The following is a 113,571-nucleotide window of genomic DNA, read 5'->3' as shown; positions in this document are numbered from 1 at the left end:
TTCGATCAACGTGGCGCGATTGGCCAGGCCCGTCAGGCCATCGGAGCGCGCGAGCAAGGCCAGTTTTTCCTCGGCCAGGCGGCGTTCGGTGATGTCGAGGATGATGCCTTCGACTTCCAGCAGGCGGCCGTCCTGATCGCGCACCGGAATGTAGCGGTTCTCCACCCAGCGCCAGGTGCCCTGGCCGGTGCGCATGCGGAATTCGATGGACGCGCCCGACGCATGCCGATCCAGCACCCGGGCCATGGCCGCATCGACGTTCGCCTGATCGTCCGGATGAATCAGTGCCTGCGCCCAGTCGGGCGACCCCACCAGATCGGCGGCGACATGACCGTAACGGGTGATGTTGTGGGAGATATACATCAGCGCAAACGAGGGTTCGCCGCGCAAACGGTAAAGAATGGTCGGGCTGTTCTGCACGATCATATTGGCATCGGACAGCTCGCGGGTGCGCTCCTGCACCGCGGCTTCAAGCAGGGTCATCTTCAGCTCGGCGTCTTCGGTCATCTGCCATTTGACCGTGAGGGCGCTGGCCATCTGCCGTATCTCGATGGCGTCGAAGGGCTTTTTCAGGATCAGCAACCGATCGTTCAGCGCCAGACGTCGGTCGATGTCCTCCCAGGAATAATCGGAATAGGCCGTGCACAGCGCAACTTGCAGCTTGGGGTCGATCTGCCACAGCCGTTCGATGGTCTCCAGGCCATCCCAGCCCGGCGGCATGCGCATGTCGATGAAGGCCATGGCGTAGGGACGGTTTTGCGCCAGTGCGGCCTGGAGTTTTTCCAGGGCTTCGCGGCCCTGAAACGCCGAGTCCAGTTCGAAATGTTGGGATTGCTGTACTGAAGGGGTGCCGAACAGCAGGCTCTCGGTTTCGCCCAGACCATCGTCGCCGGGGATGACCGGACAGAGAATCTTGGCAAAATCGCCATGGATTGCCGGGCTGTCGTCAACGATCAGCACACGGCGATTGATGTGCACGGTTGCTGCTGTCATGCCGCGCCGCCCGTGGGGAGGCATGCTGTGATCATCCGGGGCATCCTTTTCCCTCGCCATTTGCCTGCTTGTATCAGCCGATGGTGTCTTGCGCTGTCTTCAGCATAGTCGGCTCCTCGGTACTACGCTTTCGGCCCCGGACAAAGATCGGCGTGAATGCCGGCGAAAATCATCTAGCCTTGGACTCAGGCGCGGACCGGCGCAGTGTTGGCTCGGTGCGTCGTAATTTCCCTGTTTGCTTGAGGCCATGCCATGGAAGAGCCATCCGCGCCGATGCCGGCGCATCGACCCACTGTGCTGCTGGTCGACGACGAGGAGTCGATCCTCAATAGTCTGCGTCGCCTGTTGCGCGGCCAACCCTACGATCTGCTGTTGGCCACCAGCGGCGCCCAGGCGCTGGAGCTTCTCGCGCAGCAGCCGGTAAATCTGGTGATGAGCGATGCGCGCATGCCGGGCATGGATGGAGCTTCGTTACTGGCGCATGTCCGTGAGCGTTATCCGGCGACTGCGCGGATCATGCTCACCGGCTACGCCGATCCGGCGGCGATCATCAAAGCCATCAATGACGGGCAGATTCACCGTTACATCAGCAAGCCGTGGAATGACGAGGAGCTGCTGCTGATTCTGCGCCAGTCCCTCGAACACCAGCATTCCGAGCAGGAGCGCCAGCGTCTGGAACGCTTGAACCGGGTGCAGAACGACCAGTTGAAACTGCTCAACAGCACCCTGGAAAAGCATGTCGCGGCGCGCACCGCCGAACTGCAGCAGACCGCCGACATGCTTGATCTGGCGTACGAAGAGCTCAAGCACAGCTACGTCACCGGCACTGAAGTGTTCTCGCTGCTGGCCAATCTGCGCTTGCCACCTGCCAAGCAGACCAACCGGCAGATCATCGAACTGGTGCGCAGCTACTGCAAACAGCACGGGCTGGACGAGGCCACCAGCCGCGATCTGACCATGGCTGCGGCGCTGTACAACATTGGCAAACTGAGCTGGACCGACGCGATGATGACCACGCCCTCGGATCTGCTGCGCCATACCGAACGCGAGCGCTATCGCAGTTATCCGAAGCAGAGCGAATCGTTGCTCATGACCCTGGATCCGATGAAGGATGCGGCGCGTCTGATCCTGCATCATCAGGAGCGCTGGGACGGCAGCGGTTTTCCCGACCGGCTCAAGGGCGAGGGCATTCCGTTCGGTTCACGCTTGCTGAAACTGGCGGTGGATTTCGTCGAGTTGCAGCGCGGTCTGATCCTTGAGCGGCAGATGAACAGCGATGAAGCGCTGCTGTACCTGCGCCAGTACGCCGGACGTTTGTACGATCCCGATCTGGTCGAAGACTTCATTCAGGTGTGCGCGGCGTTCCTCAGCGACGTGACGCTGGCCGATCCGTCGGTCAAGGTGCTGTCTACTCGGGATCTGGCGGCGGGGATGATTCTGGCGCGCAATCTGAATGCCGATAACGGCATGCTGCTGCTCAACGCCGGCAAGGTGCTCAGCGCGCTGCTGGTGGAAAAGCTGATTGCGTTCGAAGCCATGGAGGGCGGCAAGTACACGATTTTTGTCAAGGTGCCGGAGGAGGTTGAAGCCACGCTCAAGGCTCAGGGTGAGTGATTTACGGGGTGACCTCAGCGGCGCTCGCATGGGATCCTTGGGGTTTTTCACGCTGGTGGCTGCCCCATGACTTCTGTATCCCTTGTCTCTGCAAACCTGATTCGTATAGCCGCCGCGCTGTTGCTCAATCCCGAAGGCCAGACCCTGCTGGTACGCAAGCGTGGCACCACGGCATTCATGCAACCGGGCGGCAAGATCGAGGCGCATGAGTTGCCGGTGCACGCGCTGGCCCGCGAGCTGGAAGAAGAGTTGGGGCTGCAGATCGATCCTGCGCAGGCCAGGTTTCTCGGCCAGTTCTCGGCGCCTGCAGCCAACGAGCCGGGGTGTGTCGTTCAGGCCGAGATCTTCCAACTGACCATCGACGCTGAAGTCACGCCGGCCGCAGAAATCGAAGAAGTGATCTGGGTCGATCCGACCACTGATCCTGCTGTCGTTCTGGCGCCATTGACACGCGACCTGATCCTGCCGTTTTATCGCAACTCGCTGAGCGCAATCGCCTGATCATCCACGCAAAGGACTTTGCCATGATCCCGCTGCAAGACCTGCTGATTTTTGCCGCCGCTGCCCTGCTGATGGTGCTGACGCCGGGGCCGAACATGATCTACCTGATCTCGCGCTCGATCTGTCAGGGACGCAAGGCCGGGGTGACGTCGTTGCTCGGCGTGGTGGCGGGGTTCTTTGTGCATCTGTTTGCGGCGGCGGCCGGTTTGACCGCTGTGTTTCTTGCGGTGCCGATGGCCTACGAAGTGCTGAAATGGGCCGGCGCGCTGTACCTGCTGTGGCTGGCCTGGCAAGCGGTGAAGCCTGGCGCACGCTCGCCGTTCCAAGCGCAGCAATTGCCGGCGGACTCGTCGCGCAAGCTGATCACCATGGGCTTTCTCACCAGCGCGCTGAACCCGAAAATCGCCGTGTTCTATCTCTCGGTATTTCCGCAGTTCATCACCCCTGAACACGGCTCGGTGTTCACCCAAAGCATCATTCTCGGCCTGACCCAGATCAGCGTGAGTTTCTGCGTCAATCTGCTGATCGCGCTGTTCGCGGCGGGCATCGCTTCGTGGTTTGTGCGTAACCCGACGTGGCTGGCGCTGCAGCGTTATTTCATGGGCTTCGTCCTCGGCGGTCTCGCTGTGCGGCTGATGCTTGAGCAGCGCAGGACGCCGTGAGCATGTGGATCGAACGGCTGGACGCCAGTCATGCTCTGGCTTACCGCGAACTGATGCTCGAAGCCTATGACCGCCATCCGCAGGCTTTTACCTCAAGCGTGCGCGAACGCGCGGTGATGCCATTGAGCTGGTGGGAAGGGCGCCTGACCAGCAAACTCGACGTGGTGCTTGGCGCGTTTGAAACCGGCACGCTCGCCGGTATCGTTGGTCTGGCCTTCGAACCACGCGAAAAGGCTCGCCATAAAGCCACGTTGTTCGGCATGTACGTCTCGGCGGATTTTCGTCAGCACGGCCTGGGGTATGAGCTGGTGCAAGCGGCCATTGCCGAAGCGCAAAACCACCCGGCGCTGAAACTGCTCCAGCTCACCGTGACCGCCGGCAATGACGCGGCGTTCAAGCTCTATCAGCGCTGCGGCTTCATCCAGTTCGGCCTCGAACCACTGGCGGTGCGGGTGGGCGAGGACTATTTCGACAAGATCCATATGTGGCGTCAACTCTGATATTCCACTGATCCCTGTGGGAGCGAGCCTGCTCGCGAAGGCAATCTGACAGTCACTATTTGTGTGTCTGATACATCGCTTTCGCGAGCAGGCTCGCTCCCACAAGTGACTCAGCGCACGGCGCTGACACCGTCGAGAGTCGAGAACGACGTGTCTTTCGCCGTCAGCAGAAAATCACGCATGTACGGCGCATCGAGCATGTCGGTACGAATCGCCGCGTACAACGTCGCGAACAAGCCTTTTTCCCCCAGCCGTTTGCCCTTCACGTAACCGCGCGAGCTGTATTCATGCAACGCCCAGTGCGGCATGCCGCAGACGCCACGGCCGCTGGCAACCAGTTGCATCATCATCACTGTCAGCTCTGAAGTGCGCACCTGCGCCGGTTCGATATCGGCCGGTTCCAGGAAGCGCGTGAAGATGTCGAGGCGGTCGCGTTCCACCGGGTAGGTGATCAGCGTTTCCGTCAGCAGGTCTTCGGGGACGATGTACGGTTTGCTCGCCAGCGCATGCTGATTGGCCACGGCGAGCATGGCTTCGTAGGTGAACAGTGGCACATAAGTGATCCCGGCGATTTCCAGTGGATCAGACGTCACCACCAGATCCAGATCGCCACGGGCCAGCGCCGGCAACGGAGCGAAAGCGAAACCCGAGGCGAGGTCGAGTTCGACTTCCGGCCAAGCATCGCGGAACTGGTCGATGGTCGGCATCAGCCACTGAAAGCAGCTGTGGCATTCGATGGCCATATGCAAACGCCCGGCGGTGCCACCGGCCAGCCGACCGATATCCCGTTCAGCGGCGCGTAACAGCGGCAGGGTCGCATCGGCCAGTTGTAGCAGGCGCAAACCGGCACTGGTGAAGCGCACCGGTTTGGTCTTGCGCACGAAAAGAGCCATGCCCAAGCGCTCCTCAAGCTCCTTGAACTGGTGCGACAGCGCTGACTGCGTCAGGTGCAAACGGTCGGCGGCATCGACCAGACTGTCGGCTTCGCGCAAGGCATGCAGGGTTTTCAGGTGGCGGATTTCAAGCACCGATGGCTCCATGAGGAAAACTTGTGATTAACGCAAAGAGGGTGAGTTTGTCTCAAGTTGAGAGCGCTGTCGACGATTACACCTTTTTACGCGTGCAGTCTCGAAGTCGCCTGCCATTCCCTGATCGTTTCAACGGCTCAACGTGGGTTCCGTTGTCGAACCATTGGCTGCGCGAACACCTCTCCGCGCTACTGTCAGATCTGACAGTAGCGACGGGCGGTAGCACGTGTGGATTCAAATCCCTTCGAAATGCTGCAAAACAATCGACTGTGCGGTGATTCTGGAATCGAGCAGGGTCGGGTCGTCAGCGTGAGTCAGGTGGCGATGCGCCGGCAGTTTCAGATGAGCCCTTTCGAATTTGCGCAAAGGTCGGGTCGCCGAGCGGTAATGGAAATGTGCGTACCAGAGCAGTTGCTCAGGTTCGCGCGTGATGTTCCAGATCTCATATTCCTGCAGGTAGTCGGGTTGCCCCTGATGGTCGGTGATGCGCCGGATCGCAAGGGGTCTGCGGATCACTACGGCGTTCTGTCCGATGAGGTCATCAAGCATACCGTCGGTGGGCTTCTGACTGGTCAGTGAGTATTGGGTGCGCAGGGCACGACCTTCGACGATCAGCTCAGCGGCCTGATCGCGCAATTGCTGAATGATCGGCTGCTCTGGCGACTTGGCGGCGATGCGATTGGCGCGGGTATTGAGCTCGCCTGCCTGGCTGGTCATCATGTGTTCCAGGTTGACAGGGAGCATGTCCCGGTCGGCGTTGCTCTGCACTTTGGCGCGGTAAGCTGCCACGTTATCCAGACGCTGCTGTGCTTCGGTGAGCAGTTTGGCCAGACTCAATGCAGCGGGCGAACGGGTTGCGATGTTTTGCGGATTGGTCAGGCGTAATCTGCCATCGGCGCCTTGTTCCCAGATCTCTTCATGGCCACCAGGCCCGGTACTTTTATATTGTCGGGTCTGGGTCGCACTGTCCCATTGCTCGACGCCATGGCGCAGTTGATTGTCTTCCGTGATGAACACACGCTGTTGCGGTTGTCCTGCAACGCTTGGCCCGGGCGGTTTGTTGATCCCGGCGCGCGCCCGATCGGCCAGTCGGTCAACGCCTTCAAGCAATGGCTCGACCACTTCCAGATGAAAGAATTGCGGATAGCTGGCGGTCCAGGCGGCCATCTCGCGACGGTACTCGACACAGACGTCGACGCACTCCTGAAGAATCCGGTTACGTTGGGCGACCGTGCCAAGAATGTTCGGCAGGTCGTACTGGCTGTACAGGACACGGTCGATGTTATTTCGAAGTGGCTCCGCCAGTTCCAGCAGATAGAGCCACGACGCATCATCGGGACTGCCGGCTTTCTTGACGATCTCAAGGCGTTGAGAGGTTTTCAGGTACAGCAGGGATGTATCGCTGTGCAGAACGTTGATGTTGTCGACGAGTGCGGACATCTTCGGCCGGTCTTTGGCAAGCATACGTTCATACCATTGATTGACCTGCTCCTTGAACCCTTCCATATGGTCGAGCTTTTTCACGATCTCGACACGCAAGACACGTATCTCTTCCATGATTTCCAGGCGCCGGGCCAGTGTGCCGTCTGGCAGAGCATCGCGTACCTGCTTGAGCTCCTTGATCTTCAGTGTCATGGCGTGAACATTGTGCGATGCGTGAACTGCGCGCCGCCGATAGCGATCGGTCAATAACCATGCGGTCTTGCTTTGCATATCGGCGACTTCCCTGCGCTTTCTGCGATGGGCCACCTCAGTCAGCTCGGTCAACGTCTGGTAACGCTGTTGGGCTAATTGGATATCGCCGACGCAGGCGGCTTCGACCGCCGGCCACATGGCGGGGCGTTCCGCTACCGAGGCGGCGCGGTAGGCGTTCAGTACCAGGTCGCTTTTTGCACCTCGGGCCTGCAGTTGATCAGCCAGTTCGTCAGCGGCGGCGGTCAGTTGATGGTGACGGCGAAAGTTTCGATCCACCAGCCAGCGCGGCAGGCGCTGCCGAATCGCCGGTGGCCAGTAAGCATCCAGCGTATCGGCGACACGCCCGGCAATATTGCCGCCACCGGCCAAGCCGCTTTCAAGGGGCTCCCCGTAGACGCCGAACCAGGTGTCCCATTGCCCGTTTTCATCCAGTGCGATCGGCTGCTTGTAAGTTTTTCGCGAGTTACCGGACAGACGCCAGCTGCGCGAATCCCGGCTCAGCTCCACTGGGTAGAGGCGACCCTGACGTTCAATGAAATCACCGTCGGCATGCCGGTAGATCCCGCGGTAGAGGCCATGGCTGGCAGGTTCTGTGCCTGTCAGGGAAATCGGCTTTTCATATTCGTAATCCTTGAAGCGCGCCAGCACATGCCGGGCGTGACGCTGCGTTTTGATCTGCAATGCCGCCACGTTGCGGACCACCGCGTGAAGTTGGCGCGCCCGAGTCAACGCGCGGGTCGTGCGCGAGAGAGTCGAGGCGGCTGCTTCGCCCGGGAGCAAATCCATGAAAGCGTCGACCAACGACAGCAGCATCGACTCGATTTCCACCAGACCGTCAGCCACATCGCCACGCAGAAATGCAGCGACGGCCTGATTGGCAGCGGTCCAGGCCTGATAAAGCGCCAGCACACTGCCGACGAAGGGCACCATCCCCAGCGCCATTTTTATGTAGTTGAAAGCGCGCGGACCTTTCAGGGCATAGCGCTCGAAGAACAGTTCATCGTTGGAGCGCGACGTGCCGCGATGGGCTTCGATCAACCGGCCCATGTGAGCATCGAGCAGGTGCGCTGCCAGCGAGGTACTTGCCGGCCAGCGCACGCCCACTTCAATAATGGCGTCGAAGTTTTTTTCCACGGCCTGGCCGATACGGCTGATATGAGCCCTGACGTTACCCTGCAACGTCCTGCCCGCCAGATACTCGATCCACTTGTCACTCCCGCACAACCGGAACAGCCCTTTGCGCGCCGCTTCAAGATTGTCGTAGCGGCGGAAAAACTGCCCGTCCTGGCTGTCTGGCAGATACAGCAAAGTGACGCCGCTGATCTGTTCTTCGATCAGGCTGACGCCGGACAGGGTTACCGGCCCTTCGCCGGGGGTATCCTTGCCGCCCGCTTTCAGAGCGACCGGCAGCAGGACCAGGCGCTTGCCGTTGGCTTGCCACGCGTCTACGGTGCTGGCATCGATGGCGATGTTCAGCAAGGCGGACTCATCACGGCTGAGATGTTTTTGCAGGCGGGCAGTCTCGCTTTGTATTTTGAGCATCAGCCGCCATGGCTCGATCAGGCTTTCCCGGCGATGCTGTTTGACGAAGAGCGACTCGCTGCTTGCGCCCCTGAATGCTTCATTGATCTTCTGCTCATACGCCTTGGGCAGATCCAGTTCCGGCAGCACCTTGCGCAGATACCTCAGGTTGATGCCGTTGAGCAGGCGGGAGCGATCCTTTTTATGCGTGGCGGTGACCTCCAGGCGCAGGAAGACCAGGCGTTGCGACAGCGAGTCATTGAGCACTGATTGCACATTATCGATATTCAGCTGGGCCAGGTCCTCAAGTGACATTTTGCTGCGGGACTTGCCAGGGACAATGACGGTGGTTTTGCGAATGCCACCGGGCCCTGCCTCAGGAACCTGTTCGGTAGTGGTCGAGTCGGGCAACTCGACTTGTATGGAAAAATGGCCTTCAAGGGAAAAATCCTTGCGCAGTCGGGCGTACAGGTGTCGGCGGGTGAAGTCGTCACGCGGTTCCAGCGCGAGCGTCATAAGGGCGTGGCTTGTGCGCATCGCTGCGATATACGCCTCGATGTTGTGTTTCAGCCCGTTACGCTCATTCTCGTTGAGCCTGGTCAACCAGCCTGGCCGATGGCCGGCGAGTGTGGCGGTGCGTTCCTGCTCTTGCAGGTGAGCAAAGGCCAGGCTTCGGGCGTCGTGCAGCGGAACCTGCACAGTGGCGAGACAGCCTTGGCGCAGAATTTCCAGGGCGTCCGCCTGCTCGGGCTGACCGCGCAGAAGGGTGGCTTTTGATTCGAAGTCGGTTATCAGCTCATTGAGGCAGTGATGCAGCGGGTCTGTGGTGAGCGGGCTCAGTTGCAGGGTCAGATCGCTGGCGTGGTCCGCAATCCTGAACACCTCGCGCTCCAGTGTCTGGCGATCAGCAAAGCGCTGCAGGCCCCCACCGGTGCCTGGCCAGTAGAGCAGCAGACTGGACGTCGATGCTCGGTCCGTGAGCATCGCCTGGCGTCCGATCACCAGCACGCCTTTGAGCCGTTCACTCTGCGTCGTACGAATCTCGTCCTTGGTTTCGGTCAGTGACAAGGTCAGGCTCGCTGCCGTGATGTCCGGGTCGCGTTCGGCGGCAACAGGGTTGTCCAGCACGGCTTTGAGCAGATCGTGATCGGCGCTGTCGAGTTGGCCCAACGCCGCTTGCAGATTGCCTTCGGCATACAAGCCATCCCGGTGCGCCTGACGCAGGGCCGTGAGCGCCGTGTTGAAAGTGCTGACGTCGAGGGGATTGTCGCGGTACAGCAGGGATGAGGCGGCGGTCTCGCCGGCTTGCTCAGCGGTTTCCAGCGTTTTGAGGGCTTCCTTGCATTGCCGATATCGAGCACCGTCGCCATCGTTGCTCTGCAAGCGTTCAAGCGCATCGCGTTCGCGTTTGAGCGCTGCTTGTCGCACGGCCAGTGGAATGCCGGCCGACAGGCTGCCGAACAGCGATTCGTCCTCCATCTCGCTATCACTGCCGGGCGTGAGCGGTTTTGGCGGGGCCGCCACAATGATCGCGCTGCTGCGTTGATGATCGATCAGGTCGACATGTATCAGTGATCGCGCGCCGTGCTCTTTGATCCCGGGAGTGTCTTTGTTGGTATTGCTCAACGCATCGAGTTGCGCGTGGTGTCGACCTGCGAACAGATCGCTTGCCCCGGTGACCATCGGGTCGAGCGCTGCGCTGTAGTCAACGCGCAGTATTTCCTTGGGCAGTCCCGTGGGGATCGGTACCTGACGGGTCAGCCACGTCTGCATTGCTGCGCGTGAATTGAAGGCCTGGATCGATGTAGCGTTGCAGGGCAGATAAAGCAATGGTGCCGCTGTGGACACATCGCCGACGCTGACGACCCATGCACCGGGGAGTTTGACCTTGCTGTCGTTGCTCAGTACCAGCGCCAGTTTTTCCGTATGAATGGGCTGACCATCGATCGTCAGCGCGTCAGCACCTGAATCAATGATCAGTTGCAGCGTTTTGAGTTGCGCTGCGGTAATCGTCTGATGAGCGAGAGCCATGTGCGCAGTGGCTTCGAAATGCGCACGGTAAAGCTGCGTGGCTCGGGTACGGCGCGACACAGGCGTGCGCGGCGCTCGCGCGTCCCAGAACTGTGCCCAGTGAGTCTCGTGGCTTTTGCGTGGGTCGAGGGCTTTGAGTTTTTCCAGGAGTTGCAGGGGCTTCAAGGCATACAACGGATGATCTGCGCCGATACCGGTGAGGTCACAGCGCTGATCCAGGTCGGTTTCCAGCGTCGGCTGTTGAACGACAAAGGCACAGGCATCGGTGAGGCTGACGATATGTTCCGGCTGGTCATCGGTGGCAGCAAAGCGCAGTCCGGTTTTTTCGCCATCCAGTTGCAGTTGTTGGCGCAGCAGTTCATTGACGCTGTCGCGCAGGGCCGGGCTGGCGGCAAACAAGTCGCGCAAACCCTCACTGCTGGTGCGCCAGCGTTGGTTGGCCTGCAGCAGCAGACTGTGATCAATCGTTTTCGGCAGGTGCTCGACGGTCTCTGGCAACGGTGACGGTGCGGGGAGCTCATCCAGAATAAGGCGATCGGGCATGGTGGCGTGACTCGCATTGGCGGGGCGGGGAATCCGTCCCTGAGCGGGTCATTCAAGAGAAATCGCGCAAGGCGATGGCGGTACATAGATATTCTTTGCGACCAGCGTCCATGACCGCTCGGCACTCTTCATCAAACTGTCATGGAAGTGTGGCAGCGCGCTTGAACAAACTTCATCAGACTCGCGCTCTACTGGGGTTCTGCGTTTCGGTGTTTTTCATGGTTAAGGCTTTTTTATCGGTCGCGGCTGTTTTGGTCGCGATTTTTTTCGGACCGTCGTCCTGGGCGGCGGCGCGTTGCGACGTCAATGTGCCGACAGAGCACGTTGATCTGCAGCAGGTGAGCCTGGCTTACCAGAGCATTGGTCGCGCGTCGGATCCGGCGTTGTTGCTGGTCATGGGCCTGGGCGGACAGTTGATCCACTGGCCGGACGAAGTGGTGGTCGCGCTGTGTCAGCAGGGCTTTCGGGTGATTCGCTATGACAACCGCGACGTCGGTCTGTCGACCTGGCGTCAGGCGCCGGCCGAAGCCAACCTGACCTTTGAAGTACTGCGCTACAAGCTCGGTCTGCCGGTGTCGGCGCCCTACAGTTTGACCGACATGGCTGACGATGCGCTGGGCTTGATGGACGCGCTGCACGTTGAGCAATTCCACGTGCTGGGCGCGAGCATGGGCGGGATGATTGCCCAGCACATGGCGGCAATGGCCCCGCAGCGGGTCGAGAGCCTGACCTTGATCATGACCACTTCGGGCGCCGAAGGATTGCCGGCACCGAGTGCCGCGCTGGTTCAGTTGTTGTCGCGTCGCGGCGCACCGAATCGTCAGGTGGCACTGGAGCAACAGGCTGATTTGCTGGCGGCACTGGGTAGCCCGGCGGTCGCGGATGACCGGCAGGCCTTGCTGCATCAAGCCGCGCTGTCGTATGACCGTGCGTTCAACCCCGAGGGCGTGAAGCGGCAGATCATGGCGATCCTTGCCGAGCCGAGCCGGGTGGCATTGCTCAATCAATTGCGGGTGCCGACGCTGGTGGTGCATGGCACGGCGGATCCGCTGTTGCCGGTGATGCACGGGGTTCATCTGGCGGCGCATATTCGCGGCAGTCAGTTGAAGCTCATTCCGGGGCTGGCGCATCGTTTTCAGGAGGCGTTCAAGGCGCCGTTGCTGGCGGCGGTGCTGCCGTATTTGCAGGCGCATCGTGAAGACACCTCGCACTGGGCGCAGATTGAACCGGTGGTGGGCGCGAATCTGCTCTAAACAAAAGTGGGCGGTGTTGGTATGGCCCCTTCGCGACCTCATTTGGAATGCGTACCTCTGTGGGAGCGAGCCTGCTCGCGAAGGTGCCGTTACGGTCACCACAAAATCCGGAGCAGGTGTATCGTGCAAACTTTCCCGCACGATTTCCCCTGCGAGGTGTTTGATGAATTCCGCTATGAAAATCGACTTTGTCAGCGACGTGTCCTGCCCTTGGTGCGTCGTCGGTTTGTATGGCCTGTTACAGGCATTGGAAATTCTGCGCAACGAAGTGCAGGCCGAGATCCGATTTCAGCCATTCGAACTGAATCCGAAAATGGGTGCCGACGGGCAGAACATTGCCGAGCACATTCAAGAGAAATACGGCTCGACCCCGGAGCAATCGCAGAAGAATCGCGAAGCCATTCGCGCCCGTGGCGCCGAGCTGGGGTTTGTCTTTCGCACTGATGGCAACAGCCGCATCTACAACACCTTCGATGCGCATCGCCTGTTGCACTGGGCCGGTCTTGAAGGTGTGCAGTTGGCCTTGAAAGAGGCACTGTTCAAGGCCTATTTCAGCGATGGCGGCAATCCGTCCGATCACCGGCAACTGGTGCAGATTGCTGAAAGTGTCGGGCTGGATCGTCAGCGAGCCGAGGCTGTACTGGCGTCGGACGAGTTTGCCGATGAGGTGCGTGAAGAAGAGCAGTTGTGGCTGCAGCGCGGGGTGAGTTCGGTGCCGACCGTGGTGTTCAACGGGCAGTACGCGGTGACGGGTGGGCAGCCGGTGGAGACGTTTGTTGGCGCGATCCGGCAGATCATGGCGGAGTCCAAGGGCGGGACGGTCAGCTGATATCGGTAGGAGCCAAAAGCCCCTCACCCTAACCCTCTCCCGGAGGGAGAGGGGACTGACCGCGTTGTATTTGGCTATCCGCCGACCTGATGCATTGAGTCGATTATGGATTCGGTACTGCACTTTCACGTCGGCGGAGATCTTCAATATTCAGCGGTCGGCCCCCTCTCCCTCTGGGAGAGGGCTGGGGTGAGGGTCAGCTGTGTAACCGAACCCAGACCGTCACCAACACCGTAGCAGCCATCAACCACGCCACCGCCGCCACGGCCAACGAAGCCTCCAGTCGCAGCCGATCCACCATCACATACAACGTCGCCAGATACACAAAGTACGGAATGATCGACCACATGCCGAACACGATCGTGGTCTTCAGATCTTCAATCGAACGCCCTTTGCCGACGATGTAATGCGCAATCAGCGCAAACGTCGGAAACAGCGGCACCAGCCCGGCGATGTAGTAGTTTTTGGTCTTCGACAGCGCCGCGATGATCAGCACCACCGCTGCGCCCAGCAAGGCTTTGAAAAAAAGATCCACATCGTTCTCGCTTAATGGCTCAGGCCGTATTTTTTTACTTTGTCGAACAGCGTGGTCTTGGCCATGCCCAGCTCAAGACTGGCCTGAGTCAGGTTGCCGCCGCTGCGTTGCAGGGCGTCGCTGAGCAGGTTGCGTTCGAACGCTTCCACCGCTTCGGCAAACGCCAGGCCTTGTCCACCGCTGCTGGCGCCGGATTTTTTGAACGCTGGCAGGCCGAGGGCAAAACGCTCGGCGACGTTGCGCAGCTCGCGCACATTGCCTGGCCAGTCGTGGCTCATCAGGTTCGACAGGGTCTGGTTGTCCAGCTCCGGCAGCGCGCGGTCGAAACGCAGGGCCGACTGCTGGGTGAAGTGTTCGAACAGTTGCAGGATGTCTTCGCGGCGCTCGCGCAGGGGCGGCAGTTCCAGGGTCACGACGTTGAGACGGTAATACAGGTCGCTGCGGAACTCACCGGCCTTGCTCGCTTCGTCGAGGTCGGATTTGGTCGCCGCGATGACCCGGCAATCCACGGCCACGCTCTGGTTCGAGCCGAGGCGTTCGAGGGTGCGTTCCTGCAACACGCGCAGCAGCTTGATCTGCAACGGCAACGGCATGCTTTCCACTTCGTCGAGGAACAGCGTGCCGCCGTCGGCGTGTTCGATCTTGCCGATACGCCGCTTGCCGGCACCGGTGAAGGCATTGGCCTCGTGGCCGAAAATCTCGCTTTCGAAAAGGTTTTCCGGCAGGCCGCCGCAGTTGAGTGCGACGAATTGTTTGCTGTGGCGACGACTGAAATCATGCAAACAGCGCGCGACCAGCTCCTTGCCGGTACCGGTCTCTCCTTCGATCAATACGTTGGCCGAGGTGTCGGCGACGTTGGCGATCAGTTCGCGCAGATTCTGCATCGCCGGCGAACGGCCGATGATCCGTCCTTCCAGGGAATCGCGTTCGGCCAGTTGGCGGCGCAGCGAAGAGACCTCGCGGGCGAGGCTGCGTTGCTCCAGCGCACGCCGCGCGACGTCAACCAGACGCTCCGGCGAGAACGGTTTTTCCATGAAGTCATAGGCGCCTTTCTGCATCGCGCCAACGGCCATGGAAATGTCGCCGTGGCCAGTGATCAACACCACCGGCAAGCTACGATCGCGTTGTTTGAGGCGGGTCAGCAATTCCAGGCCATCGATGCCCGGCAGGCGAATGTCACTGATGACGATGCCGGCAAAGTTGTCGCCGACACGCTCCAGCGCTTCTTCGGCGCTGCCAACGCCGACACAGGGGATGTCTTCCAGCGTCAGCGCCTGTTGGCAGCCGAGCAACACATGGGGGTCGTCTTCGACGATCAGCACACTAAGTTCGTGGTTCATATTGGCTCGGCAGGAGTAGGGCTTACCAACGGTAAACTGAGGACGAAGGTGGTGCCACCGCTGGCGGGGTGTTCGACACCCAGATGCCCGCCGGTGGCGGCCGCGAGGCTGGCGGAAAGGGTCAGACCAAGGCCCAGGCCTTGTTCGCCGGGCTTGGTGGTGAAGAAGGGTTCGAACAGATGCTTGCGCGCTTCGGCGTCGATGCCATGGCCGTTGTCACGCACGCGCAGACGATATTTGGCGTTGAACTCTTCGCCCTCCAACCACAGCTCGGGCAGGGGTTGCGCCTGCATGGCGTCGAGGGCGTTGCCGATCAGGTTGACCAGAATCTGCTCGAGGCGGGTCTGGTCGATCTGCACCTGGACATCAATGAACTGGCGGTGAATGTTGACCGCCGAACTCTCCAGGCGTGCCCCGAGCAATTGCAGCGCTGCCTCCACGGCTTTGCCGAGGCTGGCCTGGCCCTGGTTGTCACCGCGCCGGGCGAACGAACGCAGGCTGGCGGTGATCCGGCCCATGCGGTCGATCAGCTCGTTGATGGTTTTCAGATTGGTGCTGGCGACATCCAGTTGACCCCGTTCGAGGAAGCGCACGGTGTTGCCCGACAGCGTACGCATCGCTGCCAGCGGCTGGTTCAATTCGTGGGCGATGCTGGTCGACATCTGGCCGATGGCAGCGAGTTTTCCGGCCTGCACCAGCTCATCCTGCGCACGGCGCAGGGTCTCTTCGGCCTGACGGCGTTCGCGGATCTGGCTCTTCAGACGCTCGTTGCTGGCGCGCAGGTCGGTGGTGCGTTCGGTAATCCGACGCTCCAGTTGATTGTTGGCTTCCTGCAAGGCTTCGCGGGCGGCAAGTCGGGTGGCGATGACCTTGCGCCGCTCGTTCCAGGCGATCAACAGGAACGCCACCAGCGCAAACGCGACCGCCACCAGAACCCCTTGGTTGATGGCTTCGCGACGCAGGTCCTGCAACGGCGTGAGCAGGGTGAAATTCCACGGCGTGTCGGTCAGTGGCCGGGTCTGCGCCAGATAGCTGATGTCGTCATCGTCGGAGCGCACTTCGCTGTTGGCGGGGAAGGTGAGTTTTTCCACACCTTCGGACAGGGTTTCCCGGGCCAGCGGTTGCAGCTCGTTGAGCGGGAACCAGTAGTACTGCAGGCTGCGCGCGAGTTTTTCTTTGATTTCGTCACTCAGCGGAATCACTGATTTAAGGCGACGTGCCGGATCACTGGAAAGAATGATGATGCCGTTCTCATCGCTGACAAAGGCTTCGAGACGTGCGCGTTGCCAGCGTTCTTCCATGGCTTCCAGGCGCACCTTGACCACAGCGACGCCGATGATCTTGCCGTGCTCTTCGAGGCCGTGGGCGAGGTAATAACCGGGCTCGCCGTTGGTACTGCCGATGCCGTAGAAACGGCCAGGCTCGCCGCGTACGGCTTTTTGGAAATAGGCGCGGAAAGACAGGTCTTCACCGAGGTAACTGTCGACATCGCGCCAGTTGCTGGTGGCCATGACACGGCCAGTGGTGTCCATCACGTAGATGGCCCGACTGCGGCTGCGCCGGTTCAGGCCTTCAAGGTAATCGTTGACCGCTTGCCGGTTTTCCGGAGTCGGGTCGGCCAGCAACTGCGACACACTCGTTTCGAGTTCCAGCAAGCTGGGCAGGTAGGTGTATTTGCTGATTTCGCTTTCGACGGCGCGTGCGTTCAGTTCGAGCTGGCGCTGGCCGTTTTCGCTGAGGCTGCGAATGCCAAAATGCTCACTGGTCCAGAAGCCGACGTAACCCAGACCGATCATCAGGATGATGACCAGCGGCGGCAGGAACAGATGACGAATCAGACGGGGTTTCACGGCAAGTGATGGCGGCGCGGCGCGATAGAGATTGGGGTCGCATTTCATCACAGTTGCCTTGGGTCAACCACCACAACAAACTTCACCAATCCCCTGTAGGAGCTGCCGCAGGCTGCGATCTTTTGATCTTTAAAAACAAAGTCAAAAGATCGCAGCCTGCGGCAGCTCCTACAGGGGGAGGCGGTGTTGCTTTTAGTGCTGCAGGATTTTCTCGAGGAAATGCTGCGCGCGTTCGGAGCGGGCGCTGATATCGCCGAAGAACTCCTCTTTCGGGCAGTCTTCGATGATCTTGCCGGCGTCCATGAAAATCACGCGGTCGGCCACTTTGCGCGCAAAGCCCATTTCGTGGGTCACGCACATCATGGTCATGCCTTCGTGGGCCAGTTGCACCATCACGTCGAGCACTTCGTTGACCATCTCCGGGTCGAGCGCCGAAGTCGGTTCGTCGAACAGCATGACGATCGGGTCCATCGCCAGCGCACGGGCAATCGCCACGCGCTGTTGCTGACCACCGGACAGTTGCCCCGGGTGCTTGTGGGCGTGTGCAGACAAACCGACGCGCTCGAGCAGTTGCAGACCTTTCTTGGTCGCCTCTTCCTTGCTGCGGCCCAACACCTTGATCTGCGCGATGGTCAGGTTTTCGGTGATGGTCAGGTGCGGGAACAGTTCGAAATGCTGGAACACCATACCGACGCGCGAGCGCAGTTTCGGCAGGTTGGTCTTCGGATCGGCAATCGAGGTGCCATCGACAACGATGTCACCTTTCTGGAACGGCTCGAGCGCGTTGACGCATTTGATCAGGGTCGATTTGCCGGAACCCGACGGACCGCAGACCACGATCACTTCGCCTTTTTTGACCTCGGTGCTGCAATCAGTCAGCACCTGGAAGTCGCCATACCACTTGTTGATGTTCTTGATAGAGATCATACGGCAAACCTTTTTTGCAGACGCTTGACCAGCAGCGAGGCGGCAAAGCTGATGATGAAGTAGACGACACCGGCGAAGATCAGGAACTCGTTGGAACGACCAATGATGTCGCCACTGGCGCGGGATGCGTTAAGGAAGTCAACCAGACCCACGGTGTAAACCAGCGAAGTGTCCTGGAACAGGATGATGCTCTGTTGCAGTAACAGCGGGGTCATTTTGCGGAACGCCTGGGGCAGGATGATCAGGCGCATCATCTGGCCGTAGCTCATGCCCAGCGCTTGTGCCGCGCCCATCTGGCCTTTCGGGATCGACTGTACGCCGGCCCGAACGATTTCGCAGAAGTATGCCGCTTCGAACATCATGAACGCCACGATGCACGAGGTGAACGCGCCGATCGGGGTGTCTTCGCCGGTGATCCAGCGCAGCACGAATGGCACTGCCAGATAGAACCAGGTAATTACCAGCAGCAGCGGGATCGAGCGGAAATAGTTAACGTACGCGCCAGCAATGTTCGACAGCAGTTTGTTGTGCGACAGCCGGCAGAGCGCGAGGATCGTGCCGAGAATGATCCCGCCGACCACACCCATGGCCATCAGCTTGAGGGTCATCACCATGCCGTTCCACAAACCGGGAATGGCCGGGACGATGCCACTGAAATCGAATTCCATTATTTACCCCCCACGGAAATCAGGCCGGGCACGGAGACTTTCTTCTCGACCATGCGCATCAGTAGCATCAGGCTCATGTTCAGGGTGAAGTAGATCAGGGTCGCCAGGGTGAACGCTTCAAACAGGTTGGCCGAGAACTCGGCAGTCTGTTTGGTTTGCGCGAGCAGCTCCATCAGGCCGATCAGCGAGGCCACGGAGGAGTTCTTGAAGACGTTGAGGAATTCCGAGGTAAGCGGCGGAATGATGATGCGGTAGGCCTGGGGCAGCAGCACATTCCAGTAGATCTGTGGCAGCTTGAAGCCCATGGCGCGGGCGGCGGATTCCTGGCCACGCGGCAGCGCCTGGATACCGGTGCGCACTTGTTCGCAGACACGGGCGGCGGTGAACAGGCCCAGGCACACGACTACGCTGAGGTAAGCGGAAGTGGTCGGGTTGAGGTCCTGCTTGTACCACTCCTGCAGATCCGCCGGCAGCAGGTCGGGCACCAGAAAGTACCAGATGAACAGCTGAACCAGCAGCGGCACGTTACGGAACAGCTCGACGTAGCACGTCGCGATGCCCGACACGATACGGTTCGGCACGGTGCGCATGACGCCCAGTATCGAGCCCAGCAGCAGGGCGATGATCCAGGCCACGATGGCGATGGCGATGGTCCAGCCCAGACCGGAGATGAACCAGTCGAGATAGGTCTCGCTGCCCACGCCGGTGGACTTGAAGAACACGCCCCAGTCCCAGTTGTAATTCATTAGGGTCTCCCCTCGATTCGATCGATGTACAAGTGCCCGCCTGGGGAAACTCCGTTCCCTCCCTGACCTTGACGATCAGGCACACGCGATCGGCTCGACAGCCACCGGTTCGAGTGTTTCCAGAAAATACCAGCAGGGAGTGACCATCCCCTGAAAAGGCAGAAGCCTCCTCAGGGGATAAGGTTAGTCAGAAATCAGGATTTCTTGTCGTCAGCCGCTTTGTCGGTCGGATTGGCGATCAGGGCCTTGAGCTCGTCGCTCATCGGGAAGTTCAGATTCAGGCCTTTTGGCGGAATCGGCTGCATGAACCACTTCTCGTAGATCTTGTTGATCGCGCCCGAAGCGTAAGTGGCCTTGATGGCGTCATCCACAGCCTTTTTGAACGGCTCGTCGCCTTTGCGCATCATGCAGCCGTAGATTTCGTACGACTGTGGAGTGCCGGTTACGGCCCAGTCAGTCGCCTTTTTGGCCTTGGCGGCTTCACCGGCCAGCAGCGCGTCGTCCATCATGAACGCAACGGCTCGACCCGATTCCAGCATCTGGAAGGATTCACCGTGGTCTTTGGCGGAGATGACGTTCATGCCCATCTGCTTGTCGGCGTTCATCGCCTTGAGGATGCGCTCGGAGGTAGTGCCAGCGGTGGTCACGACGTTCTTGCCTTTCAGATCGTCGAAATCCTTGTACTTGGAGTCAGCCTTGGACAGCAGACGGGTACCGATTTCGAAGATGCCGACGGAGAAGTCAACCTGCTGCTGACGCTCGACGTTGTTGGTGGTGGAGCCACACTCGACGTCCACGGTGCCGTTCTGCACCAGCGGGATACGGGTCTGCGAGGTCACCAGATTGTATTTGACTTGCAGGTTTGGCAGGTCGAGGTCTTTCTTGATCGCTTCGACGATGGCCAGCTGGATATCGTGGGAGTAGCCAACCGGCTTGCCGGAAGCGTCAGCGATGTAGGAAAACGGGATGGAGGCGTCGCGGTGGCCCAGGGTGATCACACCGGACTCTTTGATTTTCTTCAGGGTGCCGGTGAGTTCGGCGGCGAAAACTGGCGTGCTGATCAGAGCGGCCGCAATGGCTGCGCCCAGGATATGGGGAACGATGCGCATCAAATTTTCCTCGACATTGTTTTTTTTATGGAGCCAGTTTGTCGGCCCTTTTGTGCTTCGAATGCCTGACGGCTCCTGAAGTGTTGGCGCAACAGGCATTCGTCGAGAGAGTGTAGAGCATGACTCGTGCCAGACCAGTCGCAGATAGATAACGTGTTGTTTTATAACGTTATTAAACTTTTGTGGCGGTATTTTTTAACGTAACTGATCCGGTTAACCGAATCGACCGTAAGGTCGCGTTCGGAAAACCGAACGAGAAGCCTCAGCGCCACACAGGCAGACAATCAAATACGAACAGCAAATGGGACACCGCGCAGATCGCCCCGAAAAACAGCACCAGCACGATCATCGGCGTCCCCCCACACCTGATAGCGTGGACTGCCAAAGCGCTTGCGCGAAGCCCGAGCCAGTAGCGCCGGAGTAATCACCGCCCACAATGTCGCCGCCAATCCGGCAAAACCGATGGCATGCAGAAAGCCTTCCGGCCAGAGCAATCCGCAGAGCGTCGGTGGCGCGAAAGTGATGGCGGCGGTCTGCAGGCGGCCGATGGGGCTGTCGTCGAAACCCAGCACATCGGCCAGGTAATCGAACAAACCCAGGGTCACCCCGAGAAATGAACAGGCCACGGCGAAATTGGAGAAGAACGTCAACAGCAGATCGACGTTGGCGCTGTTGAGCTGTGAACCCAGGGCGCTGATCAGCGCATCGATATTGCCACCGCGCTGAGCGATGTCCTTGAATGCGTCGCGGGGGATGTTGCCCATGCTGCAGAGCATCCACACCAGATACAGCGCCAGAGCGATCAACGTGCCGCCGATCAGGCAAGCGCGAATCCGCTGCGGATCCTTGCCGTAATGCTTCATCAGGCTCGGCACATTGCCGTGAAAACCGAACGAAGTCAGGCAGAAGGGCAGGGTCACCAGCAGATAAGGCCAGTAATGGTTTTCACCGCTGTTCAGGTTGAGCAGCGTGGTGCTTTGCACATGGCCGAGCAAACCGCCAAAGGTTAGAAAGAACGCGAGGATTTTTGCCCCGAACACCAACGTGGTCATGCGGCTCACCGCCGTGGTGCTGAGCCAGACAATGAACGCCACCAGCAGCGTGAACCCCAAACCGCCCGCGCGCGATGACAACTCAAGCCCGAAGGTTTGCGCGGTGTGATGAAGCACTGAGCCGCTGGCGGAAATGTAGGCGTACGTCAGGGTGTACAGGACAAAGACAATGCTCAAACCATTCAAACGGCTCCAGCCACGCCCGAGCAGATCGCCGGTGATCGTGGCGAAACTCGCGCCTTCACGGTAATTGAGATTGGCTTCAAGAATCATCAGGCCCGAGTGCAACGTGCAGAACCAGGCAAACAGCAGCACGGCAACCGAGCCGTAGAACCACAGCCCGGACATGATCACCGGCAGCGAAAACATGCCGGCACCGACGATGGTGCCGCCGATGATCATGGCGCCGCCAAGGATCGACGGCGAGCGTTCGACAGCGGGAACGGAGGATATTGAGGTGACGCGCATGGCAAGGCCCGCAATTTGAATTGTTATAGGTGCATCGACGCAGAGCCCCTGTAGGGGCGAGCCGGCTCGTGATAGCGATGTGGCAGACGAAGTTGATGTCGACTGACACGACGCCTTCGCGAGCAGGCTCGCTCCCACAGGGATCGTGGTTTAACCGATGTCGAGCAGGTGCTTCAGGTGCCGCACATTGGCCAATAGAAAGTCGTCCTGCCCTGGTAGTGCATCGAACGACAGGCCCACCGGCAACGCACTCGCCGCCGCTACCGGCACACTGATGCTTGGCGCCGCCAGATTGCTCGCCGGGTCGGTATTGCGCACGAACGTTTCAAAGTTGCTCTCGTCCGCGCAAGCGCTGAGCAGCGGTGCGCTGCACGTGACGGTCGGGTAAGCCAGCAGGTCCAGTTGATGGCGGCTGAAGAGGGCGCGGTATTCCTTCTCCAGACGCAGTTTGCTCATCAATGCCTGCACGTAGTCGGTGTAGGAAATCGCTGGGCTTTCCAGTTGGGCGGTGAGGATTTTCTTGATCGCCGGATCGCGAATCTGCGCGAGGATGTCGAGGAACTGCTCACCGCGTCCGGCTTTCATCAGGAACCGTGGAAAATCGATGAAGAACTCGTAGATCGGTAGCGGAAACTGAATGCTCTCGTTGATCTCGCCAATCACGGCATCGTCGACCGGCACGATGATCACACCGCGATCGGCCAAGGTATCGATGGCCGTGCGGCAAGCGCGTTGCACGTTGTCAGCGAGGTCGGTCCAGAGAAACCGCTCGGGAATGCCAATGCGCAACGACCGGGTTTCTGCCTGATGCAGGCTGCCGGTCAGTTGCGTGTGAACGAACTGACAATCCTCCACGGTGCGGGTCAACAAGCCCGGAGTGTCTTTGGTTTGCGACACCGGGACGATGCCGTCGACCGGATAAACGCCGGTGGTGGGGCGAAACCCGACAATTCCGCAGAACGCCGCCGGTATCCGTACCGACCCCCCGGTGTCGGTGCCGACCGCACACGCCACCAGTCCGGCAGCGACGGCGGCAGCACAGCCGCCGCTGCTGCCACCGGCACTGTGGCGTTCGTTGACTGGGTTGATCACCGCGCCATGGGAATGGTTGGCCGAGGTCACGCCGAACGACAATTCGTGCATGTTGTTCTTGCCGACAATCTGCGCGCCCAATTGCCGAAAGCGCTCGACGATGCCGGCATCGGTTTGCGGCACATAGTCGGCCAGCCCGGGCGTACCGGCGGTGGTCGGCATGCCGCTGACGTTGATGTTGTCCTTGAACGACACCGGCAGGCCATACAGTGCGCTGTCGCGCCCAGCGGCATTTGCCTTGGACGCTGACGGGTCGAAGGTGATGAAACTGTTCAGGTGTTGCATCTGCACATGACGCTCGCGCAAGGCATGCTGCCAGGTGTCCGGGCAGTGTTGGCCACTGCGCAAGCCGTTGACGAGCTGTTCAATTGAAAGCTGGCTGTACATGGATGATTCTCGGCGTGGAAAGGGACTGGGTCAGCAGTAGCGGTACTGCGAGTGCAAGTCGTCGAGCGGGTTGCCGGCAAGCAGATCGCCGCCCAGGCTGCTGATCACCGCGCACGCACCGTTGAGTGCGGTTTGAATCGCGCCTTCGGCCCAGCCACCGGTGAACGAGGCGCCGCAACCGGCCAGGTACAAACCGGTATCCTGTTGCGGATCGAGTGCGGTACGGAACTGATAGAACAGGCGCTCGGAGTAGATGTCGTCGCCGGGGAAATTCAGCTTGAAAGCGCCGAGTGCGTGCTTGTCGGTCAGCCAGTCGTATTCCAGAACGTAGCGCTGGTAGTCACCGTCCAGCGGCAGCAGATGGCTGGCAAATTCCGGTGCGCTCATCGCCAATTCGTCGACCAGACGCAGGCAGCGCTGCACCTTGTCGGTCATCGAAACCATCTTGTGCGAGTCGTCTTCCCAGGTGTAACTGATCAACACCACGCCCCAGGAATCCGGATCGTGCGGCGCGTAGTCGAGGCAATACACGCCCTTGACCAGGGTGTCGGTCTGGATGTTTTGCGCCAGGCCATGTTTGAGCCAGAACTTGTCCTTGGTCAGGATGAACAGCTTGGATGAGCCGACCATGTGCGTTTCGTTGATCGCCCGCGCGACGTCGCGATTGACGAAGGCCTGGTTCTGCGTGAGCTTGAGGTTCACTTGCAGGGCGCGGGTCGTGGTGGTGGTGATCACCCGGTCGCAGGCGTAGGTTTCGCCGTTGCTGCCGGCCAGCAGAATCTCGCCGTGCGCACCTTTGTTGATCGACTCGATGCGCGTGCGGCAAATCATGTCGCGCACCTGAATACCGTTGAATTCGGTGTCGGCAATCCGCTCGGCCAGCGAGGAAATACCGTTGGGCACCAGACGCTGATTGACCTCCAGCGCATTGACCACCAGGCGCAGGATCTCGGTGAACGACGCGCGGTACACCGACTGGAAACCGCCCGAGCCAATGCCCAGCGAGCCGAACAGGTGGAAGTCTTCGGGCTTGCGCCACGGTTTGCCGCCCGGCGGTTTTTTGCCGGTGAAGATGCGCACCATCGCCGAGTAAAACGAGCTGTCACCGAAGCAGTCCAGGTAGCGTTGCCACTCGGGCTGCACTTCGCAGTAATTGTGCTGCTTGAGCAATTCGGTGATCAGCAGCGGTGGCGCCAGGCACGTGCCGTCATCGAGGGTCACGCCTTCGCTGAGAAAGGCGATCCAGCCTTGGTGCACGGTGCTGAACAGCGCCGGCGGTGGTTGCATGGCTGCCCAGTGATGGGCTTCGCCACGGTAGTGGATTTCGGTGTCGACCACGCCCGGGTCGGGAAACGCCTCGGTGGTCTGGATGCCGAAGCGATTGAGGTAATGAAACAGCCCGACTTCACTCGGCGGAAAACGCATGGCGCCCATTTCCGCGATGAACTGCGGCTGTTCCTCATCAAAACACTGCGTCAGCAGACGCCCGCCGACATGCTCGGGTTCCGCTTCAAACAGCGTCACGCGACGCGCACCGGCGCGCAGCAGTTCGTAAGCGGCGACCAGCCCGCTGAGGCCAGCGCCGACGATGCCGATGTGTTTCTCGGCAGTTTCCGCCGGCAGGTAACCAATGGCTTCATCGGCACTGCGCAGGAACTGGCCATAGTCATACAGCAGATCGACGTAGGGAAAAGACAGGCACGCGGACGCCTGACTGGAATCATGGGAAATAGCTTTCACAGGGAGACTTCTCGATCGATCAGATAATGAGCTGCAGGCTTTCAAGGGCGCGTGCGGGGTTGAGCAACAGGATCTTCTTGCCGTGAATCTTCCACATGCCATCGATGTTGATCAGTTGATGTTCGACGGTCACCGGGTAGTGCCATTCGTTGTCGCCGCGCGCTTCGCAATAGAGCATGTTGGAGCTGGCGCACGCGCTGAACGAGGCTGCGTCGAGCGTGATGCGCGGGCGCTGGGCGATGTGCAGGCTGCGGCTCTTGGGCTGTTGGGAGAAGTTGCGCGCATTGGCCAGTCGGTTGATCCGCAGCGTGGTCAGAAAACGGTCTTCGTACACCAGCGATGATTCGTGCAACGGACTGACCTGCTCACGGGTCATGGGAATCCAGTAGTGGTAGTCATCGCTGAGCAGCTGTTGCCAGGCGTCGAAATCCTGCTGGTCGAGCAAGTGCAGTTCGGTCTCGATCAGTTGCTCGATGGCGTGGTGATTAGATTGATCGTGTTGCATGGTCGTCCCGCATCAAGTGCTGCCAACTGTTATAGAAATTACGCATGGCCATTTCGCTGGTGCCGGACACCACTTGGGTCTGCGCATAGGATTCGTTCGGGCTGAACAGGCGGGCGACGTTGACCCATTCGTTGGCGTCGCTGCCCAGGCCTTCCATGGCCCGTTCGTACATTTCCACGTCGTCGTGGGCGACCATCGAACACGGCGAGTTGATCAGGTTGTTGTACTGCACAGTCCTTTCCAGCAACTGCACGGGGGCGCCCTGCAGTTCGAAGATCCACGACTCGACGATGGTTTCGCGGGCGCTGAGCGGTTTGATCACGCGCAAGGTCTGGATCGGTCCCTTGACCATCAGGTTGGGGAAATACACGGTGTTGTGGCGGGTGTCGTCGAGGATCGCCCGGGCCTGCTCTTCACCGTAGCTTTCCACCATCAAGTCCCAGTAACCGGGGATGTCGGTGTAGGCCTTGTGGATCGAATTGCTGACCCCGGTGTGCCCGTGGCCATTGGGCCAGACGCGAATGCCCATGCCGGCGAAAAACTCGTAGGAGGCCATGAACGGCGAGAACAGTTCGACGGCCATCGGTGGCTTGCCCTGATCACCGGTTTCCTGCCACAGGCGGATGGCTTCGCCGGCCGAAGATTCGTGGGCGATCATCGGGTGGCAGGTGTCGGTCTGGTTGTCGACGACCATTTTCCAGTTGCAGCGATGGCGGTGCAGCAATGGCTGGCCGATTACTTTCAGCTGGCCCTGCGGCGAGCGCATGACCATGTTGTCGAGTGTCGACAGCGACTCGCCAAAGAACTCCTCGAAGCCGATGCCTTCTTCCGTCAGGCGGACAAAGACGAAGCCGCGATAGTTGTGCACCGCGTTCACCGGGCGCATGCCTTTGTGCGCGGAACAACTGCTCAGGTCGCAGTCGTCGTACTCCTTTTTCACCGGAATGCTCAGCAGCTCGCCGTCCGTCTTGAACGTCCACGCGTGGTACGGGCAACGCATGAAGCGGCCGACATTGCCGCGCGCTTCGGCCAGCACTTTCACGCCTTTGTGCGGGCAACGGTTATGCAGCACGACGATGGCGCCGTTCTTCTGCCGAACCATGGCCAGCGGCTGTTGTGCAAGGGTGGTGGTGAAGTAGTCGCCGGTCTCGGGGATCAGGCTGTCGTGACCCAGGTAGCACCAGCTCGCGGCGAATACGCGCTGCTGTTCCTGTTCGAAAAGCGCCTGATCAAGGAACAGAGATTTATGCACTTCTCTGCCATTGAAATAGTTGTCCAACGGAGTGTCCTCTCTCAGATCGCCAGTTTCAGGCGCGGGCTTTTGGCGCGGGAGACGCAGGGGTAGATTCGCGCACTGCACGCCGCTTCCTGTTCGCTCATGATGAAATCGCGGTGGTCGACTTCGCCTTCGAGGACGTCCAGCGCGCAAACGCCGCATTCACCACGACGACAGTCGTACAGCGGGTCGAGCCCGGCCGCTTCCAACGCTTCGAGCAACGACTGTTGCGGGCCGACATTGATGCTGACGCCGGAGTCGGCCGCCTCGATGACGAAGCCTTGCGCGGTGGTTTCGCGGGCAACGTTGAACACTTCCAGATGGATCTGTTCACGCGCCAGGCCAACGCTTTCGGCGTGACTGAGCACTGCGTTGAGCATCGCTGCCGGGCCGCAGACATACAGGCGGTCATCGGCGCGCAGATCGGCGAGCACTTCGCTGATCGCCGGGCGACTGCCGGAGAGGTGCAGTTGCAGGCGTTCTTGCAGGTGTTCTTGCAGGTGCCGGGCGTAGACCGCGTCGTCGGCGCTCTTGGCGAAGTAATGCAGGTGCGCAGGGCGATCCAGCGCAGTCAGGTGGCGCAGGATGCCGGTCAGCGGGGTGATGCCGATGCCGCCGGCAATCGCGATATCACGCCCGCTGTCAACGTCGAGCGGGTAGTTGAAAGTGTTCAACGGACCTTCCAGTTCCACGCTGTCATTGACCGCCAGGGTGCGGATGTACTGGCTGCTGACGGAGTCTGGCGAGAGGCGAATGGCGAAGGTGAACTGGCCATCCTCAACCTCCTTTACATGCACCGTCGAGTAGTGACGACAGTCATCCAGCCCCGGGATCTGCCATTTGAAATGTGCCCCGGCGTGGCTCATGTCGATCAGGGAAGGCGGGCCGCTGACGGTGACTTCCTTGATCGACGCCGAGAGCATCCGGCAGTGGGTGACGGTGTATTTCATGCAGGTTTTTCCTGGCTCAACGGTGTTTCGTGCAAGTACAACCACTGGACGTCGTGGTGCTGGACGCGAAGGATCGCCAGCGAAATACGCGAGGTTTCGCTTTGGTTCAGGCGATGGGTTTCCTTGTAGCGCAGGGCCACGGTCGAACCTTCGTGCCAGACCGTGTGCAGGTCGCTGATCAGAATCTCCAGACCTTTGCGGGCACCGACGGCGCCGTTGAACAGTTGCTCGACTTGCGCCCGACCGACCACGGCGGCCGAGGTGGTGACCATGCTGAAGTGCTCGGCAAACACCTCCATCAGCGGCGCGATGGCGTCTGCGCCGGCCCCGTCGGCGTCGGTAAAGACGCGGTGAATCAGTTCGTGCACGTGGTGAATACTGTGTTGCGCTCGTTCAACCAGGTTGTTGTTCATGGCATTCCTTTGGAGGGTTCAATTGACTCATCTGAAACAGCGGGAACAGCCCGACCAGCGCGGCAATCGCGAACGTCGCGTGGTAGGCCTGCGTGGTGTCGAACTGCTTGAGCAGCACATTGAAAATCATCAGAAACAACGCCGCACCGAGGCTGAACGACATCTGCCGATTGATGTTCCAGATCACACTCGCCTTGTGCGTATCGCCGCCGGCAAAATCCATCAATGAGGTGGTTTGCGCGGTGTTGGCACCGATGCCACCGCCGATGCCCATCAAGCTGTAAGCGATGACGATCACCCACAGGTCCGTTGGCGCGTTGACCAGCATCAGCGTGGCGATGCCGGCGCTGTGCAGCAGCATGCCGAGGGTGAACAGGCGTTTCGCGCCGACCCGGTTGTAGACCCGGCCGCAAATCGTCATCGCAATGAACGCGCCGATGGCGTAGAGGATCATGAACATCCCGGTCAGCCGGGCGCTGAAGTGCAGCGTGTTCTGCAGGAAGAAAATGCTCATCAGATTGACCCCGGTGAACACGCCGGGAATCGCGTAATAGATGAAGATCGAGGTGCTGAGCTTTTTACTTTTGAGCAGGCTCAATTCGATGATCGCGTTGCTGCAGCGGCGGTAGTGCCGCAGGTACAGCACGATGAACAGCAAACCCGCCGCGAGACAGCTCAACGCGGCCAGCGCCGGGTAGTCGCCGCCGTACAGCGACATGCCCATCAGCAGGCTGGCGAGCGCGGCACTGACCAGTAGCAGGCCTTTGATGTCCGGGCGCGGCAGATCGGTCGATTTGCTTTCCTTGATCCAGAACCATGACAGCCCGGCCGCGATCAACGAAAACGGGATGTTGCTGTAGAACACCCAGCGCCAGGAGCTGCTGTCGACAATGATGCCGCCGACCGTCGGTGAAATCGCCGGGGCAATCAGCGCGACGGCCATCACCAGTGTGGATATTTTCGCCCGTTGCTCGCCCTGAAACAGATTGAAGGTCAGCGCCTGACCGACCGGAATCAGCAGCCCGCCACCGACGCCCTGAACGAACCGCCAGATCACCAGTTCGTGGAAACTGTCGGCCATGCCGCACATCCACACAGAGCCGGTGAACACCAGCATCGAAGCGGTGAGAATCTCGCGACTGCCAAAACGCCCGGCCAGCCAGGTGCTGACCGGAATAATCAGGGTCAGGCCAAGAATATAAGCATTGGCGACCCACGCCACCGATGAAGTACTGACCTGTAAAGTTGCCGATATACTCGGCAGTGCCACCGCCGACATAAATATGTTTATACAGTCAATAAAAAAGCCGATCAGAAAGATCAGCGCGATCTTATAGCGATAGTTCATGTTGAATCCCCTTTGCCGCGCAGCATAGGGGCGATGGACTTGAAGTGTCGATACGACTATGCTTAAAACAATGTTTGACAGGATTTAACAGTGAGCCATAGCGCCATGCACTCTCATCTTAATCGGGTTCAGACGTTCCTCGCGGTGGTGGATTTTGGTTCTTATACCAAAGCTGCAAACTACCTGAGTATCAGCAAAGCCATGGCCAGCCTGCATGTCAAGGCGCTGGAGGAGGTTTTGTCGGCGACGCTGTTGATCCGCAACACCCGCAATATATCGCTGACCGAAATAGGTCAGGAGTTTTATGAAGAGTTCAAGGGGATTGTCGCGGACATCGACAATGCCTTTGATAATGTCCTGAAAGGTAATAATCGGGTATCCGGAAAGTTACGGATTAGTTCAACCAGTGAATACGGTGAAAAGTATATTCTGCCGTTGATTCCACTGTTCTCCGAGCGTTATCCGGAAATCCGCTTGTGCTACAACTTCAACTCTTCGTTGAATGATCTGGTCGCGGAAAAACTGGATCTGGTGATCCGTCTGGGTAACTTGGCGGATTCGGCATTCAAGAGCCGCAAGTTGGCCGATTATGAAATCGTGCTGGTCGCCACCGAGCAATTCCTCTCCCGACATCCGGTGCGGCAACCGCAGGATCTGAACAGCGTGCCGTGGATTGCCAACAGCAATTTGCAGGCGCCGACCCAGTGGACATTGCGTCATGGGTCAGGGCAGGGCGTCGAGGTTGGCGGTACCAGCCACTTCGAGTCGAACTCGTCGACGGCGATTCGCTCGATGACGTTGTCGTCGCTGGGCGTGTCGGTTCTGCCGGCGTGGGTGGTAGCAGATGACATTGCCGCCGGACGTCTGGTGCGCTTGTTGCCGGAGTATTCGCTGCCTTCGCAGTCAATCAATGTGGTATTTCCCAACACCCCGCATCTGCCGCACAAGTCGCGGGCGTTTATCGATTTTCTGTTGTTGCATTTGGCGCAGTGATCCCGGCCCCAAAGCCCCTCACCCTAGCCCTCTCCCAGAGGGAGAGGGGACTTGATCGCGTGGTCCTTGCGAGTTACGCCGACCTGAAATATCGAGTCGAACTCAGGATTGAAAAAGCCCTCGATCGGCTCCTTTTTCCCAGCGCGGTATTTGAGCGAGCCCCGATCTGCTCCCTTTCCCCCTCGCCCCCCTTGGGGTGAGGGGGGCTGGATCTCATTGGCACAACAAAAAGCCCCTGAATCTCACAATTCAGGGGCTTTCGTTTAAGCGTTGATCAGGCCGCTTCGATCTTGCGGTTTTGTTCAACCTTGCCCAGATAAGCCGCCAGTTTTTCCTGCTCAGCCGGCGTCGTGAACAAACCGAGTTTGCTGCGGCGCCACAGAATGTCGTGGGCAGTGGTCGCCCATTCTTCGCTGCACAGGTAATCGACTTCACGGGTGTAGAGTCCACCGCCGAGGTGCTCGCCCATGTCGGCCAGGGTTTCCACGCCTTCGAGCATGCGCCAGGTGCGGCTGCCGTAAGTGGTGGACCAGCGACGGGCGATCTCGGTCGGCACGAAGTCGAACTTGTCGCGAATCTGCGCGCACAGAGCCTGTGGCGTGGTCATGTCTTCGCCACCGGGCAGGGTGGCGGTGGCCGTCCAGCTCGGGCGCATCTGGGTGAAAAATGGCAGCAATTGCGCCATCGCCGACTCAGCGAGTTTGCGGTAGGTGGTCAGCTTGCCGCCGAACACCGACAGCAGTGGCGCTTCTTCGCCGCCAGCCGACAAGGCCAGGGTGTAATCGCGGGTGACGGCCGACGGGTTGTCGGATTCGTCGTTGCACAGTGGTCGTACGCCCGAGTAGCTGTGCTGGATGTCGTCGCGGCTGATCTGCTGCTTGAAGTGTGCGTTGACCACTTTCAGCAGGTAATCGGTTTCGGCATCGGTAATCGCCACTTTTGCCGGATCGCCAGTGTATTCACGGTCGGTGGTGCCGATCAGGGTGAAGTGGTTGTTCAGGTACGGAATGGTGAAAACGATGCGCTGATCTTCGTTTTGCAGAATGTGCGCGTGATCGCCTTCATACAGCTTCGGCACGATGATGTGGCTGCCCTGAATCAGACGGATGCCGTACGGCGACTCCATCTTCAGGTCATCACGAATGAACTTGGCGACCCACGGGCCAGCGGCGTTCACCAGCGCTTTGGCAGTGATCGAAAACAGGCTGCCGTCGGCACGTTCCAGGTTCAGGTGCCACAGGCCCTTGGCGCGGCGAGCGCTGACGCAGCGAGTCTGGGTGTGCACGTGGGCGCCTTTTTCCCGGGCGGCCATTGCGTTCAGAACCACGAGGCGGGCGTCGTCGACCCAGCAGTCGGAGTATTCGAAGCCTTTCTTGATTTCGCTTTTCAACGCGCTGTCGGCGCCGAACTTCAGGCTTTTCGAACCTGGCAGTTTTTCGCGCTTGCCGAGGTTGTCATAGAGGAACAGGCCGGCACGGATCATCCACGCCGGGCGCAGGTGCGGACGGTGCGGCAGCACGAAACGCATCGGTTTGACGATGTGCGGCGCCTTGGCCAGCAGTACTTCGCGTTCAGCCAGCGCCTCGCGCACCAGGCGGAATTCGTAATGTTCGAGGTAGCGCAGGCCACCGTGGATCAGCTTGCTGCTGGCCGACGAGGTGTGGCTGGCCAGATCATCTTTTTCACAAAGGAACACCGAAAGCCCGCGACCGGCGGCATCCGCTGCGATCCCCACGCCATTGATCCCGCCGCCGATAACGGCGATGTCGTAGATCTCGGAGATTGGGGGCGTACGCAAGGTAGAGGTGGACATCGGCTGGCCTCGGGTTCTTTTGATTTTCTATATTGGAAATCGAACATTAATGTTCATTTGCGAAAATGGTAGCCCATAAAGACGCGCGCAGCCAGTCACGTTCGATTGAAAAAACTCATCGAAGGGCGATTAAAAGAAAATTTTCGAACATTAAAAGCAAAAGATCGCAGCCTGCGGCAGCACCTACAGGTCAAGTGAACTCATGTAGGAGCTGCCGTAGGCTGCGATCTTTTGATCTTGCGGGAGTTAGACGACTTCGAGGCGAATCTTGTGCTGACTCAACAATTGCGCGAGCGCAGGCACCGGCTGCTGATCGGTTACCAGACAATCGATCAGGCTGATCGGGCCGAGGCGAATCATCGCATTGCGTCCGAACTTGCTCGAGTCCGCCGCCAGAATCACTTGCCGCGCATTGGCAATGATCGCCTGGGAAACCCGCACTTCCTGATAATCGAAATCCAGCAAACTGCCGTCTTCATCAATACCGCTGATCCCGACCAGCGCGAAATCAACCTTGAACTGATTGATGAAATCCACACTGGCCTGGCCGACCACACCGCCGTCACGACGGACATTACCGCCGGTCAGCAGCACATCAAAATCATCCTTGGCACTGAGCATCGACGCTACGTGCAGGTTGTTGGTGATGATCTTCAGATGATTGTGATTGAGCAGAGCGCGGGCAATCGATTCGGTCGTGGTACCGATATTGATAAACAGCGAGGCGTGATCGGGAATCTGGGCGGCGATGGCTTCACCGATGCGTTGTTTTTCATCGCGCATCTGATCGGCGCGCATCGCATAGGCAGTGTTTTCGACGCTGGAATCATAAGCGGCACCGCCATGATAACGACGCAGCAGATTGGCTTCCGCGAGCTGATTGATGTCGCGGCGGATGGTTTGCGGGGTAACAACGAACAGCGTGGCCATTTCCTCGATGCTCACATAGCCGCGTTCGCGGACCAGCTCGAGGATTTGCTGCTGACGGGGAGGCAGATTCATGGGGCTTCCTTTGGGCTGCCGTGCAAAATTTGCCCATGATGACGCAGGAATCCGCTCCCTACCAGTTTCCAAACAACGTGAAAGCTACTTCGTGCTGGGCGCCTACGGCGTTACGCAAGCCATCCTGCGTTAAAAACAGGCTCGGACTGCTCATTTACAAACCCGTAAACTCCGCGTCCTCGCCTGTTTTTGCCTTGGCTTGCCTTCGCTCGCTACGCTTTCACGCTGTTTGGACCGTTTTAGCCAGTCCTAAGATTGGCTTATTCAGCGTCTTCACGCGCCCAGTCACGGGTGCGGCTGACGGCTTTTTTCCAGCCTTTGTACAGCTTCTCTTTCTCAACTTCATCCAGGCTCGGCTCGAACTCGCGCTCGATCACCGCTTTACCGCGCAGTTCTTCCAGGCTGCCCCAGAAGCCGCACGCCAGACCGGCCAGGTAAGCTGCGCCGAGTGCGGTGGTTTCGCGCATTTGCGGGCGCTCGACCTGCGTGCCGAGGATGTCGGCCTGGAACTGCATGAGGAAGTTGTTCGCCACCGCGCCGCCGTCAACACGCAGAGCCTTGAGGCGTTCGCCGGAGTCCTGTTGCATGGCGTCGAGCACGTCGCGGGTCTGGTAGGCGATCGATTCCAGCGCAGCGCGGATGATGTGATCCACACGTACGCCGCGCGTCAGGCCGAACAGCGCACCGCGGGCATACGGGTCCCAGTACGGCGCGCCGAGACCGGTGAAGGCCGGCACCAGGTACACGCCATTGCTGTCCTTCACTTTATTGGCGAAGTATTCGGTGTCGTGGGCGTCGTTGATGATTTTCAGTTCATCACGCAGCCACTGCACCGTGGAACCGCCGTTGAACACCGCGCCTTCCAGTGCGTAAGCAACTTCGCCACGCGGGCCGCAGGCGATGGTGGTGAGCATGCCGTGTTGGGATTTCACCGCTTTGTCGCCGGTGTTCATCAGCAGGAAGCAGCCGGTGCCGTAGGTGTTTTTCGCCTGGCCTGGCTCGACGCACATCTGGCCGAACAGTGCCGCTTGCTGGTCACCGGCGATACCGCCGATGGCGATGCCGCTCTTGGTGCGACCGTAGATTTCCGAAGAAGCCTTCACTTCCGGAAGCATCTCGCGCGGGATATCGAGGATCTCCAGCATCTTCGAATCCCACTCCAGCGAGTGGATGTTGAAGAGCATGGTGCGCGAAGCGTTGGTGTAGTCGGTGACGTGCACCTTGCCGCCGGTGAATTTCCAGATCAGCCAGCTATCGACGGTGCCGAACAACAGTTCGCCATTGCGCGCACGCTCGCGGCTGCCTTCGACGTTGTCGAGGATCCACTTCAGTTTGGTGCCGGAGAAGTACGGGTCGGTGACCAGACCAGTGTTGTCGCGGATATATTCTTCGTGGCCATCGCGCTTGAGCTGCTGGCAGATCTCGGTGCTGCGGCGGCACTGCCAGACGATGGCGTTGTACACCGGGCGGCCGGTGGTCTTGTCCCAGACCACGGTGGTTTCGCGCTGGTTGGTGATGCCGATGGCAGCGACCTGGTCGTGGTGCAGACCGGCCTGGGCCAGCGCTTCAACCATTACCGCGCTCTGGGTGGCGAAGATTTCCATCGGATCGTGTTCGACCCAACCGGCCTGCGGGTAATGCTGAGCGAATTCGCGCTGCGCGGTGCAGACCACGTTCGCGTCGCGGTCGAAAATGATCGCGCGGGAGCTGGTCGTACCCTGATCAAGGGCAATGATGTAGTTCTTATTCTGAATGTCGGTCATGTCGATTGCCTTGGACGAAATAAGGGAGAGTGGGCCGTGGCGCAGGCTCTATAGGGCAGGAGCCGGCGCCGACTGTTTCAAGAAGTTCTTGGTTTGCCGTCAATGGCCGGTTCTGCATCCTTTGTAGCAGGTGTGGCGCCGGTCAGGTGACGGGCGATGAGCCCGCGATACCCGGCAGCGCCGAGGCAGGCACCGACAATCGGTGCAAAAATCGGAATCAGGAAGTACGGAATATCGCGGCCGCCAGTGAAGGAAATTTCACCCCAGCCGGTAAAGAAAGTCATCAATTTCGGACCGAAGTCACGCGCCGGATTCATCGCGAAACCGGTCAGCGGACCCATAGAGCTACCGATCACCGCGATCAGCAAGCCGATCAGCAGCGGTGCCAGCGGGCCTTTCGGCAGACCGTTGTTGTCGTCGGTCAGCGACATGATCACGCCCATCAGAATCGCGGTGATGATCATCTCGACCAGGAACGCCTGAGCAGTCGACAGCACCGGATTGGGGAAGGTCGAGAACACCGACGCCAACTCGAGGCTGGCGGTCGAGCCGCGAACCATTTGGTGAGTTTGTTCGTAATCGAAGAACAGATTGCTGTACAGCGTGTAAACCAACAGCGCGCCGCAGAAGGCGCCGGCGATCTGCGAAAGAATGTAGAAGGGCAGTTTGCGCTTTTCGAAGTCGGCGAAGATTGCCAGAGCGATGCTCACGGCCGGGTTCAAGTGCGCGCCGGAAACACCGGCGGTGAGGTAGATCGCCATGCTTACGCCGACGCCCCAGATGATGCTGATTTCCCACAGACCGAAGCTGGCGCCCGCGACTTTGAGCGCGGCGACACAACCGGTGCCGAAAAAGATCAGGAGTGCAGTACCCAGAAACTCGGCCATGCATTGGCTTGAGAGCGTTGGTTGCTGTAAAGCAGTTGTCATTGAAAACCTCGGTTTTTGTTGTTGTCTGGCGCGATGCCGTCAGGGCAAGGCGCGATTTTCCCCGGTCAGGAATCCCCATTCCGTTCCCGGTTTACTGCTGGGTGCTGCGGTGACGATAATTCTTACATTATTCAGATTCGAAAAAATATAGACAAGAAACAAACCTGTCAAAGGTCGAAAGTGAACCATCGGTCACAATAAAACTATTCGTTGTGTGAATGATTCTTTGCTTTCGACCCATAACGTCACGCTCGGAATGCCCGCAGGCCACGGGAATCGCGGCTTGGAATAGAGCCTTTTGAGATGTGATCGCCTAGAATCCGACGCAGTATTTTTCTGTCACTGCCGAGCCCGGAGTTGCCATGACCCCCGCGTTGGACTTGTTGAAAAAAGTTCGTGCCGAACATCGCGTGCACAGTTACGAACATGACCCAAAAGCCGCGTCCTACGGGCTGGAGGCCGCAGAAAAACTCGCGCTTGAGCCGGCTCAGGTGTTCAAGACGCTGTTGGCCGCCAGCGAAAAAGGCGAGTTGCTGGTGGCAGTGGTGCCGGTCGTCGGAAGCCTCGACCTCAAAGGTCTGGCGCATGCGGCAGGGGTGAAAAAAGTCGAGATGGCTGACCCGGCAGCGGCGCAGCGTTCCACCGGTTATCTGTTGGGGGGCATCAGTCCGTTGGGGCAGAAGAAACACCTGCGCACCTTCATTGATAACTCGGCTCAGGGTTTTGCGACTATTTATGTCAGCGCCGGTCGCCGCGGGCTGGAGGTTGAATTGGCACCTGCCGTGCTCGCCGAACACACCCAGGCGAAATTTGCCGACATTGGCCGCGCCTAACGTTCACCTGCACTGTATGAAGAAAATTCGCCGGTTCTGTCACTGGCGCTGAGCGCCTCGCGGTTGCATGCTCTGGCGACTGACTCAGGGAGAAGGTTATGCAGCTCGAGTTTCATCAGGTCGATGCGTTCAGTGATCGACCGTTCAGTGGCAATCCGGCGATGGTCTATCGGCTGGATGCGTGGCTCGCGGAAGAGCTGATGCAGAAGATCGCCGCCGAACACAATCTGGCGGAAACCGCGTTTTTGGTGCGTGAGGGATCGGCCTGGCATATCCGCTGGTTTACCCCGACCACTGAAGTGCCGTTGTGCGGGCACGCCACGTTGGCCAGTGCGCATGTGTTGTTCGAGATCTATAAGGAAACCGCCGAGCGTATCGACTTCACCAGCAAGTCCGGGCCATTGAGCGTCAGCCGTGAAGATGGCCGTTTGTGGCTGGATTTCCCTTCGATTGTGCCGTCAGAGATTGGTGTGACGCTGGATATCGAACGAGCATTGGGCGTTGAAGCCGTTGATGTGCTCGGCTCCAACGAACTGTTTGTGGTACTGGAGTCAGAGCAGGCCGTGATTGATTGCAAGCCGGACATGGTCGCGTTGGCCAAGCTGCCGTGGCTGGGCGCGATCGTTACGGCGCGCGGCAATCAGCACGACTTCGTCTCGCGCTATTTCGCACCGGCGATCGGCATCAATGAGGACCCGGTGACCGGTTCCACGCATTGCAGCCTGATTCCGTATTGGTCGAAACGTCTGGGCAAGTCGAGCCTGACCGCGTGCCAGCGCTCGGCGCGGGGCGGGGAGTTGTTCTGTCGTCTGGAAGGTGAGCGCGTGAAGATCGGCGGCAATGCGACGCTGGTTGCCAGTGGCACCCTGATCCTCGGTTAAAAGCTAAAAGATCGCAGCCTTCGGCAGCTCCTACATTGATCCCTGTAGGAGCTGCCGAAGGCTGCGATCTTTTGATCTTTAAAGCGCGGTGCTGTAGCGGCGGACGCCGTTTTCCACTGCCGGGATTTGTGCAGCGGTACTGCCCGATGCCTGGAACAGCACCAGATGTTCAGCAGCTACGCGAATCCCCACCTCTGCCCCAACCTGATGATCGGCATGGCTGGGGAAAATCGATTCCAGCTGCGCACCCGTCGGCAATTGCAGGCGATACAACGTTGAAGCACCAAGGAACGTCTTGCCGACAATCCGCGCTTTCAACGCACTGTCCGGCGCATAAACAATGTCATCCGGACGCAACAAAACATCCACCGCGCCGCCAATCGGCCAAGTGTAAGCACGATTGCCGCGCAGCTCACCCAGCTCAGTCTGCACCGATTCCGGGCTGTCGAGCTGGCCGCGAATGAAGTAACCCTGTCCGATAAAACTGGCCACATAGGGCGTTGCCGGCTCGTGATAGAGGTTGTACGGCGTGTCCCACTGTTCGAGTCGACCTTCCTTGAACACTCCGACGTGATCGCTGACGGCGAAGGCTTCTTCCTGGTCGTGGGTCACCAGAATCGCACTGGTGCCACGGGCCTTGAGGATGTCGCGCACTTCATGACTGAGCTTGCGGCGCAGTTCACCATCGAGGTTGGAGAACGGCTCGTCGAGCAACAGCAATTGCGGCTCCGGTGCCAAGGCGCGGGCGAGGGCGACGCGTTGTTGCTGGCCGCCGGACAACTCGTGCGGAAAGCGTTTGCCAAGGTTTTTCAGGTTGACCAGTTCGAGCAGCTCTTCGGTGACGCGCTCCTTGTTCGGGTGCTTGCGAATACCGAAGGCAATGTTGTCGGCGACGCTCAGGTGCGGGAACAGCGCGTAATCCTGGAACACCATGCCGATCCGGCGTTTTTCCGGCGCCAGGGTGAAACCGGCGCTGGAGATGGTTTCGCCACCGAGGGTGATTTCACCTTCGTGCACCGGTTCGAATCCGGCGATGGCGCGCAGGGTGGTGGTCTTGCCGCAGCCGGACGAGCCGAGCAGGCAGCCAATGTCACCGGCGTTGAGGTGCAGATTGAGGTTCTGCACCACGCGTTGGTCTTGATAGCCGCAAGCGAGGTTGCGCAGGTTCAGCAGTAATTCATGGCTCATGCGTGGTGATATGCCGGTTCGACGAGGAACTCGAGCAGGGCCTTTTGTGCGTGGAGACGGTTTTCTGCCTGATCCCAGGCGACGGAGCGCGGGTCATCAAGCAGGTCGAGGCTGATTTCTTCGCCACGGTGCGCAGGCAAACAGTGCATGAACAGCACGTCCTCGGCAGCGAGGTCGAGCAGGGCGCGGTTGACCTGGAACGGGGCGAACAGCTTGAGGCGCTTGGCAGTTTCCTCTTCCTGACCCATCGAAGTCCAGACATCGGTGCTCACCAGATGCGCGCCGCGCACGGCGTCGGCCGGATCGCGAACGATGGTCACGCGATCGCCAGCCTTGGCCACGAACTCCGGGTTAGGCTCGTAGCCTTCCGGGCAGGCGACGCGCAACTGGAAGTCGAACTGGATCGCCGCCTCTATATAGCTGTTGCACATGTTATTGCCGTCGCCGATCCAGGCCACGGTCTTGCCCTGAATCGAGCCACGATGTTCAAGGAAGGTCTGCATGTCGGCCAGCAACTGGCAAGGGTGCAGGTCATCGGACAGGCCGTTGATCACCGGCACGCGCGAGTTGGCCGCGAATTCGGTCAGAGTGCTGTGGGCGAAGGTGCGGATCATCACCGCATCGAGCATGCTCGACATGACGATGGCGCAGTCACCGATCGGCTCGCCCCGGCCCAGTTGGGTGTCACGCGGGGACAGGAAGATTGCCTGGCCACCGAGCTGGATCATGCCGGCCTCGAACGAGATCCGGGTGCGGGTCGAGGATTTCTCGAAGATCATCCCCAGCACGCGGTTTTTCAGAGGCTCGAACAGTACGCCGCGGTTACGCAGGTCCTTGAGCTCAACGCCTCGACGGATCACGCTGACCAGCTCTTCGGGCGTGCAATCCATCAGGGAGAGAAAGTGCCTTGCGCTCATCATTGACTACCTTTTTGCTACAAACCGCAGATGCTCAAAGCCTTGTTTAACGGAACAACGGGCGAGACCTGCGGCGTAAGCCGCACGGGGCGACGAAATAGGGGGAGGCGCGATATTGACACTAAATGTCGCGTTTTTCCAATAGGCTACGGTTTTTGCGGAAATCGAAGGGCGCACTGGATGTAGCAGTCACGCATTTGAAGTCGGGTTCAGGACAGCAGCGAGCCTCTTTGTACACTGGCCTCGCGGGGCTTGGCAATGCGCCGTGACGGGGATTGGGTCAACTGGGTCGGTTTACGACCGTGGCGCCATGCCATCACTTGGTCGGATGCTTGGGCTGAAACATTTGCTAAAGCAAAGTGCTGGGTTATAAATAAGTTTCGAGCGACGCAGGAAGCCTCCGCATGGAATCGAAAGAAAAACTGTTAATGGAACTGTTGGGCCACACGGCTCGCTCTCTGACTCATCTCACCGCGTCAGTCACTTCAATGTCATTCGAACTGCTGCGCAGCGAAGACGAAGTGGTGAAGAGTGCCGGCCGCCACATGATTGATCGCATGGCGACTATCAGCGCCGGGCTCGACGAGCATTGGCGGTTGATTGGCGAACTGACCGGCGTCCATGTCGCCCACGAGCAGATCGAAACCATTCAGGAAATCCAGTTGGCGGCACCGCCTCAGCTCCCTTCCAGTTAAACGTGGCGATCTATCGGCTCTCCTGATAGTCGTCGATTCACAAGACGAACGTCGCTGGCGCCTGGGCGGCGCCGGGGTCATAGTTTTGTTCCCGCGGGCGTGATTGTCCGCCCAGAACAAGACAGAGACTGGCCATGACCAAGACTCTCCATCACCGTGCCTGCCACCTGTGCGAAGCCATTTGTGGGCTGACCATCGAGACCACCGAAACCGATGGTCATGTTGCGATCACCTCGATCAAGGGTGATGCCCTCGACACCTTCAGCCGTGGCCACATCTGCCCCAAAGCCGTGGCCCTGCAAGACATCCAGAATGATCCGGACCGCCTGCGCCAGCCAATGCGTCGCGTTGGTAGCGAGTGGCTGCCGATCGAGTGGGACGAAGCGTTTGCGCTGGTGGCCGAGAAACTGGCGGCGATTCAGGAACGTCATGGCCAGAACGCTGTGGCGGTCTATCAAGGCAACCCGAGCGTGCATAACTACGGGCTGATGACCCACAGCAATTATTTCCTCGGTTTGCTGAAGACGCGCAATCGCTTCTCGGCGACCTCGGTCGATCAGTTGCCGCACCACTTGAGCAGTTACTTGATGTACGGCCACGGCTTGCTGCTGCCGATTCCGGACATCGATCACACCGACTTCATGCTGATCCTCGGCGGCAATCCGCTGGCCTCCAACGGCAGCATCATGACCGTGCCAGATGTTGAGAAACGTTTAAAGGCAATCCAGGCGCGCGGCGGTAAAGTCGTTGTGGTTGATCCACGACGCAGTGAGACGGCGGCGATGGCTGATCAGCATTTGTTTGTGCGTCCGGGGGGCGATGCGGCGCTGTTGTTTGGTGTGCTCAACACCTTGTTCAGCGAAGGGCTGACCCGCGACAGTCATTTGCCGATTGATGGTCTGGACGACGTACGCGCGGCGGTGGCTGCGTTCACGGCGGAGGCGATGAGTCCGTTGTGCGCCGTGCCAGCCGAGCAGATCCGCCAATTGGCACGTGACTTCGCTGCTGCGCCGAGTGCGGTTTGCTATGGGCGCATGGGTGTTTCAACCCAAGCCTTTGGCACCTTGTGTCACTGGGTCGTGCAATTGATCAATCTGGTCACTGGCAACCTCGACCGGGTTGGCGGCGCGTTGTGCACCGAGCCGGCCGTGGATCTGGTGGCGTCGACCTCGGGCGGGCATTTCAACAAATGGCAGAGCCGTGTCTCGAGTCGTCCTGAATACGGCGGCGAGTTGCCGGTCTCGGCGCTGGCCGAAGAAATGCTCACTGAAGGCGACGGCCAGATCCGTGCGCTGATCACTGTGGCCGGCAATCCGGTGTTGTCGACGCCGAACGGGCGGCAACTGGAGCAAGCGCTGGACGGCCTGGAGTTCATGGTCAGCATTGACCTCTACATCAACGAAACCACGCGCTACGCCGATCTGATCCTGCCGTCGACCTCGGCGCTGGAGAATGATCACTACGACACCACCTTCAATCTGTTCGCGGTGCGCAACGTCACCCGCTTCAACCGCGCGATCCTCGCCAAGCCTGAGGGTGCTTTGCATGACTGGGAGATCTTCGTCGGTCTGGCCAAGGCCTTCGCCGAGAAGACCGGTAAAGAACTGAAACCGACCATGCCGCCGGCGAAGATGATCGACATGGGCCTGCGCATGGGCCTGTACGGTGACGCCTCCGAGCAGAAACTCTCGTTGGCGACATTGTTCGATCATCCCCACGGGATCGATCTGGGGGCGCTGAAAGCGAATCTGGCGTCGCGGCTAAAAACGCCGAATCAGCGAGTGCAGGCCGCTCCGCCAGAGATTCTCGCTGACCTTGCACGTTTCGCTGCCTTGCAGGCGCCAGCCGCCGATGAGCTGTTGATGATCGGCCGCCGCCACGTACGCAGCAACAATTCGTGGATGCACAACTATCACCGTCTGGTGAAGGGCAAGCCGCGCCATCAACTGCTGATGCACCCGGATGACCTCGCTAGCCGTGGGCTTAACGATGGTCAGTTGGTTCGCGTCAGCTCGCGGGTGGGGCAGATCGAGGTCGAGGTGCTCGGCAGTCTGGACATGATGAAAGGCGTGGTCAGCCTGCCGCATGGTTGGGGGCATGCGCGGCCGGGCGTGCAAATGGCGATTGCCAGCAGTCAGCCTGGGTCTAGCGCAAACGATCTGACCGATGAGTGTCAGCTTGATGAGCTGTCGGGTAACGCCGCACTTAATGGTGTGCCGGTGACGGTGGCGGCGGCCTGAATGTGACCGTCGGGGAGACCGAGCATGGCGCTCGGGATTCCGTTACAATGCGTCACCGTGCCGACCCATGAGTCGGAAAGTTCAGCCGAGGTGCTCCATGGATATCATCGAAACGATTAAAGAGCAGATTGCCAACAACACCATTCTGCTTTACATGAAAGGCTCGCCGAATGCCCCACAGTGTGGCTTCTCCGCGAAAGCTGCGCAGGCTGTCATGGCTTGCGGCGAAAAGTTTGCGTACGTGGACATCCTGCAGAACCCGGAAATCCGCGCCAACCTGCCTAAATACGCCAACTGGCCGACTTTCCCGCAACTGTGGGTCGGCGGTGAGCTGGTCGGCGGTAGCGACATCATGACCGAGATGGCTGCAGACGGTTCGTTGCAAACCACCATCAAGTCGGCTGTTGAAGCGGCAGCGGCGAACAAGTCCGAAGCCTGATCGGCCAGGTCTCATGCGACAGCTGCTGCTTCTGTAGGAGCTGTCGAGTGAAACGAGGCTGCGATCTTCTGATCTTCAGCCAATAAAAAGCCCCGCCACTCGAAAGAGGGCGGGGCTTTTTAGTGCGTTCGAAAAGTTACTGCAAGTTGCCGGTGCAATCTGAAAAGATCGCAGCCTGCGGCAGCTCCTACTCTTCGCCCATCTGCGATTGCAGATAGTTCTCAAGACCGACTTTATCGATCAGGCCCAGTTGGGTTTCCAGCCAGTCGATATGTTCTTCTTCGGATTCGAGAATGTCTTCCAGCAGTTCACGGCTGCCGAAGTCGCCAACAGTTTCGCAATGCGCGATCGCGGTCTTCAGGTCAGCATGGCCGGTCTTCTCGATACGCAGGTCGCACTCCAGCATTTCCTTGGTGTGCTCGCCGATGTGCAGCTTGCCCAGGTCCTGCACGTTCGGCAGGCCTTCGAGGAACAGGATGCGCTTGATCAGCTTGTCCGCGTGCTTCATCTCGTCGATGGATTCTTTGTATTCGTGCTTGCCGAGCTTGTTCAGACCCCAATCTTCGTACATGCGCGCATGCAGGAAGTACTGATTGATCGCGACCAGCTCATTGGCAAGGATCTTGTTGAGATGCTGGATGACTGTAATGTCGCCTTTCATGATCGGAGTCCTGCCCTGTAATAGCTGTATATACGGCAGAGTTTGAGCTTCGCACTTATAAGTGTCAAACCTAAGTTATTGAATAATATATGAAAATTAATCGGAATAAGAATGTTTGTGTTCCGCGTCTGGACGCTAAGCAATTGATTTACAGGCATAAAAAAACCGGACATAAGTCCGGTTCTTTGAAATGGGGTGTTATTACGCAGCAGTAAATTCTACCGGATAGGGGATCGCGGCCTGAGCGGTTTGCAGCTTGGTCAGGGTTTCGCGGACCACTTCCTTGGCAAGGCAGGCACATTTGCCGCATTGGCTGGCGACGCCGGTGGCCTGGCGAACTTCTTTATAGCTGCAGCAACCTTCATAGATCGCTTCGCGGATCTGTCCGTCGGTGACGCCAGTGCAGAGACAAACATACATAAGTGAGAACCGTCGCTGGTTGTGACTCAATTGCGATGGATCTTAATGTTAACGAGAATGATTGTCAAAGTGCTTTCGGAACGCTTCAGCCGATTAACAGCCATGACTGACGAACGGTATTTACTGGCGATTTGCCTGGCCCCGTAAATGCAGCGCCGTTCTGCGCCTGCTTTGAAAAACCGTTAAGGACAGGCCAAATTCGCAGTGTATGATGGTCGGCCCTTGCGAAGGGGGTTCGTGTCACAGGGCTGTCGCCTGAGGGTGGCAGGCTGGCGCGGACCCTGAACTTCAAGTTTTTACACCAGGAGATATCAATGAGCGTACTCGTAGGCAAACAAGCCCCTGACTTCACCGTCCCGGCCGTACTCGGCAATGGCGAGATCGTTGACAGCTTCACCCTGTCCTCGGCCATCAAAGGCAAATACGGCCTGGTGTTCTTCTACCCACTGGACTTCACCTTCGTCTGCCCGTCCGAGCTGATCGCTCTGGACAACCGCATGGCCGACTTCAAGGCGCGCAACGTTGAAGTGATCGCTGTGTCGATCGACTCGCACTTCACTCACAACGCATGGCGCAACACGCCTGTGAACAATGGCGGCATCGGCCAGGTGAAATACACCATGGCTGCCGACATGAAGCACGACATTGCCAAGGCCTATGACGTTGAATCCGAAGGCGGCGTAGCTTTCCGTGGCGCGTTCCTGATCGACGACAAAGGCGTTGTCCGCTCGCAGATCATCAACGACCTGCCGCTGGGCCGTAACATGGAAGAGCTGATCCGTCTGGTCGACGCTCTGCAATTCCACGAAGAGCACGGCGAAGTCTGCCCTGCCAACTGGAAAAAAGGCGACAAAGGCATGAACGCTTCGCCAGAAGGCGTTGCTGCTTACCTGACCGAGAACGCTGCTGCCCTGTAAGGCGCATCGTCGAGGTACAAAAAACCGGCCCTAGTGGCCGGTTTTTTTATGCTCGGGATTGTGAGCAGCAATCTCTTGGCATTATTTGTTTCAAATGCCCGGGAAAAAATACTGGATGACTGAACAGTGGTTGGATAGGGTGATGGTCGAGCGATAACGGGTGAAGAGGGCGATTACCCTGGCCTGAATCGCGCCTCACTTCAGTAAGGACGGTGCAATGGATTGCATGATGCAGAAGGGGATTCAAATGCCGAGTAGCTTGGACGTTGCGGATTATTTCCTCTGCCTGGAAGGGCATGAGGGCGAGATCTCCAATCTCAAGATTCAAAAAATGGTTTATTACGCGCAAGGGTTCAGTCTGGCAGTCCATGGCGAGGCTCTCTTCCCTGAAAAGCTGGAAGCGTGGATGCACGGGCCAGTGGTTCCGGATCTGTATCGAAGATTCAGCCAATTTGGATCGAGTGCCATTCCTCCTCCAAGTGATTTCAATCCCGATGTTTTCAGTACCAAACAACAAACTCTGCTCAACGAAGTGTTCGACGTTTATGGCCAATTCTCGGCGTGGAAACTGCGTCAGTTGACGCATGAAGAGGCTCCATGGCGTAGAACTTCAAGGAAGGGGAGTTCAGCCGAGAAATTCCCGCCTGCGAGATGCAGGAGTATTTCCGGGAGCATTTGGTGAACTGAAAAATGGCCAAGTTCAAACGCAGGGAACGCGATGCGGCGGTGATAGTAACGGCACGGACGTCCACAATCGAAATGGACTCATCGGAAGCCCGACCTCCGGTTTTCTCATTTGAGTATTTGCAGAATGGCTGGTGCATTCAGGATTGTGAGGCCGTCGAACGGTCGAAAATGCTTGAGCGTCTCAGGATCCTGGGAAAGATGCCTTGGAGAGAATTGCGCAAGGAGCATAGGCATCGGTATGGATGTGAAACAATTGCGAGAAACAGCCTGAAAGTGGGAATACCTGCTTTTTTAACAGGTGATGTCAGGTTGTTGGTGTTTCGGGCTTTCGAGCGTGTAGCGATGGTGGGTTACAAGAACCATCGGGTGTTTTACGTCGTGTGGATTGATCGAGAATTTAAGCTCTATAAGCATTAACAAAAAAACCGGCCCAAGTGGCCGGTTTTTTTATGCGAGGGATTTACTCAACGAGGATCAGTCGTCGAAATCTTCCCAGCCGCCCATCTGTTTCCAGCGGTTGACGATGCCGCAGAACAGCTCAGCGGTTTTCTCGGTGTCGTAACGCGCTGAGTGCGCCTCACGGCCGTCGAAATCGATGTCGGCTGCCTGACAGGCTTTCGCCAGTACGGTTTGACCGTACGCCAGACCGGCCAGCGTCGCGGTGTCGAAGCTGGAGAACGGGTGGAACGGGTTGCGCTTCATGTCCAGCCGCGCAACGGCCGCGTTGAGGAAGCCAAGGTCGAAGCTGCTGTTGTGGCCAACCAGAATCGCGCGCTTGCAGCCATTGGCCTTCAACGCTTTGCGAATGCCACGGAAGATGTCGGTCAACGCGGTTTCTTCGCTGACGGCCATGCGCAGTGGGTGATCGAGCTTGATTCCGGTGAACTCCAGCGCCGCTGCTTCGATGTTGGCGCCTTCGAACGGCTCAACGCGGAAGAAGTAAGTGTGATCCGGGTAAACAAAACCCTTTTCATCCATGGCGATGGTGGTCGCGGCAATCTCCAGCAACGCATCGGTGGCCGAGTTGAAGCCGCCGGTTTCTACGTCGACGACAACCGGCAGGTAGCCGCGAAAGCGTGCTGCCATCGGGTGACGGGAACCGCCACCGCCACTTTGACCGTCCAGTTCGTCGTCGAAATGGTCTTCACTCACGCGTGTTCCTCCAGCAGGCGCCAGCGCAGTTTTTCACCGGCGCGCAGCGGGATAACGGTCAGCTCGCCGAATGGCAGGCTGGTCGGGGCGGTCCATTCTTCACGGACCAGGGTGATGCGATCGGTGTTTGCCGGCAGGCCGTAGAAACGCGGACCGTTGAGGCTGGCGAAGGCCTCGAGCTTGTCCAGCGCGTTACGCTGTTCAAAGGCTTCGGCGTACATCTCGATGGCGGCGTAAGCGGTGTAGCAGCCGGCGCAGCCGCAAGCGGCTTCCTTGGCGTGCTGCGCGTGCGGCGCCGAGTCGGTACCGAGGAAGAACTTGGCGCTGCCGCTGGTGGCGGCATCGAGCAGGGCTTCCTGATGCGTGTTGCGCTTGAGGATCGGCAAGCAATAGAAGTGCGGCCGAATCCCGCCCACCAGCATGTGGTTGCGGTTGTACAGCAGGTGATGCGCGGTGATGGTCGCGCCAACGTTGGCCGAAGCCTCGTTGACGAACTGCACGGCATCGCCGGTGGTGATGTGTTCGAACACCACTTTCAGCGTCGGAAAACGCTCGACCACGCGGCGCATGTGCTCATCGATGAAAATCTTTTCGCGGTCGAACACATCGACGTCGCCACGGGTGACTTCACCGTGGATCAGCAGCGGCATGCCAACTTCGGCCATGGCCTCGATCGCCGGCAGAATCTTGTCGATGCTGGTCACGCCGGAGTCGGAATTGGTGGTTGCGCCGGCCGGGTACAGCTTGGCGGCGTAGACAAAACCACTGGCCTTGGCTTCACGAATTTCTTCGGGCTGGGTGCGGTCGGTGAGGTACAGCACCATCAGCGGCTCAAAGCGACTGCCGGCCGGGCGGGCAGCGAGAATCCGCTGGCGATAGCCGTCGGCTTCAGCGGCGTTGCGCACCGGAGGTACCAGGTTGGGCATGATGATCGCGCGGCCAAAAGTGCGCGCAACATCGGCAACGGTATTGGTCAACACGGCACCATCGCGAAGATGAATGTGCCAGTCGTCGGGACGCAGCAGGGTCAGGCGGTCGGACATGAGGGGATTCCAGGCGGGTCAAACTGAGGCGAATGCTACCGGAAAAGACTCTTGCAGGCACTCGCTATCAAGTTTTGCGGGAACCTTCCGATATCCCGTAGGTATGCCGTAAACATAGTGTGAATCGGTCTTTGTGTTTCAGAAGCCAATGGAGCCTCCCGTGCGCCAGCGTTATTTAGCCTTGCTCAGTGTGTTTGCCAGCTTTCCCGCGATGGCGCTCACGTACCAGACCCGTCTGGAGAACATTGAGTGGACGGTCGCCGGCGACAAGTTCGAATGTCGTCTGACCCAGCCGATCACCGATTTCGGTTCGGGTGAGTTCGTGCGCAAGGCCGGCGAGCAGGCGATATTTCGTCTGAATGCCTACAACGCCATGCTTGGCGGCGGTTCGGCGACGTTGCTGGCGGCGGCTGCGCCTTGGCAGCCGGGTCGTGGTGACATCAATCTCGGCTCTGTGAGGCTTGGCAGTGGCAACGTGCTGTTCAGCAGTTCGCAGTCGCAGGCCGGCGGTTTGATCAGCGGCCTGCTGGACGGACGGAGCCCGGTCGTGCGTCGCGCGTCTGGCGATGGCCGTGTCTCGGAAGTGCGTTTATTGCCGGTGAAATTCAGCAAGGCGTTTAACGACTATCAGACCTGTGTAGCGAAATTGCTGCCGCAGAATTTCGACCAGATCAAGCAATCGCAGATCGGCTTCCCCGGCGAAGGCGTTGATCTGGACGCCGCCGCCAAGGCCAAGCTGCAAGTGATGCTCGAATTCATGAAGGCCGATCCGACGGTCAATCACATCGAACTCGATGGCCATTCCGACAACAGCGGTAATCGTCTGACCAACCGTGAACTGTCGCGCCGCCGAGCGCTGGCAGTGGTCGACTTCTTCAAGGCCAATGGCATCGCCGAATCGCAGATCACAGTACGTTTCCATGGTGAACAATACCCATTGGTTCCGAACACCAATGCGGCCAACCGGGCGAAGAACCGTCGGGTTGCGGTGAAGCTTGCACGCGTGGCGCCAACCACCGCTCCAGCGCCTCAGGCGAGCACCCCAGCCAGCACAGCAGCGACTTCCTGACCCGCCGGTCATCGTCGCGCTGTCGACAGATTCTGTCGCTTTGTCGTCTTAAGCTGTCGCGCCTCTGTAAATTATCGCGTTTGAGCGGTAGACTCCTCGGCTTTCCGTAGAACCCCGTGGAGTGATGGCATGGCGGACGTAAACAAGGTCGTTCTGGCGTATTCCGGCGGCCTGGACACTTCGGTGATCCTCAAGTGGCTGCAGGATACTTATAACTGTGAAGTGGTGACCTTCACCGCTGATCTCGGTCAAGGCGAAGAGGTCGAGCCGGCCCGCGCCAAGGCTCAGGCCATGGGCGTCAAAGAAATCTACATCGACGATCTGCGCGAAGAATTCGTGCGTGATTTCGTGTTCCCGATGTTCCGCGCCAACACCGTTTACGAAGGCGAGTACCTGCTGGGTACTTCCATCGCACGTCCGCTGATCGCCAAGCGTCTGATCGAAATCGCCAACGAAACCGGCGCTGACGCCATTTCCCATGGCGCTACCGGTAAAGGCAACGACCAGGTGCGTTTCGAACTGGGTGCCTACGCACTCAAGCCTGGCGTTAAAGTGATTGCCCCTTGGCGTGAGTGGGACCTGCTGTCCCGCGAGAAGCTGATGGACTACGCCGAGAAGCACGCGATCCCGATCGAGCGTCACGGCAAGAAGAAGTCTCCGTACTCGATGGACGCCAACCTGCTGCACATCTCCTATGAAGGCGGCGTGCTGGAAGACACCTGGACCGAGCACGAAGAAGACATGTGGAAATGGACCGTCTCCCCGGAGAACGCTCCTGACAAAGCGCAATACCTGGAACTGACCTACCGCAACGGCGACATCGTTGCACTGGACGGCGTCGAAATGACTCCGGCCACCGTGCTGGCGACACTGAACAAAATCGGTGGTGCCCACGGTATCGGCCGTCTCGACATCGTCGAGAACCGTTACGTCGGCATGAAGTCCCGTGGTTGCTACGAAACCCCGGGCGGCACCATCATGCTGCGCGCTCACCGCGCCATCGAATCGATCACCCTGGACCGCGAAGTCGCTCACCTCAAAGACGAGCTGATGCCGAAATACGCCAGCCTGATCTACACCGGTTACTGGTGGAGCCCAGAGCGTCTGATGCTGCAGCAGATGATCGACGCTTCGCAGGTCAACGTGAACGGCGTTGTGCGCCTGAAGTTGTACAAAGGCAACGTGATCGTCACTGGCCGCAAGTCCGACGATTCGCTGTTCGATTCCAACATCGCGACCTTCGAAGAAGATGGCGGTGCTTACAATCAGGCTGACGCTGCGGGCTTCATCAAGCTCAACGCGCTGCGCATGCGCATTGCTGCCAACAAGGGCCGCAAGCTGTTCTAAGCGTTGCAGACTGACGTGCAATGAAAAGGGCGGCCTTGTCATCGAGACAAGGCCGCCCTTTTTGCTTGATTCTTTGGCGGTTTCTGTTCGGGTCATGTTCAGGTTTTCGCACGTGTGGCAACGACTCTGCCTTCATGCTCGCCCCAGTAGTGTCACCGCTTGTGAGCAAAGGTTATAAACAATACACAGCGTGTTGCCAGAGCCTTTTTTTATGTGCCTGATTTGCAGCAGTGCATTTTGCGTCAGTAAAACATCGGACACATGATTGGAAAGAAAGACGACCACACGGGCAGTTTTCCTGTCCAGGTTGCGGATATTCTCCACTATCGTGGCTAACTCTCTCGATGCATCGACATCCCTGGCGTCTATGAGATGGAGATTGCTTATCGACGCGGGCAACTGAATGTTGTGCTGAACAATCAGGCTCGGTTTTGCGTTGATGTCCGCAGGCGGGTCAGGTGCGTTGTGTACTTTGCACGAGTCTTTGCATTCGACAGTGCCCGATTCGCTCGGCACGATACAACTGGAGAATCCGAATGTACCTGGTGTGACAGGTTCTTGCATCGAGGTGTTTCGTTTGTTCTCGCGATCATTGATATCGATTACTTTCAGGAAGTTCTTGTCTTTGCCGAAATCGGAAGGTGAATAGAGGGAGCGGTAGTTGAAGTTCAAAGTGATAAAGAAAAGAAATAACAAATAAAATGGAAAGCTGATCAAGAACCACACATAAATTTCCCTGTCCTCGTTGTCAAGGAAAGGCAGAGACACGGCGGCTGATGTTTCAGAGATGGCCGCAAATATGGCAATGACGGTCATTGGATTGCTAATCTTCTTTTTGATTTTTAGCATGTTTGTACTCTTTGGTCTGGTCTTGCTCATGGTTAATAAGTTCGTATTGTCTGGATGTAGTTAGTGGTGTTTCAGTGTTTATTTTTATAGCAAAATTATAGGGCTTGGTATAAATATCTTGTTTCAGGTGTTTATGTTTTTCTCGACGTTATAATGGCGATGCGGCCGCTGTTGCCAGGTGTTTCCAGTATCCCGATATTTTTCAGTCGCGCGCATATGCCCCGGCGCCAATGCCGTTCGGGCACAATGAACTGCAGCGACGAGGCGTGTGTTTTTTACCGGTAGTCGTAGTCCGTAACAGGTTGAAAGAGAAATTTTCCCTCCGGCAAAAGCAGATGCGGCGTCGGATGTTTAGAGGGGTAGAGGTTTTTTGTAGGATTAATCCGCGATGGATGTAGGGCATGTCTCTCGATGCAAGTGCGTGTTAACACTGGCATGCCATAGAGCAAGTGACTGGGCTATTGTGCGTGTTCTAAAAATTCGAACAGCGAAACTGGACTTGCCCATGAATAAAGTGCTGATCGTGGATGATCACCCTGTCATTCGTCTTGCGGTACGTATGCTGATGGAACGTCATGGCTACGAAGTCATCGCAGAAACTGATAACGGTGTGGACGCGTTACAACTTGCTAGAGAACAAATGCCGGATATTGTCATTCTGGACATTGGAATACCAAAACTTGATGGTCTGGAAGTTATCGCACGCCTGACCTCAACGGCCATGCCTATTAAAGTACTGGTTCTGACTTCCCAGGCTCCCGGGCACTTTTCCATGCGCTGCATGCAATCGGGTGCGGCCGGCTATGTGTGCAAACAGCAGGACTTGACCGAGTTACTCAGCGCAATCAAGGCCGTATTGTCCGGCTACAGTTATTTTCCCAATCAGGCTCTGCATACCGTGCGTACCAGTCTGGGCAATGCAAGTGAAGCCGATATGGTGGATCGTCTGTCCGGTCGGGAGATGATGGTGCTGCAGCAGTTGGCGCGGGGCAAAACCAACAAGGAAATTGCCGATGGCATGTTTTTGAGCAACAAAACCGTGAGCACCTACAAGACGCGCTTGTTGTTGAAGCTCAATGCGCGTTCTCTGGTTGATCTGATCGAATTGGCGCAGCGTAATGGTCTGGTCTGAATCCATCGATGGCTGACAGGGTCATGGGCCGATCAAACTCAGCTAGCCGCACAAAGAGAAAAGCCTCCGGTTCGGGAGGCTTTCAAGTATCAGTCATCAAAATCGTAATCGGCCAATTGCTTTTGCAGTCGGCGCTCCTCAAGCAGGTTATCGATCGTACGGCGCTTGCTGAGATTGGTTTTGGCGACTTCGACCACAGGTTCGGCGTCATCAGTTTCTGCAGCGATATCGTCATCTACATCCAGTGGTTCTTTGTCGCTACTCATAAGCTAACTCCCGGCTAAGAATGCCTTTGGCGCCCCTTATATCGACATTCCTGCAGCGGGTAAAAAAGATTTTTTCAATCGACTTATCAATTATTCCAATAGCCGGTCAATCGTCAGAAGTTTTGTCTTTGTACTCGCACAAGTCTTCGATCCGGCAACTCCCACACCGTGGCTTGCGGGCCAGACACACGTAGCGACCGTGAAGAATCAGCCAGTGATGAGAGTCGAGCAGGAATTCCTTGGGTACAAATTTCATCAGCTTGTTTTCCACTTCAACCACATTTTTGCCCGGTGCAATGCCGGTGCGGTTGCTGACGCGAAAGATGTGGGTGTCGACGGCCATGGTCAGTTGGCGGAACGCTGTGTTGAGTACGACGTTGGCGGTCTTGCGGCCTACTCCCGGCAAGGCTTCGAGCTCTTCACGGGTTTGGGGAACCACACTGCCATGGCGTTCGACCAGCAGGCGGCAGGTTTCGATGACGTTCTTGGCCTTGCTGTTGTAGAGACCGATCGTTTTAATGTATTCCGATAGACCTTCGACCCCTAAAGCATGGATCGCCGCCGGCGTATTGGCCACCGGAAACAGCTTCGCCGTGGCTTTGTTGACGCCGACGTCAGTTGACTGCGCCGAAAGAATCACCGCGATCAACAGCTCGAACGGCGAGGAGTAGGCCAGTTCGGTCTTTGGCTCCGGATTGTCTTCGTGCAGGCGGCGGAAAATCTCCAGACGTTTTGCTGCATTCATGGGCGATGCGTTTCCTTGAATATCGAGTTCGGGCGATTCCACGCCTGACGGGCCGCGAGCAGCAGACCCAATACAATAAAGGCGCCGGGCAACAGCGTTGTCAGATGCAGCCCAGCGCCGAATAAAACAAGACCGGAGTCATGCTCGAACAGCCCCCGGCCAAGGCTGCCCTGACCGATGAGTTCACGCAGCGCCGCTAGCCCCAGCATCAAACTGCCAAACAATGCGCAAAGTTTGAAGCGCTGGGCCAGCGGTCGGTCGAAGAAACCGTGGTGCTCCAGCACCACGCACTGCAAGGCGATCAATCCGCCATAGAGACCGAACGACTGATGCCACGCCAGAAACCAGCGTTGCGCCAGAAGATCTGCACAACTGCTTAACGTTGCAGCAAGCAGCACACCGGCCAGCAAGGCACTCGCCTCTGTCATGCGCGGGCGCAACGGTGACATGCCCAACGCATAAATGCCCACCACAAGGACAAACATCAAGATCGTTCCCAATGCGCCGGCCAGAGAAACGGTGGTGCCCAGCAATAGCACCAGCATCAGTGAGTTGGACAGGTTCATGCTCCGCTCCCCAATAATGCCGTTCGATGCTCGTCAAAGTAACGCAACGCATCGTGGATCGCGTTGATGGCCGCGCGCGAAGTAATGGTCGCCCCGGCCATTTGATCGAATTGCCCCTGATCTTTTTTCAGTGCCCAGCCAGTGTCATTCGGTTCACCGCGTGATTTGCCGGTGAAAACCTGAAGCCAGCGGTTCGGCCAGTCGCCAATCGGCCCGCCGAGTGCCGGGGTTTCGTTTTGCTTGAGGCTTTTCACGCCGAGCAACTTGCCGTTGGCATCGATCGCAATCAGCAATTCAATGGCCCCGGCGTAGCCCTCGGTCTGGTTACGCAGCAACACTGCAACGGTTTGACCATGCTTGGTTGCACGATAACCAGCCGCGAGCGTGCTATGGCTCAGACCTGTATCGGTCAGTGTAATCGGCTGGTCCAGCGGTTGGTTGTCGTAGCTGTCAGCGGGAAGCACGTCGAGCAGTTTGCGACTGTCGGCCCAGCGCTGCTCTGCAGCGATTTGCGGTGCACTGCTGCGTTGCAGCAGGTACGTCGCGCCAATGCCGACCACCGCCAACAACAATAACGTCAGTGCGCTGGCCGCGCGGTTCATGTGCTCACCTGTGGCTGACGACTCGCGGCAAACCGCTCCAGCGCTGGCACGCAAAGGTTCATCAGCAGCACCGCAAACGCCACGCCATCCGGGTAACCCCCCCAGGTGCGAATCGCATAAGTCAGCAGTCCGACGCCGACACCGAACAGCAGGCGGGCAAGCGTGGTTTTAGCGCCGGAGACCGGTTCAGTGATGATGAAAAACGCGCCCAGCATGGTCGCGCCACTGAGCAGGTGGAGCAGCGGCGAACCCTGAGAGTCTGACCCGGAGCCATTCCAGAACAGCAGGCTGACAACAAACAGACTGCCGAGCATGCCTGCTGGTGCATGCCAACCGAAGACCCGGCGCTGCAGCAAAAACAACCCGCCGGCGAGAAACGCCAGATTCACCCATTCCCCACCGTGTCCGCCAAAGCGACCGAAGGCCGGATTACTGGTGAACAATTCATCCATGGTCAGGCTCTTGTTGATGCGCAGGCTGTCCAGCACCGTGGCCTGCGCCCAAGCGTCCGGCGCCTGACCTGCGCCGAATACCTGTTGAAACGTTGCCGTCAGATCCAGGCCATGGGCCGGCCAGTGGGTCATCGGTTGCGGGAACATCACCATGATCAGGGCAAACCCGAGCATCGCCGGATTGAACGGATTTCTACCGACGCCGCCGTAAATGTGCTTGCCGAACAGCAGTCCCGAAGCAACCGCCATCACCGTCAGCCACCAGGGGCAATAAGGTGGCAGGGCGGCCGCCAGCAATGTTGCGCTGACCAACGCACTGCCGTCGCTCAACGCTGGCTGGATGGGCTGTTGACGCAGACGTGCGACGCCGGCCTCGACCATCAGCGCGGCGACGATCGCCAGCAGCAGATTGATCAGCACGCCCCAGCCGTACCACCAGAACAGCGCCAGCAACCCCGGCAAGGCGGCCAGCAGCACCAGCTTCATCGCCTGTTGCAGGCGATTGTCCGGTGTCTCAAGGGGCGACATGATCTTGTACCTGGCGCTCGGCGATTTGCAGGCGGACGCGGGCCTTGTCGAGGATTTCGGTGGGCGTGTCGGCGCGTCGTTCGAGTTTGTTGAGGTCCGCACGGGCGTAGGCCAATTCGGTTTTCAACTGACGAAGCTGGCTGTCGATCGGACGTTTTTCGACGCGCACCAAGTCAGGCAACGGCTGATCGCTTGTGGCTTCGGCGGCGTGCAGGGCCTGTTCGGCGTCGCGCAATGCCTGCTCAAGCGCGGCGATCTGCTCGGGCGCCGCTTCGGCGGTCTGGGCTTTTTTCAGTTCAGCACGACGCATGGCCAACTGGATCTTGGCCCGTTTCAGATCGGCGTCTTTGGCGGGGGCAGGCACGATGGGCGCTGGCGCCGGGTTGCTTTCAAGTTTCGCCAGAGCCTGTTCGGCTGCTTCGAACTGCTGCTGCAACACGATCAGTTGCGTCTGCTGCTCAAATGTCGGCGGATGGCCGAAGGCTTTCAACGATTTGTGCAATTGCGCACGGCTCATCGCCACATCGATCTTGGCTTTCTTCAGCGCCGCATCGGCGGTCGCCGCTTTCTGCGCACGCACCCGTTCCAGTGCCGCCTGTACCGGATCGGTTGCGGCCACTTCAGGTTGCACCGTCCGTTTCGCCCGCGCTTCACGCTCAGCCTGCTTCTGTTGTTCTTCGCGTTGCAAGCGCTGGTTTCGGCGCTCGAAGCGTTGACGCGCGTGATCGCGTTTGGCCGCGCGCGCGCGCTGTTCTTCAAGACTGAAGGCCAGACCGCCCACGACCGGCAATGTGCCGAGCGGCAGCGGGTGCATTTCGATGCAATCGACCGGGCATGGTGCGACACACAGATCGCAACCGGTGCACTCGTCAATGATCACCGTGTGCATCAGTTTCGCCGCGCCGACAATCGCGTCGATCGGGCAGGCCTGAATGCACTTGGTGCAGCCAATGCATTCGGCCTCACGGATGAACGCCACTTGCGGCGGCGCCGAACCGCGACTGATGTCCAGTTCCAGCACCGGTACTTTCAACAGTTCAGCCAGCGCGGCGATGGTTTCGTCACCGCCCGGCGGGCACTTGTTGATCGGCTCGCCCTCGGCGATACCTTGTGCATAGGGCTTGCATCCGGGATGGCCGCACTTGCCGCATTGAGTCTGCGGCAGAAGGGCATCGATGCGTTGAATCAGACTCATGTTTTGATCAGTCCACTGAATCCGAGAAAAATCACTGCGATCAATCCGGCGCTGATCAGATCGATCGGCAAGCCGCGAAAGGGCAGGGGAATATCGTTGTCGGTCGTGCGTTCACGCAAATCCTGAAACAGGCTCAGCACCAGCCAGAAACCCAGTCCGGCACCGAGGCTCAGCGCTGTCGTCTGCAGCAGACCGCGATCGTTTTGCGCGTTGATCAGCACCAGCCCCAGTACACCGGCATTGCCCAGCAACAGCGGCCATAACCCGTCAAAAGGCAACTTTGGCAGCCAGCGCGCCAGCAGCTTTAACAGCGGCGTGATCAGCAATACGCTCAGCGGCAGAAACACGAACAGGCGCAGGAACTCAAGTTGCAGCGGCACCAGCAGCCAATGCCAGATCGCGTAACCCACTACGCCTGTGATCAACATCAGAGACAACGTCGCCAGCCCCAACGCATGCACCTGACGACGACTGCCCGCCAACAGCGGATCGACGCCCAGCGGCCAGTGCAACACGAAGTTGTTGAGCAGTGCAGCACTGATGAGCGTAAGCACAAGTTCGGTCATGGTTCTGCCAGCGAAACGGGCGGGTGTCTCTAAAGGTTAGGCATTATCCGGCCAGATATGAAAAATCCCACAGGCATGCCGGGCACGCCTGTGGGATCAATTGACCGCCAACTGTTACTTGATGCGCTGACCTGGCTTGGCGCCGCTGTCCGGGCTCAGCAGGTAAATCTCTTCACCGCCAGGGCCGGCCGCCATCACCATGCCTTCGGAGATACCGAACTTCATTTTCCGAGGCTTGAGGTTGGCGATCATCATCGTCAGGCGACCGTCGAGTTTGGACGGATCCGGATAAGCGCTCTTGATCCCGGAGAACACGTTGCGCTGCTCGTCACCGATGTCCAGCGTCAGGCGCAGCAGCTTGTCAGCACCTTCGACATGTTCGGCTTTGACGATCAGCGCGACGCGCAGGTCGATGGCAGCAAAAGCATCGAAGTCGATTTCCGGCGACAGCGGGTCCTTGGCCAGTTCGCCATTGCCCGCTGGGGCCGCGGCACCGGTGTCGGTCTGGCTGGCGGTGAGGTCTTCTTTCGAGGCGTCGCTCATGGCTTGTACTTTTACCGGGTCGATGCGGGTCATCAACGGTTTGAATTCGTTCAACTGGTGGTTGGCCAGCAGCGTGGTGTGGTCGTTCCAGGTCAGCGGGGCGACGTTGAGGAACGCCTCGGCATCGGCGGCCAACAGCGGCAGCACCGGTTTGAGGAAGATCACCAGTTGGCGGAACAGGTTGATGGCGGTGGCGCAGATCGCCTGGACTTCATCCTGTTTGCCTTCCTGTTTGTTCAACGACCACGGCGCCTTGTCGGCGATCCAGGCGTTGGCGCGGTCGGCCAGAGCCATGGTTTCACGCATGGCACGGGCGAAGTCGCGGGCCTCGTAGGCGTCGGCAATGCTTGGCGCAGCAGCGAGGAAAGCCTCGGTCAGCTCTGGCGCGGCATTGGTGCCGACCAGCAGGCCGGCGTTACCTTTCTGGATGAAACCGGCGCAACGGCTGGCGATGTTAACCACTTTGCCGACCAGGTCGGAGTTGACCTTCTGCACGAAATCTTCGAGGTTCAGGTCGAGGTCATCGACGCCACGGCCCAGTTTGGCCGCGTAGTAATAGCGCAGGTATTCCGGCGACAGGTGATCCAGATACGTACGCGCCTTGATGAAGGTGCCGCGCGACTTGGACATCTTCTGGCCGTTGACGGTCAGATAGCCGTGCACATTGATGCCGGTCGGCTTGCGGTAGCCCGCGCCTTCGAGCATCGCAGGCCAGAACAGCGCGTGGAAATTGACGATGTCCTTGCCGATGAAGTGGTACAGCTCGGCGGTGGAATCCTTGGCCCAGAACGCATCGAAGTCCAGCTCCGGCATGCGGTTGCAGAGGTTCTTGAAGCTGGCCATGTAGCCGATTGGTGCGTCCAGCCACACGTAGAAATATTTGCCCGGCTCGCCCGGGATCTCGAAACCGAAATACGGCGCATCGCGGGAGATGTCCCACTGTTGCAGGCCGGCGTCCAGCCATTCAGCGATCTTGTTGGCGACGGCGTCTTGCAAGGTGCCGCTGCGGGTCCAGGTTTGCAGCATTTCCTGGAAGTCCGGCAGTTTGAAGAAGAAGTGCTGGGAATCCTTGAGCACCGGGGTGGCGCCGGAGATGGCCGACTTCGGATCCTTCAGATCGGTCGGGGCGTAGGTCGCACCGCATTTTTCGCAGTTATCGCCGTACTGGTCTTCGGTACCGCATTTCGGACAGGTGCCCTTGATGAAGCGGTCGGCCAGGAACATTTTCTTTTCCGGGTCGAAGTACTGGGTGATCGAGCGCTGGGCGATGTGCCCGGCGTCACGCAGCTTGATGTAGATCTGGCTCGACAACTCACGGTTTTCTTCGGCGTGAGTGGAGTGGAAGTTGTCGAAATCAACCAGGAACTCGGCAAAGTCGGCGCTGTGTTCAGCCTGCACGTTGGCGATCAGTTGTTCCGGGGTGATGCCTTCCTTTTCCGCGCGCAGCATGATCGCCGAACCGTGGGCGTCGTCGGCGCAGACGTAAATGCATTGATTGCCGCGATGCTTCTGGAAGCGCACCCACATATCGGTCTGGATATATTCCAGCATATGGCCAAGGTGAATCGAACCGTTGGCGTAGGGCAGGGCGCTGGTGACGAGGATCTTGCGTGGTTCGGACATGTGGGGCTTCGCTACTTGATGAAACGGAGGTCGGCCACTATAAAGCGCCGGGCAAGATATTTCACCCCTGCAAATCGTTGCCGGGCATGCCGTCCGGAGGATAGAAGGGGTAGGATACCCGCCATCTTTTCCCAGTCTTGTTATCGGAGTTGCCCATGAGCGCCATCACTCGCGCAGCGGTGGAAGCCGTCCTCAGCCAATACACCGACCCTTACCTGAACCAGGACCCGGTCAGCGCCGGTTGCGTGAAGCACATCGAGATCGTCGGTGATCGCGTCAACGTGCAGCTGGAAATCGGTTATGCCGCTGGCCTGTTCAAAAGCGGATGGGCGCAAATGCTGCAATTGGCCATCGAGAACCTCGACGGTGTCGCGGCCGCGAAAGTAGAAATCAATACAGTTATCGCTGCGCACAAGGCGCAGGCGCAGATTCCGGGGCTGGCCAACGTCAAGAACGTGGTCGCCGTGGCCTCCGGCAAGGGCGGTGTGGGCAAGTCGACCACCGCCGCCAACCTCGCACTGGCCCTGGCCCGCGAAGGCGCCAAGGTCGGGATTCTCGACGCCGATATCTACGGCCCGAGCCAAGGCATCATGTTCGGCATCCCCGAGCGCACCCGCCCGGAGGTCAAGGATCAGAAGTGGTTCGTGCCGCTCAAGGCTCACGGTGTCGAAGTCATGTCTATGGCGTTTCTGACCGACGACAACACCCCGATGGTCTGGCGCGGGCCGATGGTCTCCGGCGCGCTGCTGCAACTGGTTACGCAAACCGCGTGGGGCGATCTGGATTATCTGGTCATCGACATGCCGCCAGGCACCGGCGACATTCAACTGACTTTGGCGCAAAAAGTCCCGGTGGCCGGCGCGGTGATCGTTACCACACCACAGGATCTGGCCTTGCTCGACGCGCGCAAAGGCGTGGAAATGTTCCGCAAGGTCAACATTCCGGTGCTGGGCGTGGTGGAAAACATGGCCGTGCACATTTGCTCGAACTGCGGGCATGCCGAGCATCTGTTCGGTGAGGGCGGTGGTGAAAAACTGGCGACCCAGTACGGCGTTGAACTGCTGGCTTCGCTGCCTCTGTCGATGCTGATCCGTGAACAGGCCGACGGCGGCAAGCCAACGGTGATCGCCGAGCCGGACAGCCAGATTGCCATGGTCTATCAGGAACTCGCCCGCCACGTCGGTGCGCGGATTGTGTTGCAGGAAGCGGCGACACCGGCGATGCCGAACATCACCATCAGCGACGATTGATGCATCAGCAACACCGATAACCCTGTAGGAGTGAGCCTGCTCGCGATAGCGGAATAACATTCAACAGATTTGTTGAATGAATGACCGCAATCGCGAGCAGGCTCACTCCTACATTTGTTTTGTGTTGGCAGTTAGATACGCAAGCCGCCATCCATCTCCAGAATCCGCCCGGTGTAGTAGTCGTTCTCGAAGATATACGCCGCCGAGTGTGCAATCTCTTCCGGCTTGCCCATGCGCTTGAGCGGGATCCCCGCGGTCATCTTCTCCAGCGCTTCCGGTTTCATGCCCAGGGTCATCTCGGTCTCGATGAAGCCCGGCGCGATACCCGCCACACGAATGCCATAGCGCGCCAGCTCTTTGGCCCAGGTCACTGTCGCTGCAGCAACACCGGCCTTGGCCGCCGAATAGTTGGTCTGGCCAACGTTGCCCGCACGCGAGATCGACGAAATATTGATGATCGCGCCAGTGTTCTTCAGCTCGACCATTTTTGCCGCCACTTCACGGGTGCAGAGGAACACGCCGGTCAGATTGACGTCGATCACCGCCTGCCACTGTGCCAGGCTCATCTTGGTCATTTCGCCGTCCTTGACCTTGAGCAGCAGACCATCACGGAGGATCCCGGCGTTGTTGATCAAACCGTGGATCGCGCCGAAATCAGCGGCGACCTGAGCGACCATGTGCTCGACCTGCTCTTCATTGGCCACGTTGCACAGATAGCTGCGCGCCTCGACGCCTTTGGCTTTGCACGCCGCGACCGCGTCGTCGAGCTTTTCCTGATTGAGGTCGACCAAGGCCAGCTTCGCGCCTTTGCCGGCGAAATACTCGGCCATCGAACGGCCCAAACCCTGGCAACCGCCAGTGATAATGATTACTTTGTCGTTGAGTTGCATTCGCATGCCCCGATAGCAGGTCTGAGTAGTTGTTGTTTTCAGCGACTCCCGATCTGCACCGGCCGTAGCTGGTTTGCACATGAGAATTGCCCGCTGGCGTGACGGGGACTTGATCCCGTGCGCCCGTCCGTTTTTTCGACGGATACTATTTAAGGAGTCATAAATTGAGCGTTGAAGTGGCGAAGAATGCCCGAGAATTGCTTCTCAAGGAATACCGTGGAGTGCTGTCGACCCACTCCAAATCGATGCCCGGTTTTCCTTTTGGCTCCGTGGTGCCGTACTGCCTGGACGAGCAGGGCCGGCCGCTGATCCTGATCAGCCGCATTGCCCAGCACACCCACAACCTGCAAAAAGACCCAAAATGCTCAATGCTCGTCGGCGAGCGCGAGGCCGATGATGTGCAAGCCGTTGGTCGCCTGACCTACATGGCCGAGGCGCAAAAGCTCGAAGACGTTGCCGCGATCGAAGCCGCCGCCGAGCGTTACTACCGTTATTTCCCCGATTCGCAGAACTACCACAAGGCCCACGATTTCGACTTCTGGGTGCTGACCCCGGTGCGTCATCGCTACATCGGTGGTTTTGGTGCGATTCACTGGGTCGATCAACTGACCCTGGCCAATCCGTTCGCCGGCAAGGCCGAGATCAGCATGGTCGAGCACATGAACAGCGACCACGGCAAAGCCATCGCGCACTACGTCGACCTCGCCGGTCTGCCGAAAACTGCGCCGGCGCAACTGGCCGGGATCGACACAGAAGGCATGCACCTGCGCATCGGTCAGGCGCTGTACTGGCTGCCGTTCCCAGCACCTTGTAATACGCCGACACAAGTGCGCGAAGCCCTGGTTTCATTGGCTCATGCCGAGGTCTGGCCAAAAAATGCTGTGGCCGACGCTTGAATTCACGAAAGGGCGACGTCATCTAAGGCTTACTGCAAGGCATTTCTTGCGTTGAGGAAACTTTGATGCGCCCTTTTCTGTTGCTCTTTCTGCTGTTTCCAGTGCTGGAGCTGTTCGTATTCGTCAAAGTGGCAGGGGCTATCGGGTTTTTCCCGGCCCTGCTGCTGATCATTCTCGGCTCGATGTTCGGTGTTTTTGTGCTGCGCGTCGCCGGTCTGGCCACTGCATTGCGTGCCCGTGAAAGCCTGAACCGCGGCGAACTGCCCGCACAAACCATGCTGGAAGGTTTGATGCTGGCATTGGCCGGTGGCCTGTTGATCCTGCCTGGCTTCATCAGCGACGTGGTCGGTCTGGTCATGCTGCTGCCAATCAGCCGTCGACTGCTGGCGAACAAAATGCGCCAGCGCGCCGAAGAACAGGCCATGCGTCAGCGTGCGTTCGCCGACGACCTGCAACCCCGTGGCGGTCCTGCACCGCGTCAGCCTCTGGGCCGCGAGGGTGATGTGATCGAAGGCGAGTTCGAACATCGCGACTCCAAGTAACATCTGCATTGACACGGCACCTTCGGGTGCCGTGTTCGTTTATGGGCTGCTTTTGTGCAACATATCGGTGAAAAATTTTTTGCCGCGCCCTTGTAATAAGCTTATGCGCCCTTATGTATCGGTCACCGAAAGGTTTCTGGCATTTGCGCCAGTCAGTCTTCCGCGTCTCGCTCGACGAGGCGCAACCGGCGAAGGCCGGATTTGTTAAACCCGCCGGGACTACACCGGCCGATGAAAACCACAATTAGGAGAGATCGACAATGAAGCTTCGTCCTCTGCATGACCGCGTCGTAATCCGTCGCAGCGAAGAAGAAAAGAAAACCGCTGGCGGTATCGTCCTGCCAGGTTCGGCTGCTGAAAAAGCCAACCACGGTGTGATTCTCGCTGTAGGCCCGGGCAAAGCTCTGGAAAACGGCGAAGTGCGCGCACTGTCCGTGAAGGAAGGCGACAAGGTTGTGTTCGGTCCTTACTCCGGCAGCAACACTGTGAAAGTCGACGGCGAAGACCTGTTGGTAATGAGCGAGAACGAAATCCTCGCTGTTATCGAAGGCTGATACCCCCGTTCATTTTCCCGCTACTACAAAGTATTTAAGGAATATCGATCATGGCTGCTAAAGAAGTTCTGTTTGGCGATTCCGCCCGTAAAAAAATGCTCAAGGGCGTCAACGTCCTGGCTGACGCAGTAAAAGCGACCCTGGGTCCGAAAGGCCGTAACGTGATCATCGAGAAGAGCTTCGGCGCTCCGACCATCACCAAGGACGGCGTTTCCGTCGCCAAAGAAATCGAACTCGAAGACCGTTTCGAAAACATGGGCGCGCAGCTGGTCAAAGACGTTGCCTCCCGTGCCAACGATGACGCTGGTGACGGTACTACTACCGCTACCGTTCTGGCTCAGTCGATCGTCAACGAAGGCCTGAAAGCCGTCGCTGCCGGCATGAACCCGATGGACCTGAAGCGTGGTATCGACAAAGCGACCATCGCGATCGTCAAAGAGCTGAAGAACCTGTCCAAGCCATGCGCTGACACCAAGGCCATCGCTCAGGTCGGCACCATCTCCGCCAACTCCGACAGCTCCATCGGCGACATCATTGCCGAAGCCATGGAAAAAGTCGGCAAAGAAGGCGTGATCACCGTTGAAGAAGGCACTGGCCTGGAAAACGAACTGTCGGTTGTTGAAGGCATGCAGTTCGACCGTGGCTATCTGTCCCCGTACTTCGTCAACAAGCCAGAAACCATGGTTGCCGAGCTGGACAGCCCGCTGATCCTGCTGGTCGACAAAAAGATCTCGAACATCCGCGAAATGCTGCCAGTGCTGGAAGCCGTTGCCAAAGCCGGCCGTCCACTGCTGATCGTTTCCGAAGACGTTGAAGGCGAAGCCCTGGCGACTCTGGTTGTGAACAACATGCGTGGCATCGTTAAAGTCGCAGCCGTCAAGGCGCCAGGCTTCGGCGACCGTCGCAAGGCCATGCTGCAGGACATCGCTGTTCTGACCGGCGGTACCGTTATCTCCGAAGAGATCGGCCTGAGCCTGGAAGCCGCTACCCTGGAAAACCTCGGTAGCGCCAAGCGTGTGACCATCTCCAAGGAAAACACCATCATCGTTGACGGTGCTGGCGTAGAAGCTGACATCCAGGCACGTATCACTCAGATCCGTGCCCAGGCTGCTGAAACTTCCTCGGACTACGACCGTGAAAAACTGCAAGAGCGTCTGGCCAAGCTGTCCGGCGGCGTTGCAGTGATCAAGGTTGGCGCTGGTTCCGAAGTAGAAATGAAAGAGAAGAAGGCCCGCGTTGAAGACGCCCTGCACGCAACTCGTGCAGCCGTTGAAGAAGGCGTGGTACCTGGCGGTGGCGTTGCGCTGATCCGTGCTCTGCAAACCCTGGTTGACCTGAAAGGCGACAACGCTGATCAGGACGTCGGTATCGCTGTTCTGCGCCGCGCTGTTGAAGCTCCGCTGCGTCAGATCGCTGCCAACAGCGGCGACGAGCCAAGCGTTGTGGTCAACGAAGTCAAGAACGGCAAAGGTAACTTCGGTTACAACGCTGCGACTGGCGAGTACGGCGACATGATCGAAATGGGCATCCTGGACCCAACCAAGGTGACTCGTTCCGCTCTGCAAGCTGCATCGTCGATCGGCGGTCTGATCCTGACCACCGAAGCGGCAGTAGCTGACGCGCCGAAGAAAGACGGCGCTGCTGGCGGCGGTATGCCAGACATGGGCGGCATGGGTGGCATGGGCGGCATGATGTAAGCCAGCCTTACCCCGTAACGCAAAACCCCGCTGACGCGAGTCAGCGGGGTTTTTTATTGCCTTTGATTTAGTGTTGGCGCAAGTCCGAGTAATCGTTCATCGCTGGCAAGCCAGCTCCCACAGTGATTCGAGCGTTCACAAAATGTGTGCTCGGCACCAACCCTGTGGGAGCTGGCTTGCCAGCGATGGCGTCAGATCAGGCGCTGACCGGTTGCGCCTCGACCACGGCCTCGGCTTTCACCGCCGGGCGATACAGCACCCAGTAATACGACCCCAGGCAAATCAGCCAGCAGAAAATCGCCGTCCACACGTTGTGCGAAAAGAAGTGCGCGCCCTGCATCATCCGGCTGATCGAAAACACCGACCCCAATGCGAAGGCAAAGATAAACGCCTGTCTGGCCAGACGCGGACGGCGATCACGCAGGACAAAGAACAGCGCAAACAAGGTGAAGCCCGTTGCTGCATGACCACCGGGCCAGCAGCGCCCGGGCTTGTCGGTCTGTGGGCGATGCTCCATCAGTTTGCTGTAGGTCTCATGGCCACCGAATTGCTCCAGGCTCCACGGGCACTGCACGGCAGTCACGGCTTTGACCGGAGTGACGAACGATGTCGCCAGGCCCAGCGAAAGTACCAGGCAACCCAGTTCACGCTTGAACGGTTTCAGCCTGGCGAGAAAAAACGAGCCGATAAAGCCGAGGATGGCCAACACCGAGAACGCAATGACCACCTGTTTGGCACGATCATGGAGGATGTCTTCAAGGAAAAAACTGTGTCGCCCGATAAAGTCGCCTGCGACCGGGTCGTAGAACAGTCTGGCCAGATCCATGTCCAGATCGGTCAGTTCGAGCAACACCAGAATGATTGCCGCGACGGTGGGTATTCCCAGGCAAAGCCAGAAGTTCAGCGGTCTGGAAACGGGGCGGGCAGAAGTCGACACCATGGGCAATTCCTTGGGTGTAAGTAGGATCTGAGGAGCGCAACCGCGCGGAGTCTGCGCGTCTATGCGTCGCTGATTTGTTAATCGAAAGTGAAAAAAACGTTGGCTGGAACAATGAACGTTTTTCTCGCGCAACAACCCAACGCACGCCTAGCCGTGAGCCACACTTGGCCGTAAGCTGCGCGGGCCAAGACGGCCGTTACCCCGTACGGAGGAGGTGCCCATGCGAATTCTATTGGTCGAAGACAACCGCGACATCCTGGCCAATCTGGCCGATTATCTGGGCCTCAAGGGCTATACCGTCGATTGCGCCCAGGACGGTCTGTCGGGCCTGCATCTGGCCGCCACCGAGCATTACGACCTGATCGTGCTCGACATCATGTTGCCCGGCATCGATGGTTACACTCTGTGCAAACGCCTGCGTGAGGACGCCCGTCGGGACACACCGGTGATCATGCTCACCGCCCGCGATCAACTCGACGACCGCTTGCAGGGTTTCAAGGCCGGGGCCGACGATTACCTGATCAAGCCATTTGCCTTGTCCGAGCTGGCTGCGCGGGTCGAAGCGGTGATGCGCCGTGCGCAAGGTGGTGGTCGCCGTGCGCTGCAGGTCGCCGATCTGAGCTACGACCTCGACACGCTGGAAGTGACCCGCGACGGCAAACTGCTGAAGCTCAACCCGGTCGGCCTCAAACTGCTCGCGGTGTTGATGCAGAAGAGCCCGCACGTCCTGCGTCGGGAAATTCTCGAAGAAGCGCTGTGGGGCGATGATTGCCCGGACAGCGACAGCCTGCGCAGTCACGTTCACCAACTGCGTCAGGTGATCGATAAACCTTTTGCCAAACCACTGCTGCACACTGTGCACGGCGTGGGTTACCGGCTGGCCGACGTGTAATGGAGTTCAGGCAAAGTCTTTCCCAGCGGATCATCATTGCTTTTGCCTTGATGAGTGCACTGGTGGCCGGCGCCTTCGCGATGGGCATCGTCGCGACCGTGCACCTGGTGGAAGAAAAACTGATTTCGGCGGGGCTGGGCGGCGACTTGCAGCGTCTGCTGCTGATGGACAATGTTTCGGACTGGAGCCATCGCCCGGAACCCGACCAGTTGTTCTATTTCAGTGGCGGGCCGGGCGATTTCGAGCTGCCCAAGGACCTGCGCCACCTCGATTCGGGTTTCCATGAAGTCTTCCGCGAGCAGCTGTCGTATCACGCGATGGTCGAGATCGTCGACGGTCGCCGTTACGTCTTGTTGCAAGATCAAAGCGATTTTGAAGAGCGCGAGCGCGTGCTGTTTGCAGTGGTCCTGGTGGGTTTTGTGCTCAGCCTGGCACTGGCGGTGTTCCTCGGCTGGGTGCTGGCGCGCAAGGTGATGGCGCCGGTGGTCCGACTGGCCCGGCAGGTGCGTCACCGTGACCAGTTACTCGGGTTGGCGCCGCCGTTGGCGCCGGATTACGCGGCAGACGAAGTCGGCGAGCTGGCGGTGGCCTTCGATGCCACATTGGGGCGTTTGCGTCAGGCGCTGACACGCGAACGCTTGTTCACCAGCGACGTCAGCCATGAATTGCGCACGCCGCTTATGGTATTGGCCAGTTCCTGCGAACTGCTGCTGGAAAACCCGGGGATCGACCAGCGTGGTCGTTCACAGGTCGAGCGAATTGCCCGCGCCAGTGAAGAAATGCGCGAATTGGTGCAAACCTTCCTGATGCTGGCGCGCGCCCAGCATGAAGATGCCGGCATGGCACTTCAGCAAAACCTCTCGCAAGTGGCCGAAGGCCTGTTGTGTCTGTGGCGTGGGCCGATCGAGAGCAAGGGCCTGAAACTGATCTTCGAACCTGGCAGTCCATCAGACATTCGCTACAACGCGACCCTGTTGAATGCCGTGATGGGCAACCTGTTGCGCAACGCGCTGCATTACACCGAAAGCGGCTTCATTCGCCTGACACTCACTGCCAACGGCTTCGCGGTGGAAGACTCCGGTGTCGGCATTCCGGAAGAAAAGCGCGAAGCCATGTTCGAGCCTTTCGTACGTGGCAGCGAAAAGCGTGGCGAAGGCCTGGGGCTGGGATTGTCGCTGGTGCAGCGGATCTGCGAGAACCAGGGCTGGACCGTCAGCTTGAGCACGATGGAGCCCAATGGCTGCCGCTTCGAGGTAGATCTGGGCAAAATCTGACGCACGGAGTGGCTCAATGCTACTCCCTCCTTCCTGTCTAAATCCTGTATAACGCTGTAATAATTTGTCTGTTTACCGGACATTTTTTTCACAAATGGATGACCTGACGCTGACACGCCGCTCCTTAAGGTGGTGACATCAGCAATTCAGGAGTCCAGGTGATGTCCGGTCCGATCAAACTCGATTTTTCCGAGAAGTACGACGATCAACACGCGCAGAAATATCTGCGCAAGCACAAAGAAAGTCTTGGACGGCGTCTCTCCCATTGGCGTGACGAACAGATGGCCCGCAAGGCGCTGGCGCTGGTTGGCGAGCCAGGGCTGGTGCTGGATCTGCCTTGCGGTGCCGGGCGTTTCTGGCCCTTGTTGGGCGAAAAGGCCAACCGGGTGATTATCGGTGCGGACAATTCCGAGTCGATGATCAAGACGGCCATGCAGTCGCAACCGGCCGATGTGGTGAAACGGGTACAACCCTTGCACACATCTGCCTTCGACATTGCCTTGCCTGACAACGCCGTCGACAGCATTTTCTGCATGCGTCTGCTCCACCACATCGGTGAAGCCGAGCATCGCCGGGCGATTCTGCGCGAATTCGAGCGCGTCACCCGCGACAGTGTGATCGTTTCGCTGTGGGTTGATGGCAACTTCAAAGCCTGGAAACGCCAGCGAGCCGAGCGCAACCGTGACAAACGCGAGTATCAGAATCGCTTTGTGTTACCGGCCGCTACGGTGGAAAAGGAATTCGAGGAGGCAGGTTTTCGGATTCAGGAACAACTGGACTTTATTCCGCTCTACGCCATGTGGCGGGTTTACGTATTACGCAAGAGGTAACAGGATGGCAGTGCAATTTGCAGCAGAAACGGATGTCGCTCCGCAAGATCGCTTTGACTTTTACTGGAACCAGCGCGGCGAGTGGGTGGAAGAGCCCAATGTTCGACGTGGCGGGGAAAGTGGCGTGCAAAGGGTCGTGGGGCGCGATGGTCAACTGCTGTATGCCAAGCGCCAGACCGGTCATATCTACCGCAGCTGGCTGCACCCTTTCGGCCGTCCTACTGTTCTGCGTGAACTTGACGCGCTGACTGGCGTGAGCAAGCTCGGTGTGCGCGTGCCCCAGATCGTCTTTTGCGGTGCCCAGCCTGATCCGCAACACAAATGGCGTGCACTTTTGGTCACCAAGTCCCTGGACGGTTTCCAGGAACTGGAACACTGGCTGGCGGCTGCCGGCGGTCGCGATCAGTGTGGCGATGTGGTTTACGAGCGTGTGCTCAAGGACCTCGCCGAGAATCTGGCGCGTATGCACAAGGGCCGTTGGCAGCACAGCTGCATCTACATCAAACACGTGTTTGTGCGTGTGACGGGCGAAGGCGAGTCGGCCAAGGTCGAGGTCGCCTTGATCGATCTGGAGAAGTGCCGCCAGCGTCTGACCGCCTATCGCGCCGCCTCCCATGACATGAAGCAATTGCGCCGCCATTCGTCGTTCCGCGACGCGGACTGGAAAAAACTCGTCTACTTTTATGAGACGGCGTTTGGCAGCGCTATCAAAGGTTTATAGCGATGAAACTAGAAATTGCACGAGGTTTGTTTTTGGTTGGAGCCTTGGCAGTTGCGTCATTGGCGGTGGCTGCCTGGGAGCAGCCCCGCATGCAGGTGGTTGGCGCGTCCGTAGACGACGCCCACTGCGCAGTCCCACGGGTGGCAAAAGCCTCCGTGGCGACCAAACCCGATCATGATCTGTTGTTGTTCATGTTCGGACTTTCTCAAGGGATGAGGCCGCAAAGTTGAACCGATTGAAGCCCACATAAAAGGCCTCGCAGTTGCGAGGCCTTTTTTTATGCAGGCAAGATCAAAAGATCGCAGCCTTCGGCAGCTCCTACATGGATCGGTGTAGGAGCTGCCGAAGGCTGCGATCTTTTGCTTTCAAGGCTTATCGGGTTTCGCCAGCAAGGTGTAAACGCACGGCAGGACAAACAGCGTAAACAACGTACCAATCGACATCCCCGTGGCAATCACCATGCCGATATCAAAACGGCTCACCGCACCGGCGCCCGTGGCCAGAATCAGCGGCACCATGCCAAACACCATCGCCGCCGTGGTCATCAACACCGGCCGCAAGCGAATCGCCGCCGCTTCCTCAACGGCTTCGCGCGCCGTCAGGCCCTTGTCCTTGCGCAACTGGTTGGCGAACTCGACGATCAGGATGCCATGCTTGCTGATCAGCCCGATCAGCGTCACCAGCCCGACCTGGGTATAGATGTTCATGCTCGACCAGCCGAGGAACAGCGGAATCAACGCCCCGCAGATCGACAACGGCACCGTCACGAGAATCACCAGCGGATCGCGGAAGCTTTCGAATTGCGCCGCCAGCACCAGAAAGATAATCGCCAGGGCCAAGGCAAACGTTACCCACAACGCGCTGCCTTCCTGGACGAACTGACGTGACGCGCCGCCATAGTCGAAAGCGAACCCGGCCGGCGCTTCTTCGCGAGCGATCTGCAAGACCGTGTCGATGGCTTCGCCCATGCTCACCAGCGGGAAACCGGAAATCTTCGCCGCGTTGAGCTGCTGGAACTGGTTGAGCTGGCGCGGTCGGGCGCGGTCGCTGACCTTGATCAGCGTCGACAGTGGCAGCAACTCGCCCTGGGTGTTTTTCACGTAGTAGTTGTTCAGCCAGTCCGGGTTATCGCGGTACGGCCGTTCAACCTGAGCAATCACCTTGTAGCTGCGCCCATCAATGGTGAAACGGTTGATTTCTGCCTCGCCCAGCAGGGTGGCGAGGGTGCCACCGAGGTCCTGCATCGACACGCCCATCTGCGCCGCTTTGGCGCGGTCGATATCGACAACCACTTCAGGTTTGTCGAACGCCAGATCGAGGTCGACGAAGGCGAACTTGCCCGATTCCATGGCGCGTTTCTTGATCCGGTCGGCGACTTGCAACAGTAGTTCGTAGTCGTTGGCGGTGTTGACTACAAACTCGAACGGCAAGCCTTCGCCGGTGCCGGGCAGGGAGGGCAGGTTGAAACCGAAGATCTGCAAGCCCGGGATGCCTTCGAGTTTGCCCTGCACCTCCGGGAGGATCTGCATTTGCGTGCGGCTGCGCTCGTTCCACGGCTTAAGCAGGAAACCGCCGATGCCGGCCTGCACACCGTTGTAGCCGTTGATCTGGAACGAGGAGTAGTACTCGGGGAATTCCTTGAAGATTTTGATGAATTCGTCGGTGTAGGTGCTCAGGTAATCAAGGTTGGTCGGCTGTGGCGCAGTGGCCATCATGAAAATGATGCCCTGATCTTCGTCCGGGGCCAGTTCCGATTTGGTGAACTTGAGGAACACCGGGATCAGGCACAACACGATCACCGCGAATACCAACACCACAGGGCGCGTGTTCAGCGTGCCGTGCAACATGCTCTGGTAGCGGCGTTTTAGGCCGTCGAAGATACGGTCGAGGCGGTGCGCCAGACCACTGGGGTTTTCCTCGTGGCGCAGCAAAAACGCGCACATCATCGGTGACAGAGTCAGGGCGACGATCCCGGAAATCACCACCGCACCGGCCAAGGTCAGCGCAAACTCCTTGAACAGCGCCCCGGTCAGCCCGGTGAGAAAACCGATCGGCGCATACACCGCCGCCAGGGTGATGGTCATCGACACCACCGGCATGGCAATTTCCCGCGCGCCTTCCAGCGCCGCATCAAACGGCGTCTTGCCTTCCTCGATGTGCCGGTGGATGTTCTCCACCACGACAATCGCATCGTCGACCACCAGACCGATGGCCAGCACCATCGCCAGCAGCGTCAGCAGGTTCATCGAGTAGCCCATCATCTGCATGAAGAACATCACGCCGATCATCGACAGCGGAATGGTCACCACCGGGATCACTACCGAACGCAATGCGCCGAGGAACAGGAACACCACAACGATGACGATCAGCACCGCTTCGAACAGAGTTTTCACTACTTCATCGATCGAGGCCTGAATGAACAGCGTGGCGTCGTAAGCGATCTCGCTTTTCAGGTTTGGCGGCAGTTGCGCTTCCAGCTCCGGCATCAGCTTGCGCACTTCCTTGATCACGTCCAGCGGGTTGGCGCCCGGTGTGGCTTTGATGCCGATGTACACCGACGGCGTGCCGCCGAACGAGCTGATCGAGTCGTAGTTTTCCGCGCCCATTTCCACCCGCGCGACATCGCTGAGCAACACGCGGCTGTCGCCACTGACCTTGAGCGGAATCGCCGCAAAAGCCTCGGCCGATTTCAGCTCGGTATTGGCGTTGATGCTGGTGACCACGTATTCGCCTTTCACTTCGCCGGCAGCGGAGAGGAAGTTGTACTGGCGCACGGCGTTGGTCACATCGCTGGCGCTGAGGCCGAAACCGGCGAGTTTTACCGGGTCGAGCCACAGGCGCATGGCGAACACCTGATTGCCGAGAATCTCCGCTTCGGCCATACCCGGCAGGGTTGCCAGTTTTGGCTGGATCACCCGTGACAGGTAGTCGGTGATCTGCGGGTTGCTCAAGTCCTTGCTGAAGAAGCTGATGTACATCAGCGCCGAAGCGTCGGCGGATTCCTTGCTCAGCACCGGGTCTTCGGCGTCCTGCGGCAACTTGTTTTTCACCTCGTTGGCCTTGGCCAGCAGTTCGGTGAACAAACGGTCGGTGTTGGAGCCGATGCGCGCGTAGATCGAGATTACCGAGAAGTTCTGCCGACTGACCGAGGTCATGTAATCGATGCCCTCGGCGCTGGCCAGACTTTGCTGCATTGGCTGCGTGATGTAGCCCTGAATGGTTTCGGCGTTGGCCCCGGGGTAAGCGGTGGTCACCGTGATCAGGGCGTTTTCCATTTGCGGGTATTGGCGCAGCGGCAGCTTGCTCCAGGCCTGAAAGCCGAGCAACACAATCAACAGGCTGACCACAGTGGCGAGCACCGGGCGGCGGATGAACGGATCGGTAAAAGCCATGGGAATTCCTTGATCAGTCGGCGCGGGGCGGACTGTTCTGCTCGCCGAGGGTCTTGTCGTCGCTGATGGCGATGTGGGCACCGTTGTCCAGTTTGATCTGGCCAGCCGTCACCACTTGTTCGCCGCTCTGCACGCCCTTGTTGATCATCACCAGGCCATCGCGGCGCTCACCAGTTTCGATGAAGCGGCGTTCGGCGATCAGCACCGGTTGACCCTTGTCATCCTTTTCGACACTACCGTCCTCGGCTTTCTTCTGCCCGACCACGTAGATCGAGTTGCCGTAGAGGGTGTAAGTGATCGCACTTTCCGGCACCACGATATGTTTTTGCGGATCGGGCAGCAGCACTTCGAGGCTGGTAAACATCCCCGGCAGCAGTTTGCCGTCGGGGTTGGCCAAAGTGGCGCGGATCAGAATGTTGCGCGTAGTGCTTTCGACGATCGGGTTGATCGCGCTGATCTTGCCGGCGAAGTTTTGCCCCGGGTAAGCAGAGACCGAGATCTGCACCGGTTGACCGATGGCCAGTTTCGGCACCGATTGCTCGGGCAGATAGAAGTCGGCGTAGAGGCTGCTCAAATCCTGCAACGTCGCAATTTTGGTGCCGCTGGCGAGGTAGTCGCCGACGTCGACCTGACGGATGCCGATGGTGCCGCTGAACGGCGCGAGGATGCGTTTTTTTGCCAGCGAGGCGTTGAGCTGGTTGACCGTGGCCTTGTTCTTTTGCAGAACGGCAGAGAGGCGGTCGTACTCGCCTTTGGAGATGGCGCGACTGTCGACCAGTTGCGCGCCACGGCCGAAGTCCAGTTGCGCCAGACCGAGATCAGCCTTGGCGGTTTCCAGCAGGGCGGTTTCAACGGCGCTGTCGAGTTGCAGCAACGGCTGTCCGGCCTTGACCTTCTGTCCGGATTCAAACTTGAGTTCGGTGACGGTGCCGGCGACCTCCAGGCTCAGCTCGACACCTTGCAGCGCCTTCAGCGTGCCGACGGTGGGCAGGCGCAGCTGCCACGGCTGCTCGCTGGCGTTGGCCACGGCGACGCTGATCGGCGGTTTCGGCTTGGAAAAGCCCTGGATCATCGTGTAGATCGAAAAGGCTTTATACCCGCCCAGCACCAGGACGATCAGCAAAACAACACCCAACATGATCAGCATGCGGCGACGCAGCATATTTCCAGTTCCTTGGATAAATCAGGTGAGACAGGCGGGCACATTACTCCGAGTACAGGGGGGATTCCAACTGGCAGTTCTTACAGGGGGGGGCAAAAGATCGCAGCCTGCGGCAGCTCCTACAGGGGAATGCATTCCAATGTAGGAGCTGCCGCAGGCTGCGATCTGTTAAGGCTGTTTCAGGCCATCAGATGCAGATGGTTGTCCCAGAGCCCCGCCGGCAATTCCAGCGGCTTGGCCAACAGCTCATCCTGGCGGCAATCGTAGTAACGGCAACGCCCTTGCCCGGAGGTCACGACAAAACCGTCCTTCACCGCACCGACACCGGCGCAATCGGGCAATGGTGCATCAAGGCGTACTTCGCCGCTGTCCAGATCCCAGATAAAGAAGCGGTTGCCACGCGGCGCCGTCAACGCAACCAGACGCAAATCACTGTGCACTGCGACGCTGGCCGTGTAATGCCCCATCGATTGCAACTGATGCTCCGGCACCGGGAACGCCACGAACGGCTGCCCCGGCCGCTTGATCGCCAACAGTTCCGAACGCTCATGCGACGCGCCCATGAATTGCTGACCGGCAACGATGGTGCCGTCGCTGGCGATGCCCAGATGGCGCACGCTGTTCATCTGCTGGGCGAGGGTTTCCTTGCTCAGCAGGGTGCCATCGCGCTGCATCAGCACCAGGCTCGGCTCCATGGCGTTGAGGTTCATGTCGACGCGGCTTTCCGCCTCGGTACGAATCCCGCCATTGGCCACCACCAGCGTCTCGCCGTCGGGCATCCACGACACCTGATGCGGGCCGAGACCGTGGGTGGAAATCTCTCCCGTGTGCACCAGCCGCTCGCCTTCGAACTTGTACACGCCGAGCAAGCCGCGACCGGGATCGGTGGTGTCGTTTTCGGTGGCGTACAGGTATTCGCCGTCCTTGTGCACCACAGCGTGGCCGTAGAAGTGCCGGTTCGGCTGCGAGGTCACCGTCTGCAGCAATTTACCGTCGCGCAGGTCGATCAGATAGCTCTCGGTGCCCGGACGACGGGCGACAAACAGCGCAATCGGCTGCGTCGGGTGGTTGATGATGTCGTGGCAACGCTGGCCGACTTCGGTGGCGAATACGCGCGTGCCATCCAGCCGATAGCCGACGGCGTAATGCTTGCCGTCGGTGTCGTCGCGCGCCGACAGCAACAGCGGGCTCTGATCCTTGCGTTTGAACAGCGTCCAGCCGCCCAGCGTCACTGCTCCCAGCAGCGTACTAGCTAAAGTCAGAACCTGACGTCGCAGCATGGCACTTGCCCTCATCAGTCACCGTCGTTGGCGTTGAAGCCCAGTTGGATGCCCAGCGCCTTGGCCAGTTCGCCTTCGTGCAGGCGATGGACGACGTTGAGGCTGTCGTAGATGTCGTTCAGTTGCTGACGACCGGCGTCGTCTTCAAGCATTTCGCCGAGCGAACGCTGGGTGCTGTCGAACAGTTTCAGCGAAGCGGCGTAAGCAGCATCGATCTTGTCGGCCAGTGGCTTTTGCTCAGCCGGCAACAGACCACGCAGGCCTTTGTTGTCGACGCCTTCCCAAACGGTTTTCGCCGCCGCGAGGCTGGCTTCCAGTGCGGTCAGCGAAGACTGGCTGCGCCATGCATCGGCCTGGAATGGTTGTGGTACGCCCTTGCTCTGGCGGCCCATTGGCGTGCCGAGTTTTTTCTTCAGGGTGTCCAGCGCGGTGACTTGCACACGCAGCAGATCGGCGATCGCTTCGTGGGAATCGGCGTAGCGCTGGTTCGGGAACTTGGTCATCTGCGCAAGCATGCCGTCGGTGTTGTTCCAGTTCTGCAGAATCTCTTCGGCCAGCTGCTTCTGACGCTCGCCGATGGCGATCAGCAGTGGGCAGTACTTGGCTTTCTGCTCGGCGTTGGCGACGTCAGGCTTGGCGTCGAACAGGATGTACTCGTAAGCCGACAGGCCTTGTACCACCACGCTCGATTTGGCGAGTGCGGCGGCATCGATCTGCGGCTGGGCGACGACCAGTTGCTCGACCTGACGGCCGACGAGGTTCTTCTTGTCCGGCCAGAACTGCACCTGCCACGAACGGTTGCCCTCGGCCAGCGGGCCGATCAGCAGCGGTTGCAGCTCGGCCCAGGCCTTCTGTGCATGGAGGAAGTCGGCGCGGGCGGTCTCCAGGGTTTCTTTGCCCTGGCAGTAGGCGAGGGCGCTGACCGCCAGTTGCTTGTCGGCCTCGACCCAACGGGTGTAGGTCGGCAGGATCACCGATTTGGCGATGGCCGCCGAGGTGACCGCTTGCGGATCCTGCGGCGAGCAGGCGCCGAGGGCGAGCGCGGCAAGGCTGGTGAACAGTAGCTTGGGACGGAACATGTCGGGCTCCCGATTCTTTATCAGTGTTTAAAGTGAGTTCAAAAAAGCCAGCAACGCAGCGCGCTGCTCGGCATTGAAAGACAAAACCTGTTGCTGCGCCGCTTGCGCTTCGCCGCCATGCCATAGCACCGCTTCGAGCAGATTGCGTGCGCGACCGTCATGCAAAAACTGCGTGTGGCCACTGACTGCTTGCGTCAGGCCAATCCCCCACAACGGCGGCGTGCGCCAGTCGCGGCCGGAGGCCTGGAATTCCGTGCGGTTGTCGGCCAGACCGTCGCCCATGTCATGCAGCAGCAGATCGCTGTACGGGCGAATCACTTGATTGGCCAGTTCAGGTTCGGCGGCGTTGGCGGCGGTGGTGTATTTCGGCATGTGGCAGGAATCGCAGCCGGCCTGGAAAAACAGGTTCTTGCCGGCCAGCACTTCTGCATCGTTGACGCCACGGCGTGCCGGCACAGCGAGATTGCGGCTGTAGAACAACACCAGGCGCAGGATGTTGTCGCTGACTTCCGGCTCGCCGTCCGGGCCGTTGCCGTTCGGTGCCTGTTTGCAGGCCGTTTGCGCGTCGGTGCAGTCATCGAAGGGGCGCAGGCTGGTCGTGAGGCCCATGTCACCGGAAAACGCGTGAACATTCTGTTGATTGAGGGTCGGTTGCCCGGCTTTCCAGCCAAATCTGCCCATGACGGTCTTCTGCAAAGCGTCATCCCAGACCTGGTTGGGACGGCCGCTGATGCCTTTGTTGTCTTTGGCTTGCGCGGCGGCATTGGCCAGAATCGCATCTTCGGGGATCGCTTCGAGCAGGCCCAGCCCAATCATCGGCGGGGCAACGCGGGCCGAGAAACGCGTGTCCGGGTGCATCGGGCCGTAGCCGAGTTGGGTAATCTGCAACACCGGTTTACGCAGTTCGACTTCGGTGCCGTCCTTGAAGCGTACAGGCACTGGCGTGTAGGTAACGCGGACTTTGCCCTCGGGAGCGACGCCGGGCACGGCCATGTCCTGAAACTGACCGCCGTACACCGGCTCCGGCACCACGCCGACCTGTTCAATGACTTTGGCAAATTCCGGTGTATCGGGAATCGACAGGCGCACGAGCATGGACACCGCGTTAGGTGCATCCGGTGGCGGCGGATGACCGCGCCCGTCCTTGATGTGGCAGCCCTGACAGGCATTGGTATTGAACAGCGGCCCAAGACCATCGCGGGCGGTGGTGGTCGACGGGGCGATCACCCACGGGCTGCGGAAGAAGCTGTTGCCGACGCTGAAATCCACTCGCCGTGACGGCGGCAGGTTGGCCGAGGGCAGGGAGAACGCATTCTGATCGGTCTTGCGCACGGTCGCGGCACCGCCCGAGCGTGCTTCACCGGGCTCGGCCTTGGTGAAACGCGGGGCGTCATCACAGGCACTCAGGCCCAGGGCCAGCAACAGTGCGGACAAGCGAAGAGGCAGCGAGGGCATCAGACATCCTGCGGACGGGCGAAAACAAAGGCGCAAAGTCTAACAGGGCGAAGGAGTTTGAATAAGAGGAATTATCGTTTGCTTGATATGACGCAGGGTTTCACTCGAGACCGAGGTGCGGCCATCGCTGGCAAGCCAGCTCCCACAGGTACAGCGGCGTTCGCAATATCTGTGTACACCAGCAATCCCTGTGGGAGCTGGCTTGCCAGCGATGGGGCCATCAGCATCACCACAGAAAGCAGGCATGAAAAAGGCGACCCGAAGGTCGCCTTTTTTTGACGCAGACGCTGTTGATCAGAACTCGTGATCAGCGTTGTCCGGGTTCAGGTCGCTGATGCCCAGCTTGCCGGCAGCGGCTTCGATCGAACCGGTCTGCTTGACCAGAGACGCGATGGCGTCGCGAACAATCTGGTTGCCAGCGGTGTTACCCGCAGCGATCAACTGGTCGTAGTGCTCACCCTTGTTGGCGTGATCGACCATGACCTGGATCTTGGCTTCGGTAGCGGCCAGATCGGCTTTCAGTGCGGTGTCGGCAGCCGGGTCGGCCTTGGCCACCAGCGACGACAGGCTGGCGCCGGTCATCTTGGTGCCGTCAACACGGGTGTACTCGCCCAAATACACGTTACGAATGCCTTTGGCATCGTAGAAGTGCGAGTTGTGGGTGTTGTCGCTGAAGCAATCCTGCTCGTCTTCAGGGGAGTTGGCTTCCAGGGACACCTTCATGCGCTCGCCCGCCAGTTCGCCCAGGGACAGGCTGCCCATGCCGAAGAGCATTTTGCGCAGACCGGTTTCGCCCGGCTCGGCTTCGAGGGTGGCGCGGTAGTTGTCAGCCACGTTCGGCTTCCAGTTACCGACCATTTCTTCCAGATCGCTGACCAGCAGTTGAGTCACCGACTTCAGGTAGGCGCGACGACGATCGTTGTGACCGCCAGTAGCGCCGGCGCCTTCCAGGTAGTCGGAGGCCGGACGGTTGCCAGCGCCAGGGCCGGTACCGTTCAGGTCCTGGCCCCAGAGCAGGAATTCGATGGCGTGGTAGCCAGTGGCAACGTTGGCTTCGGAACCGCCCAGCTCGTTGAGGCTGGCGAGTTTTTCCGGGGTGATGTCTTTGACGTCGACCTTGTCTTCGCCGACCTGAACTTCGGTGTTGGCGATGATGTTGGCGGTAGCGCCCGGGTTACCCAGTGCGTGCTCGTAGGATTTGTCGACGTAGTCGATCAGACCCTCGTCCAGTGGCCAGGCGTTAACCTGACCTTCCCAATCGTCGATGATGGTGTTGCCGAAGCGGAACACTTCACTCTGCAGGTACGGAACGCGCGCGGCGACCCAGGCAGCCTTGGCGGCTTTCAGGGTGTCGGCGTTCGGCTTGGCGAGGAAAGCATCGACAGCGGTCTGCAGGGTTTTCGCGGTGGATTCGGCATCGCTGTAAACGGCGAAGACCATGTCGGCGTAGTGCGCGACCACAGCCTTGGCGGCGGCTTCGTCGACTTTACCGGCAGCGGCAGGCGCCGCCGCAGGTGCGGTGGTGCTGGCGGCTGGCGTCGGTGCGGCCGGAGCGGCGGCTTTGTCTTTACCTTCGCCGCAACCGGCGAGGGAAATAGCGATGGCCAGCAGACTGGCGGTAGCCAGAGGCATACGAATCATGGCGAACATCCTGCTTCGATAGTTGAGTGGACTCGCGCTGGGGGTGCGCAAAACTGCGACATAATGCAAATCTTTCGCATTATGTGTAAAGGGTTGTGGCTGGAAATATTTCTTATTTACGCAGATCAAAAGATCGTCCGATCGCGGCCCGAGCCTTCGGCAGCTCTTACAGGGGAACGCATTTCAAATGTAGGAGCTGCCGAAGGCTGCGATCTTTTGATCTGCTAGAGAATGGCCGCGTTAGTGCGTTGCGCTTGCTTGAGATAGGCACCCAGCTCGCGTGCCGGCAATGGCTTGCTGTAGTGATAGCCCTGACCTTCGTGGCAGCCTTCGGAAATGATGTAGCTTTCCTGCTCGGCCGTTTCCACGCCCTCGGCAATCACCTGCATGCCCAGACTCTTGCCCAGTTGAATGATCGCGCGAACGATGGTCGCATCATCGTCGTCATCCAGCAGATCCTGCACGAAGCTCTTGTCGATCTTGATCTTGTCCAGCGGCAGACTTTTCAGATAACTGAGCGATGAATAACCGGTGCCGAAGTCATCGATGGCGATCAACGCGCCGGAGCGACGCAGGCTGAGCAAATGTTGGGCGGCGGTGCTGATGTCTTCCATCAGGCCGGTTTCGGTGACTTCCAGCTCCAGGCTGCGCGGCGGCAGGCGGTACATCTGCAACAGGTTGTTCACCACTCGCGGCAGCTCGGCGTGGTGCAGCTGCACGGTGGACAGGTTAACGGCCATGCGCAGGTCGGCGAAACCCTGATCGTGCCATTCGCGCAATTGCTTGCAGGCCTGATCCAGTACCCATTCGCCAATGGCGATGATCGTGCCGTTCTGCTCGGCCAGCGGAATGAAAAGGTCCGGCGGCACCAGACCGTGTTCCGGATGCTGCCAGCGAATCAGTGCTTCAACGCCGACCACGCGGTGATCGCGATAGCTGATCTGCGGCTGATAAACCAGATAGAACTGATCGCGCAACAGGGCATCGCGCAGGTCTTTTTCCAGCTCGCGGCGACGACGCATCTCGCTGTCGACGCTGGCGATGTAAAACTGATAACGGTTGCGCGAGCGGGTTTTGGCCAGGGTCATGGTCTGTTCGGCCTTCTGCAACAGCTTCTCGGTGCTGTCGCCATCCTCCGGGAACAGGGTGATGCCGATGGTCGCGCGCAGGCGGATTTCCTGATGGTCGAGGGCGAACGCCGCTTCCAGATCATCAAGGATGCTTTGCGCCAGTTCCGCTGCTTCGTAAGGTTGTTCGATGTCGGCCTGTACCAGCGCAAACTGGTCACCACCCAGGCGGGCGAGGGCGCCGAGGCGGCCGCTGTGGGCACGCAAGCGATCGGCCAGAGCCAGCAACAATTGGTCGCCGGTCTGGTAGCTGAACTGCTCGTTGATGCCTTTGAAATCGTCCAGCCCCACGCACAACACTGCGACCCGACGTTGCAGCTTGCCGGCGTCGACCAGAATCTTGTCCAGTTGCTGCTGTAATTGCTGGCGGTTCGGCAGACCGGTGAGGAAGTCGTATTGGGCCATGCGCAGCAGACTGTTTTCGGCTTCGTGGCGCAGATGGGTGTTGCGCTCGATCGACTCAAGCAACTGATTGGCGGTGTTGATCCAGATGCCCAGTTCGTTTTTTTCGTGGCCCTTGAGCTGCGGGATCTTGTGCTCGCTGGGGCGATCCGGGTTGATCTCGGTGAGGTGCTCGATGATCCGCGACAGCGGTTTGGTCAGCAGCCAGTGATAGACCAGGTACAGCACCAGACCCATCGCCAGTGCGCGCAACACGCCGGAGATGAAGATGATTACTGAACTGACGATAAAGCCTTCGCCATAGGTGGCGGTATCGAGGGTGATGCTCAGGTCGCCGTAATACTCACTGTACGGGCCACGCCCCACCAACTGCGTGGTAAAGGTGCGCTCCTGGCCGAGGATAAGGTCGGTCAGCCAGCGGCTGTTGGACTGCTGCAGGTCGCGGGATTTCTGCGCGAGCATGGCTTCGTTGGGATGGCCGATGGAGGCCTGACGCACGGCATCGTCCTGGAACAGGCCTTCGATCACCTGCATGCCCATCTCCCGGTCCAGGCTGTAAACGGCCTGGGTCGACGGGTCGCGGAACATGTCGAGGATGCGTTCGGCGTCGCCGGCAACGGCCTGACGGGTTTTATAGGCATCGAAAACGATCTGCGCGCAGCTCAAGACTACGCCGACGATCAATGCCGACAGGAGCACGACCCGGAGCAACTTCACCGACAAGCTGTTCTTGAGTTCCAGCTTCAAAGGGTTATTCCTTGTTCCGTGCGGGTAGCGTCAAGTTGCCATGAGTATTGGCAATCCCGTGTTTGCAGTCAAAGGGACAATCAGACCGGGGATGATTTGCCCGTGGCCTTGGCCGAAATGCTGCTGTTTGGAGTATTAGCCCTATTTGTACTGTGTCGGTAGTTTCGGCCCTCAACTTGAGCGGTTCGCAGCATTTTTTCCTCTTTTTGATGGTAGTCCGCTGTGGCACGGCGGCAAGCAGCGGCAGACCGCTTTCAGCGTGAGAAGAACGCTATTGATCGTTCCCATGCTCAGCGTGGGAATGCCTCTAGGGACGCTCTGCGTCCAGTGACGCGGAGCGTCACGGGCTGCATGCCCACGCGGAGCGTGGGAACGATCATCGTACGGGGTCTATCCGGGCATAAAAAAACCCGGCAAAAGCCGGGTTTTTGACTGGCGCGCAGCTTAAGCGGTGAAGGTTTTGCCTTCGAACTGCTCAGCAACGAACTTCCAGTTGACCAGGTTCCAGAACGCTTCGACATACTTCGGACGAACGTTGCGGTAGTCGATGTAGTAAGCGTGTTCCCAGACGTCGCAGGTCAGCAGCGGGGTGTCGCCGCTGGTCAGCGGGTTGCCGGCGCCGATGGTGCTGGCCAGGGCCAGGGAACCGTCAGCCTTTTTCACCAGCCAGCCCCAGCCGGAACCGAAGGTGCCGATCGAGGTTTTGCTGAACTCTTCCTTGAACTTGTCGAACGAACCGAAGGCTGCGTTGATGGCTTCAGCCAGCGCGCCGGTTGGTTGACCGCCGGCGTTTGGCGCCAGGCAGTTCCAGTAGAAAGTGTGGTTCCAGACCTGAGCGGCGTTGTTGAAGATACCGCCCGAGGAAGTCTTGACGATTTCTTCCAGGGTCTTGCCTTCGAACTCGGTGCCTGGCACCAGGTTGTTCAGGTTCACGACATAGGTGTTGTGGTGCTTGTCGTGGTGGTATTCCAGGGTTTCCTTGGAAATGTGCGGCTGCAGGGCATCGTGTGCGTAAGGCAGCGGCGGCAATTCGAAAGCCATGATGATTCTCCTAATCAGGTCTGTTGCGGTGAGCGCAAGGCCGATCACGGGCGGCCAGAAATGCACCGGCGAGTTTTTACTCTTTGCGGCGCAGGGTTTCGATCATAGCACCGGGGTTGCGGCATAACCACGCAACAACTGTGTGGGATAGAGGTTCCAGAGCTGTTTGGAATAAATCAGCTCGCGAGAACTAGTTGCCCGGCAACCGTGAACATCATCAACGCCACTACCAGATCAAGGATCCGCCAGGTACTCGGACGTGCCAGCCACGGCGCCAGCCATGCCGCACCCAGCGCCAAGGTGAAAAACCACAGCAGCGAAGCGCTCGCCGCCCCCACTACATAAGCCCCTGGCACTGATTGCTGTGCGCCGAGCGAGCCAATCAACAACACCGTATCCAGATAAACGTGCGGGTTGAGCAGCGTGACCGCCAAAGCGCTGAGCATCACCGCCCGCAGCGAACGCACCGTCTGGTTCTCACCCTGCTCCAGGCTCTGTTTCGAACAGGCCCGGCGCAACGCCTGGCTGCCGTACCAGATCAAAAACGTCGCACCACCCCAGCGGGCGATCGCCAACAGCGTCGGGTTTTGCGCCAGAACTGTCGCCAGCCCGAACACCCCGGCCGCCACCAGCAGTGCATCACACACCACGCACAGCGCCGCCACCGGCAAATGATGTTCACGTCGCAGGCTTTGCGCCAATACAAACGCGTTCTGCGTGCCGATCGCCATGATCAGCCCGAACGCCACCAGCAGGCCGTTCACATAGCTTTGCCACATGAGATTTACTCCGCGTTGGCTGCGAGATCGCGCAGCACTTGCATGGCGCGTTCGGCGTCGGCCTGGCCGACAAACAAATGGTCGTGGTAGTAACCGGCGATCACGTTGCAACTGATCCCGGCCTTGCCCAGTGCTGGGGCAAACGCGGCGGTGAGGCCAACGGCTTCCAGCGCCGAATGCACGTTCAAGGTGATCCACGCGGCGACATAGCCGAAGCTGAAGCCGGCCTGTTCGGCATGGGCGCGTTGCAGAATCACGGTCAGGCCTTCCTTTTCACGGAAGCTGCCGACAATCTCCAGACCGCTCGGCAACACACCGTCGCGCAGGGTGCAGAACACGTATTCGCCGGCGTTGAGTTGCGGGCTCATGCTGCGCAACAACGTCGAGAGTGAAGTTTCGCCAGCCATCAGTGTGGTCCTTGAGAAAGAGTGCTTGCTGGCTATTCTCCGGTCGAAACCTGTATAAGAAAAACCAATAGTGCTGATCGCTCATTAGGAAAACTGATGTTCGACTATAAATTGCTTTCTGCTCTGGCCGCCGTGGTCGAGCAGGCCGGTTTTGAACGGGCCGCGCAGGTGCTCGGATTGTCGCAATCGGCGATTTCGCAGCGGATCAAGCTGCTCGAAGCGCGGGTCGGCCAACCGGTGCTGATTCGCGGGACGCCACCGTCACCGACCGAAATTGGCCGGCGCCTGCTCAACCATGTGCAACAGGTACGTTTGCTTGAACGCGACCTGCAAACGCTGGTCCCGGCGCTGGATGAAGAGGGCCTGCCGGAACGTCTGCGCATCGCGTTGAATGCCGACAGCCTCGCCACCTGGTGGGCCGAAGCGGTAGGCGATTTTTGTGCCGAACAACATTTGCTGCTCGATCTGATCGTCGAAGACCAGACCGTCGGCCTCAAACGCATGCGCGCCGGCGAAGTCGCCGCGTGCCTTTGCGCCAGCGAACGGCCGGTGGCCGGTGCGCGCAGTGTGTTGCTCGGCGCCATGCGTTATCGCGCGCTGGCCAGCCCGGTGTTCATCGAACGGCATTTCCCTGATGGCGTACGCGCCGAACAATTGCCGCGCACCCCGGCGCTGGTGTTCGGGCCTGACGATTTTCTCCAGCATCGCTATCTCGCTTCGCTGGGCGTGGATGGCGGATTCGAACACCATTTGTGCCCATCCTCGGAAGGTTTTATCCGCCTGACCGAAGTCGGACTGGGCTGGGGCCTGGTGCCGGAACTGCAAGTGCGCGAACAATTGCAACGCGGGTTATTGCGCGAACTGTTGCCAGATAAACCGATCGACGTGCCCTTGTACTGGCATCATTGGCGCAATGGCGGTCAGCTGCTGGGTTTGCTGACCGAGCAATTGGTGCGTTCATCGGCGCAATGGCTGGTGCCCTGGAAGCAGCCATGAGCGTCAAGCTGCAAGCGGCAAGTTAAAGCGCTTGCACACTGTTTTAATTTTGCAGCTCGAAGCTTGAAGCTCGCAGCTGGTTTCATTGGAGCTTTGCATGAAAATTCTGGTCACCGGCGCAAGCGGCTTCATTGGCGGACGCTTTGCGCGTTTCGCCCTGGAGCAGGGCCTGGACGTGCGGGTCAACGGTCGCCGGGCCGAGAGCGTCGAGCATCTGGTGCGCCGTGGTGCCGAGTTTGTCCCCGGCGATCTGACCGATGCCGATCTGGTTCGTGAGCTGTGTTCCGATGTTGAAGCCGTGGTGCACTGCGCTGGCGCTGTTGGACTGTGGGGACGCTATCAAGAATTCCATCAAGGTAACGTGCAGGTCACCGAAAACGTCGTCGAAGCCTGTCTGAAGCAGCGCGTCCGGCGTCTGGTGCATCTGTCGTCGCCATCGATCTATTTCGATGGCCGCGATCATTTCAACCTGACCGAAGAGCAAGTGCCCAAGCGCTTCAAACATCACTACGCCGCAACCAAGTACCTGGCCGAACAAAAGGTCTTTGGCGCGCAGGAATTCGGCCTGGAAACCATCGCCCTGCGCCCGCGTTTCGTCACCGGCGCCGGCGACATGAGCATCTTCCCGCGCCTGCTCAACATGCAGCGCAAGGGCCGCCTGGCGATCATCGGCAATGGCCTGAACAAGGTCGATTTCACCAGTGTGCACAACCTCAACGAAGCGCTGCTCAGCAGTTTGCTGGCCGCCGGTTCCGCGCTGGGCAAGGCCTACAACATCAGCAACGGCGCGCCGGTGCCGTTGTGGGATGTGGTCAATTACGTGATGCGCAAGATGGAGGTGCCGCAGGTCACCAAGTACCGTTCGTATGGTCTGGCCTACAGCGTCGCGGCGCTCAACGAAGGGGCGTGCAAGCTCTGGCCCGGACGTCCGGAGCCAACCCTGTCTCGCCTGGGCATGCAGGTGATGAAAAAAAATTTCACCCTCGACATCAGCCGCGCCCGGCATTATCTGGACTACGATCCGAAAGTCAGCCTGTGGTCGGCGCTGGATGAGTTCTGTGCGTGGTGGAAAGCTCAGGACATCCGTTGAAACGATTCGGCCGGGCGGCAATGAACCGTGTAGCCGCTTGGGGGTCAATCCCTGCGGTTGCGGCGGTTATACTTCGCAGCATTTAGCCATCACCGCGTTTCACAAAGGTTGCCTCAATGTCCATGCGTAATGATGCCCACGACGATTTCGATGATGTCCCGAGCCTGCGTGCCGACACCTTCGACGACGATGACATTCCAACCACCGCCCGCACCTCCGTGCACTCGCGCACGCCACCGGTGGTCAAGGTCAAAGCCGCGAGCACCGGGCCGTTGTGGGCCTTGGTCGGCGCATTGTTTTTCGCCTTCGTCGGTCTGGCTTGGTGGAGCTTTCAGCAGATTTCGCTGATGGAGCAGCAACTGGTCGCGACCCAGGAAAGCTTTGCGCGGATCAGCGAAGAAGCGGCCGGACGTCTGCAGGACATTTCCGGTAAGGTCGTCGCCAGCCAGTCCAACGTCACCAGCGACAGCGAAGCCCTCAAGCTGCAAATCAAACAGCTCGAAGGCAAGCTGCTCGATCAGAGCAAACAGCAGCAAGGCGTAGCGGGGCAGGCCAGCGATCTGGACAAACGCCTGGCACAGATGACCGCGCAGACCACCGAACAGCAGAACGCCAACACCCAGTTGCAAGCGCAGGTCAAAGCCTTGACTGCGGAACTGGCGACGCTGAAAAGCACACCGGCCGACACCAGCAAGGTCGACACGCAGTTGAAGGCCTTCGATGCACAGTTCAAAAGCCTTGGCGCCGATATTGCTGCACTGAAAAAGCAGGGCAATCCAAGCGCGGCGATCGATCGTCTTGAGCAGGAAATCGTCGTGCTCAAAAGCGAACAGGACAATCGCCCGGCGGCACCGCAGGGTGGCGGCAATACCGCCGAGTTCGACGCCTTCCGTGGGCAGATGACCCGCAACATCAACACCCTTCAGGCGCAGATTCAGAATTTGCAGCAGCAGATCAACGCCCGCCCGTAAGGCCTGAACAACGCTGGTGGGGCTTGCCTCACCAGCGTATCCGCGACACGTTCAGAAACCGTCTGAATATCCATACATCACCCCAAGCCGTCTACGCTCTTGAAACACCAACAAGAACGAGGGATGCGCTATGGGGTTTTTGCATAAAGTGGCCTGGCTCGGCGTGATGTTACTGGCCGGTTTCGGCCAGGCCAGCGCCGCCACGACCGCCAAGGATGACAGTCAGGCCGCCATCGCCTTGCTGGAAAAAGCCCTGGCCTATTACCACGACAACGGCGACAAGGCGTTCGCCGCGTTCAGCCGTCAGGGCGAGTTTGTCGATAAGGATCGCTATGTATTCGTGGTCGATACCAAGGGCGTGATGCTTGCCAGTGGCGGACCTTCGTCGGCGTTGATCGGTCGGGACGTCAGCGAAGTACTCGGCCCGGATTTGCAGAAAACCTTCAAGGACGCGTTGAAAGTGCCGGAAGGTAATGGCATTCAGCAGGCCGAATACCGTTGGCAGAACTGGTCGGACGGCAAGGTCGAGCGCAAGCATGTGTATTACCAGCGCATTGGTCAGCGAATTCTGGCGGTCGGTTACTACTTGCCGCGAGCGTCACCGGCGCAGGCCAAGGCATTGCTCGACAAAGCGGCGACTGATCTGGGCAAAGACGAGAAGGCCACGCTGACGGCGATCAACTCGCTCAAGGGCGGCTATTTGCAGGATGACTTGTACGTGTTTGTGGTCGATCTGAACACCCAGCGCTACGTCGCCCACGGCACTAATCTGCGCTTGATCAACACCGACTTCGGCAAGGTCAAGGATCCGGAAGGCAAACCGGTGGGCGAGCCGATTCTGGCGCTGATCGGCAAGCAGGATGAGGGTGAATATGAATACCGCTGGAAAAACCCGGTAACCGGCAAGGTCGAGGACAAGCATGCCTACCTGAAGAAGGCCGGGCATTTCCTTGTCGCCGTGGGTTACTACAGCCCTTGAAGGATGATCGTTCCCACGCTCCGCGTGGGAATGCAGCCCGGGACGCTCTGCGTCCCATCCAAAGCCGAACGCAGAGCGTCCGTTGCAGGCATTCCCACGCAGAGCGTGGGAATGATCAAGGGGAGAAAGTTATTTGGCGCCGTGTTCGCGTCCGCGCAGCAGGTTGTTGGGCATCGCAATCGCCGCCGCCAAACCCAGCAACGACACCGCCGCACTCACCCACAACAAATGCCTAAACGTCACCAGCAGTTCTGCGCGCAAGGCGTTCTGCGCATCCCCCGGCGCGGCGTTCAAACCATCGAGCAGAACGTTGCCCGAATGCCCTTCGCTCATCAGCGAACTGCTCGCCAGATGGGCGAAATTCGAATCCTGCAGCAACGCCAGCAACAGTGCCGACATCAACGCCACGCCCACTGCGCCGCCGAGAGAGCGAAACAGGTTGGTGGTGCTGGTGGCTACGCCGATGTCGCGTTGTTGCACCGAATTTTGTGTACCGACCAACGAGGTTGGGAACTGCATGCCGCTGGAAATACCACAGAGCAACATGAACAGTGCGCTGAGCAGCGTCGCCTCCGGTGGGCTGAATGCCATGCCGAGAATCGCGATCGGCATCAGCAGAGCGCCGCTCAGAATCTGTGGTTTGTATCGCCCGGTGATCGACGTGCGCCGGCCAGCGAAAAATGCACCAATCGGCAACCCCATTGCCAACGGCAACAAGTGCAAAGCGGCGCTGTCAGCCCCGGCACCGGTGACGCTCTGAAAGCGCAGCGGCATCAGCACGATGAGCGAAATCGCCTGGAAACTGGTAAAGAAAATCGTGCACCAGCACAGCAGGGCGTTGCGGTTGGCGAACAGGTGCATCGGCAGCAACGGTTCCTTGGTCCGACGCTCATGCCAGACAAACACCGCCAACACCACCACCGCACAAGCGAACAGGCCAAGCACTTCACCGCTGCGCCACGAATGACCCTGACCAACCTGAGTAATGCCCAGCAGCAGGGCAGTGAGGCCGATGATCATCAGCACGGTGCCGAGGTAGTCGATGATTGGTTTGCGCTGGGGAATCGGCAGTCCGCGCAAGTTGCGCCGCGCCACCCACCAGGCACCGAGGCCCAGCGGCAGGTTGATCAGAAATACCCAGCGCCATGACAGGTACTCGGTCATGTAACCACCGAGTACCGGGCCGGCGACACTGGCCACCGCGTACATACTGCTGAAGTAACCCTGATAACGCCCACGCTCACGCGGCGGCACGATGTCGCCGATGATCGCCTGACTCACCGAGATCATCCCGCCGGCGCCGATGCCCTGAAGGATTCGCGCCAGCACCAGTTGCTCCATGCTCTGCGCCATGCCACAAAACAGCGAGGCGAGGGTGAACAGGCCCATGCCGAACAGCATCAGTTTGCGCCGTCCGTACAAGTCCCCGAGCTTGCCGTAGATCGGCACCGCCACCGTCATCGCGACCATGTACCCGGAAATCACCCAGGCGAGCAGGCTGACATCCTTGAACTGAGCAGAGATGGCCGGCATCGACACGGCGACGATGGTCTGGTCCAGCGCGCCGAGAAAGATCGCCATCATCAGCGCGACCAGCACGCTGCGAATGGCCGGTTTGGGCGTTTCGGGGTGATTGAGATTGGTCACGGGCAAAACCTGCGGGCAGTGAGAGTCCCGCAGATCGTCAGGCGAGCGGGGATGCTCGCCAGTGTAAGTCGGTAGCAGGCTATTCGATAGCCTCGTAAGGAAGTCCGACGTAATTTTCTGCAATGGTTTTTCGCCCCGCTTCTGAACTGACAAAGTAGTCCAGTTCCGAGGCGCTGATGCGCTGGCTGAAAGCGTCGTGATCATCGAAACGGTGCAGCATCGAGGTCATCCACCAGGAAAAACGTTCCGCTTTCCAGACGCGGCGCAGGCAGATTTCCGAGTACTTCTCGAGCAGATCGGTGCGCCCGTCGCGGTAAACCTTCAGCAGAATATTGAACAGCGTGCTGACGTCACTCGCCGCCAGATTCAAACCCTTGGCGCCAGTGGGCGGGACGATGTGCGCGGCGTCACCGACTAGAAACATCCGCCCGTATTGCATCGGCTCCACGACAAAACTGCGCAGAGGCGCGATGCTTTTTTCGATCGAAGGGCCGGTAACCAGTTTCTCGGCAAGCTCTACTGGCAGACGATTTTTCAATTCATCCCAAAAGCGCTGATCGCTCCAGTCATCGACGTTTTCATCCGCCGGTACTTGCAGGTAATAACGAGTGCGCGCTGCCGAACGCATGCTGCACAAGGCAAAGCCGCGTTCGTGGCGGGCGTAGACCAACTCGTCATGCACCGGCGGCGTGTCAGCCAGAATCCCCAGCCAGCCAAACGGATAAACCCGCTCGAAGACTTTCAGACTATCGGCCGGAATCGACTGCCGCGCGACGCCGTGGAAACCGTCGCAACCGGCGATGTAATCGCAATCGACGCGAAAGATTTCACCGTCCTTTTCAAAGGTGACAAAAGCTTCATCGCTTTTCATGCCGTGAGGAACGACATCGCGCGCCTGGTAAATCGTCGGCGCGCCAGCCTCCCGACGAGCGGCCATCAGGTCGCGAGTCACTTCGGTCTGGCCGTAGATCATCACCGTCTTGCCGCCGGTCAGCGCGTGCAGATCGATGTGCACCTGACGCCCGTCCAGCGCCAGATCGAAACCGCCATGCACCAGTCCTTCGGCGTCCATCCGCCGACTCACGCCAGCCTGACGCAACAGCTCTACCATGCCCTTTTCGAGCACACCGGCGCGGATGCGCCCGAGCACGTAATCGGGGGTCTGACGTTCAAGAATGAGGGTGTCGATGCCAGCGTTGTGCAACAACTGGCCGAGGAGCAGTCCGGACGGACCGGCGCCAATAATGGCGACTTGGGTTTTCAGCGTTTTCATTGTTTTTATGACTCGCAAGCTTCACGCGGCCAAGACCGGTGAATGATTTTTATGGATCGAGTGCTTGCATTTTTCCCTTGCGGGTCTGTCAATTGAAGGTGAAAACTGAGCCGATACCTGTACATTCTGCCAATCGGTGCGATTATCGCCCACAACCCCGAGGCCTGGATTGAAGTGATGAACAAGCCTGAGCTGCCTTCGATTCCAGTGTTCAAGCTCTACGGTGAAAGCCTGGACTGGCCGACCCCTGACTTGCTGCACTGTGAAACCATTTCCTCCCGCAGTCGCGAACATGAGTGGGAAATCAAACCCCACCGCCATGCTGATTTGTGCCAATTACTCTTCGTCTTCAAAGGTCAGGCAGAGCTTGAGATCGAAGGGCAACGCACGCAACTCCAAACCCCGGCCATTCAAGTGCTGCCACCGCTGTCGGTGCACGGCTTTCGTTTTTCCGAAGACGTCGAAGGGTTCATCGTTACCCTCGCCACACCGCTGATCAACCACTTGCAGGCGCAACTGGGCGATTCGGTACATGCGCTGGCCAGCGCAGAACACTATCCGGCCGGCCACGACGGCGATTACCTCAACAGTCTGTTCTCGGCGCTGCAGGCCGAGTACAACGGCCACCAACCGGCGCGGGAAATGCTCATGCATTCGCTGGTCAGCGTGATCATGGTCTGGGTCAGCCGTCAGGCAATCGTGCGGCACAAAGCCAGTCAGCGGCCGCAACGTCAGCGCGAATACCTCAATGGCTTCATACAGTTGGTGGAGGAGACTTACCGCCAGCACGTGAAGGTCGAGGACCTGGCGCATCGCCTGGGGATTTCGGTGTCGCACCTCAATGGCACGTGTCGAGAACTGGCGGGGCAACCGGCCTTGCAGATCATGCATGAACGGCAGTTGCTGGAGGCCAAGCGCTTGCTGACCTACACCAGCATGACGATTTACGAGATGTCGGAGTTGTTGGGTTTTTCCGATCCGACCAACTTCACGCGGCTGTTTCGGCGGCGGGTGGGGATATCGCCAAAGGCTTTCCGCGACAGCCTGAAGGCCGAGCATTAATCTCATAAACGCCGCAAAAACCTGTGGGAGCTGGCAAGCCAGCTCCCACAGGTAATGAGTCAACCTCAGGCTCAGCGCAATGCGTTCAGCGTGGCATTGTGTGGAATACAGCGCTCGAAGTTGCAGCTCGCGTACTCGCGCGGCAACTGTCGCAGCTGTTCGACCCGCCAGGCAGCGGTGCCGTACAGCGCCAGCGTGGCGGCGCAGGTGATGAAAATCGCGACGTACCTTCTTGTTTTGATGTTCATGGCGTAGACCTCTGAACGACATACCCTGCGGTATTACTTTCAGCATAGGTCAGCGGTGGGGAGTTGCCAGCGAGTGCGCTTGAGCTTGTAACTGGCCATTCAGCATATCGATAGCCACAGTGGATCGGGTTTACAGTCCGATATCCCATTCGGGGTTTTCGGGAAATCTGAGCACCAGAAAATCCAGCATGCTGCGCAGCGCCGCCGGCATGTGTTTGCGCGAGGCATATACAGCGTAGATGCTCATCTGTCGCGGCTCCGCATGGGGCAGCAGTCGCACCAGTTCACCGCTGTGAATATGCACCCCGGCCTGATAGGTCGGCAGCATCGCCACCCCTGCGCCAGCCAATGTTGCGCGCAATAACGTACTGGCTTCGTTGGCGCTGATATTACCCTGCACCGGCACCGAAACCGGTTCGCCATCCTCCTCGAAATGCCACAGGCTTTTGCCGAAATACGAGTGCGTCAGGCAGTTGTGTCGACTCAGTTCCTCGACCCGCAGAGGCGCCGGCTGTTCTTGCAGATACGCCGGCGTGGCGCAGACCACCGAACGACAAACGGTCAGGCGTCGGGCAATCAGGTTGGGATCGAGATCGTTACTGGTACGAATCGCCAGATCGATGCGCTCATCCACCAGATTCACCGTGCGATCGAGCATTTGCAGGTCGATGCTGACTCCGGGGTAGCGTTTGACGTAAGCGGCTACGGCATCGGCCAGTTGTGCCTGGCCAAACGAGGTACTGACGCTGATCCTTAGCAGCCCGCGCGGTGCGTCGTGGGGTTCGCTGACGGCGGCCTGCATGTCGGTCGACAGTTCGATCATCTGTCGGCAACGCGGCAGAATTTCACTGCCGGCAGCGGTCAGGCTCAACTTGCGCGTGGTGCGGTGCATCAGACGTGCGCCGACCCAGTCCTCAAGCTCCGCCAGATAACGTGAAACCACCGGCCGCGACAGGTCCAGATGATCGGCTGCGGCCGACTGGCTGCCCAGATCCACCACGGTGACAAACACCCGCATTGCTTGGAGACGATCCATGATTTGCCCGCTTTCAGAAACAAACTATGTTCAAGCATCGCATTTTTTGTACTGAGTCAGGCAACTAAGCTCTGTTCCATCGCCAAACACGGCATTCGGACACCGGAGCAACAGATGATCGGCTTCACCACACTCAAACGCGTTCTGCTCGCCACCGCTTCCCTGGGTTTCGCCGCGCATGCCGCGGCTGCCAACCTGACCCTCGACGTCTATAACCCAGGTACAAATGCGATTTTCCCGGTGACCTCGGTACTGGTCAGCGGCGAGAAAGACGCGATCCTCGTCGATGCCCAGTTCGGCAAATCCCAGGCTGAACAGGTCGTGGAAAAGATCCGCGCCAGCGGCAAACACCTGACCACTATCTACATCAGCCACGGTGACCCGGATTACTACTTCGGTCTCGATACCCTGACTAAAGCATTCCCGGAAGCCAAGGTAGTGGCCTCGCAGCCGACGGTTGATCACATCAACCAAACCGTCGCCGGCAAACTGGCCTTCTGGGGGCCGAAAATGGGCGCCGACGTTCCGGCGAAAACCATCGTACCGGGCGTGCTCAAGGGCGACAGCCTGATGCTCGAAGGGCAGAAGTTGCAGGTGGTCGGCCTTGAGGGCAAACAGCCGGATCGCAGCTTTGTGTGGATTCCGTCGCTCAAGGCCGTGGTCGGTGGCGTCGTCGTTGCCGAGAACATTCACGTATGGATGGCCGATACCCAGAGCGCGCAATCCCACGCCGATTGGCTGGAAACATTGCACGCGATCGAAACCCTCAAGCCGAACACCGTGGTGCCAGGCCATTACCTCGGCAACAGCAGCCGTTCGCTGGCCAGCGTGAAATTCACCGCCGACTACATTAAGGCGTTCGACGCGGAAACCGCCAAGGCCAAAGACTCCACCGCACTGATCAAGGCGATGAAAAAACGCTACCCGAAACTGGGTGAGGAAAGCTCGCTGGAGCTGAGCGCGAAAGTCGCCAAGGGCGAAATGCAGTGGTAAGCCGATTCTGAAAAACGCAGCACTCTCAAGCCAACTGGAGAATGTCATGAGCAAGATCGCAATCATTGGTGCCACCGGCCGCGCCGGTAGCCAATTGCTGGAAGAAGCCCTGCGTCGTGGCCATAGCGTGACCGCTATCGCCCGCGACACCTCGAAGATCGGCGCCCGCGCCGGTGTGGTCAGCAAGAATGTCGATGTGCTGGATTCCGCAGCGCTGCAAGACGTGGTGGCCGGTCATGATGTGGTGATCACCGCCGCGCATTTCGCCACCGTCCCTGCGGCGGCGATTGTCGAACCAGTGAAGCAGGCGGGCGTGCAGCGCTTGCTGGTGGTCGGCGGTGCTGGTTCGTTGTTGCTGCCGGACGACACTCGGGTGATCGACAGTGCGGGTTTTCCGGCGGAGTACAAAGCTGAAGCCAGTGCCGGTGCGGCGTTTCTTGAGGCGTTGCGTCAGGAGCAAACGCTGGACTGGACCTTTCTGTCGCCGTCGGCGGAGTTTGTTGAAGGTGAGCGCACGGGGAGTTTCCGTGTCGGCCAGGATCACTTGCTGGTGAGCGCTGAAGGGCGTAGCTGGATCACTTTTGCTGATTACGCGATTGCGTTGATCGACGAGGTGGAAACGCCGAAGCATTCGCGTCAGCGGTTTACCGTCGGGTACTGAGTGAATCCTTGCCCCTCACCCCAGCCCTCTCCCGAGGGAGAGGGCTGGGGTGAGGTGTCTGGCGTTGTACATCGACCTGAGTGATCGAGTCGATTATGGATTCAACGCAGTAATTTCACGTCGGCGTATTTCTAGAGCATCCCCTAATCAGTCCCCTCTCCCTCTGGGCGGTCCGACGTTTCGGGAGGGTTAGGGTGAGGGGAAATAGCCTCACCGCAAATGCGCCTGCTCAACCAGCCAGATCATCAATTCCTCCAACTGCGGCGAAGGCTCGGTTCCCGCAGGCACCACCACGTAATACGCCAGCCCCGTCTTCACCTTCAACGCAAACGGCATCACCAGCCGTCCCGCGCGCAAGTCATCACCAATCAACGACCAGTCTCCAATCGCCACCCCCGTGCCATGCGACGCCATCGACATCGCCTGATCCAGCGTTTCGAAATGCTGGCCCAGGTTCACGTTGTTCAATTGCAACTCGGCCGCTGTCAGCCAGACCTTCCAGTCCTGAGTGTCGGAAGTCGGATGCAGCAACAAGTGCTGTTGCAGATCCGCCGGCTCGAACAACGCTGGCGGGCCTTTCAACAGTGCCGGTGAACAGACCGGGGTCAGTTGCTCATCGAACAGGTGCAGGGCAGTCGAGGAGTTGTCCGGCGGCGTTCCATAGATCACCGCCGCGTCAAATTGCTCGCGCTGAAAGTCCACGCCATGGGCCAGGGTGGTGGTCAGTTTGACCGGCACATCCGGGCGTTCCTTTTGCCATTGCAGCAGGCGTGGCACCAGCCAGCGCATCACACAACTGGGGGCCTTGAGTTGCAGGGTTTCGCGCTTGAGACCGATCTGCTCGGTGGCCTCAGTGATCAGACCGAAAACCTTCTCCACTCGCGGCAACCATTCCCTTCCTTCAGCCGTCAGCTCCAGCCCTCGGGCCAGGCGGATGAACAATTCATACCCCAGATGATCTTCCAGTCCGGCGATCTGCCGGCTCACCGCGCCCTGGGTGATGTGCAACTGCTCGGCGGCCCGGGTGAAGTTGCAGCACTGCGCGGTGATCAGAAACGTATGCAGGGCGGGCAGGGGGGGCAGTCGTTTCATGTGGATCCAAGGTATGACGTGAGGACATGGCTAGTATGACTTTTAATCGATTGTTGCCGCTACCTGCCGACCGTTCAATGAGCCCATGAAGGGCCCTCTGTAGGAGTGAGCCTGCTCGCGATAGCGGTGAGTCAGTCACCGCAGTGTTGAATGTGAAGACGCTATCGCGAGCAGGCTCACTCCTACAGAAAGGCCCTGTGTTTTTAGCTGACAAAAGGGCAATGACATGGCGACGTGTGGCGAAGTACTGGTCAAGTTACTCGAAGATTACGGGGTCGAGCAGGTGTTCGGCATTCCCGGCGTGCACACCGTGGAGTTGTATCGCGGGCTGGCCCGTTCGAGCATCAACCATGTCACCCCACGACATGAGCAGGGCGCCGGTTTCATGGCCGACGGTTATGCGCGCACCAGCGGTAAACCGGGGGTGTGCTTCATCATTACCGGCCCGGGCATGACCAACATCACCACCGCCATGGGCCAGGCTTACGCCGATTCGATTCCGATGCTGGTGATCTCCAGCGTGCAGAGCCGCAACCAGTTGGGCGGTGGGCGCGGCAAGCTGCATGAGTTGCCGAACCAGAGCGCACTGGTCGCTGGCGTCGCGGCGTTCTCCCACACGCTGATGTCGGCGTCGGAGTTGCCGGGCGTGCTCGCTCGCGCATTCGCCTTGTTCCAGGCCGGCCGTCCGCGTCCGGTGCACATCGAAATCCCGCTGGACGTGCTGGTAGAAGAGGCCGATGACTTGCTCGCCAGCGTTCCGGTCAACATCGACCGCGCCGGTGCTGCCCCCGCTGCCGTGAGCCGTATGAGCGAGTTGCTCGCCGGCGCTCAGCGTCCCTTGATCCTCGCCGGTGGCGGTGCGATCGATGCCGCTGCCGAACTCACCGAACTGGCCGAACTGCTCGATGCACCGGTGGCGCTGACCATCAATGCCAAGGGCATGTTGCCGTCGACGCATCCGCTGCTGATCGGTTCGACGCAAAGCCTGGTCGCCACCCGCGCGCTGGTCGCCGACGCCGATGTGGTGCTGGCGATCGGCACCGAACTGGCCGAAACCGATTACGACGTGACCTTCGCCGGTGGTTTCGAGATTCCCGGCAAACTGCTGCGCATTGATATCGATGCCGACCAGACCGTGCGTCACTATCCGCCACACGTGGCATTGGTTGCCGATTCACGCAATGCCGCGCAGGCGCTGCTCAGCGCCTTGTCGCACAAAGCGCTGGCTGAGCGCCGCAACGATTGGGGCCAGGTGCGCGCCGCGCGTCTGCGTGAAGATCTCGCCGCAACCTGGGATGCCCCGACCCTGGCGCAAACCCGCTTCCTCGAAGCCGTGCTGCATGAATTGCCCGACGCGGTGTTCGTCGGCGACTCCACGCAACCGGTGTACACCGGCAATCTCACGTTCAATCCGGAGCGTCCGCGCCGCTGGTTCAACTCGTCGACCGGTTACGGCACCCTCGGCTATGCGTTGCCGGCCGCGATTGGCGCATGGCTCGGTGGCCAACTCGACAACGGCGCGCGCCCACCGGTGGTGTGCCTGATCGGCGACGGCGGTTTGCAATTCACCCTGCCGGAACTGGCCAGCGCCGTCGAAGCGCGCACGCCGGTGATTGTCCTGTTGTGGAATAACCAGGGCTACGAAGAGATCAAGAAATACATGGTCAACCGCGCCATCGAACCGGTTGGCGTCGATATCTACACCCCGGACTTTATCGGTGTGGCCAAGGCCCTCGGTTGCGCTGCCGAAGCGATCAGCTCGGTGGAACAACTGCGCAGTGCGCTACGTGCGGCGACCGATCGCCAAGGCCCGACCGTGATTGAAATCGACCAGCACCAGTGGATGCAGGCGGTGGCCCAATGATCAGTTTCCCAACCACACTCGACGGCCTCTATATCAACGGCCAATGGTCGGCCGGCCGCGAACATCTGCGCGTGATCAACCCGGCCACCGAGGCGTTGCTGACCACGGTCAATGGCGGTGACGAGCACGCGGTCGAGCAAGCGGTCGCCGCTGCCACTGCCGCGTTCAAGGATTGGTCACAAACCAGCGGTGCCGAGCGCGGCGCAATCCTGCGCAACATCGCCAATGGCGTGCGCAACGGTCGCGATCACTTGATGAACCTGCAGTCGAGCAACAACGGTAAACCGCAGTTCGAAGCGGCCATCGACGTCGATGACGTGATCGCCACGTTCGAGTACTACGCCGAACTCGCCGAAGGCCTCGACGCCAGACAGGACAGCAACGTGCCGCTGCCCAGCGATGATTTCAGCGCCCGCCTGCGCCGCGAGCCGTGCGGTGTGGTCGGGCTGATCGTGCCGTGGAATTTCCCGATGGTCACCACCGCGTGGAAACTCGCCCCGGCGCTGGCCGCCGGGTGCTGCGTGGTGCTGAAGCCATCGGAAGTCACGCCGCTGCCAGAGCTGGAGCTGGCGGCGATCATCGCCGAAGCCGGCCTGCCCACAGGCGTGTTCAACGTCGTTTGCGGTACTGGTCTGGCGGTCGGTGCACCACTGTCGGCGGATCCGCGCATCGCCAAGATTTCCTTCACCGGTAGCAACGCCGTCGGTGTCCAGGTGATGCAGCGCGCCGCTGAAACGGTGAAGGGCGTGAGTCTGGAGCTGGGCGGCAAATCTTCGCTGCTGGTGCTCGAAGATGCTGATCTGGAACTGGCGGTCGGGCTGGCTTGCGGCGGCGGTTTCTTCAATGCCGGACAGATGTGCTCGGCCACCAGCCGCGTATTGGTCGCCGATGAGCTGGCAGACGAATTCCTCGAACGTTTGCACAAGCGTGCGCAAGCAATTCGCGTCGCCGACCCGTTCGACCCGGACGTGGAGATGGGCGCACTGGTCAATCAGGCGCAATACCAGCGTGTGCTTGGTCACATCGACCGTGGTTTCAGTGCTGGCGCGAAGCTGCTTTGCGGCGGCAATCGTCCGGCAGATTTGCCGCGCGGCTATTTTTTGCAGCCAACCGTGTTCACCGACGTGCCCCTCGACAGTGCGCTGTGGTGCGAAGAGATTTTTGGCCCGGTGCTGTGCGTGCGCCGTTTCAGCAGCGAAGCCGAGGCAATTGCCTTGGCCAACGACAGCCAATTCGGCCTGGTCGCCAGTGTGGTGACGCGAAACGCCGAGACCGCCGAGCGGGTCGCCAACGCCCTGCAGGCGGGGCTGGTGTGGCTCAACGCACCGCAAGTGATCTTCCCGCAAACGGCGTGGGGTGGTTACAAGCAGAGCAGTATCGGCCGCGAGTTGGGGCCATGGGGCCTGGCCGCTTTTCAGGAAATCAAACACGTGATCCGGGCGCTCTGAACGCCCGAAAAAGGTGAGCGCATGCCTCGCAACGAGGCATGCGTCGGCGTCATGGCTTCAATGAGTTTTTATCGATAGTCAGGTGTTTTGCACGACCTCAGGATGAACCCGTCGGCAGCGCTAAAGCCCTTGTAAAACGGGGCTTGGCGCGGATCCGGCCGCGCGGATGCAACGGTTGCGACCAACCTCATACTTAAAAGAACAAAGGGAGTCCGTCATGGGCGAGCACGATCTGAACAGGCGTCAATTCATTAAAACCGTCGGCGTCGCCTCGGTGGCGGCGGCCGCCCTGAGCATGCCCTTCATCCGGGCGAGCGCCGGCGACACGCGTTTTGCCGGCAAGACCCTGCGTTTGCTGACCTGGTCGGATGACACCGGCCTCGCCGCACTGCGTAACATCGCCGCCACGTTCGAAGCCAAGACCGGTGCCAAGGTCATCGCCGACCGCACTGGCAGCACCTCGGAAATGGTCGCCAAACTCAAGGCCGGCGGTGACCGTCCGCAGTACGACATCATCACCCTGGCCGGTGTCGGTGCCGAGGGTCTGGCCGCCGCCGGGCTGCTGGAAAAACCTGATTTAAACCGCATTCCCAACCTGGTCGACGTCCCGGAACAATACCGCACCGGCGCCAATGGCCACGGCATCGGTTATCTGTTGTGGTGCAACAGTCTGGTCTACAGCACCCGCACACAAAAAGACGCGCCAAGCAGTTACGCCGCGTTGTGGGATGCCGATCTGGCGCCGAACATTTTCCTGCCGCCGCCGAACTGGACCGAAGCGATGGACCTGATCATCATCGCCGCGAAACTGGCCGGCGGTGACGAACACAACATCGAACCAGGCTTCAAGAAGCTCGCCGAACTCAAGGATCGCGTGGTGACTTTGGGTGAAAACCCGAACCAGATCGCCGAACTGTTCCGCACCGGATCGCTGGACATGGGCGGCCTCTATGCGCCGGCATTTTTCCCCAAGCAGATCCGCGATCCGAACTACGGCCTCGGTGCTACCTTCGGCATGAAGGAAGGTTTTTACACCGACCTGATGCTTTCGGTGATGCCGAAGAATCGTCCGGGCGACACCGATCTGGCTTACGCGTTTATCGATCACTCCCTCGACCCGCTGGTGCAGGGCAAGATGGCCGAAGACATCTTCAACGGCCCGGTCAACGCCAAGGCGATCATCTCCGCCGAAGCGCGCAAGAGCCCGTTCATCCTCACGCCGGAGCAGATTGCCGAGAAGGCGATCATGCACGACAACGCCTTCCTGGCCACCGTGCATGACCAATGGATTCGTCGCTATACGGAAATTTTTTCTTCCTGACGCCGAACTCCCCCTGTAGGAGCTGCCGAAGGCTGCGATCTTTTGCCTTTGATCTTCTCTGAGCAGATGAGGATCAACAGCAAGATCAAAAGATCGCAGCCTTCGGCAGCTCCTACAGGGATGTGTTGTTTGGCTTTCCATTGACGAGATCATTGCTATGGAACATCAATCCCTGACCCAAGCGGTCGGCGCCGCTGACGTGCGCCCGACGCGCGCTGTTTCACCGACTGCGCGGGCGTGGCTTTTCCTCACGCCGTCGATGCTGTTTCTCGGCGTGCTGATCGCCGCCAGCCTGCTGGTGCTGCGCATGAGCGTCGGCACCAAAGGCGCGGAGTGGAGCGGTTTCAGCCTGGCCAGTTACGCCCAGTTGCTCGAACCGTACTACCTGAAATCCTTGTTGCTGACCTTGCGTCTGGCGTTGATCAGCGCGGTGATTGCCGTGGTGTTGGCGATCCCGGTGGCGTACACCATGTCGCGGCTGACCTCGCCGTTTCTGCGACGGATTTTCCTCGCGGCGGTACTGCTGCCGTTGCTGGTCAATCTGCTGCTGCAAAGCTATGGCTGGCTGGTGATTCTCGGCCCGGCCGGCATGCTCAATCAGGCGCTGATGGGGCTCGGCCTGATCAAGCGGCCGATCATGTTGCTGTACAACCAGAACGGCGTATTGATGGGGCTGGTGCAAACCGCGTTTCCGCTCGCCGTGCTGCCGATCGCCAGTGCCATGCGCGGCGTCGCCCGCACTTATGAGGAAGCCGCCGCGACCCTCGGCGCCAGCCGTTTTCAGGTGTTCCGCCAAGTGGTGTTACCGATGAGTTTGCCCGGGATCATCACTGGCGCAACGCTGGTGTTCGCTTACAACGCCAGCAGCTTCGTCGTGCCGTTGCTGCTCGGCGGTCGTCGCGTGCCGATGCTGGCGGTGATGGTGCATGACCAGATCGCGCCGCTGATGAACTGGCCTGCCGCGTCCGCTGCCGGTGTCGTACTGATTGTCACCACGCTGGCGATCATGACCTTGTCCGAATACATCACTGGCCGTCGTCGGCGTCTGCTGGAGGCTTCGCAATGAGTGCCCTGACCAAGAAGCGCATGGCGCTGCTGCCCGGCGAAACCGGCAAGTTCGCCGGCATCCTCTCCGGCTTCATTCTGCTGCTGGCGGTGTTGCCGATCCTGACCATGATCGTCATGTCGTTCAGCGGTGCGTCGAACCTCGACTTCCCGCCGAGCAGCTACAGCCTGCAATGGTACAAAGCGGCCTGGCACACCTTCGTTTCGCCGGACGCCAGCGATGTGCTGAGCCTCGGTCAGGCGATGGCCACCAGTCTGCTGGTGTCGTGCCTGACGATGATCTTCGCCACGCTGATCGCCGTGCCCGCGGCTTACGCGCTGACCCGTTGCGAGTTCCGTGGCAAAGCCGTGGCGCTGCAACTGATGTCGCTGCCGCTGGTGTTTCCGATGGTGGTGTTGGGTCTGGCCTTGCTACTGGTGTTCGACAGCCTGCCGTTCCACATGACCACCTCGCGATTGGTGATCGCCCACGTGATTCTGGCCTTGCCGTTTGTGGTGAAAAACTGCACGGCGGCGATGCTTTCCATCGGCAGCGAAGTCGAGGAAGCGGCGCGGATGCTCGGCGCCTCGCCATTGCGCGCGATTGTCGATGTGGTGGTGCCGTTGATGAAGTCGGGGATTCTGGCGGGCATGCTGCTGGCGTTCATCGTCTCGTTCAACGAGTTCACCGTGACCTATTTCCTCTACACCATCGACGTCATGACCGTGCCGATCTGGATGTACAGCCGCACCGTGTCATCGCTCGACCCTACCGTGTTCTCGTTTGCCGTGCTGATCGTGCTGATCGACTTCGTCCTGATCTGGGCGCTGGAGAAGCTGGTGGGCGAGGGCGGCGTTTCCTTTTGATTTGAGGTGCAACATGACTGGTCTGATTCTGGAAAACGTCGAGAAATTCTACGGCTCGGCGTGCGCGGTACAAGACGTCAACCTGCATTTGCCGGAAGGCAAACTGGTGTGTTTCCTCGGCCCTTCCGGCTGCGGTAAAACCACCCTGTTGCGGATGATCGCCGGGCTGGAAACCCTCACTGGCGGCGAGATTCGCCTGGACGGCGAGGACATCGGCCAGACCCCGGCGCACCTGCGTAACTTCGGCATGGTGTTCCAGTCGCTGGCGCTGTTTCCGCACATGACCGTCGGCGAGAACATCGCCTACCCGTTGAAACTGCGCGGCGTCAGCAAGGCTGATCGGCACAAACGCGTTGTCGAGTTGCTGGAGCTGATCCAGTTGCAGGCGATGATCGATCGCCCGGTGGCGAAACTTTCCGGCGGTCAGCGGCAGCGCGTGGCGATTGCCCGGGCGATTGCCTCGCACCCGAAAATCCTCCTGCTCGATGAGCCGCTGTCGGCGCTCGACGCCAAGCTGCGCGAATCGATGCAGGTGGAAATCCGCCAACTGCAACAGCGCCTGAACATCACCACAATCATGGTCACCCACGATCAGCGCGAAGCGATGACCATGGCGGATATCGTCGTGGTGCTGGGCGAGCACAAGGTGCAGCAGGTCGGCACGCCGATCGAAATCTACCGGCATCCGGCCAACGAGTTTGTCGCTGACTTCATCGGCTCGGGCAATATTTTCCCGGCTACCGCATTGGGTGATGGCAAGGTCAGCCTGCCCGGCGGTGATGCGCTGCAAGTGCCGATCTGCAGCAGCATTGTCGTGGGGCAGAAAGTGAAGATGCTGATTCGTCCGGAAGACCTGCAACTGTCTGCGCCGCAAGCGACGGCGGGCAATCGATTGCTCGGCAAGGTGACGTTTGTGCGCGATATCGGCGCGACCATCGAGACCACGGTGGAGTGTTCCGGGGTGACGTTTACGGCGTTGAGCACGCCGTGTCAGGGAATCGGATTGGGGATTGGCCATCCGGTGTCGGTGACGTTGCCGGTGGAGGCTTGTCGGGTGTTGGGGGCGTAGAGCGAGTTCTGACTCCGAATCGCCCCTCACCCCAGCCCTCCCGAAACGTCGGACCGCCCGGAGGGAGAGGGAGCCAACCGAGGTGTCTGGCGTTATCCATCGACCTGAGATATCGATTCGATTATGGATTCGGCAAAGCAAGCGCTATTCATCGACTTGAAAAATCCAGTTGATTATGGATTCGGCAAAGCACTTTCAGGTCGGTGAACCTCTCCAATATTCCCCATTCAGTCCCCTCTCCCTTTGGGCGGTCCGACGTTTCGGGAGGGCTAGGGTGAGGGGCTTCTAAACGGTCACACCGAAAGCCGCAACCGCGCCAAATCCCTTAACGGCGGCGCACCAAACAGCCGGCTGTACTCGCGGCTGAACTGCGACGGACTTTCATACCCCACCCGATACCCCGCCGCCGAAGCCTCCAGCCCCTCGGCCAGCATCAGGCGCCGCGCCTCTTGCAGGCGCAATTGCTTCTGATACTGCAGCGGGCTCATCGCCGTCATCGCCTTGAAACGGTGATGCAAGGTCGAGACGCTGAGGTTCACTTCCTTGGCCAGATCATCAATGCGCAACGGCTGCTCGAAGTTGCCGTTAAGCCATTTGATCGCCTGGCTGATGCGATGGCTCTGACTGTTGGCAATCGCGATTTCATACAAGCGATGCCCCTGCGGACTGCGCAGCAGGCGATAAAGAATCTCTCTGCGAATCAGCGGTGCGAGCATGGCGATGTCTTTCGGCGCATCGAGCAAACGTGCCAGACGCAGCACGGCATCGAGCATCGAACTGTCGATCTGCTCGACATACAAACCACGCCCGGTCGGCCGGGTCGGTACGCCCATGGGGCCGGCGTCAGCGATCAGCGCGGTGATTTCTGTCGGGTCGATATCCAGGCGCACAGCGAGGATCGGTTCCTCCGGCGAGACATTGACCACGCGCCCGCTCAGCGGCATCGAAACCGACACCACCAGATAATTCAGCGGGTCGTAGTTGAAGAACTCGTCGGCCAGGCGCACCTCTTTGCGGCCCTGCGCCATGATGCACAGCGCCGGTTGCGCGAGCACCGGGGCAAAGTCGTGGGATTTTGTGTGGCGCGACATGAACAGCGAGCCGATGGCGGTCTCGTAGCTGCCATCGTCGGTGGTGTTGCGGCGGATGATCGCCGCCAGTTCCGCACGCTGTTTTTCCATGTCAGCGCTGGGTTCGGCTTGAAAACGATCGAATGACGTCATGCACGGCATCCTCGGCAGGGGAGGTGGAATGGAGCAGAGCATATGTTTGTGCAAGCGCCAGCGGTAGACACATCCTGCGAAATGCTTGCCTGATTCTGCCCGGAGCTGTTTTCGCGCCTGTCGCGATTCAACCCTGTAGGAGCTGCCGAAGGCTGCGATCTGTTGATCTTTAAAGCAAAACCAAAAGATCGCAGCCTTCGGCAGCTCCTACACAAAACGCGTATGACAACCGTGTGACGCCGTTTTACAGGTTGTTACAGCTTCTGGATGCAGTCTCGCAGGATTGTGCAACGCGGCGGCAGGAATCGACTAACGGCGGCCGGCGTGCGGCCCTTAACCTTTGAACCTGTCGCAGCCCGTCCCCCGGCTGCCACGCGACTCCCTGGGAGGGTTGAACATGTCCAAGCAGATTCCCGTCAGTCATATGGCCTTCGTTCGAGCGCGCGCCGGGCGTTCGGCGGAACTCGGTGTACGCCTGAGCGCGTTGATCGATCCGTCCCGCGCCGCCCCCGGTTGCCTGAGCTTTGCCTTGCAGCATTCGCAGTGTGATCCGGAGTTGTGGCTGGTCTCCGGGTTCTGGAGCAGTCAGCAAATGATGACCAACTATTTCAACAGCCCATCGATGGAAATCTTCGCCGAGCTGGTGCAGGAACTGGTGGTCAACAGCCTCGACTTCCACACTTTCAAGGACGTGTCGGCGGCGCAAGCCCTCGGCCAATGCCCGGCGCCGGTACACAAACTCGTCGGTTGAGGGTTTAATGTCCGGCTTAATTTGTCTGAGCCGGGATGTGTGACATGGCACGTAAAGAGTTCGAGCACTTCGAAGCAGTTTCCGCAGTCGTCCCCGTCGAGTTGGGCGGCAACAAGGGCTATCACGCGGCAATCGCGGTCAAGGCCCTGGTCGATGGCGGCGCACCACGCTTTCACAAACTGCTGAATGATCAAGTCTTCCCCGGCGCGATTGCTGCCGATGAAGCAGCCATCAATGAGCTGGATAACCTCAAGGGCGTCACTGAAGACGCCGACTTGATCTGGTAACGCGTTACTTGTTTGCGCCCGGACGCCACATCTTGAACAGGGCCTCAGGCCCCAGCTGGAAGTAGTCCGCCGGCCCGCCGCCGCGCAGAATCGGTTCTGCCGCGGCGGTGTCGTAGATGCCATCCTTCAACAGCCACTTGGCGATGTGCACGGCGACCACTTCGCCGAGGATCAGCCAGCTCGGCACCGTCTCGCCATCAGCGCGCTGCAATTGAATGATCTGCGTGACCTTGCACTCGAAGGACACCGGACTTTCGGCCACCCGTGGCACCGAAATCACCTTTGACGCGACGGTCGTCAATCCCGCCAACTCAAACTCGTTGACCTCAGGCGCGACCATCGCGCAGCTCTGATTCATCTGTTCGGCCAGCGGGCGGGTGGCGAGGTTCCAGACGAACTCGCCGGTCTGCTCGATGTTGTTCAGGCTGTCTTTGCGCCCGACGCTGGAAAAACCGATGATCGGCGGAATGTAGTTGAAGGCGTTGAAGAAACTGTACGGCGCCAGGTTCAACCGGCCGTTGGCATCCTGTGAAGAAATCCAGCCGATAGGCCTTGGACCGACGATGGCGTTGAACGGATCGTGGGGCAGACCGTGGCCGTTGGCGGGTTCGTAGAAGTGGATGTCATCGGGCATGGAGGGTGAGTTCCTGAGGCTGCGTTTCGGATGCAGCCATAGTGCAAGGACGCCCGGCATATTTCCAGCCAGACGCAAAACCCCGTGTAGGAGCTGCCGAAGGCTGCGATCTTTTGATTTTGCTTTTAAAGATCAAGATCAAAAGATCGCAGCCTTCGGCAGCTCCTACAGGGGATTTGTGTATTTGAGGAAATTATCATGCCCCAGAAATGACTAAGCCCGGCCAAGGCCGGGCTGTGAGAGGACTGCTGATACTTAGCTGATGGCAGCGGCGGTGCCGGTTTTGTCGAAGCCGTCAGCAGCAACCGTTTTACCCAGATTGGTCTTGTCGAAACCATCGGCAGCCACAGCTTTACCAATGTTGGTTTTATCAAAACCGTCAGCGGCGTAAGTACCCGAGTGGCTGGTTTCAATGGCCGCGCTGGCGCCGCTGATGAAGGCGGCAGATTTGGTTTTGTCCGAGCCGTCGGCAGCGAAAGTGTTGGCGGCCAGTAAGGACAGGGTCAGGGCGAGGATCAGTTTGGTTTTCATGTCGGTTACTCCAGATTCGTTGGCGATGTGTCTTGCATGGGTTTAATGCTACGCCAACTAAATTGATTAAAAAGCGCAAAATAATGCTAAAAACAATCGATTAACTTGATATTAAGGGCGGCGCATTGAATTCGCTTTCGTCGTCGGAGCGAGCGTCGCGCAGGTCATCGATCAGGTGATTGCAGAATGAGCGGGCAGCATTAATTAGCGATTAATCGCGTTGCGGCGTGTGTGAGGAATTTTTCATGCAGGTCTGGATAACGCGGTGACTCCTTTCGCGAGCAGGCTCGCTCCCACAGGAAAAATGCATTCCAAATGTGGGAGCGAGCCTGCTCGCGAAGAGTCCATCACAGTCACCGTTGCAGTGGCTGTGAAAACCCGATCAGTCAGTCACGATTCGCGAATGTTTCTGGGTGTCCTTCATGGTGATGTACACCAGCAACGACACTGCGATGCACGCGGTCACGTACCAGTAGTAACCGGTTTCCATGCCGATGCTCTTGAACCACAGCGCGATGTATTCGGCGGTGCCGCCGAAGATCGATACGGTCAGTGCGTACGGTAGGCCGACGCCCAGGGCGCGGATTTCAGTCGGGAACAATTCAGCTTTGACCACCGCGTTGATCGAGGTGTAGCCGCTGACGATGATCAGCGCCGCCATGATCAGGAAGAACGCGCCCCACCAGGTTTGAATGGTGTGCAGGGTCATCAGGATCGGCACGGTGAAGATCGTCCCCAGCACGCCGAAAGCGATCAGGATCGGGCGACGGCCGATCTTGTCCGAGAGGCCACCAATGATCGGTTGCAGGCACATGAACAGGAACAGCGTGGCGGCAGAAATGGTGGTCGAGTCGGAGATGCTCATGCCGACCGTGTTCACCAGGTATTTCTGCATGTAAGTGGTGTAGGTGTAGAACGCCAAGGTGCCGCCCATGGTCAGGCCGACCACGGTCAGCAGCTCTTTGGGGTGGCGCATCAAGGTGCGCATGGCGCTTTCCTTGGACTTTTCTTTCTTGGTGAACGACTCGGTTTCTTCCATGCCACGACGCAGGTACAGCGCCACGACTGCACACAGCGCGCCGATGGCGAACGGAATACGCCAGCCCCACGCGTACAGCTGTTCAGTGGTCAGCACGTTCTGCAGCACGATCAGTACGCCCAGCGCGATGAGCTGGCCGGAGATCAGGGTCACGTACTGGAAGCTGGAGAAGAAGCCGCGACGTTCCTTGGTCGCCATCTCCGAGAGATAGGTCGCCGAGGTGCCGTATTCGCCACCGACCGACAGGCCTTGCAGCAGTCGCGCGAACACCAGCAGGATCGGCGCGCCGATGCCGATGGTTTCGTAGTTCGGGCTGAGGGCGATCAGCAGCGAGCCGAAGCACATCAGGTAGACCGAGGCCATCAGGGCTTTTTTACGTCCGACCTTGTCGGCGTACATGCCCATCAGCCAGCCACCGATCGGACGCATCAGAAAGCCGACGGCGAAGATCGCAGCGGTGTTCATCAGTTGGGCGGTGGTGGAACCGGCAGGGAAAAAGGTTTTCGCGAAGTACAGGGAGAAGGCGGCATACACATACCAGTCGTACCACTCGACCATGTTGCCGACGGAACCGCTGAAGATCGATTTGATCCGGCTGGCGGTGGTTCTTTCTTTGGCCGGCACGGCAGCCGACCCAAGTGGCAGGGCGTTGGAGTTATCCATTGAAGGATCCTTCGTTTAATTGTTTTTGTGGAGCGCGTTGGAACGCAGCCTGCGAGGGCTATAGCAGGAGGTGTGCCAACGGGGGGAGGGCCGGTTTAGAGGGCCGAGCGGGTTGGGGTGAGCGGGATATCGCCGAAGGATTTAGTTTGATGAGCGGATTTCCGCTTATTGGGGCGAAGATCAAAAGCTGCAGTGGTCTAATTTCCCCGGACACCCCGATAGGTGGAAAATACATCTATCGAGGAGTTATTCATGACTAAAAAACGCAGGGCATTCGACGACAGCTTCAAGCTGCAAGTCGTGAAGATGATCAAGGATCAGGGACTCACCGTTGTACAGGTTTGCCAGGATCTGAACATTGGTGAGACAGCCGTTCGACGCTGGGTTCAGCAATACGAGGCAGAGCAACTGGGGCAGGCCGGAATCGGCAAGCCATTAACGGCAGAGCAACAGCGCATCCGGCAATTGGAACAGGAAAATCGTCAGCTCAAGGTGGACAACGACATCTTAAAAAAGGCTACCGCCTTCTTTGCCCGCGAGCTGAAGTAAGGTATCGACTGGTTCGGCAGCTGCAACAGAAGGCTTACTCAGTGGCACATGTCTGTCGGTTGCTGAGCATCAGTCGTTCAGGCTTCTATGAGTCTCAGAAGCGTGCTGATGCGCCTGTTCGGCAGAGTTGTCCTGTTCTTGTGCAACTCAAGGCGTCTTTCGCCGAGAGTGGAGGCTGCTACGGCAGCCGCCCTTTGCGCGACGCTTTGCGCGGTAAAGGCATGCTTGTCGGGCTGTATAAAATCCGTCGATTGATGCGGGCTAACGGACTGCGTTCAGCCTGGAAGCGCAAGTTTGTACACACAACCGATAGTAATCATGACCTGCCGATTGCAGAGAATGTACTGAGCAGAAATTTTGACCAAGTGGCGCCAAACAAGGCTTGGGTAGCCGACATCACCTATATCCGCACCCGCAGTGGCTGGTTGTATCTGGCCGTGGTATTGGACTTGTTTTCACGCAAGATAGTGGGCTGGTCGATGGCTCCGAACATGCCGGCAGAGCTGGTGTGCACTGCGATGCAACTGGCTATCGCGCAACGTCAACCGCCACCAGGCTTGATTGCCCACTCAGATCGGGGTAGCCAATATGCGAGTGCAGCTTACAGAGAATTACTGGCAAGAAACGACATGCAGCAGAGCATGAGCCGTAAAGGTAATTGCTGGGACAACGCAGTGATGGAGCGCTTCTTTTTGAGTTTGAAAATGGAGCGGGTATGGCGACGTGACTACGCGAACCACGCTGAAGCGATCCGCGACATCACCGAATACATCGTTGGGTTTTACAACAACGAACGGCTGCACTCGAAACTGGGATATCTGCCACCGACCGTTTATGAGCGAGCGATGGCGTCAAAACCACCTATCGAGGTGTCCGGAATTAGTTGACCACTGCAAAAGCCCCTCACCCTAACCCTCTCCCAGGGGGAGAGGGGACTGACCGAGTGGATTGTTCGAGTTACACCGACCTGAGATACCGAGTCGAACTCAGGTTTCGAACAGCATGAAGATCGGCTCCCTTCCCCCTCGCCCCCTGGGGGAGAGAGCTGGGGTGACCGAGTGGATTGTTCGAGTTACACCGACCTGAGATACCGAGTCGAACTCAGGTTTCGAACAGCATGAAGATCGGCTCCCGTCCCCCTCGCCCTCTGGGGGAGAGAGCTGGGGTGACCGAGTGGATTGTTCGAGTTACACCGACCTGAGATACCGAGTCAAACTCAGGTTTCGAACAGCATAAAGATCGGCTCCCTTCCCCCTCGCCCCCTGGGGGAGAGGGCTGGGGTGACCGAGTGGATTGTTCGAGTTACACCGACCTGAGATACCGAGTCGAACTCAGGTTTCGAACAGCATAAAGATCGGCTCCCTTCCCCCTCGCCCCCTTGGGGGAGAGGGCTGGGGTGAGGGGGAAAGATCTCAGCCACACCGAAAATCCCAAGCCCGACTCACTCGCTCAGAAACATCTCCCGACTCAACCCATGCCGCTGCATCTTTTCATTGAACGTACGGCGCGGCAGTTGCAACTCTTCCAGCACCGCTTTCACATCGCCCTTGTGCCGGGTCAGCGCCGCGCGCAAACACTGCGCCTCAAACGCCTCCTGCTGCGCCGCCAGCGATTGCCCCGGATCGATCCCCGGCGCCGGTTCATCCAGCCCCAACACCTGGCGTTCGGCAACGTTCGCCAGTTCTCGCACGTTGCCCGGCCAGTCATGGCTGAGCAGGTGACTCAACTGTGCGCCGCTCAAGGGTGGAAAGGTACGCCCCAGGCGTTCAGCGGCATTGTGGGCGAAGGTTTCGAACAGCAGCGGAATGTCTTCACGACGATCGCGCAGCGGCGGCAAACGCAGTTCGGCGACGTTCAGGCGATAGGCCAGATCCTCGCGAAAACGTCCGGCCCGGGCTTCATCGAGCAGATCCGGTTTGGTCGCCGCAACAATGCGCAGATCGACGCGAATGCTCTGGTTCGAACCCAGCCGTTCAAGCTTTTGCTCCTGCAATACGCGCAGCAGTTTCACCTGTTGCGCCAGCGGCATGCTTTCGATTTCATCGAGAAACAAGGTGCCGCCATCGGCGTATTCCAGCTTGCCGATGCGCTTGCCCGAGGCGCCGGTGAACGCGCCGCTCTCGTGACCGAACAACTCCGCCTCGAACAACTGCTCAGGAATCGCCGCGCAGTTCAGCGCCACGAACGGCTTGGCCGCGCGCGGGCCGAAATCATGCAGGCAACGCGCGACAAGTTCCTTGCCGCTGCCGGTTTCGCCACGGATCAACACGTTGACCGGCAACGCCGCCAGATCCAGCACCTGTCGACGCAACGTCTGCAAACCTCGGGACACGCCGAGCAACGTCGCATCAAGTTTGGCGCGGTTGTCGGCCTGCTCGTGCAGGGCACGGTTTTCCAGAATCAGACGGCGTTTGTCCAGCGCCCGGCGCAAGCTGCCGAGCAGGGTTTCCGGGCTGAACGGTTTTTCCAGAAAGTCGTAGGCGCCGTCGCGCATCGCCTCGACCGCCATCGGTACATCGCCATGACCAGTGAGCAGAATCACCGGCAGGTCAGCGTCGCGTTTCTGCACTTCGGCCAACAACGCCAGGCCGCCCATGCCGGGCATGCGCACGTCGCTGAGGATCACCCCGGCAAAGTGCGCGGGCAGGGCGGCGAGGCAGTCTTCGGCGCGGCTGAACAACTGCACCTCGAAGCCCGATAGGCTCAGCCACTGTTCAACGGCGCTGCGAATGCTGCTTTCGTCATCGACCACCATCACTGAGTTGAGCATCAGATGTGTGCCTCCAGATCGATCGGCAAAGTCAGGCTGAACACCGCGCCGCTGTCGCCATTTTCAGCACTCAGGCGGCCGCCGGATTCATGCACGATGGCGAAGGATACCGCCAGGCCGAGACCCAGGCCGTCGCCCACCGGTTTAGTGGTGAAGAACGGGTCGAAGACCTGGCCCAAATGGTCCTCGGCGATGCCGCCGCCATTGTCGCTGACGCTCAGGCGCCACAGTTGCTCATCGGCTTCCAGACGGATTTCCAGGCGCTTGCAGGGTTTACCCTGCATCGCATCAAGGGCATTGCGCAACAGGTTGATCAGCACCTGTTCGAGACGAATCGCATCACCGCGCACCCACGCCGGACGGGTCAGGTGCAGCACCAGACTGACCTGCTCATCGCGCAGCCGCGCATCGAGCAACTGCAGCGATTGATCAACCACCGTCGCCAGATCCAGTCGTTCGCGCAAGCCGCTGGGACTTTTACGCGCGAAGGTCTTGAGGTGGCCGGTGAGGGCGGCCATGCGCGTGAGCATTTCGTCCACCGGTTTCAGGGCTTTATAGGCATCGTCGACACGGCCATGGTCGAGCAACAGGCGCAGGGTCGCCAGTTGCATGCGCTGAGCGGTCAGCGGCTGATTGATTTCATGGGCCAGCGCGGCAGACATCTGCCCCAGCGCGGCGAGTTTGGCTGATTGCACCAGACCGTCCTGCGCGGTGCGCAAGTCGCGGGTGCGTTCTTCCACCAGTTGTTCCAGCTCTTGGCGATTGCGCTGACGAATCTTCGACAGGCGCCAGCGCTGGTTGAGAAACAGCAACAGAAACACCAGCGCCAGCCA

103 protein-coding genes and 1 pseudogene (2 of these 104 only partly in view) are annotated in these 113,571 nt (G+C 59.2%); 44 read left to right on the top strand and 60 right to left on the bottom strand.

The features are described 5' to 3' along the window. Positions 1-993, bottom strand: partial view of a GGDEF/EAL domain-containing response regulator gene (locus ACZZ0A_RS19630; protein WP_463543623.1) — the beginning only. The gene continues 1,266 nt to the left of window position 1, outside the view; only the first 993 of its 2,259 coding nucleotides appear in the window; its start codon is at positions 991-993; its stop codon lies beyond the left edge, outside the window. Between the two features lie 252 nt (positions 994-1,245). On the opposite strand from ACZZ0A_RS19630, the gene nosR reads away from it, so the two are divergent. The 4 genes from nosR to ACZZ0A_RS19610 all read left to right on the top strand — a co-directional run bounded on the left by nosR (position 1,246) and on the right by ACZZ0A_RS19610 (position 4,270). Beyond that, complete coding sequence (gene nosR / locus ACZZ0A_RS19625; RefSeq protein WP_007916752.1) at positions 1,246-2,607, top strand: response regulator c-di-GMP phosphodiesterase, NosR family; 1,362 nt, start codon at positions 1,246-1,248, stop codon at positions 2,605-2,607. 66 nt (positions 2,608-2,673) lie between these two features. After that, positions 2,674-3,108: an NUDIX hydrolase gene (locus ACZZ0A_RS19620; RefSeq protein ID WP_007916750.1), complete on the top strand. Its 435-nt coding sequence runs from the start codon at positions 2,674-2,676 to the stop codon at positions 3,106-3,108. A gap of 23 nt (positions 3,109-3,131) precedes the next feature. After that, a complete protein-coding gene (locus tag ACZZ0A_RS19615) occupies positions 3,132-3,770 on the top strand; it encodes a LysE family translocator (protein WP_007916748.1) in 639 nt (212 codons plus the stop codon). Positions 3,771-3,772: 2 nt separating this feature from the next. Further along, positions 3,773-4,270, top strand: coding sequence for a GNAT family N-acetyltransferase (locus ACZZ0A_RS19610; protein WP_463543622.1), 498 nt, complete (start codon positions 3,773-3,775; stop codon positions 4,268-4,270). Between the two features lie 110 nt (positions 4,271-4,380). Here ACZZ0A_RS19610 and metR read toward each other — a convergent pair whose 3' ends face one another. Continuing rightward, a complete protein-coding gene (metR, locus tag ACZZ0A_RS19605) occupies positions 4,381-5,298 on the bottom strand; it encodes a transcriptional regulator MetR (protein ID WP_007916739.1) in 918 nt (305 codons plus the stop codon). Between the two features lie 234 nt (positions 5,299-5,532). After that, entirely contained in the window at positions 5,533-11,088 is a 5,556-nt protein-coding gene (locus tag ACZZ0A_RS19600) for a dermonecrotic toxin domain-containing protein (protein WP_463543621.1), read from the bottom strand. Between the two features lie 218 nt (positions 11,089-11,306). On the opposite strand from ACZZ0A_RS19600, the gene ACZZ0A_RS19595 reads away from it, so the two are divergent. After that, positions 11,307-12,341, top strand: coding sequence for an alpha/beta fold hydrolase (locus ACZZ0A_RS19595; protein ID WP_007916736.1), 1,035 nt, complete (start codon positions 11,307-11,309; stop codon positions 12,339-12,341). Positions 12,342-12,504: 163 nt separating this feature from the next. Then, a complete protein-coding gene (locus ACZZ0A_RS19590; RefSeq protein ID WP_463543620.1) occupies positions 12,505-13,170 on the top strand; it encodes a DsbA family oxidoreductase in 666 nt (221 codons plus the stop codon). A 196-nt stretch (positions 13,171-13,366) separates the two neighbouring features. Here the strand turns inward: ACZZ0A_RS19590 and ACZZ0A_RS19585 are convergent, their stop codons facing one another. From ACZZ0A_RS19585 to ACZZ0A_RS19515, 15 genes and pseudogenes are all read right to left on the bottom strand, one after another. Then, positions 13,367-13,705 carry a GlpM family protein gene (locus ACZZ0A_RS19585; protein WP_007916734.1) on the bottom strand — a complete coding sequence of 113 codons (339 nt, stop codon included), beginning with the start codon at positions 13,703-13,705 and terminating at the stop codon, positions 13,367-13,369. A gap of 11 nt (positions 13,706-13,716) precedes the next feature. Next, positions 13,717-15,045, bottom strand: coding sequence for a two-component response regulator AauR (gene aauR / locus ACZZ0A_RS19580; protein WP_463543619.1), 1,329 nt, complete (start codon positions 15,043-15,045; stop codon positions 13,717-13,719). Then, on the bottom strand, positions 15,042-16,943 hold the full coding sequence (gene aauS / locus ACZZ0A_RS19575) for a two-component sensor histidine kinase AauS (protein WP_007916731.1): 1,902 nt from the start codon (positions 16,941-16,943) through the stop codon (positions 15,042-15,044). The genes aauR and aauS overlap by 4 nt, the downstream gene beginning before the upstream one ends. A 144-nt stretch (positions 16,944-17,087) precedes the next feature. Next, positions 17,088-17,822 (bottom strand): amino acid ABC transporter ATP-binding protein, encoded by a 735-nt coding sequence (locus tag ACZZ0A_RS19570; RefSeq protein WP_007916729.1) that lies wholly within the window; start codon positions 17,820-17,822, stop codon positions 17,088-17,090. Then, entirely contained in the window at positions 17,819-18,490 is a 672-nt protein-coding gene (locus ACZZ0A_RS19565; RefSeq protein ID WP_007916726.1) for an amino acid ABC transporter permease, read from the bottom strand. Before ACZZ0A_RS19565 ends, ACZZ0A_RS19570 begins: the two co-directional genes overlap by 4 nt. After that, a complete protein-coding gene (locus ACZZ0A_RS19560) occupies positions 18,490-19,236 on the bottom strand; it encodes an amino acid ABC transporter permease (protein WP_095112347.1) in 747 nt (248 codons plus the stop codon). The genes ACZZ0A_RS19565 and ACZZ0A_RS19560 overlap by 1 nt, the downstream gene beginning before the upstream one ends. Before the next feature lie 194 nt (positions 19,237-19,430). Then, the gene (locus ACZZ0A_RS19555; RefSeq protein WP_095112346.1) at positions 19,431-20,345 is read right to left on the bottom strand and encodes a glutamate/aspartate ABC transporter substrate-binding protein; all 915 of its coding nucleotides are present in this window, start codon (positions 20,343-20,345) and stop codon (positions 19,431-19,433) included. A gap of 262 nt (positions 20,346-20,607) precedes the next feature. Beyond that, a pseudogene (gene mtr, locus ACZZ0A_RS19550) lies at positions 20,608-21,865 on the bottom strand (tryptophan permease). A gap of 150 nt (positions 21,866-22,015) precedes the next feature. Next, complete coding sequence (locus ACZZ0A_RS19545; protein ID WP_463543618.1) at positions 22,016-23,344, bottom strand: amidase family protein; 1,329 nt, start codon at positions 23,342-23,344, stop codon at positions 22,016-22,018. Positions 23,345-23,374: 30 nt separating this feature from the next. Continuing rightward, positions 23,375-25,084, bottom strand: a complete 1,710-nt coding sequence (locus ACZZ0A_RS19540; RefSeq protein WP_123376504.1) for an NAD(P)/FAD-dependent oxidoreductase — start codon at positions 25,082-25,084, stop codon at positions 23,375-23,377. Between the two features lie 19 nt (positions 25,085-25,103). Continuing rightward, the gene (locus tag ACZZ0A_RS19535) at positions 25,104-25,589 is read right to left on the bottom strand and encodes an aromatic-ring-hydroxylating dioxygenase subunit beta (RefSeq protein WP_463543617.1); all 486 of its coding nucleotides are present in this window, start codon (positions 25,587-25,589) and stop codon (positions 25,104-25,106) included. After that, positions 25,570-26,868 (bottom strand): Rieske 2Fe-2S domain-containing protein, encoded by a 1,299-nt coding sequence (locus ACZZ0A_RS19530; protein WP_007916713.1) that lies wholly within the window; start codon positions 26,866-26,868, stop codon positions 25,570-25,572. The genes ACZZ0A_RS19535 and ACZZ0A_RS19530 overlap by 20 nt, the downstream gene beginning before the upstream one ends. Before the next feature lie 14 nt (positions 26,869-26,882). After that, complete coding sequence (locus ACZZ0A_RS19525) at positions 26,883-27,815, bottom strand: flavin reductase family protein (RefSeq protein WP_095112340.1); 933 nt, start codon at positions 27,813-27,815, stop codon at positions 26,883-26,885. Beyond that, the gene (locus ACZZ0A_RS19520) at positions 27,812-28,228 is read right to left on the bottom strand and encodes a DUF4440 domain-containing protein (protein ID WP_095112339.1); all 417 of its coding nucleotides are present in this window, start codon (positions 28,226-28,228) and stop codon (positions 27,812-27,814) included. Before ACZZ0A_RS19520 ends, ACZZ0A_RS19525 begins: the two co-directional genes overlap by 4 nt. Then, positions 28,209-29,576 (bottom strand): MFS transporter, encoded by a 1,368-nt coding sequence (locus ACZZ0A_RS19515; protein WP_463543616.1) that lies wholly within the window; start codon positions 29,574-29,576, stop codon positions 28,209-28,211. The genes ACZZ0A_RS19520 and ACZZ0A_RS19515 overlap by 20 nt, the downstream gene beginning before the upstream one ends. Before the next feature lie 105 nt (positions 29,577-29,681). Here ACZZ0A_RS19515 and ACZZ0A_RS19510 point away from each other — a divergent pair, with 105 nt between their 5' ends. Further along, positions 29,682-30,569 (top strand): LysR family transcriptional regulator, encoded by an 888-nt coding sequence (locus tag ACZZ0A_RS19510; RefSeq protein ID WP_463543615.1) that lies wholly within the window; start codon positions 29,682-29,684, stop codon positions 30,567-30,569. A 274-nt stretch (positions 30,570-30,843) separates the two neighbouring features. Here the strand turns inward: ACZZ0A_RS19510 and glpD are convergent, their stop codons facing one another. The 4 genes from glpD to ACZZ0A_RS19490 form a co-directional block, all read right to left on the bottom strand. Beyond that, positions 30,844-32,382 carry a glycerol-3-phosphate dehydrogenase gene (glpD, locus tag ACZZ0A_RS19505; RefSeq protein ID WP_007916702.1) on the bottom strand — a complete coding sequence of 513 codons (1,539 nt, stop codon included), beginning with the start codon at positions 32,380-32,382 and terminating at the stop codon, positions 30,844-30,846. A 246-nt stretch (positions 32,383-32,628) separates the two neighbouring features. Continuing rightward, positions 32,629-33,384, bottom strand: coding sequence for a DeoR/GlpR family transcriptional regulator (locus ACZZ0A_RS19500; RefSeq protein ID WP_007916700.1), 756 nt, complete (start codon positions 33,382-33,384; stop codon positions 32,629-32,631). A gap of 260 nt (positions 33,385-33,644) precedes the next feature. Next, positions 33,645-35,147, bottom strand: coding sequence for a glycerol kinase GlpK (glpK, locus tag ACZZ0A_RS19495; protein ID WP_007916698.1), 1,503 nt, complete (start codon positions 35,145-35,147; stop codon positions 33,645-33,647). 77 nt (positions 35,148-35,224) lie between these two features. After that, on the bottom strand, positions 35,225-36,076 hold the full coding sequence (locus ACZZ0A_RS19490; protein WP_038369081.1) for an MIP/aquaporin family protein: 852 nt from the start codon (positions 36,074-36,076) through the stop codon (positions 35,225-35,227). A 362-nt stretch (positions 36,077-36,438) separates the two neighbouring features. Between ACZZ0A_RS19490 and ybaK the strand changes: the two genes are divergently transcribed. Continuing rightward, positions 36,439-36,909 (top strand): Cys-tRNA(Pro) deacylase, encoded by a 471-nt coding sequence (ybaK, locus tag ACZZ0A_RS19485; RefSeq protein WP_463543614.1) that lies wholly within the window; start codon positions 36,439-36,441, stop codon positions 36,907-36,909. 98 nt (positions 36,910-37,007) lie between these two features. Next, positions 37,008-37,790: a PhzF family phenazine biosynthesis protein gene (locus tag ACZZ0A_RS19480; protein WP_038369080.1), complete on the top strand. Its 783-nt coding sequence runs from the start codon at positions 37,008-37,010 to the stop codon at positions 37,788-37,790. A gap of 78 nt (positions 37,791-37,868) precedes the next feature. On the opposite strand, the gene ACZZ0A_RS19475 is transcribed toward ACZZ0A_RS19480, so the two are convergent. Further along, the gene (locus ACZZ0A_RS19475; RefSeq protein ID WP_007916688.1) at positions 37,869-38,978 is read right to left on the bottom strand and encodes an ABC transporter ATP-binding protein; all 1,110 of its coding nucleotides are present in this window, start codon (positions 38,976-38,978) and stop codon (positions 37,869-37,871) included. Then, the gene (gene argF, locus ACZZ0A_RS19470; protein ID WP_042704963.1) at positions 38,975-39,895 is read right to left on the bottom strand and encodes an ornithine carbamoyltransferase; all 921 of its coding nucleotides are present in this window, start codon (positions 39,893-39,895) and stop codon (positions 38,975-38,977) included. Before argF ends, ACZZ0A_RS19475 begins: the two co-directional genes overlap by 4 nt. Before the next feature lie 404 nt (positions 39,896-40,299). Between argF and ACZZ0A_RS19465 the strand changes: the two genes are divergently transcribed. The 3 genes from ACZZ0A_RS19465 to grxD all read left to right on the top strand — a co-directional run bounded on the left by ACZZ0A_RS19465 (position 40,300) and on the right by grxD (position 43,269). Beyond that, entirely contained in the window at positions 40,300-40,590 is a 291-nt protein-coding gene (locus tag ACZZ0A_RS19465; protein ID WP_007916677.1) for a hypothetical protein, read from the top strand. Between the two features lie 134 nt (positions 40,591-40,724). Next, the gene (locus ACZZ0A_RS19460) at positions 40,725-42,830 is read left to right on the top strand and encodes a molybdopterin oxidoreductase family protein (protein ID WP_463543613.1); all 2,106 of its coding nucleotides are present in this window, start codon (positions 40,725-40,727) and stop codon (positions 42,828-42,830) included. A gap of 97 nt (positions 42,831-42,927) precedes the next feature. Further along, entirely contained in the window at positions 42,928-43,269 is a 342-nt protein-coding gene (gene grxD, locus ACZZ0A_RS19455; RefSeq protein ID WP_007916674.1) for a Grx4 family monothiol glutaredoxin, read from the top strand. 187 nt (positions 43,270-43,456) lie between these two features. Here grxD and bfr read toward each other — a convergent pair whose 3' ends face one another. Beyond that, on the bottom strand, positions 43,457-43,930 hold the full coding sequence (gene bfr / locus ACZZ0A_RS19450) for a bacterioferritin (protein WP_007916671.1): 474 nt from the start codon (positions 43,928-43,930) through the stop codon (positions 43,457-43,459). 201 nt (positions 43,931-44,131) lie between these two features. After that, entirely contained in the window at positions 44,132-44,350 is a 219-nt protein-coding gene (locus tag ACZZ0A_RS19445) for a bacterioferritin-associated ferredoxin (protein WP_003227725.1), read from the bottom strand. Positions 44,351-44,664: 314 nt separating this feature from the next. Between ACZZ0A_RS19445 and ACZZ0A_RS19440 the strand changes: the two genes are divergently transcribed. The 3 genes from ACZZ0A_RS19440 to ACZZ0A_RS19430 all read left to right on the top strand — a co-directional run bounded on the left by ACZZ0A_RS19440 (position 44,665) and on the right by ACZZ0A_RS19430 (position 46,371). Continuing rightward, positions 44,665-45,267: a peroxiredoxin gene (locus tag ACZZ0A_RS19440; RefSeq protein ID WP_003227723.1), complete on the top strand. Its 603-nt coding sequence runs from the start codon at positions 44,665-44,667 to the stop codon at positions 45,265-45,267. A 217-nt stretch (positions 45,268-45,484) separates the two neighbouring features. Continuing rightward, positions 45,485-45,949, top strand: a complete 465-nt coding sequence (locus tag ACZZ0A_RS19435; protein WP_463543612.1) for a Panacea domain-containing protein — start codon at positions 45,485-45,487, stop codon at positions 45,947-45,949. 8 nt (positions 45,950-45,957) lie between these two features. Further along, positions 45,958-46,371 carry a hypothetical protein gene (locus tag ACZZ0A_RS19430; protein ID WP_414917060.1) on the top strand — a complete coding sequence of 138 codons (414 nt, stop codon included), beginning with the start codon at positions 45,958-45,960 and terminating at the stop codon, positions 46,369-46,371. Positions 46,372-46,428: 57 nt separating this feature from the next. Here the strand turns inward: ACZZ0A_RS19430 and rnt are convergent, their stop codons facing one another. Further along, positions 46,429-47,106: a ribonuclease T gene (rnt, locus tag ACZZ0A_RS19425; protein ID WP_007916667.1), complete on the bottom strand. Its 678-nt coding sequence runs from the start codon at positions 47,104-47,106 to the stop codon at positions 46,429-46,431. Further along, on the bottom strand, positions 47,103-48,149 hold the full coding sequence (gene pyrC / locus ACZZ0A_RS19420) for a dihydroorotase (RefSeq protein WP_007916661.1): 1,047 nt from the start codon (positions 48,147-48,149) through the stop codon (positions 47,103-47,105). Before pyrC ends, rnt begins: the two co-directional genes overlap by 4 nt. Before the next feature lie 160 nt (positions 48,150-48,309). On the opposite strand from pyrC, the gene ACZZ0A_RS19415 reads away from it, so the two are divergent. After that, positions 48,310-49,218 carry a flagellar protein MotY gene (locus tag ACZZ0A_RS19415; protein ID WP_007916659.1) on the top strand — a complete coding sequence of 303 codons (909 nt, stop codon included), beginning with the start codon at positions 48,310-48,312 and terminating at the stop codon, positions 49,216-49,218. 129 nt (positions 49,219-49,347) lie between these two features. Continuing rightward, complete coding sequence (locus ACZZ0A_RS19410) at positions 49,348-50,565, top strand: argininosuccinate synthase (protein ID WP_007916658.1); 1,218 nt, start codon at positions 49,348-49,350, stop codon at positions 50,563-50,565. 132 nt (positions 50,566-50,697) lie between these two features. On the opposite strand, the gene ACZZ0A_RS19405 is transcribed toward ACZZ0A_RS19410, so the two are convergent. Then, positions 50,698-51,414: a hypothetical protein gene (locus ACZZ0A_RS19405; protein ID WP_123376498.1), complete on the bottom strand. Its 717-nt coding sequence runs from the start codon at positions 51,412-51,414 to the stop codon at positions 50,698-50,700. Between the two features lie 505 nt (positions 51,415-51,919). Here ACZZ0A_RS19405 and ACZZ0A_RS19400 point away from each other — a divergent pair. Then, complete coding sequence (locus ACZZ0A_RS19400; RefSeq protein ID WP_007916656.1) at positions 51,920-52,546, top strand: response regulator transcription factor; 627 nt, start codon at positions 51,920-51,922, stop codon at positions 52,544-52,546. An 89-nt stretch (positions 52,547-52,635) separates the two neighbouring features. Here the strand turns inward: ACZZ0A_RS19400 and ACZZ0A_RS19395 are convergent, their stop codons facing one another. From ACZZ0A_RS19395 to metG, 8 genes are all read right to left on the bottom strand, one after another. Next, positions 52,636-52,812: a PA3496 family putative envelope integrity protein gene (locus ACZZ0A_RS19395; protein WP_007916654.1), complete on the bottom strand. Its 177-nt coding sequence runs from the start codon at positions 52,810-52,812 to the stop codon at positions 52,636-52,638. A gap of 106 nt (positions 52,813-52,918) precedes the next feature. After that, complete coding sequence (nth, locus tag ACZZ0A_RS19390) at positions 52,919-53,557, bottom strand: endonuclease III (protein WP_007916652.1); 639 nt, start codon at positions 53,555-53,557, stop codon at positions 52,919-52,921. Next, entirely contained in the window at positions 53,554-54,123 is a 570-nt protein-coding gene (locus tag ACZZ0A_RS19385; protein WP_463543611.1) for an Rnf-Nqr domain containing protein, read from the bottom strand. The genes nth and ACZZ0A_RS19385 overlap by 4 nt, the downstream gene beginning before the upstream one ends. Next, positions 54,120-54,725 carry an RnfABCDGE type electron transport complex subunit G gene (locus ACZZ0A_RS19380; RefSeq protein WP_463543610.1) on the bottom strand — a complete coding sequence of 202 codons (606 nt, stop codon included), beginning with the start codon at positions 54,723-54,725 and terminating at the stop codon, positions 54,120-54,122. Before ACZZ0A_RS19380 ends, ACZZ0A_RS19385 begins: the two co-directional genes overlap by 4 nt. Beyond that, the gene (locus ACZZ0A_RS19375) at positions 54,722-55,705 is read right to left on the bottom strand and encodes an RnfABCDGE type electron transport complex subunit D (RefSeq protein ID WP_007916641.1); all 984 of its coding nucleotides are present in this window, start codon (positions 55,703-55,705) and stop codon (positions 54,722-54,724) included. Before ACZZ0A_RS19375 ends, ACZZ0A_RS19380 begins: the two co-directional genes overlap by 4 nt. Next, positions 55,692-56,900, bottom strand: a complete 1,209-nt coding sequence (rsxB, locus tag ACZZ0A_RS19370) for an electron transport complex subunit RsxB (protein WP_007916639.1) — start codon at positions 56,898-56,900, stop codon at positions 55,692-55,694. The genes ACZZ0A_RS19375 and rsxB overlap by 14 nt, the downstream gene beginning before the upstream one ends. After that, entirely contained in the window at positions 56,897-57,466 is a 570-nt protein-coding gene (locus ACZZ0A_RS19365; RefSeq protein ID WP_463543609.1) for an electron transport complex protein RnfA, read from the bottom strand. Before ACZZ0A_RS19365 ends, rsxB begins: the two co-directional genes overlap by 4 nt. A 114-nt stretch (positions 57,467-57,580) precedes the next feature. Next, positions 57,581-59,632: a methionine--tRNA ligase gene (gene metG / locus ACZZ0A_RS19360; RefSeq protein WP_463543608.1), complete on the bottom strand. Its 2,052-nt coding sequence runs from the start codon at positions 59,630-59,632 to the stop codon at positions 57,581-57,583. Positions 59,633-59,787: 155 nt separating this feature from the next. Between metG and apbC the strand changes: the two genes are divergently transcribed. Continuing rightward, a complete protein-coding gene (gene apbC / locus ACZZ0A_RS19355; RefSeq protein ID WP_007916614.1) occupies positions 59,788-60,882 on the top strand; it encodes an iron-sulfur cluster carrier protein ApbC in 1,095 nt (364 codons plus the stop codon). A gap of 131 nt (positions 60,883-61,013) precedes the next feature. On the opposite strand, the gene ACZZ0A_RS19350 is transcribed toward apbC, so the two are convergent. Then, positions 61,014-61,772, bottom strand: coding sequence for an SDR family oxidoreductase (locus ACZZ0A_RS19350; protein WP_463543606.1), 759 nt, complete (start codon positions 61,770-61,772; stop codon positions 61,014-61,016). 164 nt (positions 61,773-61,936) lie between these two features. On the opposite strand from ACZZ0A_RS19350, the gene ACZZ0A_RS19345 reads away from it, so the two are divergent. From ACZZ0A_RS19345 to groL, 4 genes are all read left to right on the top strand, one after another. Next, positions 61,937-62,668, top strand: coding sequence for a HugZ family pyridoxamine 5'-phosphate oxidase (locus tag ACZZ0A_RS19345; RefSeq protein WP_414917068.1), 732 nt, complete (start codon positions 61,937-61,939; stop codon positions 62,666-62,668). A gap of 65 nt (positions 62,669-62,733) precedes the next feature. Next, on the top strand, positions 62,734-63,210 hold the full coding sequence (locus tag ACZZ0A_RS19340) for an FxsA family protein (RefSeq protein WP_095112323.1): 477 nt from the start codon (positions 62,734-62,736) through the stop codon (positions 63,208-63,210). Between the two features lie 260 nt (positions 63,211-63,470). Then, the gene (locus ACZZ0A_RS19335; protein ID WP_007916610.1) at positions 63,471-63,764 is read left to right on the top strand and encodes a co-chaperone GroES; all 294 of its coding nucleotides are present in this window, start codon (positions 63,471-63,473) and stop codon (positions 63,762-63,764) included. 50 nt (positions 63,765-63,814) lie between these two features. Beyond that, positions 63,815-65,461 (top strand): chaperonin GroEL, encoded by a 1,647-nt coding sequence (gene groL, locus ACZZ0A_RS19330; RefSeq protein WP_007916609.1) that lies wholly within the window; start codon positions 63,815-63,817, stop codon positions 65,459-65,461. A 196-nt stretch (positions 65,462-65,657) separates the two neighbouring features. On the opposite strand, the gene ACZZ0A_RS19325 is transcribed toward groL, so the two are convergent. Next, the gene (locus ACZZ0A_RS19325) at positions 65,658-66,401 is read right to left on the bottom strand and encodes a phosphatase PAP2 family protein (protein WP_007916607.1); all 744 of its coding nucleotides are present in this window, start codon (positions 66,399-66,401) and stop codon (positions 65,658-65,660) included. A 220-nt stretch (positions 66,402-66,621) separates the two neighbouring features. Here ACZZ0A_RS19325 and colR point away from each other — a divergent pair, with 220 nt between their 5' ends. From colR to ACZZ0A_RS19300, 5 genes are all read left to right on the top strand, one after another. After that, complete coding sequence (gene colR / locus ACZZ0A_RS19320) at positions 66,622-67,293, top strand: two-component system response regulator ColR (protein WP_007916604.1); 672 nt, start codon at positions 66,622-66,624, stop codon at positions 67,291-67,293. After that, a complete protein-coding gene (locus ACZZ0A_RS19315; protein WP_007916602.1) occupies positions 67,293-68,567 on the top strand; it encodes a sensor histidine kinase in 1,275 nt (424 codons plus the stop codon). The genes colR and ACZZ0A_RS19315 overlap by 1 nt, the downstream gene beginning before the upstream one ends. A 161-nt stretch (positions 68,568-68,728) precedes the next feature. After that, positions 68,729-69,397 carry a class I SAM-dependent methyltransferase gene (locus tag ACZZ0A_RS19310; protein WP_007916600.1) on the top strand — a complete coding sequence of 223 codons (669 nt, stop codon included), beginning with the start codon at positions 68,729-68,731 and terminating at the stop codon, positions 69,395-69,397. A 4-nt stretch (positions 69,398-69,401) separates the two neighbouring features. After that, the gene (locus ACZZ0A_RS19305; RefSeq protein ID WP_095112321.1) at positions 69,402-70,118 is read left to right on the top strand and encodes a lipopolysaccharide kinase InaA family protein; all 717 of its coding nucleotides are present in this window, start codon (positions 69,402-69,404) and stop codon (positions 70,116-70,118) included. Positions 70,119-70,120: 2 nt separating this feature from the next. Next, positions 70,121-70,348, top strand: a complete 228-nt coding sequence (locus tag ACZZ0A_RS19300) for a hypothetical protein (protein WP_034153490.1) — start codon at positions 70,121-70,123, stop codon at positions 70,346-70,348. A gap of 135 nt (positions 70,349-70,483) precedes the next feature. Here the strand turns inward: ACZZ0A_RS19300 and ACZZ0A_RS19295 are convergent, their stop codons facing one another. The 10 genes from ACZZ0A_RS19295 to ACZZ0A_RS19250 all read right to left on the bottom strand — a co-directional run bounded on the left by ACZZ0A_RS19295 (position 70,484) and on the right by ACZZ0A_RS19250 (position 84,630). Beyond that, on the bottom strand, positions 70,484-73,510 hold the full coding sequence (locus ACZZ0A_RS19295; protein WP_007916596.1) for a multidrug efflux RND transporter permease subunit: 3,027 nt from the start codon (positions 73,508-73,510) through the stop codon (positions 70,484-70,486). A 13-nt stretch (positions 73,511-73,523) separates the two neighbouring features. Then, entirely contained in the window at positions 73,524-74,672 is a 1,149-nt protein-coding gene (locus ACZZ0A_RS19290; protein WP_007916593.1) for an efflux RND transporter periplasmic adaptor subunit, read from the bottom strand. A 179-nt stretch (positions 74,673-74,851) separates the two neighbouring features. After that, positions 74,852-75,952 (bottom strand): DUF1513 domain-containing protein, encoded by a 1,101-nt coding sequence (locus ACZZ0A_RS19285; protein ID WP_463543605.1) that lies wholly within the window; start codon positions 75,950-75,952, stop codon positions 74,852-74,854. A gap of 14 nt (positions 75,953-75,966) precedes the next feature. After that, the gene (locus ACZZ0A_RS19280) at positions 75,967-77,031 is read right to left on the bottom strand and encodes an imelysin family protein (protein WP_007916589.1); all 1,065 of its coding nucleotides are present in this window, start codon (positions 77,029-77,031) and stop codon (positions 75,967-75,969) included. 27 nt (positions 77,032-77,058) lie between these two features. Further along, complete coding sequence (locus ACZZ0A_RS19275; RefSeq protein WP_463543604.1) at positions 77,059-78,486, bottom strand: di-heme oxidoreductase family protein; 1,428 nt, start codon at positions 78,484-78,486, stop codon at positions 77,059-77,061. A gap of 294 nt (positions 78,487-78,780) precedes the next feature. Next, on the bottom strand, positions 78,781-80,127 hold the full coding sequence (locus ACZZ0A_RS19270; protein ID WP_007918935.1) for an imelysin family protein: 1,347 nt from the start codon (positions 80,125-80,127) through the stop codon (positions 78,781-78,783). Positions 80,128-80,351: 224 nt separating this feature from the next. Further along, entirely contained in the window at positions 80,352-82,403 is a 2,052-nt protein-coding gene (locus ACZZ0A_RS19265) for a putative bifunctional diguanylate cyclase/phosphodiesterase (RefSeq protein ID WP_007918934.1), read from the bottom strand. A gap of 444 nt (positions 82,404-82,847) precedes the next feature. Beyond that, positions 82,848-83,444, bottom strand: coding sequence for a superoxide dismutase (locus ACZZ0A_RS19260; protein WP_007918933.1), 597 nt, complete (start codon positions 83,442-83,444; stop codon positions 82,848-82,850). Positions 83,445-83,620: 176 nt separating this feature from the next. Continuing rightward, positions 83,621-84,223 carry a LysE/ArgO family amino acid transporter gene (locus ACZZ0A_RS19255; RefSeq protein ID WP_007918932.1) on the bottom strand — a complete coding sequence of 201 codons (603 nt, stop codon included), beginning with the start codon at positions 84,221-84,223 and terminating at the stop codon, positions 83,621-83,623. Positions 84,224-84,228: 5 nt separating this feature from the next. Further along, entirely contained in the window at positions 84,229-84,630 is a 402-nt protein-coding gene (locus ACZZ0A_RS19250; RefSeq protein ID WP_463543603.1) for an ACT domain-containing protein, read from the bottom strand. A 96-nt stretch (positions 84,631-84,726) separates the two neighbouring features. On the opposite strand from ACZZ0A_RS19250, the gene ACZZ0A_RS19245 reads away from it, so the two are divergent. The 4 genes from ACZZ0A_RS19245 to ACZZ0A_RS19230 all read left to right on the top strand — a co-directional run bounded on the left by ACZZ0A_RS19245 (position 84,727) and on the right by ACZZ0A_RS19230 (position 88,666). Next, the gene (locus ACZZ0A_RS19245; RefSeq protein ID WP_463543602.1) at positions 84,727-85,626 is read left to right on the top strand and encodes a LysR family transcriptional regulator ArgP; all 900 of its coding nucleotides are present in this window, start codon (positions 84,727-84,729) and stop codon (positions 85,624-85,626) included. Between the two features lie 97 nt (positions 85,627-85,723). Continuing rightward, positions 85,724-86,716, top strand: a complete 993-nt coding sequence (locus ACZZ0A_RS19240) for an NAD-dependent epimerase/dehydratase family protein (RefSeq protein WP_007918926.1) — start codon at positions 85,724-85,726, stop codon at positions 86,714-86,716. A gap of 116 nt (positions 86,717-86,832) precedes the next feature. Next, on the top strand, positions 86,833-87,687 hold the full coding sequence (locus ACZZ0A_RS19235; RefSeq protein ID WP_007918924.1) for a hypothetical protein: 855 nt from the start codon (positions 86,833-86,835) through the stop codon (positions 87,685-87,687). Between the two features lie 130 nt (positions 87,688-87,817). Then, complete coding sequence (locus tag ACZZ0A_RS19230) at positions 87,818-88,666, top strand: cache domain-containing protein (protein ID WP_414917074.1); 849 nt, start codon at positions 87,818-87,820, stop codon at positions 88,664-88,666. A 129-nt stretch (positions 88,667-88,795) separates the two neighbouring features. On the opposite strand, the gene ACZZ0A_RS19225 is transcribed toward ACZZ0A_RS19230, so the two are convergent. Both ACZZ0A_RS19225 and pobA read right to left on the bottom strand, forming a co-directional pair. Continuing rightward, entirely contained in the window at positions 88,796-90,313 is a 1,518-nt protein-coding gene (locus tag ACZZ0A_RS19225; RefSeq protein WP_463543601.1) for an MDR family MFS transporter, read from the bottom strand. A gap of 79 nt (positions 90,314-90,392) precedes the next feature. Then, on the bottom strand, positions 90,393-91,577 hold the full coding sequence (gene pobA, locus ACZZ0A_RS19220) for a 4-hydroxybenzoate 3-monooxygenase (RefSeq protein WP_463544106.1): 1,185 nt from the start codon (positions 91,575-91,577) through the stop codon (positions 90,393-90,395). Positions 91,578-91,763: 186 nt separating this feature from the next. On the opposite strand from pobA, the gene ACZZ0A_RS19215 reads away from it, so the two are divergent. Continuing rightward, entirely contained in the window at positions 91,764-92,648 is an 885-nt protein-coding gene (locus tag ACZZ0A_RS19215; protein ID WP_095112312.1) for a helix-turn-helix domain-containing protein, read from the top strand. A 71-nt stretch (positions 92,649-92,719) separates the two neighbouring features. Here the strand turns inward: ACZZ0A_RS19215 and ACZZ0A_RS19210 are convergent, their stop codons facing one another. Continuing rightward, positions 92,720-92,896 carry a hypothetical protein gene (locus tag ACZZ0A_RS19210; protein ID WP_007912636.1) on the bottom strand — a complete coding sequence of 59 codons (177 nt, stop codon included), beginning with the start codon at positions 92,894-92,896 and terminating at the stop codon, positions 92,720-92,722. Positions 92,897-93,026: 130 nt separating this feature from the next. Continuing rightward, positions 93,027-93,932 (bottom strand): LysR family transcriptional regulator, encoded by a 906-nt coding sequence (locus ACZZ0A_RS19205; protein WP_463543600.1) that lies wholly within the window; start codon positions 93,930-93,932, stop codon positions 93,027-93,029. A gap of 114 nt (positions 93,933-94,046) precedes the next feature. Here ACZZ0A_RS19205 and ACZZ0A_RS19200 point away from each other — a divergent pair, with 114 nt between their 5' ends. Continuing rightward, the gene (locus ACZZ0A_RS19200; protein WP_007912632.1) at positions 94,047-94,925 is read left to right on the top strand and encodes an MBL fold metallo-hydrolase; all 879 of its coding nucleotides are present in this window, start codon (positions 94,047-94,049) and stop codon (positions 94,923-94,925) included. A 46-nt stretch (positions 94,926-94,971) separates the two neighbouring features. Beyond that, entirely contained in the window at positions 94,972-95,586 is a 615-nt protein-coding gene (locus ACZZ0A_RS19195; RefSeq protein WP_007912631.1) for an NAD(P)-dependent oxidoreductase, read from the top strand. Between the two features lie 210 nt (positions 95,587-95,796). Here the strand turns inward: ACZZ0A_RS19195 and ACZZ0A_RS19190 are convergent, their stop codons facing one another. After that, positions 95,797-96,678, bottom strand: a complete 882-nt coding sequence (locus ACZZ0A_RS19190) for a LysR substrate-binding domain-containing protein (RefSeq protein WP_007912629.1) — start codon at positions 96,676-96,678, stop codon at positions 95,797-95,799. Between the two features lie 226 nt (positions 96,679-96,904). Between ACZZ0A_RS19190 and ACZZ0A_RS19185 the strand changes: the two genes are divergently transcribed. From ACZZ0A_RS19185 to ACZZ0A_RS19160, 6 genes are all read left to right on the top strand, one after another. Continuing rightward, on the top strand, positions 96,905-98,542 hold the full coding sequence (locus tag ACZZ0A_RS19185) for a 5-guanidino-2-oxopentanoate decarboxylase (RefSeq protein ID WP_463543599.1): 1,638 nt from the start codon (positions 96,905-96,907) through the stop codon (positions 98,540-98,542). After that, positions 98,542-99,990, top strand: a complete 1,449-nt coding sequence (locus ACZZ0A_RS19180) for an aldehyde dehydrogenase family protein (RefSeq protein ID WP_463544105.1) — start codon at positions 98,542-98,544, stop codon at positions 99,988-99,990. Before ACZZ0A_RS19185 ends, ACZZ0A_RS19180 begins: the two co-directional genes overlap by 1 nt. Before the next feature lie 217 nt (positions 99,991-100,207). Next, positions 100,208-101,311 (top strand): ABC transporter substrate-binding protein, encoded by a 1,104-nt coding sequence (locus ACZZ0A_RS19175; protein ID WP_463543598.1) that lies wholly within the window; start codon positions 100,208-100,210, stop codon positions 101,309-101,311. 157 nt (positions 101,312-101,468) lie between these two features. Then, positions 101,469-102,377: an ABC transporter permease gene (locus ACZZ0A_RS19170; RefSeq protein WP_007912621.1), complete on the top strand. Its 909-nt coding sequence runs from the start codon at positions 101,469-101,471 to the stop codon at positions 102,375-102,377. Next, positions 102,374-103,222 carry an ABC transporter permease gene (locus ACZZ0A_RS19165; protein WP_007912618.1) on the top strand — a complete coding sequence of 283 codons (849 nt, stop codon included), beginning with the start codon at positions 102,374-102,376 and terminating at the stop codon, positions 103,220-103,222. Before ACZZ0A_RS19170 ends, ACZZ0A_RS19165 begins: the two co-directional genes overlap by 4 nt. Before the next feature lie 13 nt (positions 103,223-103,235). Next, positions 103,236-104,291, top strand: a complete 1,056-nt coding sequence (locus tag ACZZ0A_RS19160; RefSeq protein ID WP_007912616.1) for an ABC transporter ATP-binding protein — start codon at positions 103,236-103,238, stop codon at positions 104,289-104,291. A 293-nt stretch (positions 104,292-104,584) separates the two neighbouring features. Here the strand turns inward: ACZZ0A_RS19160 and ACZZ0A_RS19155 are convergent, their stop codons facing one another. Next, positions 104,585-105,514 (bottom strand): AraC family transcriptional regulator, encoded by a 930-nt coding sequence (locus ACZZ0A_RS19155; protein ID WP_007912614.1) that lies wholly within the window; start codon positions 105,512-105,514, stop codon positions 104,585-104,587. A gap of 397 nt (positions 105,515-105,911) precedes the next feature. On the opposite strand from ACZZ0A_RS19155, the gene ACZZ0A_RS19150 reads away from it, so the two are divergent. After that, the gene (locus ACZZ0A_RS19150; protein ID WP_038366796.1) at positions 105,912-106,265 is read left to right on the top strand and encodes a putative quinol monooxygenase; all 354 of its coding nucleotides are present in this window, start codon (positions 105,912-105,914) and stop codon (positions 106,263-106,265) included. Between the two features lie 44 nt (positions 106,266-106,309). Then, positions 106,310-106,552 (top strand): hypothetical protein, encoded by a 243-nt coding sequence (locus ACZZ0A_RS19145; RefSeq protein WP_042704945.1) that lies wholly within the window; start codon positions 106,310-106,312, stop codon positions 106,550-106,552. A gap of 4 nt (positions 106,553-106,556) precedes the next feature. Here the strand turns inward: ACZZ0A_RS19145 and ACZZ0A_RS19140 are convergent, their stop codons facing one another. The 3 genes from ACZZ0A_RS19140 to ACZZ0A_RS19130 form a co-directional block, all read right to left on the bottom strand. Beyond that, positions 106,557-107,186 carry a flavin reductase family protein gene (locus ACZZ0A_RS19140; protein ID WP_007912610.1) on the bottom strand — a complete coding sequence of 210 codons (630 nt, stop codon included), beginning with the start codon at positions 107,184-107,186 and terminating at the stop codon, positions 106,557-106,559. Positions 107,187-107,441: 255 nt separating this feature from the next. Beyond that, positions 107,442-107,717, bottom strand: coding sequence for a hypothetical protein (locus tag ACZZ0A_RS19135; RefSeq protein ID WP_463543597.1), 276 nt, complete (start codon positions 107,715-107,717; stop codon positions 107,442-107,444). 382 nt (positions 107,718-108,099) lie between these two features. Then, a complete protein-coding gene (locus ACZZ0A_RS19130) occupies positions 108,100-109,419 on the bottom strand; it encodes an MFS transporter (protein WP_007912608.1) in 1,320 nt (439 codons plus the stop codon). Between the two features lie 252 nt (positions 109,420-109,671). Between ACZZ0A_RS19130 and ACZZ0A_RS19125 the strand changes: the two genes are divergently transcribed. Next, positions 109,672-110,855, top strand: a protein-coding gene (locus ACZZ0A_RS19125; RefSeq protein WP_463543596.1) for an IS3 family transposase whose coding sequence is annotated in 2 segments (ribosomal slippage) — positions 109,672-109,936 and positions 109,936-110,855 — 1,185 coding nt in all. Because the reading frame shifts where the segments join, the coding sequence is not laid out codon by codon here. A 554-nt stretch (positions 110,856-111,409) separates the two neighbouring features. On the opposite strand, the gene ACZZ0A_RS19120 is transcribed toward ACZZ0A_RS19125, so the two are convergent. After that, positions 111,410-112,738: a sigma-54-dependent transcriptional regulator gene (locus tag ACZZ0A_RS19120; protein ID WP_007916264.1), complete on the bottom strand. Its 1,329-nt coding sequence runs from the start codon at positions 112,736-112,738 to the stop codon at positions 111,410-111,412. Next, positions 112,738-113,571 carry the end of an ATP-binding protein gene (locus tag ACZZ0A_RS19115; protein ID WP_463543595.1) on the bottom strand. It continues 927 nt past the right edge of the window, so only the last 834 of its 1,761 coding nucleotides appear in the window; its start codon lies off the right edge, out of view; it ends in the stop codon at positions 112,738-112,740. Before ACZZ0A_RS19115 ends, ACZZ0A_RS19120 begins: the two co-directional genes overlap by 1 nt.

The sequence above is a fragment of the Pseudomonas sp. AC242 genome (assembly GCF_979258655.1).
Note: the sequence above shows the minus strand (reverse complement) of the source record. Positions and strands in the feature narration are given on the sequence as shown.

Excerpts from the sequence above, each read along its gene's own strand:
- ACZZ0A_RS19565 (WP_007916726.1), bottom strand. The coding sequence starts at position 18,490 with ATGGAATTCGATTTCAGTGGCATCGTCCCGGCCATTCCCGGTTTGTGG.
- ACZZ0A_RS19560 (WP_095112347.1), bottom strand. The coding sequence starts at position 19,236 with ATGAATTACAACTGGGACTGGGGCGTGTTCTTCAAGTCCACCGGCGTG.
- ACZZ0A_RS19545 (WP_463543618.1), bottom strand. The coding sequence starts at position 23,344 with ATGTACAGCCAGCTTTCAATTGAACAGCTCGTCAACGGCTTGCGCAGT.
- ACZZ0A_RS19325 (WP_007916607.1), bottom strand. The coding sequence starts at position 66,401 with ATGGTGTCGACTTCTGCCCGCCCCGTTTCCAGACCGCTGAACTTCTGG.
- ACZZ0A_RS19525 (WP_095112340.1), bottom strand. The coding sequence starts at position 27,815 with ATGAAATACACCGTCACCCACTGCCGGATGCTCTCGGCGTCGATCAAG.
- ACZZ0A_RS19300 (WP_034153490.1), top strand. The coding sequence starts at position 70,121 with ATGAAACTAGAAATTGCACGAGGTTTGTTTTTGGTTGGAGCCTTGGCA.
- ACZZ0A_RS19510 (WP_463543615.1), top strand. The coding sequence starts at position 29,682 with ATGCACTCTCATCTTAATCGGGTTCAGACGTTCCTCGCGGTGGTGGAT.
- ACZZ0A_RS19350 (WP_463543606.1), bottom strand. The coding sequence starts at position 61,772 with ATGCAACTCAACGACAAAGTAATCATTATCACTGGCGGTTGCCAGGGT.
- ACZZ0A_RS19475 (WP_007916688.1), bottom strand. The coding sequence starts at position 38,978 with ATGAGCCATGAATTACTGCTGAACCTGCGCAACCTCGCTTGCGGCTAT.
- ACZZ0A_RS19240 (WP_007918926.1), top strand. The coding sequence starts at position 85,724 with ATGAAAATTCTGGTCACCGGCGCAAGCGGCTTCATTGGCGGACGCTTT.
- ACZZ0A_RS19600 (WP_463543621.1), bottom strand. The coding sequence starts at position 11,088 with ATGCCCGATCGCCTTATTCTGGATGAGCTCCCCGCACCGTCACCGTTG.
- ACZZ0A_RS19480 (WP_038369080.1), top strand. The coding sequence starts at position 37,008 with ATGCAGCTCGAGTTTCATCAGGTCGATGCGTTCAGTGATCGACCGTTC.
- ACZZ0A_RS19140 (WP_007912610.1), bottom strand. The coding sequence starts at position 107,186 with ATGCCCGATGACATCCACTTCTACGAACCCGCCAACGGCCACGGTCTG.
- ACZZ0A_RS19290 (WP_007916593.1), bottom strand. The coding sequence starts at position 74,672 with ATGCTGCGTCGCCGCATGCTGATCATGTTGGGTGTTGTTTTGCTGATC.
- ACZZ0A_RS19315 (WP_007916602.1), top strand. The coding sequence starts at position 67,293 with ATGGAGTTCAGGCAAAGTCTTTCCCAGCGGATCATCATTGCTTTTGCC.
- ACZZ0A_RS19295 (WP_007916596.1), bottom strand. The coding sequence starts at position 73,510 with ATGGCTTTTACCGATCCGTTCATCCGCCGCCCGGTGCTCGCCACTGTG.
- ACZZ0A_RS19610 (WP_463543622.1), top strand. The coding sequence starts at position 3,773 with ATGTGGATCGAACGGCTGGACGCCAGTCATGCTCTGGCTTACCGCGAA.
- ACZZ0A_RS19255 (WP_007918932.1), bottom strand. The coding sequence starts at position 84,223 with ATGTGGCAAAGCTATGTGAACGGCCTGCTGGTGGCGTTCGGGCTGATC.
- ACZZ0A_RS19555 (WP_095112346.1), bottom strand. The coding sequence starts at position 20,345 with ATGCGCATCGTTCCCCATATCCTGGGCGCAGCCATTGCGGCCGCTCTG.
- ACZZ0A_RS19285 (WP_463543605.1), bottom strand. The coding sequence starts at position 75,952 with ATGCTGCGACGTCAGGTTCTGACTTTAGCTAGTACGCTGCTGGGAGCA.
- aauR (WP_463543619.1), bottom strand. The coding sequence starts at position 15,045 with ATGAACCACGAACTTAGTGTGCTGATCGTCGAAGACGACCCCCATGTG.
- ACZZ0A_RS19335 (WP_007916610.1), top strand. The coding sequence starts at position 63,471 with ATGAAGCTTCGTCCTCTGCATGACCGCGTCGTAATCCGTCGCAGCGAA.
- ACZZ0A_RS19340 (WP_095112323.1), top strand. The coding sequence starts at position 62,734 with ATGCGCCCTTTTCTGTTGCTCTTTCTGCTGTTTCCAGTGCTGGAGCTG.
- ACZZ0A_RS19275 (WP_463543604.1), bottom strand. The coding sequence starts at position 78,486 with ATGCCCTCGCTGCCTCTTCGCTTGTCCGCACTGTTGCTGGCCCTGGGC.
- ACZZ0A_RS19200 (WP_007912632.1), top strand. The coding sequence starts at position 94,047 with ATGATCGGCTTCACCACACTCAAACGCGTTCTGCTCGCCACCGCTTCC.
- ACZZ0A_RS19615 (WP_007916748.1), top strand. The coding sequence starts at position 3,132 with ATGATCCCGCTGCAAGACCTGCTGATTTTTGCCGCCGCTGCCCTGCTG.
- ACZZ0A_RS19210 (WP_007912636.1), bottom strand. The coding sequence starts at position 92,896 with ATGAACATCAAAACAAGAAGGTACGTCGCGATTTTCATCACCTGCGCC.
- ACZZ0A_RS19445 (WP_003227725.1), bottom strand. The coding sequence starts at position 44,350 with ATGTATGTTTGTCTCTGCACTGGCGTCACCGACGGACAGATCCGCGAA.
- rsxB (WP_007916639.1), bottom strand. The coding sequence starts at position 56,900 with ATGAGTCTGATTCAACGCATCGATGCCCTTCTGCCGCAGACTCAATGC.
- ACZZ0A_RS19460 (WP_463543613.1), top strand. The coding sequence starts at position 40,725 with ATGACCAAGACTCTCCATCACCGTGCCTGCCACCTGTGCGAAGCCATT.
- ACZZ0A_RS19375 (WP_007916641.1), bottom strand. The coding sequence starts at position 55,705 with ATGTCGCCCCTTGAGACACCGGACAATCGCCTGCAACAGGCGATGAAG.
- ACZZ0A_RS19230 (WP_414917074.1), top strand. The coding sequence starts at position 87,818 with ATGGGGTTTTTGCATAAAGTGGCCTGGCTCGGCGTGATGTTACTGGCC.
- ACZZ0A_RS19160 (WP_007912616.1), top strand. The coding sequence starts at position 103,236 with ATGACTGGTCTGATTCTGGAAAACGTCGAGAAATTCTACGGCTCGGCG.
- ACZZ0A_RS19165 (WP_007912618.1), top strand. The coding sequence starts at position 102,374 with ATGAGTGCCCTGACCAAGAAGCGCATGGCGCTGCTGCCCGGCGAAACC.
- nth (WP_007916652.1), bottom strand. The coding sequence starts at position 53,557 with ATGAATGCAGCAAAACGTCTGGAGATTTTCCGCCGCCTGCACGAAGAC.
- ACZZ0A_RS19365 (WP_463543609.1), bottom strand. The coding sequence starts at position 57,466 with ATGACCGAACTTGTGCTTACGCTCATCAGTGCTGCACTGCTCAACAAC.
- ACZZ0A_RS19435 (WP_463543612.1), top strand. The coding sequence starts at position 45,485 with ATGGATTGCATGATGCAGAAGGGGATTCAAATGCCGAGTAGCTTGGAC.
- ACZZ0A_RS19235 (WP_007918924.1), top strand. The coding sequence starts at position 86,833 with ATGTCCATGCGTAATGATGCCCACGACGATTTCGATGATGTCCCGAGC.
- ACZZ0A_RS19260 (WP_007918933.1), bottom strand. The coding sequence starts at position 83,444 with ATGGCTTTCGAATTGCCGCCGCTGCCTTACGCACACGATGCCCTGCAG.
- ACZZ0A_RS19400 (WP_007916656.1), top strand. The coding sequence starts at position 51,920 with ATGAATAAAGTGCTGATCGTGGATGATCACCCTGTCATTCGTCTTGCG.
- ybaK (WP_463543614.1), top strand. The coding sequence starts at position 36,439 with ATGACCCCCGCGTTGGACTTGTTGAAAAAAGTTCGTGCCGAACATCGC.
- ACZZ0A_RS19245 (WP_463543602.1), top strand. The coding sequence starts at position 84,727 with ATGTTCGACTATAAATTGCTTTCTGCTCTGGCCGCCGTGGTCGAGCAG.
- grxD (WP_007916674.1), top strand. The coding sequence starts at position 42,928 with ATGGATATCATCGAAACGATTAAAGAGCAGATTGCCAACAACACCATT.
- pyrC (WP_007916661.1), bottom strand. The coding sequence starts at position 48,149 with ATGTCCGACCGCCTGACCCTGCTGCGTCCCGACGACTGGCACATTCAT.
- ACZZ0A_RS19305 (WP_095112321.1), top strand. The coding sequence starts at position 69,402 with ATGGCAGTGCAATTTGCAGCAGAAACGGATGTCGCTCCGCAAGATCGC.
- ACZZ0A_RS19250 (WP_463543603.1), bottom strand. The coding sequence starts at position 84,630 with ATGGCTGGCGAAACTTCACTCTCGACGTTGTTGCGCAGCATGAGCCCG.
- ACZZ0A_RS19120 (WP_007916264.1), bottom strand. The coding sequence starts at position 112,738 with ATGCTCAACTCAGTGATGGTGGTCGATGACGAAAGCAGCATTCGCAGC.
- metG (WP_463543608.1), bottom strand. The coding sequence starts at position 59,632 with ATGTCCGAACCACGCAAGATCCTCGTCACCAGCGCCCTGCCCTACGCC.
- ACZZ0A_RS19570 (WP_007916729.1), bottom strand. The coding sequence starts at position 17,822 with ATGATCTCTATCAAGAACATCAACAAGTGGTATGGCGACTTCCAGGTG.
- apbC (WP_007916614.1), top strand. The coding sequence starts at position 59,788 with ATGAGCGCCATCACTCGCGCAGCGGTGGAAGCCGTCCTCAGCCAATAC.
- glpK (WP_007916698.1), bottom strand. The coding sequence starts at position 35,147 with ATGACCGACATTCAGAATAAGAACTACATCATTGCCCTTGATCAGGGT.
- ACZZ0A_RS19270 (WP_007918935.1), bottom strand. The coding sequence starts at position 80,127 with ATGATTCGTATGCCTCTGGCTACCGCCAGTCTGCTGGCCATCGCTATT.
- argF (WP_042704963.1), bottom strand. The coding sequence starts at position 39,895 with ATGAGCGCAAGGCACTTTCTCTCCCTGATGGATTGCACGCCCGAAGAG.
- ACZZ0A_RS19590 (WP_463543620.1), top strand. The coding sequence starts at position 12,505 with ATGAATTCCGCTATGAAAATCGACTTTGTCAGCGACGTGTCCTGCCCT.
- ACZZ0A_RS19385 (WP_463543611.1), bottom strand. The coding sequence starts at position 54,123 with ATGAACCTGTCCAACTCACTGATGCTGGTGCTATTGCTGGGCACCACC.
- ACZZ0A_RS19395 (WP_007916654.1), bottom strand. The coding sequence starts at position 52,812 with ATGAGTAGCGACAAAGAACCACTGGATGTAGATGACGATATCGCTGCA.
- ACZZ0A_RS19195 (WP_007912631.1), top strand. The coding sequence starts at position 94,972 with ATGAGCAAGATCGCAATCATTGGTGCCACCGGCCGCGCCGGTAGCCAA.
- ACZZ0A_RS19410 (WP_007916658.1), top strand. The coding sequence starts at position 49,348 with ATGGCGGACGTAAACAAGGTCGTTCTGGCGTATTCCGGCGGCCTGGAC.
- ACZZ0A_RS19465 (WP_007916677.1), top strand. The coding sequence starts at position 40,300 with ATGGAATCGAAAGAAAAACTGTTAATGGAACTGTTGGGCCACACGGCT.
- ACZZ0A_RS19205 (WP_463543600.1), bottom strand. The coding sequence starts at position 93,932 with ATGGATCGTCTCCAAGCAATGCGGGTGTTTGTCACCGTGGTGGATCTG.
- ACZZ0A_RS19440 (WP_003227723.1), top strand. The coding sequence starts at position 44,665 with ATGAGCGTACTCGTAGGCAAACAAGCCCCTGACTTCACCGTCCCGGCC.
- ACZZ0A_RS19170 (WP_007912621.1), top strand. The coding sequence starts at position 101,469 with ATGGAACATCAATCCCTGACCCAAGCGGTCGGCGCCGCTGACGTGCGC.
- ACZZ0A_RS19135 (WP_463543597.1), bottom strand. The coding sequence starts at position 107,717 with ATGAAAACCAAACTGATCCTCGCCCTGACCCTGTCCTTACTGGCCGCC.
- colR (WP_007916604.1), top strand. The coding sequence starts at position 66,622 with ATGCGAATTCTATTGGTCGAAGACAACCGCGACATCCTGGCCAATCTG.
- ACZZ0A_RS19430 (WP_414917060.1), top strand. The coding sequence starts at position 45,958 with ATGGCCAAGTTCAAACGCAGGGAACGCGATGCGGCGGTGATAGTAACG.
- ACZZ0A_RS19380 (WP_463543610.1), bottom strand. The coding sequence starts at position 54,725 with ATGAACCGCGCGGCCAGCGCACTGACGTTATTGTTGTTGGCGGTGGTC.
- ACZZ0A_RS19500 (WP_007916700.1), bottom strand. The coding sequence starts at position 33,384 with ATGAATCTGCCTCCCCGTCAGCAGCAAATCCTCGAGCTGGTCCGCGAA.
- nosR (WP_007916752.1), top strand. The coding sequence starts at position 1,246 with ATGGAAGAGCCATCCGCGCCGATGCCGGCGCATCGACCCACTGTGCTG.
- glpD (WP_007916702.1), bottom strand. The coding sequence starts at position 32,382 with ATGTCCACCTCTACCTTGCGTACGCCCCCAATCTCCGAGATCTACGAC.
- ACZZ0A_RS19145 (WP_042704945.1), top strand. The coding sequence starts at position 106,310 with ATGGCACGTAAAGAGTTCGAGCACTTCGAAGCAGTTTCCGCAGTCGTC.
- ACZZ0A_RS19155 (WP_007912614.1), bottom strand. The coding sequence starts at position 105,514 with ATGACGTCATTCGATCGTTTTCAAGCCGAACCCAGCGCTGACATGGAA.
- groL (WP_007916609.1), top strand. The coding sequence starts at position 63,815 with ATGGCTGCTAAAGAAGTTCTGTTTGGCGATTCCGCCCGTAAAAAAATG.
- ACZZ0A_RS19175 (WP_463543598.1), top strand. The coding sequence starts at position 100,208 with ATGGGCGAGCACGATCTGAACAGGCGTCAATTCATTAAAACCGTCGGC.
- ACZZ0A_RS19520 (WP_095112339.1), bottom strand. The coding sequence starts at position 28,228 with ATGAACAACAACCTGGTTGAACGAGCGCAACACAGTATTCACCACGTG.
- ACZZ0A_RS19595 (WP_007916736.1), top strand. The coding sequence starts at position 11,307 with ATGGTTAAGGCTTTTTTATCGGTCGCGGCTGTTTTGGTCGCGATTTTT.
- ACZZ0A_RS19310 (WP_007916600.1), top strand. The coding sequence starts at position 68,729 with ATGTCCGGTCCGATCAAACTCGATTTTTCCGAGAAGTACGACGATCAA.
- ACZZ0A_RS19130 (WP_007912608.1), bottom strand. The coding sequence starts at position 109,419 with ATGGATAACTCCAACGCCCTGCCACTTGGGTCGGCTGCCGTGCCGGCC.
- ACZZ0A_RS19490 (WP_038369081.1), bottom strand. The coding sequence starts at position 36,076 with ATGACAACTGCTTTACAGCAACCAACGCTCTCAAGCCAATGCATGGCC.
- ACZZ0A_RS19185 (WP_463543599.1), top strand. The coding sequence starts at position 96,905 with ATGGCGACGTGTGGCGAAGTACTGGTCAAGTTACTCGAAGATTACGGG.
- ACZZ0A_RS19215 (WP_095112312.1), top strand. The coding sequence starts at position 91,764 with ATGAACAAGCCTGAGCTGCCTTCGATTCCAGTGTTCAAGCTCTACGGT.
- aauS (WP_007916731.1), bottom strand. The coding sequence starts at position 16,943 with ATGAAATGCGACCCCAATCTCTATCGCGCCGCGCCGCCATCACTTGCC.
- ACZZ0A_RS19535 (WP_463543617.1), bottom strand. The coding sequence starts at position 25,589 with ATGCAACACGATCAATCTAATCACCACGCCATCGAGCAACTGATCGAG.
- ACZZ0A_RS19405 (WP_123376498.1), bottom strand. The coding sequence starts at position 51,414 with ATGCTAAAAATCAAAAAGAAGATTAGCAATCCAATGACCGTCATTGCC.
- ACZZ0A_RS19190 (WP_007912629.1), bottom strand. The coding sequence starts at position 96,678 with ATGAAACGACTGCCCCCCCTGCCCGCCCTGCATACGTTTCTGATCACC.
- ACZZ0A_RS19150 (WP_038366796.1), top strand. The coding sequence starts at position 105,912 with ATGTCCAAGCAGATTCCCGTCAGTCATATGGCCTTCGTTCGAGCGCGC.
- bfr (WP_007916671.1), bottom strand. The coding sequence starts at position 43,930 with ATGAAAGGCGACATTACAGTCATCCAGCATCTCAACAAGATCCTTGCC.
- ACZZ0A_RS19515 (WP_463543616.1), bottom strand. The coding sequence starts at position 29,576 with ATGAACTATCGCTATAAGATCGCGCTGATCTTTCTGATCGGCTTTTTT.
- ACZZ0A_RS19620 (WP_007916750.1), top strand. The coding sequence starts at position 2,674 with ATGACTTCTGTATCCCTTGTCTCTGCAAACCTGATTCGTATAGCCGCC.
- ACZZ0A_RS19280 (WP_007916589.1), bottom strand. The coding sequence starts at position 77,031 with ATGTTCCGTCCCAAGCTACTGTTCACCAGCCTTGCCGCGCTCGCCCTC.